87 protein-coding genes, 5 tRNA genes and 3 pseudogenes (2 of these 95 only partly in view) are annotated in these 115343 nt (G+C 68.2%); 26 read left to right on the top strand and 69 right to left on the bottom strand.

The window, feature by feature from the left end:
- The 5 genes in view from flgH to flgL are tightly spaced (at most 14 nt apart) and all read left to right on the top strand, a layout consistent with a single transcriptional unit that may run on beyond the window.
- Positions 1–436, top strand: the 3' portion of a protein-coding gene (flgH, locus tag MUU77_RS08130; protein WP_245093637.1) for a flagellar basal body L-ring protein FlgH. The gene continues 251 nt to the left of window position 1, outside the view; 436 of the gene's 687 nt are visible here — the last part of the coding sequence; its start codon lies beyond the left edge, outside the window; the stop codon is at positions 434–436.
- 10 nt (positions 437–446) lie between these two features.
- Entirely contained in the window at positions 447–1628 is a 1182-nt protein-coding gene (locus tag MUU77_RS08125; RefSeq protein WP_280640364.1) for a flagellar basal body P-ring protein FlgI, read from the top strand.
- A gap of 1 nt (position 1629) precedes the next feature.
- Complete coding sequence (flgJ, locus tag MUU77_RS08120) at positions 1630–2691, top strand: flagellar assembly peptidoglycan hydrolase FlgJ (RefSeq protein WP_245093635.1); 1062 nt, start codon at positions 1630–1632, stop codon at positions 2689–2691.
- 14 nt (positions 2692–2705) lie between these two features.
- Positions 2706–4586 (top strand): flagellar hook-associated protein FlgK, encoded by a 1881-nt coding sequence (gene flgK, locus MUU77_RS08115; RefSeq protein WP_245093633.1) that lies wholly within the window; start codon positions 2706–2708, stop codon positions 4584–4586.
- Positions 4583–5785: a flagellar hook-associated protein FlgL gene (flgL, locus tag MUU77_RS08110; RefSeq protein ID WP_245093631.1), complete on the top strand. Its 1203-nt coding sequence runs from the start codon at positions 4583–4585 to the stop codon at positions 5783–5785. Before flgK ends, flgL begins: the two co-directional genes overlap by 4 nt.
- Positions 5786–5990: 205 nt before the next feature.
- Here the strand turns inward: flgL and MUU77_RS08105 are convergent, their stop codons facing one another.
- Genes MUU77_RS08105 through lexA form a run of 5 tightly spaced genes read right to left on the bottom strand, consistent with a single transcriptional unit; the run spans position 5991 to position 12541 of the window.
- On the bottom strand, positions 5991–6629 hold the full coding sequence (locus tag MUU77_RS08105; protein WP_245093629.1) for an alpha-ketoglutarate-dependent dioxygenase AlkB: 639 nt from the start codon (positions 6627–6629) through the stop codon (positions 5991–5993).
- An 8-nt stretch (positions 6630–6637) separates the two neighbouring features.
- On the bottom strand, positions 6638–9883 hold the full coding sequence (locus MUU77_RS08100; RefSeq protein WP_245093627.1) for an error-prone DNA polymerase: 3246 nt from the start codon (positions 9881–9883) through the stop codon (positions 6638–6640).
- A complete protein-coding gene (locus MUU77_RS08095; protein WP_245093625.1) occupies positions 9880–11298 on the bottom strand; it encodes a DNA polymerase Y family protein in 1419 nt (472 codons plus the stop codon). Before MUU77_RS08095 ends, MUU77_RS08100 begins: the two co-directional genes overlap by 4 nt.
- A 9-nt stretch (positions 11299–11307) precedes the next feature.
- The gene (imuA, locus tag MUU77_RS08090; RefSeq protein WP_245093623.1) at positions 11308–11934 is read right to left on the bottom strand and encodes a translesion DNA synthesis-associated protein ImuA; all 627 of its coding nucleotides are present in this window, start codon (positions 11932–11934) and stop codon (positions 11308–11310) included.
- A gap of 1 nt (position 11935) precedes the next feature.
- Positions 11936–12541 carry a transcriptional repressor LexA gene (gene lexA, locus MUU77_RS08085; RefSeq protein ID WP_245093621.1) on the bottom strand — a complete coding sequence of 202 codons (606 nt, stop codon included), beginning with the start codon at positions 12539–12541 and terminating at the stop codon, positions 11936–11938.
- Between the two features lie 112 nt (positions 12542–12653).
- On the opposite strand from lexA, the gene MUU77_RS08080 reads away from it, so the two are divergent.
- Both MUU77_RS08080 and MUU77_RS08075 read left to right on the top strand, forming a co-directional pair.
- Entirely contained in the window at positions 12654–12875 is a 222-nt protein-coding gene (locus MUU77_RS08080; RefSeq protein WP_245093619.1) for an AbrB/MazE/SpoVT family DNA-binding domain-containing protein, read from the top strand.
- Between the two features lie 10 nt (positions 12876–12885).
- Positions 12886–13314, top strand: coding sequence for a type II toxin-antitoxin system death-on-curing family toxin (locus MUU77_RS08075; RefSeq protein WP_245093617.1), 429 nt, complete (start codon positions 12886–12888; stop codon positions 13312–13314).
- On the opposite strand, the gene MUU77_RS08070 is transcribed toward MUU77_RS08075, so the two are convergent.
- From MUU77_RS08070 to MUU77_RS08055, 4 genes and pseudogenes are all read right to left on the bottom strand, one after another.
- A complete protein-coding gene (locus MUU77_RS08070; RefSeq protein ID WP_245093615.1) occupies positions 13259–13990 on the bottom strand; it encodes a hypothetical protein in 732 nt (243 codons plus the stop codon). The two genes, MUU77_RS08075 and MUU77_RS08070, sit on opposite strands and share 56 nt — an antisense overlap.
- A gap of 208 nt (positions 13991–14198) precedes the next feature.
- Positions 14199–15320, bottom strand: a complete 1122-nt coding sequence (locus MUU77_RS08065; protein WP_245093613.1) for an HDOD domain-containing protein — start codon at positions 15318–15320, stop codon at positions 14199–14201.
- Positions 15321–15532: 212 nt separating this feature from the next.
- Positions 15533–16291: pseudogene (locus MUU77_RS08060) on the bottom strand (ribonuclease H-like domain-containing protein); the annotation flags it as partial.
- A 104-nt stretch (positions 16292–16395) separates the two neighbouring features.
- Positions 16396–18816 (bottom strand): DEAD/DEAH box helicase, encoded by a 2421-nt coding sequence (locus MUU77_RS08055; protein ID WP_245093611.1) that lies wholly within the window; start codon positions 18814–18816, stop codon positions 16396–16398.
- 174 nt (positions 18817–18990) lie between these two features.
- Here MUU77_RS08055 and MUU77_RS08050 point away from each other — a divergent pair, with 174 nt between their 5' ends.
- From MUU77_RS08050 to MUU77_RS08040, 3 genes are all read left to right on the top strand, one after another.
- A complete protein-coding gene (locus MUU77_RS08050) occupies positions 18991–19341 on the top strand; it encodes a hypothetical protein (RefSeq protein WP_245093609.1) in 351 nt (116 codons plus the stop codon).
- Between the two features lie 275 nt (positions 19342–19616).
- On the top strand, positions 19617–20090 hold the full coding sequence (locus tag MUU77_RS08045; RefSeq protein WP_245093607.1) for a hypothetical protein: 474 nt from the start codon (positions 19617–19619) through the stop codon (positions 20088–20090).
- 81 nt (positions 20091–20171) lie between these two features.
- Positions 20172–20489: a hypothetical protein gene (locus tag MUU77_RS08040; protein WP_245093605.1), complete on the top strand. Its 318-nt coding sequence runs from the start codon at positions 20172–20174 to the stop codon at positions 20487–20489.
- 33 nt (positions 20490–20522) lie between these two features.
- Here the strand turns inward: MUU77_RS08040 and MUU77_RS08035 are convergent, their stop codons facing one another.
- From MUU77_RS08035 to smc, 13 genes and pseudogenes are all read right to left on the bottom strand, one after another.
- Positions 20523–22031: an ATP-binding protein gene (locus MUU77_RS08035; protein WP_245093603.1), complete on the bottom strand. Its 1509-nt coding sequence runs from the start codon at positions 22029–22031 to the stop codon at positions 20523–20525.
- Positions 22032–22034: 3 nt separating this feature from the next.
- On the bottom strand, positions 22035–22475 hold the full coding sequence (locus MUU77_RS08030; protein WP_187572820.1) for a response regulator: 441 nt from the start codon (positions 22473–22475) through the stop codon (positions 22035–22037).
- Positions 22476–22494: 19 nt separating this feature from the next.
- Positions 22495–24252: pseudogene (locus MUU77_RS08025) on the bottom strand (ATP-binding protein); the annotation flags it as partial.
- A gap of 129 nt (positions 24253–24381) precedes the next feature.
- The gene (locus MUU77_RS08020; RefSeq protein ID WP_245093601.1) at positions 24382–25536 is read right to left on the bottom strand and encodes a GGDEF domain-containing protein; all 1155 of its coding nucleotides are present in this window, start codon (positions 25534–25536) and stop codon (positions 24382–24384) included.
- Between the two features lie 31 nt (positions 25537–25567).
- The gene (gene mtnA, locus MUU77_RS08015) at positions 25568–26626 is read right to left on the bottom strand and encodes an S-methyl-5-thioribose-1-phosphate isomerase (RefSeq protein WP_245093599.1); all 1059 of its coding nucleotides are present in this window, start codon (positions 26624–26626) and stop codon (positions 25568–25570) included.
- 49 nt (positions 26627–26675) lie between these two features.
- Positions 26676–27416, bottom strand: coding sequence for a DUF3011 domain-containing protein (locus MUU77_RS08010; RefSeq protein WP_245093597.1), 741 nt, complete (start codon positions 27414–27416; stop codon positions 26676–26678).
- Positions 27417–27525: 109 nt separating this feature from the next.
- Positions 27526–28464, bottom strand: coding sequence for an EF-P lysine aminoacylase EpmA (gene epmA, locus MUU77_RS08005; RefSeq protein WP_245094310.1), 939 nt, complete (start codon positions 28462–28464; stop codon positions 27526–27528).
- A 77-nt stretch (positions 28465–28541) separates the two neighbouring features.
- Positions 28542–30893 carry an NAD-dependent DNA ligase LigA gene (gene ligA, locus MUU77_RS08000; protein WP_245093595.1) on the bottom strand — a complete coding sequence of 784 codons (2352 nt, stop codon included), beginning with the start codon at positions 30891–30893 and terminating at the stop codon, positions 28542–28544.
- A 100-nt stretch (positions 30894–30993) separates the two neighbouring features.
- Positions 30994–31353 (bottom strand): GFA family protein, encoded by a 360-nt coding sequence (locus MUU77_RS07995; RefSeq protein ID WP_245093593.1) that lies wholly within the window; start codon positions 31351–31353, stop codon positions 30994–30996.
- On the bottom strand, positions 31350–31694 hold the full coding sequence (locus MUU77_RS07990; protein ID WP_245093591.1) for a low molecular weight protein tyrosine phosphatase family protein: 345 nt from the start codon (positions 31692–31694) through the stop codon (positions 31350–31352). The genes MUU77_RS07995 and MUU77_RS07990 overlap by 4 nt, the downstream gene beginning before the upstream one ends.
- 150 nt (positions 31695–31844) lie before the next feature.
- Positions 31845–32201: a DUF2200 domain-containing protein gene (locus tag MUU77_RS07985; protein WP_245093589.1), complete on the bottom strand. Its 357-nt coding sequence runs from the start codon at positions 32199–32201 to the stop codon at positions 31845–31847.
- 162 nt (positions 32202–32363) lie between these two features.
- Complete coding sequence (gene zipA, locus MUU77_RS07980; RefSeq protein ID WP_245093587.1) at positions 32364–33098, bottom strand: cell division protein ZipA; 735 nt, start codon at positions 33096–33098, stop codon at positions 32364–32366.
- Positions 33099–33132: 34 nt separating this feature from the next.
- The gene (gene smc, locus MUU77_RS07975; RefSeq protein WP_245093585.1) at positions 33133–36636 is read right to left on the bottom strand and encodes a chromosome segregation protein SMC; all 3504 of its coding nucleotides are present in this window, start codon (positions 36634–36636) and stop codon (positions 33133–33135) included.
- A 276-nt stretch (positions 36637–36912) separates the two neighbouring features.
- Between smc and MUU77_RS07970 the strand changes: the two genes are divergently transcribed.
- Complete coding sequence (locus tag MUU77_RS07970) at positions 36913–38115, top strand: amino acid aminotransferase (protein WP_245093583.1); 1203 nt, start codon at positions 36913–36915, stop codon at positions 38113–38115.
- 677 nt (positions 38116–38792) lie between these two features.
- Here the strand turns inward: MUU77_RS07970 and ugpC are convergent.
- Entirely contained in the window at positions 38793–39875 is a 1083-nt protein-coding gene (gene ugpC / locus MUU77_RS07965) for a sn-glycerol-3-phosphate ABC transporter ATP-binding protein UgpC (protein WP_245093581.1), read from the bottom strand.
- 385 nt (positions 39876–40260) lie between these two features.
- Between ugpC and glk the strand changes: the two genes are divergently transcribed.
- The 3 genes from glk to MUU77_RS07950 all read left to right on the top strand — a co-directional run bounded on the left by glk (position 40261) and on the right by MUU77_RS07950 (position 44185).
- The gene (glk, locus tag MUU77_RS07960; RefSeq protein ID WP_245093579.1) at positions 40261–41268 is read left to right on the top strand and encodes a glucokinase; all 1008 of its coding nucleotides are present in this window, start codon (positions 40261–40263) and stop codon (positions 41266–41268) included.
- Between the two features lie 232 nt (positions 41269–41500).
- Positions 41501–43411, top strand: a complete 1911-nt coding sequence (gene edd, locus MUU77_RS07955) for a phosphogluconate dehydratase (protein WP_245093577.1) — start codon at positions 41501–41503, stop codon at positions 43409–43411.
- Between the two features lie 117 nt (positions 43412–43528).
- On the top strand, positions 43529–44185 hold the full coding sequence (locus MUU77_RS07950; RefSeq protein ID WP_245093575.1) for a bifunctional 4-hydroxy-2-oxoglutarate aldolase/2-dehydro-3-deoxy-phosphogluconate aldolase: 657 nt from the start codon (positions 43529–43531) through the stop codon (positions 44183–44185).
- 148 nt (positions 44186–44333) lie between these two features.
- On the opposite strand, the gene MUU77_RS07945 is transcribed toward MUU77_RS07950, so the two are convergent.
- From MUU77_RS07945 to MUU77_RS07890, 12 genes are all read right to left on the bottom strand, one after another.
- Positions 44334–45011, bottom strand: a complete 678-nt coding sequence (locus tag MUU77_RS07945) for a hypothetical protein (protein WP_245093573.1) — start codon at positions 45009–45011, stop codon at positions 44334–44336.
- 52 nt (positions 45012–45063) lie between these two features.
- A complete protein-coding gene (locus MUU77_RS07940) occupies positions 45064–48258 on the bottom strand; it encodes a discoidin domain-containing protein (protein ID WP_245093571.1) in 3195 nt (1064 codons plus the stop codon).
- Positions 48259–48291: 33 nt separating this feature from the next.
- Positions 48292–49113: a carbohydrate ABC transporter permease gene (locus MUU77_RS07935; RefSeq protein WP_245093569.1), complete on the bottom strand. Its 822-nt coding sequence runs from the start codon at positions 49111–49113 to the stop codon at positions 48292–48294.
- Complete coding sequence (locus MUU77_RS07930) at positions 49110–49994, bottom strand: sugar ABC transporter permease (protein ID WP_245093567.1); 885 nt, start codon at positions 49992–49994, stop codon at positions 49110–49112. Before MUU77_RS07930 ends, MUU77_RS07935 begins: the two co-directional genes overlap by 4 nt.
- Positions 49991–51274, bottom strand: coding sequence for a sugar ABC transporter substrate-binding protein (locus MUU77_RS07925; RefSeq protein WP_245093565.1), 1284 nt, complete (start codon positions 51272–51274; stop codon positions 49991–49993). Before MUU77_RS07925 ends, MUU77_RS07930 begins: the two co-directional genes overlap by 4 nt.
- 81 nt (positions 51275–51355) lie before the next feature.
- Entirely contained in the window at positions 51356–52993 is a 1638-nt protein-coding gene (locus MUU77_RS07920; RefSeq protein ID WP_245093563.1) for a glucoamylase family protein, read from the bottom strand.
- Positions 52994–53375: 382 nt separating this feature from the next.
- The gene (locus tag MUU77_RS07915; protein ID WP_245093561.1) at positions 53376–54896 is read right to left on the bottom strand and encodes a tryptophan halogenase family protein; all 1521 of its coding nucleotides are present in this window, start codon (positions 54894–54896) and stop codon (positions 53376–53378) included.
- Positions 54897–54963: 67 nt separating this feature from the next.
- A complete protein-coding gene (locus MUU77_RS07910) occupies positions 54964–58011 on the bottom strand; it encodes a TonB-dependent receptor (RefSeq protein ID WP_245093559.1) in 3048 nt (1015 codons plus the stop codon).
- A gap of 101 nt (positions 58012–58112) precedes the next feature.
- A complete protein-coding gene (locus MUU77_RS07905; protein WP_245093557.1) occupies positions 58113–59141 on the bottom strand; it encodes a LacI family DNA-binding transcriptional regulator in 1029 nt (342 codons plus the stop codon).
- 185 nt (positions 59142–59326) lie between these two features.
- Positions 59327–61456: a glycoside hydrolase family 3 N-terminal domain-containing protein gene (locus tag MUU77_RS07900; RefSeq protein WP_245094307.1), complete on the bottom strand. Its 2130-nt coding sequence runs from the start codon at positions 61454–61456 to the stop codon at positions 59327–59329.
- 222 nt (positions 61457–61678) lie between these two features.
- Complete coding sequence (locus MUU77_RS07895) at positions 61679–61945, bottom strand: BolA family protein (protein ID WP_245093555.1); 267 nt, start codon at positions 61943–61945, stop codon at positions 61679–61681.
- Entirely contained in the window at positions 61942–62241 is a 300-nt protein-coding gene (locus MUU77_RS07890) for a YciI family protein (RefSeq protein ID WP_245093546.1), read from the bottom strand. Before MUU77_RS07890 ends, MUU77_RS07895 begins: the two co-directional genes overlap by 4 nt.
- Before the next feature lie 375 nt (positions 62242–62616).
- Between MUU77_RS07890 and MUU77_RS07885 the strand changes: the two genes are divergently transcribed.
- The 7 genes and pseudogenes from MUU77_RS07885 to MUU77_RS07855 all read left to right on the top strand — a co-directional run bounded on the left by MUU77_RS07885 (position 62617) and on the right by MUU77_RS07855 (position 69539).
- Positions 62617–63522 (top strand): ScpA family protein, encoded by a 906-nt coding sequence (locus MUU77_RS07885; protein WP_245093544.1) that lies wholly within the window; start codon positions 62617–62619, stop codon positions 63520–63522.
- 46 nt (positions 63523–63568) lie between these two features.
- Positions 63569–64123 (top strand): annotated as a pseudogene (gene scpB / locus MUU77_RS07880) (SMC-Scp complex subunit ScpB); the annotation flags it as partial.
- Positions 64124–64392: 269 nt separating this feature from the next.
- Positions 64393–66039 carry a pseudouridine synthase gene (locus MUU77_RS07875; protein ID WP_245093542.1) on the top strand — a complete coding sequence of 549 codons (1647 nt, stop codon included), beginning with the start codon at positions 64393–64395 and terminating at the stop codon, positions 66037–66039.
- Between the two features lie 138 nt (positions 66040–66177).
- Positions 66178–67290, top strand: coding sequence for an NAD(P)/FAD-dependent oxidoreductase (locus tag MUU77_RS07870; protein ID WP_245093540.1), 1113 nt, complete (start codon positions 66178–66180; stop codon positions 67288–67290).
- 69 nt (positions 67291–67359) lie between these two features.
- Positions 67360–68139 (top strand): ferredoxin--NADP reductase, encoded by a 780-nt coding sequence (locus tag MUU77_RS07865; RefSeq protein ID WP_245093538.1) that lies wholly within the window; start codon positions 67360–67362, stop codon positions 68137–68139.
- Positions 68140–68223: 84 nt separating this feature from the next.
- On the top strand, positions 68224–68760 hold the full coding sequence (locus MUU77_RS07860) for a TlpA disulfide reductase family protein (RefSeq protein WP_245093536.1): 537 nt from the start codon (positions 68224–68226) through the stop codon (positions 68758–68760).
- Positions 68757–69539, top strand: a complete 783-nt coding sequence (locus tag MUU77_RS07855; RefSeq protein WP_245093534.1) for a lysophospholipase — start codon at positions 68757–68759, stop codon at positions 69537–69539. The genes MUU77_RS07860 and MUU77_RS07855 overlap by 4 nt, the downstream gene beginning before the upstream one ends.
- On the opposite strand, the gene MUU77_RS07850 is transcribed toward MUU77_RS07855, so the two are convergent.
- From MUU77_RS07850 to MUU77_RS07840, 3 genes are all read right to left on the bottom strand, one after another.
- Entirely contained in the window at positions 69524–69931 is a 408-nt protein-coding gene (locus MUU77_RS07850) for a hypothetical protein (RefSeq protein WP_245093532.1), read from the bottom strand. The two genes, MUU77_RS07855 and MUU77_RS07850, sit on opposite strands and share 16 nt — an antisense overlap.
- A complete protein-coding gene (locus MUU77_RS07845; protein ID WP_245093525.1) occupies positions 69928–70410 on the bottom strand; it encodes a glutathione peroxidase in 483 nt (160 codons plus the stop codon). Before MUU77_RS07845 ends, MUU77_RS07850 begins: the two co-directional genes overlap by 4 nt.
- A gap of 99 nt (positions 70411–70509) precedes the next feature.
- Complete coding sequence (locus MUU77_RS07840; RefSeq protein WP_245093523.1) at positions 70510–72543, bottom strand: amidohydrolase family protein; 2034 nt, start codon at positions 72541–72543, stop codon at positions 70510–70512.
- Between the two features lie 141 nt (positions 72544–72684).
- On the opposite strand from MUU77_RS07840, the gene MUU77_RS07835 reads away from it, so the two are divergent.
- Positions 72685–74871 (top strand): M3 family metallopeptidase, encoded by a 2187-nt coding sequence (locus MUU77_RS07835; protein ID WP_245093521.1) that lies wholly within the window; start codon positions 72685–72687, stop codon positions 74869–74871.
- A 303-nt stretch (positions 74872–75174) separates the two neighbouring features.
- Here the strand turns inward: MUU77_RS07835 and MUU77_RS07830 are convergent, their stop codons facing one another.
- Both MUU77_RS07830 and MUU77_RS07825 read right to left on the bottom strand, forming a co-directional pair.
- Positions 75175–76062: a DnaJ C-terminal domain-containing protein gene (locus tag MUU77_RS07830; RefSeq protein WP_245093520.1), complete on the bottom strand. Its 888-nt coding sequence runs from the start codon at positions 76060–76062 to the stop codon at positions 75175–75177.
- Between the two features lie 133 nt (positions 76063–76195).
- Positions 76196–76639 carry an Hsp20/alpha crystallin family protein gene (locus tag MUU77_RS07825; RefSeq protein ID WP_185896423.1) on the bottom strand — a complete coding sequence of 148 codons (444 nt, stop codon included), beginning with the start codon at positions 76637–76639 and terminating at the stop codon, positions 76196–76198.
- Between the two features lie 148 nt (positions 76640–76787).
- Between MUU77_RS07825 and MUU77_RS07820 the strand changes: the two genes are divergently transcribed.
- Complete coding sequence (locus MUU77_RS07820; protein ID WP_245093512.1) at positions 76788–77267, top strand: peroxiredoxin; 480 nt, start codon at positions 76788–76790, stop codon at positions 77265–77267.
- 406 nt (positions 77268–77673) lie between these two features.
- Here MUU77_RS07820 and pbpC read toward each other — a convergent pair whose 3' ends face one another.
- The 5 genes from pbpC to MUU77_RS07795 form a co-directional block, all read right to left on the bottom strand.
- Positions 77674–80046 carry a penicillin-binding protein 1C gene (pbpC, locus tag MUU77_RS07815; protein WP_245093504.1) on the bottom strand — a complete coding sequence of 791 codons (2373 nt, stop codon included), beginning with the start codon at positions 80044–80046 and terminating at the stop codon, positions 77674–77676.
- 231 nt (positions 80047–80277) lie between these two features.
- Complete coding sequence (locus tag MUU77_RS07810) at positions 80278–85176, bottom strand: alpha-2-macroglobulin (RefSeq protein ID WP_245094304.1); 4899 nt, start codon at positions 85174–85176, stop codon at positions 80278–80280.
- 137 nt (positions 85177–85313) lie between these two features.
- Positions 85314–88004 carry a DNA gyrase subunit A gene (gene gyrA, locus MUU77_RS07805; protein ID WP_245093502.1) on the bottom strand — a complete coding sequence of 897 codons (2691 nt, stop codon included), beginning with the start codon at positions 88002–88004 and terminating at the stop codon, positions 85314–85316.
- A 290-nt stretch (positions 88005–88294) separates the two neighbouring features.
- Positions 88295–88369: transfer RNA gene (locus tag MUU77_RS07800), tRNA-Val, on the bottom strand.
- A gap of 61 nt (positions 88370–88430) precedes the next feature.
- The gene (locus MUU77_RS07795; RefSeq protein WP_245093500.1) at positions 88431–90053 is read right to left on the bottom strand and encodes an FMN-binding glutamate synthase family protein; all 1623 of its coding nucleotides are present in this window, start codon (positions 90051–90053) and stop codon (positions 88431–88433) included.
- Between the two features lie 155 nt (positions 90054–90208).
- Here MUU77_RS07795 and MUU77_RS07790 point away from each other — a divergent pair, with 155 nt between their 5' ends.
- Entirely contained in the window at positions 90209–90355 is a 147-nt protein-coding gene (locus MUU77_RS07790) for a hypothetical protein (RefSeq protein WP_162109167.1), read from the top strand.
- An 831-nt stretch (positions 90356–91186) separates the two neighbouring features.
- Here MUU77_RS07790 and MUU77_RS07785 read toward each other — a convergent pair.
- The 8 genes from MUU77_RS07785 to MUU77_RS07750 form a co-directional block, all read right to left on the bottom strand.
- Positions 91187–91558 carry a hypothetical protein gene (locus tag MUU77_RS07785; protein WP_245093498.1) on the bottom strand — a complete coding sequence of 124 codons (372 nt, stop codon included), beginning with the start codon at positions 91556–91558 and terminating at the stop codon, positions 91187–91189.
- Between the two features lie 146 nt (positions 91559–91704).
- Positions 91705–94572 carry an RHS repeat-associated core domain-containing protein gene (locus MUU77_RS07780; protein ID WP_245093496.1) on the bottom strand — a complete coding sequence of 956 codons (2868 nt, stop codon included), beginning with the start codon at positions 94570–94572 and terminating at the stop codon, positions 91705–91707.
- 1537 nt (positions 94573–96109) lie between these two features.
- The gene (locus MUU77_RS07775) at positions 96110–96379 is read right to left on the bottom strand and encodes a hypothetical protein (protein ID WP_245093494.1); all 270 of its coding nucleotides are present in this window, start codon (positions 96377–96379) and stop codon (positions 96110–96112) included.
- A 67-nt stretch (positions 96380–96446) separates the two neighbouring features.
- Positions 96447–97292 carry an endonuclease gene (locus tag MUU77_RS07770; protein WP_245093492.1) on the bottom strand — a complete coding sequence of 282 codons (846 nt, stop codon included), beginning with the start codon at positions 97290–97292 and terminating at the stop codon, positions 96447–96449.
- A gap of 312 nt (positions 97293–97604) precedes the next feature.
- Positions 97605–97691: transfer RNA gene (locus MUU77_RS07765), tRNA-Leu, on the bottom strand.
- 113 nt (positions 97692–97804) lie between these two features.
- Positions 97805–97880, bottom strand: a tRNA-Gly gene (locus tag MUU77_RS07760).
- Between the two features lie 30 nt (positions 97881–97910).
- Positions 97911–97984: transfer RNA gene (locus MUU77_RS07755), tRNA-Cys, on the bottom strand.
- Between the two features lie 105 nt (positions 97985–98089).
- A tRNA-Gly gene (locus MUU77_RS07750) sits at positions 98090–98165 on the bottom strand.
- Positions 98166–98260: 95 nt separating this feature from the next.
- Here MUU77_RS07750 and MUU77_RS07745 point away from each other — a divergent pair.
- On the top strand, positions 98261–98638 hold the full coding sequence (locus MUU77_RS07745) for a hypothetical protein (protein ID WP_245093490.1): 378 nt from the start codon (positions 98261–98263) through the stop codon (positions 98636–98638).
- A 171-nt stretch (positions 98639–98809) separates the two neighbouring features.
- Here MUU77_RS07745 and uvrC read toward each other — a convergent pair whose 3' ends face one another.
- The 10 genes from uvrC to MUU77_RS07695 are packed head-to-tail and all read right to left on the bottom strand — an operon-like array spanning position 98810 to position 110560.
- Positions 98810–100657, bottom strand: a complete 1848-nt coding sequence (gene uvrC, locus MUU77_RS07740; RefSeq protein WP_245093488.1) for an excinuclease ABC subunit UvrC — start codon at positions 100655–100657, stop codon at positions 98810–98812.
- Positions 100654–102069, bottom strand: a complete 1416-nt coding sequence (locus tag MUU77_RS07735) for a hypothetical protein (protein ID WP_245093480.1) — start codon at positions 102067–102069, stop codon at positions 100654–100656. The genes uvrC and MUU77_RS07735 overlap by 4 nt, the downstream gene beginning before the upstream one ends.
- 31 nt (positions 102070–102100) lie before the next feature.
- Positions 102101–102565: a low molecular weight protein-tyrosine-phosphatase gene (locus MUU77_RS07730; RefSeq protein WP_245093478.1), complete on the bottom strand. Its 465-nt coding sequence runs from the start codon at positions 102563–102565 to the stop codon at positions 102101–102103.
- Complete coding sequence (kdsB, locus tag MUU77_RS07725) at positions 102562–103323, bottom strand: 3-deoxy-manno-octulosonate cytidylyltransferase (RefSeq protein WP_245093470.1); 762 nt, start codon at positions 103321–103323, stop codon at positions 102562–102564. The genes MUU77_RS07730 and kdsB overlap by 4 nt, the downstream gene beginning before the upstream one ends.
- Before the next feature lie 27 nt (positions 103324–103350).
- A complete protein-coding gene (gene lpxK, locus MUU77_RS07720) occupies positions 103351–104373 on the bottom strand; it encodes a tetraacyldisaccharide 4'-kinase (protein WP_245093468.1) in 1023 nt (340 codons plus the stop codon).
- On the bottom strand, positions 104370–106124 hold the full coding sequence (gene msbA, locus MUU77_RS07715; protein ID WP_245093463.1) for a lipid A export permease/ATP-binding protein MsbA: 1755 nt from the start codon (positions 106122–106124) through the stop codon (positions 104370–104372). The genes lpxK and msbA overlap by 4 nt, the downstream gene beginning before the upstream one ends.
- Entirely contained in the window at positions 106121–106543 is a 423-nt protein-coding gene (locus tag MUU77_RS07710; RefSeq protein ID WP_187572897.1) for a biopolymer transporter ExbD, read from the bottom strand. The genes msbA and MUU77_RS07710 overlap by 4 nt, the downstream gene beginning before the upstream one ends.
- Positions 106544–106552: 9 nt before the next feature.
- A complete protein-coding gene (locus MUU77_RS07705; RefSeq protein WP_245093461.1) occupies positions 106553–107218 on the bottom strand; it encodes a MotA/TolQ/ExbB proton channel family protein in 666 nt (221 codons plus the stop codon).
- A gap of 2 nt (positions 107219–107220) precedes the next feature.
- Positions 107221–109614: a DNA internalization-related competence protein ComEC/Rec2 gene (locus MUU77_RS07700; protein ID WP_245093459.1), complete on the bottom strand. Its 2394-nt coding sequence runs from the start codon at positions 109612–109614 to the stop codon at positions 107221–107223.
- 1 nt (position 109615) lies between these two features.
- Positions 109616–110560, bottom strand: a complete 945-nt coding sequence (locus MUU77_RS07695; protein WP_245093457.1) for an integron integrase — start codon at positions 110558–110560, stop codon at positions 109616–109618.
- Between the two features lie 198 nt (positions 110561–110758).
- On the opposite strand from MUU77_RS07695, the gene MUU77_RS07690 reads away from it, so the two are divergent.
- The gene (locus MUU77_RS07690) at positions 110759–111130 is read left to right on the top strand and encodes an antibiotic biosynthesis monooxygenase family protein (RefSeq protein WP_245093455.1); all 372 of its coding nucleotides are present in this window, start codon (positions 110759–110761) and stop codon (positions 111128–111130) included.
- Between the two features lie 484 nt (positions 111131–111614).
- On the opposite strand, the gene lolD is transcribed toward MUU77_RS07690, so the two are convergent.
- The 6 genes in view from lolD to MUU77_RS07660 are tightly spaced (at most 4 nt apart) and all read right to left on the bottom strand, a layout consistent with a single transcriptional unit that may run on beyond the window.
- The gene (gene lolD, locus MUU77_RS07685) at positions 111615–112322 is read right to left on the bottom strand and encodes a lipoprotein-releasing ABC transporter ATP-binding protein LolD (RefSeq protein WP_245093453.1); all 708 of its coding nucleotides are present in this window, start codon (positions 112320–112322) and stop codon (positions 111615–111617) included.
- On the bottom strand, positions 112315–113562 hold the full coding sequence (locus MUU77_RS07680; protein ID WP_245093451.1) for a lipoprotein-releasing ABC transporter permease subunit: 1248 nt from the start codon (positions 113560–113562) through the stop codon (positions 112315–112317). Before MUU77_RS07680 ends, lolD begins: the two co-directional genes overlap by 8 nt.
- A 4-nt stretch (positions 113563–113566) precedes the next feature.
- Positions 113567–114022 carry a hypothetical protein gene (locus tag MUU77_RS07675; RefSeq protein WP_245093449.1) on the bottom strand — a complete coding sequence of 152 codons (456 nt, stop codon included), beginning with the start codon at positions 114020–114022 and terminating at the stop codon, positions 113567–113569.
- The gene (locus MUU77_RS07670; RefSeq protein WP_245093447.1) at positions 113973–114221 is read right to left on the bottom strand and encodes a succinate dehydrogenase assembly factor 2; all 249 of its coding nucleotides are present in this window, start codon (positions 114219–114221) and stop codon (positions 113973–113975) included. Before MUU77_RS07670 ends, MUU77_RS07675 begins: the two co-directional genes overlap by 50 nt.
- On the bottom strand, positions 114218–114649 hold the full coding sequence (locus MUU77_RS07665; RefSeq protein WP_245093445.1) for an MAPEG family protein: 432 nt from the start codon (positions 114647–114649) through the stop codon (positions 114218–114220). The genes MUU77_RS07670 and MUU77_RS07665 overlap by 4 nt, the downstream gene beginning before the upstream one ends.
- Before the next feature lie 4 nt (positions 114650–114653).
- Positions 114654–115343, bottom strand: partial view of a succinate dehydrogenase iron-sulfur subunit gene (locus MUU77_RS07660; protein ID WP_245093443.1) — the 3' portion only. Its footprint extends 93 nt past the window's final position; the window shows 690 of its 783 coding nt (coding positions 94–783); its start codon lies beyond the right edge, outside the window — the gene reads right to left on this strand; it ends in the stop codon at positions 114654–114656.

Raw genomic sequence — 115343 nt, 5'->3', positions numbered from 1 at the left:
GACCTCGGCCACCACCTCGGTGGACAAGCAGAGCGAAGTCAGCCTGGCCGCGCCGAACATCGCCGGTGCGCCGGTCACGCTCAACGGCCGCGACATCCTCAGCGCGTCCATCAACGGCGACCGCGGCTTCAGCGGCGCGGGCAACAGCGCGCAGAGCAACCGGCTGCAGGGCAGCGTGACAGTCACCGTGATCCAGCGCCTGCCCAACGGCAACCTGGTGGTGCAGGGGCAGAAGAACATGCGCCTGAACCAGGGCGACGAGCTGGTGCAGATCCAGGGCATCGTGCGTCCGGCCGACATCAGCCCGGACAACACCATCTCCTCCGGCAAGGTCGCCGACGCGCGCATCGCCTACGGCGGCCGCGGCGCGATCGCACAGTCCAACTCGATGGGCTGGCTGGGCCGGTTCTTCAACTCCCCCATCTTCCCGAACTGAGCGACGCGCCATGGACACGCCCAGCGCCGACCGCGCCAATACGACGCCTGCCAGGAAGCCGCGCCGCATCGACACCTATACGCTGCTGGGCCTGCTGGCCTGGATCGGCCTGGTACTGGTCTGCCTGGCGCCGGCCGCACGCGCCGAGCGCATCAAGGACCTGGCCCAGGTCGGCGGCGTGCGCAGCAATCCGCTGGTCGGCTACGGCCTGGTCGTGGGCCTGGACGGCACCGGCGACCGCACCAGCCAGGCGCCCTTCACCGTGCAGAGCCTGAAGAACATGCTGGGCGAGCTGGGCGTCAACGTCCCGGCCAACGTCAATCCGCAGCTGAAGAACGTCGCCGCCGTGGCCATCCACGCCGACCTGCCGGCCTTCGCCAAGCCCGGCCAGCCGATCGACATCACCGTGTCCTCCATCGGCAACGCCACCTCGCTGCGCGGCGGCAGCCTGCTGATGGCGCCTCTGCGCGGTGCCGATGGCGAGGTCTATGCCATCGCCCAGGGCAACCTGGTGGTCGGCGGCTTCGGTGCGCAGGGTCGCGACGGCTCGCGCGTCTCGGTCAACGTGCCCAGCGTGGGCCGCATTCCCAATGGCGCCACCGTCGAGCGCGCGATCCCCAATGCGCTGGACAGCGGCGAAGGCACCATCACGCTGAACCTGCATCGCGCCGACTTCACCACCGTCTCCCGCATGGTCGCGGCGCTCGAGCAGAACTTCGGCGCCGGCAACGCCTACGCCCTGGATGCCGTCACCGTCGCCGTGCGCGCACCGGCCGACATCTCGCGCCGGGTGAACTTCCTGGCCCAGGTGGAGAACCTGGAGCTGACGCCCGGCAGCGCGCCGGCCAAGGTCATCGTCAACGCGCGCACCGGCACCGTCGTGATCGGCGCGCAGGTGCAGGTGATGCCGGCGGCGGTCACCCACGGCTCCCTGACGGTGACGATCACCGAATCGGCGAACGTCAGCCAGCCCAACGAGTTCTCGCGTGGCGGCCAGACAGTGGTGACGCCGCAGTCCAGCGTCTCGGTCAGCCAGGAAGGCAACCGCATGTTCAAGTTCGAGGGCGGCACCTCGCTGGACGAGATCGTCCGCGCGGTGAACGAAGTCGGCGCCGCGCCCGGCGACCTGATCGCGATCCTGGAAGCCCTGAAGCAGGCCGGCGCCTTGCGCGCGGAGCTCGAGGTGATCTGACATGGCGAGTGTTCCCATCGGCGCCCTGAATCCCTCCCTGCCGCTGGCCGACGCCGGCGGCAAGCCGGACAACGCGCGCATCCACGACGTCGCGCGCAAGCTCGAGGGCCAGTTCGCGCAGATGATGATCAAGTGCATGCGCGAAGCGGGCTTCGGCGACTCGCTGTTCCCGGGCGAGAACCAGGTCTTCCGCGACATGTACGACCAGCAGATCGCCACGGCGATGTCGCAGGGCCGTGGCCTTGGCCTGGCGCCGATGATCGCGCGCCAGCTGGGCGCGACCGATGCGGCCACGCCCGCGGTGCCCGCCACCACCGCGCTGTCGGCGTACAAGCGCCTTCTGCCCGGCACCGACACCGGCGCGATGCTCGATGCCATCGCCGGGCGCGGCATCGGCAGCGATGCCCATGCAGCCTCCGGGATGCCGGACACGATCACCCTGGACACCATGACCGTGCGCCCCGACGCGGCGTGCGAGGAAGTCGAACAGGTGGCCTCGGCTGACCCATCCAAATATGCCCGCAACACGCCCGAGCGCTTCGTCGCCGAGATCTGGGGCCACGCGCAGAAGGCCGCCAAGGAACTGGGCGTGGACCCGCGCGCGCTGGTCGCGCAGGCCGCGCTGGAGACCGGCTGGGGCAAGCGCCAGATCAAGACCGGCGAAGGCGGCAGCGCGCACAACCTGTTCGGCATCAAGGCCACCGGCTGGAAGGGCGAGCGCGCCCGCACAGCCACGCACGAATACGTCGACGGGGTGAAGCGCACCGAGACCGCGGACTTCCGCGCCTACGCATCGCCGGCCGAGAGTTTCGCCGACTACGTGCGGCTGCTGAAGAACAACCCGCGCTACCAGCAGGCGCTGTCGGCCGGCAAGGACATCGCCGGCTTCGCGCGCGGGCTGCAGCGTGCTGGCTACGCGACCGACCCGACCTATGCCAGCAAGATCGCCTCCATCGCCAACGGCCCCACCCTGGGCAAGGTGCTGTCGGCCATCGGCACGACGGTGGGCGGCCCGATCGGCAACGCCGTGGGCAACGCCATCGGCAACGCGCTGCGGCGCTGACCAGGGGATAACGCATGTCCAACCTTCTCGCCACCGGCAGCAGCGCCCTGATCGCCTTCCAGCGCGCGCTTTCCACCGTCGGCCACAACGTGGCCAACATCAACACGCCGGGCTATTCGCGCCAGCGCGTGGAATTCGAAGCCCGCGATGCCACCTACTTCGGCTATGGCTACCAGGGCAACGGCGTGCAGATCGTCGATGTCCGCCGCATGGCGGACTCGCTGGCCACCTCGCGCCTGCTCGACAGCGGCGGCGAACTGGCGCGGCTGCAGCAGCTGTCCACGCTGTCCTCGCGCCTGGACCAGCTGTTCTCCGAGAAGGCCACCGGCATCAGCGCGCCCTGGTCCAGCTTCTTCGACTCGGTCAACGCGCTGTCGTCCAACGCGGCGGGCTCGGCCGACCGCGAAAGCGTGCTCGCACAGGCCAACGCCCTGGTCACGCGCTTGGGCCAGATCGATCAGCACCTGGACAGCCTGGATACCGAGGTGAACGCCGGCCTGACGGCGGCGACCGGCGAGGTGAACCGGCTGGCCAAGGAGATCGCCCAGCTCAACGGACAGATCGGCGGCAGCACCAGCCCGTCGGGCGACCTGCTGGACCGGCGCGACCAGCTGATCAGCGAGCTGGTCGCCTTCACCGGCGGCAATGCGGTCACGCAGGACGGCGGCCTGGTCAACGTGTTCAGCGCCGGCGGCCAGCCGCTGGTGGTCGGCGCCACCGCCAGCACGCTGGTGACCGTGCCCGACCCCTACCGCCCGGAGCGGCTGCAGGTGGCGCTGGAAACCAATGGCCAGCGCGTGACGCTGGACAGGCGCGCACTGGGCGGCCAGATCGGCGGGCTGGTCGAGTTCCGCACCACCGTGCTGGATCCGGCCGTGGCCGAACTGGGACGCATCGCCACCTCGCTGGCGCAGACCTTCAACGAGGGCCACCGCGCGGGCATGGACCAGTACGGGCAGATGGGCACGGATTTCTTCAGCCTGCCCGCCCCCCGCATCTCCTCCAATGCCGGCAATACCGGCACCGCGAACCTGACCACATCGGTCGGCAGCGTGGCGGGCCTGAACGCGCAGAACGTGTTGTTGCGCTTCGATGGTGCCGCCTGGGTGGCCACCCACCCGGACACCGGCGCCAGCATCCCCATGACGGGTACGGGCACCGCCGCCGACCCGCTGGTGGTGAACGGCATCGAGGTGGTGCTGGCTTCCGGCACGCCCGCGGCCAACGACCGCTTCCTGCTGCAGCCCACCGCGGGCGCGGCCGGCAACCTGGCCGTGGCGATCACCGATCCCGGCCGCATCGCCGCGGCCACGCCGGTGAAGGCCACCACCGACCTGGCCAACACCGGCAGCGGCACGCTCAGCGGCCTGCGGGTGACCGATGCCGCCAACGCCGGCCTGCTGGCGCCGGCCGACATCGAGTTCATCGACGCCACCCAGTACACGATCAACGGCACCGGTCCGTTCGCCTACACGCCGGGCCAGACCATCGCCTACAACGGCTGGAGCGTGGTGCTGGACGGCGCGCCCGCCGCCGGCGACACCTTCAGCGTGGGTCCGACAGGCGCCAATTCCAGCGACAACGGCAACGCCAAGCTCCTGTCCAACCTGGACGACGCGCGCGTGCTCAATGGCGGCACCCTGACGCTCAACGGCGCCATCGGCGGCCTGACCACCCAGGTCGGCTCGGCGGCGCGCCAGGCCGACTACTCCGCGCAGGCCCAGCAGGTCATCCACGACCAGGCGCAGGCCGCGCGCGATGCGGTGTCCGGCGTCAACCTGGACGAGGAAGCCGCCGACCTGATGCGCCTGCAGCAGGCCTACCAGGCGGCGTCGCAGATCATCGCCACCGCCGACACCCTCTTCCAATCCCTCCTGGCCGCGACCCGCCGATGAACTACCGCATCTCCACCGGCATGATGTACCAGCAGTCGATCAGCACGATGCTGACCAAGCAGGCGAAGCTGGCGCACACCCAGCAGCAGCTCGCCAGCGGCCAGCGCCTGGTCACCGCCAAGGACGACCCGGTCGCCGCCGGCACGGCCGTCGGCCTGGACCGTGCCGTGGCCGAGCTCGAGCGCTTCGGCATGAACGCCAGCGCTGTGCAGAACCGGCTGGGCCTGCAGGAGAACGCGCTGACCCAGGTGGGCGATGCGATGGCGCGCGTCAACGAACTGGTCATCCAGGCCAACAACGCCGCCATGGGCGAAGACAGCCGGAAAGCGATCAGCACCGAACTGAAGGCGATCTACGCCGGCCTGCTGGACCTGGCCAACAGCACCGACGGCGCGGGACGCTACCTGTTCGGCGGCACCAGCGACGGCAGCGCGCCGTTCGCGATCGCCGGTGGCAACGTGATCTACAGCGGCGACCAGACCCAGCGGCAGGTGGAAGTGGCGCCGGACATGTTCGTCGCCGACACCCTGCCGGGCAGCGAGGTGTTCCTGCGCCTGCGCACCGGCGATGGCCGCATCGACGGCCAGCCGGCCGCGGGCAACACCGGCACCGGCCTGCTGATGGGCTTCGGCGTGACCGATTCCACAGCCTGGGACGCAGGCACCTATACGCTCAGCTTCGGCGCGGGCGACACCTACCAGGTGACCGATGCCGGAGGTGCCGTCGTCACCACCGGCACCTACGCCAAGGGCGAGAGCATCGCCTTCGCCGGCGTGCAGATGAGGATCGACGGCCAGCCGGCCAACGGCGACAGCTTCACGCTGGGCCCGGCCGGCTCGCGCGACATCTTCGCCACGGTGCAGGGGCTGATCACGACGCTGGACACCAACCCCACCACCGACGCGCAACGCGCGGCCATGCAGAACGAGCTGCAGGCCGCCATGCGCGACATCGCCACCGCGCAGAGCAAGATGATCGACGCGCGCGCCAGCGGCGGCGCGCAACTGTCCGCCATCGATGACGCGGCGGCGCTGCGCGAGGCCAACAACATCACCCTGCAGGGCACGCTGTCCACCCTGCGCGACCTGGACTGGGCCGAGGCCATCGGCCGCTACCAGATGGAGAACACCGCCCTGCAGGCCGCGCAGACGGTCTTCATGCAGATGCAGTCGCTGTCGCTGTTCAAGCTGATGGGCTGACGGCGGGCCACGCCCTTTCAAGCAGTCCTTGCCTTCACGCCGCGATACGTCGCGGCGATTTTTTGTATGTGCCCTTCTCCCCGCCTGCGGGGAGAAGGTGCCGCAGGCGGATGAGGGGCGCTCTTCGCGCAGAAAGTCCGCACTCTGATGACAGACGAACGCTGACCTTCGATCTCGGCAGAAGCATCCCTTCCCCGCTCGCCCCTCACCCGCCTGCGGCACCCTCTCCCCGCTGCGCAGGGAGAGGGGAACTCGGCGGCCTCACCCGGAACACCACGCTGATCCGCGACCCCTGCGCACGACGGGTCTTCGGAATGCCGTGTTCATGCGTGCTCTGCGAGGCGTGGCTCATCGAAAGCACGCTGCCCGGCTGCAGATCCACCGCCAGCGTCTCGCGCCGGCCCGTGCGCGCACGGATCAGCATGCGCCGCGGCGCGCCCAGCGACACCAGCGTGATCGGATGGCCGGACGCCACGGTGTGCAGCTTGTCGCCATGCATGGCGACGCTGTCGTTGCCGTCGCGGTAGAGGTTCATGCCGATGCGCGAGTAGGGCGCGGGCGCCCTCGCCTGCACGCAGGCCAGCAACTGCGCCAGCGGAAGGTCGTCCGGCAATGCGTCCACGGCGTAGTTCGCCAGCAGCCGAGGCACGTCGACGATGCGGTCGTACATCGGACGCTGCAGATGCGTCCAGGCGGCGCCCGCGCGCAGCAGCTCGAACCAGCGCCGTGCGGTCGCAGGATCGATGGCATCCGGCCAGTAGCGGATGCCGCCTTCGGCATCGTCCACCAGTTGCACCATCGCAGGCGCAAACAGGTCCTCGGCCAGCATGGAGAGCGCGTGCATCGTCGTCCTCAGTGGAAATCGCGCGAACGGGTGTCCAGCTCGCCCAGCAGATGGCTGAAATCATGCAGGTCGTGGGCGATCAGGTGGCGCACGCCGTCGACGTGCTCCCAGCGTCCGCGCACGCCCAACAGGCGTGCGCCCAGCAGCGCCTTGCGCCGGCGTTCGGCGATGCGCGCCCAGACCACCACGTTGACCACGCCATGCTCGTCTTCCAGGGTGACGAAGATGACGCCGCTGGCCGTCCCCGGCCGCTGGCGCTGGGTGACAATGCCGGCCACATGCACGCCACGCCCGTGCGGCAGGTCCTGCAGTTGGCGCGAATCGACCACCCGCTGCCGGCGCAGGCGCTCCCGCAGCAACGCCAGTGGATGCACGCCCAGCGTCAATCCGGTGACGCGGTAATCCGACAGCACGTCTTCGACCCGGCTCGGTGCGGGAAGCACGATATCGTCCTCGTCGGGACTTCCAGGCAACAACGGACGCTGGCGCTCGACGCCGGCCACCGCCCAACGCGCCGCGTGGCGATGGCCGGCAAGCGACTGCAGTGCGCCTGCTTCGGCCAGCGCACTGCGTGCCTTCTCGTCGAGGTCGGCGCGCAGGCACAGGTCGCGCACGTCGGCGAAAGGGCGCTGTGCGCGTGCGGACATGATCGCCCTCGCCGTCGCCTCGGACAGGCCATTGACCTGGCGCATGCCCAGCCGCAGCGCGGCCTGCCCGCCATCGTCCGCCCCCACACGCGCATGCCCGCCTTCCAGGGTGTTGTCCCAGTCGCTGCACGTCACATCGACCGGCCGTACCTCGATGCCGCGCCGCCCGCCATGCCCGCGGCGTGCGTCCTGCACGATCTGGCTGGCCGAATAGAACCCCATCGGCTGCGCATTGAGCAGCGCGCACACGAACGCCGCCGGCTCGTGCCGCTTCAACCAGCAGCTGATGTAGACCAGCTTGGCGAAGGACGCCGCATGGCTCTGCGGAAAGCCGTAGGAGCCGAAACCCTTGATCTGTTCGAAGATCTGGTCGATGAACTCCGGGGAATAATTCTTCTTCTCCATCAGCCGACGGATCTTGTCGCGATGCGGCGCCATGTCCCCGCCCCTGCCCCACGCCGCCATCGAACGGCGCAGGCCATCGGCCTCCGACGGTGTGTAGCCGGCATGGATCACCAGTTCCATCACCTGCTCCTGGAACAGCGGGATGCCCAGCGTATTGCCGAGGATGGCTTCGATACCCCTGGAGGGATACGTCACCGCTTCCTTGCCCTGCCGGCGCCGCAGGTACGGATGCACCATGCCGCCCTGGATGGGGCCGGGGCGCACGATGGCCACTTCGATCACCAGGTCGTAGAAATTGCGGGGTTTCAACCGCGGCAGCATGCTCATCTGCGCGCGCGACTCGATCTGGAACACGCCCACGGTGTCGGCGGCCTGGATCATGGCGTAGGTGGGTCCGTCCCCTGCGGGCGGCTCGTGCGCCAGGTCGATCCTGTAACCGCGATGCTTCGCCACCAGCTCCACGGCCTTCTGGATGCAGGTCAGCATGCCGAGGGCCAGGCAATCGACCTTCAGCAACTTCATCGTCTCCAGGTCGTCCTTGTCCCATTGGATGATGGTGCGGTCGGCCATCGCCGCGTTCTCCACCGGCACGACCTCGGACAGCGGCCCGTCGTTGATGACGAAGCCGCCGACATGCTGGGAGAGATGGCGCGGATGGCCGCGCAGCTGCGCCGTCACCGCCAGTACGCGTCGGATCAGCGGATTGTCAGGGTCGAAGCCGGCTTCCCGCAGGCGCTGTTCCATCGGCGTCTCGCCATTGCCCCAGCCGAAGCATTCGGCCAGCAGCGCGATCTGGTCCGGCGGCAGGCCGAAGGCCTTGGCCACGTCGCGCACCGCGCTCTTGCCGCGATAGCGGATGACGGTGGCGGCCAGCGCCGCACGACGGCGGCCATACTTGCCATAGACGTACTGCAGCACCTCCTCGCGCCGTGCGTGCTCGAAGTCGACATCGATGTCCGGTGGTTCGCCACGCTCCTCGGACAGGAAGCGCGCCATCAGCAGCCGGCTCTCCCCGGGGTTCACCACGGTAATGCCCAGGGCGTAGCACACGGCGGAATTGGCCGAAGAACCACGCCCCTGGCAGAGGATGCCCTGCGATTTCGCGAAACGGACGATGTCCTCCACGGTGAGGAAGAACGCTTCGTATTCCAGTCTGGCGATGAGGGCCAGTTCGTCGTCGATCTGGGCGACGATGGCCGGCGGCACATCGCCCTTCCAGCGTTCGCGCATGCCCCGCTCGGTCAGCTCGCGCAGCCAGCTGGCCGGCGTGTGGCCGTGGGGCACCAGTTCGGCCGGATAGCGGTACTTCACCTCTTCCATCGAGAAGGTGCAGCGCCGCGCCAACGCGGCCGCCCCTTCGAGCAATGCATGCGGGTGGATGTTGCCCAACGCCCGGCGTGTGCGCAGATGGCGTTCGCCGTTGCGGAACAGGTGCCCCCCGCACTCGGCCAGCGGCAACGCATGGCGGATCGCCGTCATCGTGTCCTGCAGCATCCGTTGCCGGCGCACGTCCATGTGCACGTCGCCGGCCGCCACGGCCGGCATCGCCAGCCGCGCGGACAGATCGAGCAGCTGCTGCAGGCGTGCGGCATCGTCATGCTCGCGATGCAGTTCCACCGCCAGGTGCGCACGCGCGCCGAACACCTGTTGCAGCCAAAGCCCCTGCGCTTCATCCGGCATGCGCGCCGGCAGCCACAGCGCGAACAGCCCGCCGGTTTCCGGATCGCCATCGCCCAGCACCCGCTCCACGTCCTGCCGCGTCAACGCATAGGTGCCCTTGGGGCTCGCGCGGCGCGCGGTGGTGATCACTTCGCACAGGCGCACGTATCCTGCGAGGGTTTCCACCAGCAGCACGCACTTCAACCCGCACTTCAAGGTGAACTCGCTGCCGACGATCAGCCTCAGCCCGGTGGCCCGCGAGGCTTCCAGCCCGCGCACGATGCCGGCCAGCGAGCATTCGTCGGTGATCGCCAGCGCCTGGTAGCCACAATGCTTGGCGCGGACGAACAGGTCCTCCGCACTGGAGGCGCCACGCAGGAAAGAGAAATCCGACAGGCAGTGCAGTTCGGCATAGGCCGGCAAGCCATCGTCGGCGGGCGCATCGTCATTGGCCGCCGCATGCGCCCGCAGCCGGTGCGCGGTCTCCCAGGCGCGCGGCACGTGCGCGCCCGGGTAGTCGCCGCGCTCCTCGTCGCGGCTCATGCGAACCACCCGTGCAGCATCCAGCCGCCCTGCTCGCCCGGCGGCGCGAAGGCCCAGGCGCGCTGGCCCTGCGAGGTCTCCAGCACGTAGTAGTCGCGGCGCGCGTCCTGACCGTCCCACCAGCCGCTTTCCAGCCGTTCGGGGCCGGAGACGATACGCGGGTGCGGATCGCGCAGCGGCACCGGCTGCGACAACAACCAGGTGGGACGCGGCGGGCGCAGGGGTGCCTGTTCGATGCGCCCGCCATCGCCCTGTACGCATCGCCATGCGCGCTCCGGACGCGGATCACCGGCCGGCGCCACGCGATGCACGGCCTCGTCGCCCAGGCGCGCGCGCAGGCGTTCGCGCAGCTGCGGCCACGGCAGCTGCTGCTGCGGGCGGGTGTCGAACAGGTCGCGCGCAGCGGGTACGAACGGCGGCAGTTCGCGCGCCAGCAGGCGCACACCCACCACCGGCTGCGCGATCTGCACACGCTCCAGGCGGTTGCGGGTCAGTTCGAACAGCATGGCCGGCTCGCGCTCGGCGGCCAGCAGGCCCACCTCGACATCGGTATGGCCTTGCTCGTGTTCCAGGCGCAGCACGAAGCGCTGCACGCCACCGTCGCGGATGGACAGGTAGGTGCACAGGTCACCGATCAGCCGGCGCAGCGGGAACAGCAGCGCCATGTGGCTCTCGACTTCGTAGCCGAGTTCGATGCGTGCATCGAAGTGGTCCGGCGGCGCGTAGTACGCCAGCGGATCGTCGGCCTGTCCGTACAGGCGGTCCAGGTGTTCCAGCACCGGCAGGCCGAAGCGGCGGCGCAGGCTGTCGCGGGGCAAGCCGCGCAGCGTGCGCAGGTCGCGGATACCCATGCGGTGCAGGCGTTCGCCGGCATCGTCCGGCAGGCGGGCGCGGCGCACCGGCACGCGGTCCAGCATCTCCGCCATCGCCGCCGGCTGCATCACCGCCAGGCCGTCGCGCAGGCCTGCGAACACATGCGCCGCGCGCGGCGTGGGCGCCAGCGCAAGCCGATGCTGGAACCCCAGCATGCCCAGTTCCTCGCGCAGGCGCGCCTCGATGCGCGGCCACGGTCCCAGCAGGCGGAAGCTGGCGCGCACCTCCAGCACCAGGCATCCCGGCCACTGCGCGCTGACCAGCGAGCTGTGGCGGTAGGCCCAGGCGGCGAGGAAGCGCTGCCAGCGCGCTTCGGCCGAGGGGTCGTGTTCCACCAGGGCGAACTCCGGCAGCAGCGCGTGCGCGGCGGTCAGGCGCATGCCGGCCCGCAGGCCCGCCTGCGCGGCGGCGGCATTCACCGCATGCAGGGTGCGCAGCTGCACGGCGCCGCCGACCAGCGCCAGCGGCGCGTCAGGATCAGGCAAGCGCCGGAGGACGGCGTCCAGCGCCAGCTGCGGCAGCAGTACACAGGCCCAGAGCATGTGCGGACCTCAATGCGCGACCAGCGCGAAGGGCTGCGCCGGCGCCGGGCCGCCGCGGCACTTCCGCACCTGCCAGGCCGTGGCACCCTGGGGATCGCGCACCGCTTCCAGCCGCAATGCGGCCGCCGAGGGATTGGCCGCATGGCGGCGCTCGCGCAGCGCGAAGCCGAGGCATTCGCCACTGTCGGCAGCGACCTGCAGGCGACGCAGCGCAGGTCCATCCGCCTGCACCGGCCAGCCCAGCACGGCAGCACAGGCGCCGCTGCGCAGGCACTGCTCGAACGCCCACAGCGCGTCGCGCGGCGCGGCTTCCACGATTTCCAGCAGCGCCAGATCCACGCCGGCGGCCTGCCACGCGGGCGCATAGGGAATGTACGGCGGCGCGATCACCGCCACGGTGCTGCCGGCCTGGGTCATGCGCGCCAGCGTCGGCAGCAGCAGCGCCAGTTCGCCCACGCCGTCGGCAGGCAGCAGCAATTCGGTCAACGCGCGCCGGGGCCAGCCGCCCTGCGGCAGCAGCGCATCGAGGGCGGCGTGGCCGGTAGGCTCGCCATCGGCGGCGATGGCCGTGCTGCGTCCGGCATGCCACAGCGTGCGCGCGGCCAGCAGCGTATCGAGGGCGACGACAGCGCCCATGTCAGCCGCGGCGCACCAGGCCGCAGTACACGCCTTCGATGGCGAAGTCCTGCCCCGGCTGCACGTCGATGGGCGCATGGGCGGGGTTGCGCGGCAGCAGGCGGATGCGACGGCGTTCGCGCTGCAGCCGCTTGATGGTCAGTTCGCCATCGATGCGGGCCACCACGGTCTGGCCGTTGCGTGCCTCGGGCGTGCGATGCACGCCGACCAGGTCGCCGTCGACGATGCCGTCGTCGATCATCGAATCGCCCTGCACCTTCAGCAGGTAATCGGGTTGCGGCGAGAACAGCCGGCGGTCCAGCCACAACTGCTCATCCAGACCGATGTCGGCCCCGATCGGCTGGCCGGCCGCCACCCGCCCCAGCACCGGCAACGGCAGCAGGTCGGCTGTGCCGCCGGGCAGGCGCAGGCCGCGCTTCTGGCCTGGGGCCTGCTCCAGCAGCCCATCGGCCACCAGGGCCTGCACATGCTTCTGCGCGGCATTGCGGGACGCGAAACCGAAGGCCACGGCGATGTCCGCCAGGCTGGGCGCGCGCCCGGCCGCCAGTTCCCGGCGCAGGAAGGCCAGGACGGCGGCACGTTGGGGAGGCAGGTCGAGGGAGTTCATAGGTGTACATTTGTACACCTTGAGATCTCACATGGCGAGAAAGACGTGCAGCTTGCTTCCAGGCCCCACACGCCTCAATATAACCTACGTTATAACACCCAAGGAGGCGGCCATGAAGCTCAAGATCACCACGGTCGGCAACTCCGCCGGCGTCATCCTGCCCAAGGAGCTGCTGTCCCGTCTGCGCCTGGAGAAGGGCGACGAGCTGCACGCGCTGGAGACGCCCGACGGCATCCGCCTGACGGTGTACGACCCCACCCTGGCCGAGCAGATGGACGTGGCCGAGCAGGTCATGCGCCGTCGCCGTACCCTGCTCAACAAGCTGGCGCAGTGATGCGGCGCCCATGATCGTCTGGATCAGCCGGGCCCTGGCCCTGGCCATCCATGACCGCCAGTTGGCCGAGCACGGCGGCGCCACCGGCATTCGCGACGAGGGATTGCTGGAATCGGCGCTCGCGCGCCCCAGGCAGCTGCACGCCTATGGGCAACCCGTACCGGACCTGGCCGATCTGGCGGCCGCCACGGCCTTCGGCCTGGCGCGCAACCATCCCTTCGTGGACGGCAACAAGCGCATGGCGGCCGTGGCCTGCGAAGTCTTCATCGTGCTCAACGGCGCCACGCTGTCGGCCGAGGACCACGAACTCTATCCGCAGTATCTCGGCCTGTCGGAAGGCAGCCTCGGCGAAGCGGATTTCGCCGCGTGGCTACGCCCACGGATCATCGCAAAGGCTCCCGGCAAGGTGCAGGAGTCCTCTCCCGCCTACCGTCCCTGACGGCGACGCGCCCACCGTCGTCCCGGCGAAAGCCGGGACCCACCTTGCCGTTGCCTTCCTGGCGTACGGAAGGATGGACGTCACTCATGGACAATGGATTCCAGCTTTCGCTGGAATGACGGCAGAACAGTGGCCGCACGGATTTCGGATACGCCTCAATACCGTCGTCCCAGCGAAAGCTGGGACCCACCTTGCCGTTGCTTCCCTGACGTACGGAAGGATATGCATCACTGACGGGTGATGGATTCCAGCTTGCGCTGGAATGACGGCAGAACAGTGGCCGCACGGATTTCGGACACGCCTCAATACCGTCGTCCCAGCGAAAGCTGGGACCCACCTTGCCGTTGCCTTCCTGACGTACGGAAAGATGCGCATCACTCACGGGCAATGGATTCCAGCTTGCGCTGGAATGACGGCAGAACAGTGGCAGCACGGGTTTCGGACACGCCTCAATACCGTCGTCCCAGCGAAAGCTGGGACCCACCTTGCCGTTGCCTTCCTGGCGTACGGAAGGATAGACATCACTCACGGGCAATGGATTCCAGCTTTCGCTGGAATGACGGCAGAACAGTGGCAGCACGGGTTTCGGACACGCCTCAATACCGTCGTCCCAGCGAAAGCTGGGACCCACCTTGCCGTTGCCTTCCTGGCGTACGGAAGGATAGACATCACTCACGGGCAATGGATTCCAGCTTTCGCTGGAATGACGGCAAGGCGGTGATGGCACAGGTTCGGACACGTCCGTCCGTCGTCCCGGCGAAAGCTGGGACCCACCTTGCCGTTGCCTTCCTGACGTACGGAAGGATGGACATCACTGACGGGCAATGGATTCCAGCTTGCGCTGGAATGACGGCAAGGTTGCTTTTCCTGCCGCGGACGAAGCCTCAGGCGGCCTGTTCCTCGGCGCGCTCGACCATGGTCTCGGCCATCTGGCGCCAGCTGGGCAGCTGGTCCAGCACGCCCAGGGATTTCAGGTAGCCCTCGTCCACCGGTTCGTTGCTGGCCAGCGCACCGGCCACATGCACGGCGCCGGGCACCCAGAAACTGCGCAGGCTGGAACGCTGCGGCTGGCGGTGGAACGCCACCGCCTCGACGATGGGCATCGGCAGGCCCCACAGGCCCAGCAGGTAGGCGCCGGCCTCGGTATGGCCGGGGCGGTCGTCGTCTTCGGCCACCGGCGTGTCGCGCTCGTCGCGCACGCCCGGCAGCAGCAGGCCGATGTCGGCCAGCAGCGCCGCCGTGGCACCGAGTTCGGAACTGGTGCGCGGCAGGATCTTCGCGGCCAGGCGCGAGGCCAGCAGCGCACGGTGCTGCAGGGCGGTGCGGTCCACGCTGGAGGCGGTCTTCATCGAGAAGACTTCGCTGGCCAGCACCAGGTCGCGCAGCGTGCCCAGGCCCAGCCGCGTGACGGCCGCGCGCAGGTCGGTGATCGCGCGCCCGTTGGAGAAGTAGGCCGAGTTGCACAGCTGCAGCACCTTGGCGGCGATGGCGGGATCGCCCGCCACCAACTTGGCGATGTCGTTGGCGGTGCCCTCGTCCTCCTCCAGCGCGCGGGTCAGCGCGAAGTACAGGTGCGGGGGCGATGGCAGGTGCTCCACGCGGCCGATGGCCCGGCGCAGGCGCGGACTGTCCAGCAGGTCGCGCAGCTCCTCCAGGCTGTGGATCGCCTCCAACACGGTTTCCGACGACAGCGGCAGCGGCAGGAAGCGGTGCGCCACGCCGATCAGCTTGATCGGCGCCGCCAGGCTGTCGGTACTGCCTTCCAGCAGCGCGATGCGGATGGTCTCGGGACGCAGCGTGCGGATCTGCCCCAGCAGCGTGGCCGGCGGCAGGTCGGCCAGCGTGGGCCCCACCATCACCACATCGACCGGGCCGTTGGCCACCGCGAACATCGCCGACTTGCCGTCGGCCACCGTTTCCACGGTCCACTCGTCTCCCATGTCGCCGATGTAATCGGACAGATCGTCAGGCAGGCAGGCGGTATCGCCAACGTACAGAATGCGCAAAGCACTTCCCCTTGTTTCGTGCAACCTTCAACGCGCGCCCTGCTGGCAGGGACACGGACCGGATGAAATCTAGCAAGGGTGTCGGCCGCAACGGGGCATTCTTGAGCCGCGATGCGGGGAATGCGCAGTCCTTCACATTCCGCTGTCGGTGGATTCCCGACACGCAGCGCCGGCTGCCCGCCCGGCCAGCACCCACCTGGGACGAACGACGGTCAAGGCGGAACGCGGGCGGACGGCGGCGTATCCGCTTCCCCATTCTCCGGCTGCGCGAGATGCAGCAGCAGATGCGCCAGCGTCACCACGTCCTGGAAGTTGTGCTGCAGCACCCGTCGCAGCAGGCCGGCATCGCCGCCACGCAGGTATTGCAGCCAGGCGCCGGGCGCCTCCGAGCCCGGCAGGTCGTCCTCGCGCACGATGCCCAGCGCATGGCGCTCGATGGTGGCCAACCGGCAGTTCTCCCACACGCCGCGATAACGCCGTCGCGTGGGGAACAGCAGGTCCAGGTGCTCGATGCCGGCCAGCGGCGTCCCCTGGCGCGCCAGCCGGTAGCGGGTGGCCAGCAGCGGCGCGTCGTAGCAGCGCCCGTTGTAGCTGACCAGCCGGGTGTCCTCCGCCAGCCAGCCGGCGAACGTGCGCAGCATCGCCGGCTCCGCCGCCAGGTGCGTGATCAGCAACTGGCGCACGCGCAGGCCGCCGGGCACGAAATCCGACGCCCCCACCATGAAGGCGCGCGTGCCGGTGCCGCCGGACAGCCCGGTGGTCTCGGTATCGAAGAACAGCATGCCCTGGGTCGGCAACGCGCCGGTCCGCGCGAACGCGCCATCGACATGCGGCGAGACCCCACTGAAGGGCAGGACCTGTTCCAGCTGCAGCAACCCCGGGGCGATCTGGTCGCCCGGCAGCGCGCGATCGCAGGCGCGCGCGGAAACGGAGGGACGCGAGCGCTCGCGGATGCCCAGCATGCGACGCAGTGCGGGCAACGGGTCATGCGCCGGCGGCAACAGCGCGGACGGCGATACGCCGCTGCCATGCCCGGCCTGGCGCCGCAGCCTCTGCAGTTTCTCCAGGCTGACGCTCATGCGGCGTCCAGCAGCTGCAGCACGCGCGCCGCCAGCGTGCGCGGCGTGGTCTCGGCTTCCTCGTCGTTGGCCAGCACCGGACCGACACAGGCCGGGCACCCTGCCCGGCAGTCGCAGGCCGCCACCAGTTGCGCGGCGCGCTGCACCAGTTCGCGCTGCCGTCGCCACAATGGCTCGCTCAGGCCGATGCCGCCCGGGTAGTTGTCGTACAGGTACGCGGTGGGCACGAAACGGTCCCCCGACACCGGCGACAGCACCTGGCTGTCGGTGCCGCGCAGTTGGCCGCGTCCCTGCGCATCCGGCAGGGCGAACCAGGCCCCGTCGCCATCGCCCACCGCCTTCTGCAGGTCGCGTCCTTCGGCCATCACGGCGACGGTGGCGGCGATGTGCAGCGCGTACGCTGCGCCGAGGAACCCGTCCAGCGCGTCCTGCCTCGATTCGAAGGCCGATTCCAGCAGCGCCGGCGGCAGCTGCCACCACACGCTGGTGGTATGCATCTCCTGGTCGGGAAGGTTCACCGGCCCGTAGCCGATGTTCTCGTGGGTGTAGTAGCGGATCTTCTTGTAGCCGGCCACCCGCCGCACCACGTGTACCTCGCCGTGGTGGCAGGTACCCTGCCCGGCAATGCAGCCATCGAAGCGCTCCAGCACTTTGAGCTTGGTGTAGTCGATGGCATCGGTGTAGTAGTCGACGTGGGTGCGGGTGACATAGGCCTTGCGCCCCTCCCAGTCCAGCCGTTCCACCTGGTAGGGCGTGGACTGGATCATGTGGATGGCCCCCTCGTACAGCGTCAACGGCACGCCGCTGTAATCGACCTCGGCGATGATCACCTGGCGGCCATCGGTGCGGTCCACCACGACGAAGTTGCCATCGGCCACCGATCGCAGGCTGACCGCATTGGCCGGATAGCTGTCGGCGATCCACTCGTAACGGTCGCCTTCGCGGTGCACCACGCTGTCCTCGTCCAGCAGTTGCAGGAACGGCGAGGGATCGACCGGGCCGAAGGGTTCGCCGGCGAGGAACGGCAGCTCGAATGCGGCACAGCGGATGTGATCCAGCAGGACCATCGGCTGGTCCGGCGCGATGCGCGCGTGTTCGGGCGGACTGTCGGCGAAGAACTCCGGGTGCCGCACCACGTACTGGTCCAGCGGCTGCGAACTGGCCACCAGGATGCCCAGCGACGCCTGCTGCCGTCGCCCGGCGCGCCCGAAGCGCTGCCATGTCGCCGCGATGGAGCCCGGATAACCGTTCAGCACCACCGCATCCAGGCTGCCGATATCCACGCCCAGTTCCAGCGCCGAGGTGGACACGATGCCGTCCACGCGCCCGTCGCGCATCGCACGCTCGGCCTCGCGCCGCTCGGTGGGCAGGTAACCGCCGCGGTAGGCGCGGATGCGCGCCGGCTTGCGCGGATCGTGGTCGAACACGTCCTTCAGGTACTTGGTCAGCACCTCCACCATCGTGCGCGACTGGGCGAACACCAGCGTCTTCAGCCCGGCCTTGATCGCCAGTCTTGCGATGCGGTTGCTCTGCGAACGGGCCGACGCGCGCAGGCCCAGGTCGGGATTGACCACCGGGGGATTCCACAACAGCACATGCTTCTCGCCCACCGGCGCCCCGGATTCGGTGATCGCATGCACCGGCAGTTCCAGCAGCGCTTCCGCGTGCGCCTGCGGATTGCCGATGGTGGCCGAGCAGACGATGAACTGCGGCGTGGCGCCGTAGAACGCGCATACCCGCTTCAACCGCCGCAGCACGTTGGCCACGTGGCTGCCGAACACGCCGCGATACGTATGCACTTCGTCGATCACCACGTAGCGCAGGTTCTCGAAGAACTGCGCCCACTTGGTGTGGTGCGGCAGGATGGCCTGGTGCAGCATGTCCGGGTTGCTGACCACGATGTCGCCGTGCAGGCGGATGGCCTGGCGGGCATCGCCCGGGGTGTCGCCGTCGAAGGTGAAGGCCTTCAAGCCCAGCCCGCCGGCCTTGCTCAGATCCAGCAGCTCGGCCACCTGGTCCTGCGCCAGCGCCTTGGTGGGGAACAGGTACAGCGCCTTGCCCTTGCGCGACAGCGCCGAGGCGACCACCGGCAACGTGTAGCACAGCGACTTGCCGGAGGCCGTGGGGGTGACCACGGCCAGGTGATCGCCGCCCTGGGCATGCCGCCACGCCTCGGCCTGGTGCGAATACAGCCGTTCGATGCCGCGGCTGCGCAGGGCCGTGGCCAGCGCGTCGGGCAGATCAGCCGGCAGCGCCTCGTAGCGTCCTTCACGCGCGGGCAGGACGAACTGCCCGGTGACGCGGTCGCGGTACTTGCCCGCCAGCCGCTCGGCCAGCGCGCGCCCATCGGCTTGCCTGGCGGGCAGGAGTGCGGCCTCGTCGGCCTGGCGTCGGATAAGCGCGGTCTGTGCGGGCATGTCGGGCTCTCGGGGATGCCGTCCATCTGACGCCTTGCCCGTCTCAGCCGCTGAGACTGACCAGCGGCCGCTCGATACGCGCCGCATCAGCTTTGTGATCGGCCGTTGAAGGCATTTCTCACCTCTGGGTAACAGCTGGCGCGATACCACTGCCGGCATGACCGGAGAACCCGCATGAACCCCCACCTCTACCACGCACATCTGGACACGCTGCGACAGGTGCCCCGCTCCCCCGTTCTGCAGGATGACGAATTCGCCGCATTCACCGCGTACGACTACGGGCGGCGCAGGCGCCTGCATCCGGATGTGGACTGGGAAGATGCCTGCCGCGCGTATGCGTTCGCCGCCGCGGCCCATGCCGAGCATGCCGGCGCGCTCGACCTGGACACCGAACTGCGCCTGGAGGACCAGTGGGACCGCCTGCGCGGCGATGCGGGTCCTGACTGGCCGGTCGCACGCACGCTGTTGCGGGAAGCTTGGCGCTGGCTGGACGAACACGATCCGGTCGCCTCGCGTGCGCATTGAAGAAGGCGGGCCATGACGAGACGACGAACGGTTGGCCGTTCGTCGCATGCAAGGTCGTGTTCCATGGCGCAGGGGCGAAAATAACGACAAGAACCGGCAAGGGCGTTGACCACGCGCCTCCTTGGGGAGGATGGGGTGACGCGTTGCCACAGGGGGCCTTGCGACAGCATCCGCTGCCGCGATGGGCAGGCGCAGGCGGCTGTCATGCAGATGCAAGCCGCGTTTCATCCGACGGGTCCACCCTGGGCGAGTTCTTGCGCCATGGAGGGAAACCCATGCCCCGCCTGCCCGATCCGTTCGCTCACGCCTGGACGGACACCACCGTGCCGTGCTCCGTGATCGACATCCAGTCCGAACTGCGCTTCTGGGAGGACACCTTCGCGTGCCAGCCCTTCCACCGGCCCGGCACGCCTTTCCGCTGCTACGTGCCCACGCTCAAGTTCGCATACGACACCTACCTGCTCTCGCGCAGACGCTCGCTGCACGAACTCCTGCCCACGCTGCCCGCGCGTTACGAGGCCGCCATCGTGCGCGGCACCCGCCTGGACTGGCCCTGGGCCATGGCGATCATCGAACGCGTGTGGGCACGGCTCAACGCACCCCTGGAAGAAGACCCGCCCCTGTTCGCGCCGTCCCCGGCGCTGGAAGAGCGCGCACTGCTCGACCACGCCATGCAACGACGGAGCGAGGTTCACGTCGTCATGTCAAAGGTGAACGAAAAAGGGGCTGCGTGGTTAAATCCGCGTTAGATCGCCCTTTATTTCACTTAAGCATCACCGCGCGGAACAAAAACTTTCCCCGTCACCAACACATCGACACGGGGATTCACCATGGCCAGCCAGTACCGCAACAGCCACGCCACTGCGCAGATCGTCGACATCGATGCCGAACTCGCATACTGGAAGACGCGTCTGAATGAAGATACGTTCCAGGTGGTCGGCGCCACGGTCAGCGACCTGGAGAAGTGCCTGAAGATCGGCTACGACGCCTATCTGCTGCACCACCGGCACGACTTCGACGAGATCGCGCCTTCCCTGCGCGACCGGCTGCAGCGCTACTGCCCCGATACGCCGATCGGCTGGTACCGCGCGCAACCCATCATGCGCGCGGTCTGGCAGAGGCTGAAGCCGAGCGTGGGCCACGCCTGAGCGGTCCGGGGCGCGCCTGCCGGCTGCCAGGCCTCAGGCGCGCAATCCCAGGGCGTGCTCGATGGCCCCGAACAGCGCCGGCACCTGCACCGGCTTGGCCACGCTGGCCGCGCAATCGTGACCGTCGGCCTGCCTGCCCGGCTCGCGCAGCCGGACCACGGGGCCTTCGAAGCCCGCTTCCTTCAACACCGCCAGCACGTCCGCCGCCGACAGCAACAGGATGTCGTCGTCGATGATCGACAGCGCCGGCAGGCCGTTGCGCGCGATCTGCTGCAGCGCGTTGGCGCCATCGGGCGCCATCACCGGGTCGTAGCCCTGCGCGGCCAGGGCATTGCCCAGCAACGACAGGCGCGTCGCATCGCCATCGACCAGCAGGATCCGGCGTCCCCCGCCATCGAGGAACGCGGCATCCTCGGCCGCGGCCCATTCGTCGGCCGCCGGGGCCGGCAGATGCAGTTCGAACACGGTGCCGCTGCCCAGCGTGCTGCGCACTTCGATGCGACCGCGCACCGACTCGACGATGCGCTTGCAGGACATCAGGCCCAGCCCGGTCCCGCTGGCCTTGGTGGTGAAGAACGGCGTGAACAACTGCCCGCGCGTGGCCTCGTCCATGCCGGTGCCCTCGTCGGACACGCGCAGCACCACGTATTCCTGGCCGTCGGCGCCCACCGTGAACGTGGCCGACAGCGTCAGCTGCCCGCCGCGCTCGGCCATGGCCTGGATGCCGTTGAGGCACAGGTTGATCAGGCACTGCTGGAACTCGGTGTAGTTGCCCTCGATCAACAGGTCCTCCGGCGGCGGCTCCACCACCAGTCGGACCTGCCGCGACAGGCTGCCCTGCAGCAGCAGCTGCACGGCGCTGAACAGCGCGGCCACGCTGATCGTTTCGCTGGCCTTGCGCGAACCGCGCACGAACGACAGCATGGAATCGGCCATTTCGTGGCCGCGCTTGCCGCTTTCCGAGATCACCGCGCCCAGGCGCAGGATCTTGGGATCGTCGCTGTACGTGGACAGCAGGTCCGGCACGATCAACAACGGCTGCAGGATGTTGCGCAGGTCATGGCTCAGGCCGGCGGCCAGCATGGCCAGGCAGTCCAGCCGCTGCGAGCGCATCAGTTCCTTTTCGGCATGTTCGCGCTCGCGCTCGGTACGCGCCTCGCGGATGGCGCGCGCCACCGCCGACGGCAAGCGCGCCGGCGTGTGCTTGAGCACATAGTCGCTGGCGCCCTGCTGCAGCGCCCTGACCGCCGCCTCCTCGCCGATGGTGCCCGAGAAGAACACGAACGGCAGGCGCGGGTCTCGCGCGCGCACGATTTCCAGCGCCTGGTAGCCGGAGAAACCCGGCAGCTCCATGTCCGACAGCACCAGGTCGAACGGATCGCCGGCCAGTGCCGCGCGCATGTCGTCCTCACCGTCCACGCGCAGGAACTCCGCCTCCAGGCCGGCCTCCAGCAGTTGTTCGATCAACAGCTCCGCATCGAGCTCGGAATCTTCCACCAGCAGGATGCGGACGCGGCCCAGCGGGGCACCGGAATGCGGCACGGCTCAGTCCCTGATCGGTGTTTCGTTGATGACGGCCCAGAACGTGCCCAGCGTCTTCACCGCCTGGAAGAACTGGTCGATGTCCACCGGCTTGACCACGTACGCGTTCACGCCCAGGTCCCAGCTGCGCGCCAGGTCGCTCTCCTCGCGTGAGGAGGACAGGATCACCACCGGCAGGTGCTTCAGTTTCTCGTCGCCCCGGATGTGCTTCAGCACCTCAAGCCCGTCCATGCGCGGCATCTTGATGTCCAGCAGCAGCACCGACGGCAGGCCCTCCTCGCGCTGCGCGTGGGCGCCACGGCGCAACAGGTAGTCCAGCGCCTCCACGCCATCCTCCACGTGGACGATGGGATTGGCCAGGTTGGCTTCGCGCAGCGCGTCGATCGCCATTTCGGCGTCGGCCAGGCTGTCTTCGGCCAGCAGGATGGTGCGGATGGCGCTCATGCGTCTCTCTCCGGGAAGGCGGAGCGTCGAGCGCCGCGGGAAGGGTGAAGAAGAAGGTCGCGCCCTGGTCGGGCGCCGATTCGGCCCAGATCCGGCCGCCATGCCGGCCCAGCACGCGGCGCACGCTGGCCAGGCCGATGCCGGTGCCGGGGAAGTCACTGGCCTTGTGCAGGCGCTGGAACACCCCGAACAGCTTGCCGGCGTAAGCCATGTCGAAGCCGGCGCCGTTGTCGCGCACGCTGAACAGATGGCTGCCGTCCTGCTGCCGCCGGTGCTCGACGTCGATGACCGCCCGCTCGCGCTGGCTGCTGTACTTCACGGCATTGCCCAGCAGGTTGCTCCATACCTGGCGCATCATGTTCTCGTCGGCCAGCACGATGGGCAGCGGCGCGATGCGCCACTCCACCCGGTCGGCGCGGCCCTCGCCCTGTTCGCCCGTATCCAGCATGGCGCGCGCCTCGGCCACCAGCGACTGCATGTCCACCGCCTGCATCCGCAGTGCGCCACGGCCCAGCCGCGAGTACACCAGCAGGTCGTCGATCAGCTGCGACATGCGTCGTGCCGAACCGCCGATCACCTCCAGGTAATGGCGGGTCTTCTCGTCCATGCCCTCGCCCAGGTGGCGACCCAGCTTGTCCGAGAAACCGGCCACGTGCCGCAGGGGGGCACGCAGATCGTGCGACACCGAGTAGCTGAACGCCTCCAGTTCGCGGTTCACTTCCGACACCTGTTCCACCTTGCCTTCCAGCTGGCGGTTCAGCGCGGCGATTTCCTGCTGCGCGGTCTTCTGCAATGAAATGTCGCTGACGGTCACCAGCACGGCGTGGTCGTCGCCCTCGGGCAGCGGCATGCGGCGCGCATTCAGCAGCACCGTGCGGCGCAGCCCGTCGGCGGTTTCCTGCTGCAGTTCGTAGTCCCACAGCTCGCGGCCGCGCGCCAGCACGTCGTCCAGGCGCTGGCGCATCACCTTGTCCTGCCAGGCGGTGCCCAGGTCGTCCAGGCTGGAGACCTTGCGCCCTTTCTCGAGGCCGTACAGTTCGGCGAAGGCGCTGTTGTGCATCTGGATGCGCTGTTCGCCGTCCAGCAGCACGATGGGCTCGCGGACCGTATCCAGCACCACCAGGGCGCGCTGGCTGGCCTGCGCGGTCTGCTTCTCGGCATTCAGGCGGCGCGCCACCTGCCTTCCCAGCGACATCAGCACCAGCGACAGCAGCAGCAACTGCGCGCCCAGCGCGATCATCCGCACCCACTCCATGCGGCGGCGCTGCTCGCTGACATCGCCGCTGCGCCGTGCCAGCAGCGCGTGCTCGTCGGCCAGGATCTCGTTCAGCAGGCCGCGGATGGGGAACCGGGTGGCCAGCGGCGCGACCACGCTGCCCCGGTAGGCTTCGGGAGCCTCGAGCAGTTGGTCGACCACGTCGATGCGGGCATCCACCAGTTCGCGCAGGCGCCCCACCCGCACCAGCTGCTCGGGATTGTCCGCGGTCAACCGGGCCAGGGTCTGGAAACGTTCCGGCAGCGAGGCGCGACCCGTGCGCAGCCGTTCGCGCGCTGAGGGATGATCCGCACCGAGTGCGATCAGCATGGCCGAGGACTCCATCTCGCGCACGTCCAGCGCCACTCCCAGTACCGCGGCCTCCACCTCGTGCGTGTGGATGACGACGTCGGTGGCTTCCTGGATGGAGCGCGACAACCACTGCAGCAGGATCACCGGCCCTACCACGATCAACAGGATAGCCAACCCGAGCAACAGCAGGCGTCCTTTTCCCCACGTCATGCGGGTGCTGTCTTCGTTCATGTTCCCCTGGCATCCGATGGACGCGCTGCGACTCCGACAGTCGCCGCGCGCGGAAAGTCCGGGGATGCTATCGCAGGAATGTCACATTGGGAATGAAGACAAATCCGTTCAGGAAACAGGCGCCACGCACACGCGATCCCGCCCCTCGTGCTTGGCTGAATACAACGCCAGATCGGCCCGTCGCATCAGCTCGCGCAGCGTCTCTCCCGGCCGATGCTCGGCGACGCCGGCAGACAGCGTGGTGACCGCGCCCTCATGCTCGCCACCGAACTCGCTGCGCACGCGTTCGGCGAATGTCCGCGCCGAACGCGCGTCGTGCCCTTCCAGCAACACGGCGAATTCCTCGCCACCGATGCGTGCGGCGCACCCGCGGGCTCCCGCGCGCGCCTGCAGGATGGCGCCCAGGCGCTGCAGCACCGCGTCGCCCCCGTCGTGTCCCAGCCGGTCGTTGATGCGCTTGAAGAAATCGATGTCCAGCACCACCAGCGCCAGCGGCACGCCGGCGGCGGCGCGCGCATGCGCGGCTTCGGCACGCTCGCTCCAGCCGTTGCGGTTGAGCAGGCCGGTGACCGGATCGGTGCTGGCCTGCTGGACCAGGCGTCGACGCATGCGCCAGGCCGACGCCGCGAAGTCGCTGCGGTAGCCGGCCAGCACCAGGCCGAAGCCGATGGTGGTCAGCGTGTACAGCCAGTACAGCGCGCTGCCGGTACCCGGCGCCCCGTACAGGACGATGCGTAGCTGGGCCATCGCCACGATCAGCAGCGCGAATGCCAGCAGCGATACCGGGCGCACCATCAGCGCCATCAGCGCCAGCGGCAACAACTGGAACAGGCCGGTGCGCAGCGCCAACTGGCCGGTCGCGCCGGGCAGCGGCATGCTCATGAAGATGCCCAGCAGCAACGTCGCCACCAGCGTCAGGACCAGCCGGTGCTGCCACTGCGGCAGACGCGCCACCGCGGCCGCGCAACCGGCCACCAGGCTGGCCACCAGCATCTGCAGCCAGCCGGGGTAGCCGATCGAGGGCGTGGCGCCGGCCATCTCGAACACCGTGATGATCGCCAGCAACACCGCGCCGCACAGCAGCACGCCACTGACGATCGGCCGGGTGGCGCGCAGCTGCGCCTGGGTCAGGTCCTCCCGCTCGGCGCCATCCAGTCCCTGGATGGACTCGCGCGCGAAGAATCCGCGCAGGCTGTGCAGCACGCCCACCGGCATGGGCGGGACCAGCGGCGGCGCACCGGCACGACGCGGCGCACCGCTCACCGGCTTCCCGCACGGCTCCCCCCGCATGGACCTAGCCGCCGAAGGTGGCGCGCATGCGCGCTTCGTCGGGCTGCTCGATCACGCCCTTCTCGGTGACGATGGCATCGATCAGCGATGCCGGGGTGACGTCGAACACCGGATTCCACGCCGGCACGCCTTCGGCCACCGTGCGGGTGCCGGCGATGCCGAGCAGCTCGCCGGCATCGCGCTCCTCGATGTGGATGGCATCGCCGTTCGGCGTGGCCATGTCCACCGTGGACGAGGGCGCCACCACCATGAACTTCGCTCCGTGGTGGCGCGCGGCGATGGCCAGCTGGTAGGTGCCGATCTTGTTGGCGGTGTCGCCGTTGGCACAGATGCGGTCGGCCCCCACGATCACCCACTGCACGGCGCCGGTCTTCATCAGGTGCGAAGCGGCCGAGTCGGCGATCAGCGTGGCGGGGATCCCGTCCTGCAGCAGTTCCCAGGCGGTCAGGCGCGCCCCCTGCTGCCACGGACGGGTCTCGCCCGCATACACCTTGCCGATGCGGCCCTGCGCCACGCCGGCCCGGATCACGCCCAGCGCGGTGCCGAAGCCGGCCGTGGCCAGCGAACCGGTGTTGCAGTGGGTCAGCACGCCGCTGCCGACCGGAATCAGCGCCGCACCCAGCTCGCCCATGCGGCGGTTGGCGGCCAGGTCTTCCTCGGCGATCGCCAGTGCCTCCAGCTCCAGCACGCCACGCCAGTCGCTGCCCGCAGTCTTCAGGGCCGCACGCATGCGCGCCAACGCCCAGGCCAGGTTCACGGCGGTGGGACGCGCGGCGTTGAGACGCTGCAGGGCGGGTTCAAGCCTGTCCGCCGCCTCGGCCGGCGTGGCGGCCATCACCTCGCGCGAGGCCAGCACCACGCCCCAGGCGGCGGCGATGCCGATGGCCGGCGCGCCGCGCACGGCCAGGTCGTGGATGGCCGCAGCCACCTTGTCGCTGGTGGTGCAGCTGAGGTATTCCACCACGAACGGGAGCTTGCGCTGGTCCAGCAGCTCCAGCGCGTTACCCGTCCAACGGATGGGACGGATGCGGTCGTAGCGGGCGTAGTCGATGGTGTCGTTCATGGGGCCCATTGTACCGGCCCCGTCCCCGCCCCTCCTCACGCCCCGGAGATCACCAACTGCGGAACTCGCCCCGGCAGCCGTCGGTGACCCAGACACCGCGGGCGTCCTGGCCCCAGGTGCGGCCCTCGATGCAGGCGGCGTTGGACAGCTGGCGGACCAGTTGCACGCGGCCACGACCGTCCACGCCGCACGTGCGCGTGCGCCCCTTTTCCGATTCGCAGCGGAAGATCCGGCCGTATAAGCCATTGTCGTAGCCGCCGTCGTACCAACCGCCACCGTTCCCGCCGTGGCCGCGGCCGTACACCTCGAACTCGGCCCGGCAACCGCGCGATACCCAGATCGCGTTGCGATCGCGGCCCCAGCTGTAGCCTTCGCTGCACGGCGCCTTGGAAAACTGGCGGACCAGGCGTGCCTCGCCGCGCCCGTTGACCGGACAGCTGCGCGAACGCCCGTCGATGGATTCGCAGCGGATGCGCTGGGCATGGCCCCAACCGCCACCGCGCCCGCTGGCGAACTCCGCGCGGCAGCCGCGGTCGACCCACACCCCATCCCGCGTGCGGCCCCAGGTGCGGCCTTCCTCGCAGCGCGTCTTGGAGACCTGCCGCACGATCTGCACGCCGCCGCGCGTATCCATGCGGCACTCGCGGTAGCGGTTATCGTTGGAATCGCAGCGCACCACCTGCCCTCCTCCGTAATAGCGATCGTCGTACTGCGGCGCGGCCTTGGCCGCGAGGGTGCCGAACAGCGCGACCGTGCCCAGCACCAGCGTTGCGATCAGGGAGCGTTCCATGGCGTGCGTCCTCGTGGGTGTTGGAACGCAATCTACCCCGCGATGATGAACGCGCGCCCACGTAATCGTTTGCAGCCGAACGCGCACGCACGGCGTGTTTGGCTGGCTTTCAGGCGCGCGCGAAATCGAAGGCCAGCACGTCGGCGATGCGCGGCGTATCGAGCATCGCCATCAGCAGCCGGTCCACGCCCAGCGCCACGCCCGCACAGTCCGGCATGCCGTGCGCCAGCGCGGCGAGCAGGCCTTCGTCGATGGCGGGTGCATCCTCGCCCCGCGCGCTGCGTGTCGCCACGTCGCGTTCGAAGCGCAGGCGCTGCTCCGCCGCATCGGTGAGCTCGTGGTAGCCGTTGGCCAGCTCCAGCGAGCCCAGGTAAAGCTCGAAGCGTTCGGCCACCCGCAAGCCGTCGCGCTCCACCACCTTGGCCAGCGCGCACTGGCTGGCCGGGTAGTCGTGCACCACGCGGATCTCGTCGCGGCCGAACGCAGGCTGCAGCCGGTGCGTCATCAGCAGGTCCAGCCAGTCGTCGCGGGTCAGGCCGTCGCCGTCGATGGCGATGCCGGCCGCGGCGTTGCGCACCATCTCCAGGTCGGCCGTCATCGGATCGACGCCCAGCTGCTGCCGGTACAGATCGCGGAAGCTCACGCGCGACACGGTCGCTTCCCGCCCGATCATCGACAACGCCGCCTGCACCAGCGCCACCGTCTCGTCCATCAGCGGTTCCAGCGTCCAGCCCACGCGGTACCACTCGAGCATGGTGAACTCCGGGTTGTGCCGCCCGCCCGCCTCGCCATCGCGGAATACCCGCCCCAGTTCGAAGCAATCGCCCACGCCGGCGGCGAGCAGGCGCTTCAGCGGAAACTCCGGCGAGGTCCGCAACCAGCGCGTGCGCGACGCGCCGTCGGTACGGCCGGAGAATTCCAGCGCGAACGAGGCGATGTTCGCGTCGGTATTGCCGGCGCGCGACATCATCGGCGTCTCGACTTCCAGTACATCGCGCGCGAAGAAGAACTCGCGCACCAGCCGGTTGACCCAGGCCCGCAGGCGCAATGCGTCGCGCGAGCCGGACGGTGCCCAGTCGAGGCCGGCGACGCCTTCGCTCCAGCCGGGCCCCGGTCGCCAGCGGCTCACGCACCGCTCCCGTGCTGCGCCAGGAACGCCAGCAGCTGCGCCTCGTCCCAGATCTCGATGCCCAGTTCCTGCGCCTTGGCCAGCTTGGAGCCGGCGGCTTCGCCGGCCACCACCAGGTGCGTCTTCTTCGACACGCTGCCGGCGACCTTGGCACCCAGTGCCTCCAGCTTCTCGCCGGCTTCGTCGCGGCTCATGGACGCCAGGCTGCCGGTCAGGACGACGGTCTTGCCGTCCAGCGGTCCGGCGGCGGTGGCGACCTCCTTGGGCGTGACCTGCAAGAGTTCTTCCAGCGCCGCACCGCTGCGGGACAGCAGCTGCGCATTCGCTTCGTCCTCCAGCCAGGTGGCGAAGGCATTGGCCGAATCGCTGGGCAGGCCGGCGGTGACGAAGTTGTGCACCGGCGCGTCCAGCAGCGCCTGCGCCGAGGGGAACGCAGACGCCAGCTGCTCGGCGCGCACGCGGGTGATCTTGGGGATCTCCAGGTCCACCAGCAGCGTCGCCAGGTCCAGCGATGCACGCAATCTGCCCGACGGCGGATGCGTGTCGCCGATGACGACGCCGCGTGCCAGCAGATCGTCGATGGCCTGCTGGTTGCCGGGCTGGTCGAGGAAGTGGCCCAGCGAGCGCGCCACTTCGCCGCCGATGTCCGGCACCTGCTTGAACAGCGGCCACGGCAGGCGGCGGATCACCTGCAGGTCGCCGAACCACTGCGCCAGCGCCTTGGCCGTGCTCTCGCCCACGTGCTGGATGCCCAGTCCGAACAGGAAGCGCTCCAGCGTGGTCCGACGGCTGCGGTCGATGGCCTCGATCAGGTTCTCGGCCCACTTGGTCGCCACCTTGCCGGCCTTGACGGTCTCAGGGGTGGTGCCGTCGCGCTCGTCCACGCGGCGCTTCATCGCCAGCAGGTCGTCCACGGTCAGCTTGTAGAGGTCGGCCACGTTCTGGACGAACTCCAGATCGCTGAGATCCTCGACGAAACGTTCGCCCAGGCCCTCGATGTCCATGGCCCGGCGCGAGGCGAAATGGATGATCGATTCCTTGCGCTGCGCCGGGCAGGTCAGTTCGCCGCTGCAACGCCAGACCGCCTCGCCTTCCTCGCGGACGATCTCCGAGCCGCAGACCGGGCAGGCCGTGGGCATCCGCCACGGCACGGTGCCGTCCGGACGCCGCTCCGGCACCACGCCCACCACTTCCGGGATGACGTCGCCGGCGCGGCGCACGATCACCGTGTCGCCGTTGCGCACGTCCAGGCGCGCCACCTGATCGGCGTTGTGCAGGGTGGCGCGGGTGACGGTCACTCCTCCCACGTGCACCGGCTGCATCAGCGCCCACGGCGTCACCGCGCCGGTACGGCCCACGTTGACCTCGATCGACTCCAGCACGGTCATCTGTTCCTGCGCCGGGAACTTGTGCGCGATGGCCCAGCGCGGCGCGCGCGAGACGAAGCCCATCTCGCGCTGCCCTTCCCCATCGTCCAGCTTGTAGACCACCCCGTCGATGTCGAACGGCAGCCCGTCGCGCGCCTCGCCGATGCGGCGGTAGTACCCGAGCAGGCCGTCCACGCCCTCCACCACCTCGCTGAGGCTGCTGACCGGGAAGCCCCAGCCGCGCAGCTGCTTCAGCGTGGCCGAATGCGAATCCGGCAGTTCGCCGCCCTCGACCAGGCCGGTGCCGTAGGCGAAAAACGCCAGCGGCCGCTGCGCGGTGATGCGCGGGTCAAGCTGGCGCAGCGAACCGGCGGCGCCATTGCGCGGATTGGCCAGCACCTTCCCGCCATGCTTGCGTGCGTGCTCGTTGTACTTCTCGAAATCGGCGCGCGGCATGTACACCTCGCCGCGGACTTCCAGCACGTCCGGCCAGCCGGTGCCGCGCAGGGTCAGCGGGATGGCCTTGATGGTGCGCAGATTGGCGGTGACATCCTCGCCGGTGGCGCCGTCGCCGCGGGTGGCGCCCTGCACGAAGGCGCCGCCTTCGTAGCGCAAGCTGATCGCCAGGCCGTCGAGCTTGGGCTCGGCCGAGAACCGCAGCGACGGACGCTTCAGCCTGTCGGCGATGCGACGGACGAAGTCCTGCACTTCCTCCTCGCTGAACGCGTTGCCCAGCGACAGCATGGGAATGGCGTGGCGCACTTCGGCGAACTTGCCGGCCGGCGCGTTGCCCACCCGCTGGGTGGGCGAATCGGCGGTGACCAGATCCGGATGCGCTGCCTCCAGCGCCTCCAGCTCGCGCAGCAGGCGGTCGTACTCCGCGTCCGGGATGCTGGGCTCGTCCAGGACGTAGTAGCGGTAGTTGGCATCCTCCAACTGGCGGCGGAGGTCGGCGATGCGTGCGGCAGGGGTCGGCGTCATGGGGGAATTCTAAGCCCGCCGGGCGTGACGGAAGGTGCCGGGTGGGCCTGTCGAGGGCCGTCCCTGTCCCCACCGCGTGGCGCCGTTGCCCCGGCGCCGGTCACGGCATGCCCGCGCCCACCGTCAGCCGCACCGGGATGCCGGCCGGATCGAAACCGTCCAGGCAGTAGACATTGATGCCGTAGAAATCGGGCGTGACGCGCTTGCGGTGGAACGGGTAGATGCCGCACACCTTGCAGAAGTGGTGGCGCGCGGTGTGGGTGTGGAACTGATACTCGGCCAGCGCATCCTCGCCCGCCAGCAGGCGGAAGGCGCTCTCGTGCACCTTGACCATCAGCGCGTTCTTCTTGCGGCAGATGGAGCAGTCGCATTGCGTCAGCTCTGGGAAATCCGTATCGATCTCGAAGCGCACCGCGCCGCAGTGGCAGCGGCCGGTCCAGGTTTGCAGGGGACGGGTCATGGGGCCTCCACGTTGGCGGGCAGGAACCGAACGACCTTCTGCTTCAGCAATCGGATGAGCGTGGGATCCATGAACGCGTAGTCGTCGGGGATGTCCAGGCAGATCACCCGCTTGCCGTTGAGGTGACGCCCGAACTTCGCCGACAACCTGTTGCGATGCGCCTTCTCCATCACGAAGATCATGTCCGCCCACGCCAGCAACTCGGGCGAGACCGGTACCTCGGCGTCATTGCCCAGCCCCGCAGACGCCGTTTCCACGCCCGGCCAGTTGGCGAATACCTGCTCCGCCGTCGGACTGCGCAGGCGGTTCTGGGTACAGATGAAGAGGACGTTGCGGGGCATGGACGCAGTGTGCGGGATAGCATGACGGCGGTCCAAGGCCCTCATGGCAGCCGTAGGCTGGGTTGAAGCGCAGCGTAAACCCAGCGATCCACCCGGGATCTCGAGCGCTGGGTTTACGCTGCGCTTCAACCCAGCCTACGTTGCATCCCTCTATTTCGGGGACCGCAGGATCTTGTCCATCGCCTTCCCCTTCGCCAGTTCGTCCACCAGCTTGTCGAGGTAGCGGATCTTCTGCATCAACGGGTCATCCACGTCCTCGACGCGCACGCCGCAGACCACGCCCCTGATCAGCGCTGCGTGCGGATGGAGTTGCGGGGCTTCGGCGAAGAACGTCTCGAAGTCCTCCTTCGCCGCGATCTGCCGTTCGAGCCCGGCCTGGTCGTAACCGGTCAGCCAGCGGATGACCTCGTCCACCTCGGCCTTCGTCCGACCCTTGCGCTCGGCTTTCTGCACGTACAGCGGGTACACGCTGGCGAAGGAGGTGGTGAAGATGCGATGGCCGGACATCACCTCGACTCCCTCAAGAAGAACGGACAGGCTTTTCGTAGGCTGGGTTGGAGCGAAGCGTAAACCCAGCGCCTCGACCCGTGAAGTCCATGAGCGCCGGGTTTGCGCTTCGCTTCAACCCGGCCTACGGCAGCTTGGATTCGCCAGCCTTGGAAATCGACCTCACCACCGCGGCGCCTTCGTCAGCGGCGGCGCTTCGTGCTGGCGGTCGTAGGCGCGCAGCTCTTCGCGGATGTGCTGGATGCGCTGGCGGCCGAGGGTGTTGCGGCTGTCGTCCAGGACCACGCCGCCCAGCAGTTCGGCCATGCGCTCGACGTTGGGCAGCAGCTTCTCCCAGGCTTCCAGCGCGGTCATCGGCGCCGGCAGGGTCAGGAAGAACGCGATGGCCGGGGTTTCCAGGGCGCGGATGTTGGCCATGTCGAAACTGCCGGGCTGCATGATGTTGGCCATGCTGAAAACCGGGCCGCGCTCCGGGTGCCCTTCCACCAGCCGGTGGAACACGTTCATGTGACCGAAGGTCAGGCCGGTCTTCTCGGCGGCGACCACGATGTCCTCGCCGCGCAGCACCTGTCCGGCTTTCGCGGCCACATACAGCGAGACGATCTTGTCGAAATCCTGGCTGGGACGCTTGCCCAGTTCGCTTTCCGCCCCGGCCACCGGGGTGCCCCCGGCCAGGCCCAGTTCGGGCTGGCTGACGCGTTCGCCGCTGTAGTCCTGGACCTGCTCGCTGGTGTCGTCGCCGGCGAGGCTGGGCTCCACGCGCGCCGTGTCGCGCTCGGCGGTTTCGATGCGGCGGCCCTGGCTGGGCTTCTTGGGGCGTCCGAACAGGAAGATCGCCACCAGCAGCAGGGCGCCGGCGACGAGGATTCCGATACGAAGCATGGCCATGTCGGACACAGGGGATTCTCCGGCAGGTTGGGATCGATCAGGGTCAGGCGGCGCCGGCCAGGCGGGCGGCCTCTTCCAGGTCCACCGACACCAGCCGGCTGACGCCGGGCTCGCGCATGGTAACGCCACTGAGCTGGTGTGCGGCTTCCATGGTGGCCTTGTTGTGGGACACGAACAGGAACTGCACCTTCTCGCTCATCTCCTTCACCATGTTGGTGAAGCGGCCGACATTGGCCTCGTCCAGCGGCGCATCCACCTCGTCCAGCAGGCAGAACGGCGCCGGATTGAGCTGGAAGATGGCGAACACCAGCGCCACCGCGGTCATGGCCTTCTCGCCGCCGGACAGCAGCGAGATGTTGGATACGCGCTTGCCGGGCGGGCGGGCCATGATCGCCACGCCGGTGTCCAGCAGGTCCTCGCCGGTGAGTTCCAGATAGGCGTGGCCGCCGCCGAACAGGCGCGGATACAGCTGCTGCACGCCGGCATTGACGCGGTCGAACGTGTCCTTGAAGCGGCCGCGGGTCTCGCGGTCGATCTTGCGGATGGCTTCTTCCAGCGTTTCCAGCGCGGTGGTGAGGTCCACGTGCTGGGCGTCGAGGTACTCCGAACGCTGGCTGGCTTCGCCGTACTCGTGGATGGCGGCCAGGTTGACCGGCTCCAGGCGGCGCATGCGGCCGTCGATCTGGGTGACGGCCTGCTCCCATTCGCGGATGTCGGCGACCTCGGGCAGCGTGTTGATGACGTCCTCCAGCACGAAGCCGCCGGCCACCACCGCTTCAGACAGTTGCTCGGCCTTCAGCGCCAGCGCCTGCTGGTCCAGCCTGCGCTGGGAGATGCGCTCGCGCTGGGCCAGCGCCTGCTCGTCGCGCTGCTGGCGGGTCTGTTCGTACTGGCGCAGTTCGTTGTCGATGCCTTCCAGCAGCGACCGCGCTTCGGCCAGCTGGCGGTCGGCGGTAATGCGGTGGTCCAGCGCCGCCTGGCGTTGCGCCTCCAGTTCCTGCACCGGCGAATCGCCTTCGTTGAGCTGCACGGTGAGCTCTTCCAGGCGCGAGTCCAGCTGGCCGCGCTGGCCACCCATACGGTCCAGGGCCTGGCTCAGCGAGACGATCTGCGCCCGCTGCGACTCCAGGGTCAGGGCCAGTGCGTGCGCGGCATCACGCGATGCGCGGGCGGCTTCGCGTGCCTGGTCGCGCGCCTCGACCCGCTGGCGGCGCTCGTTGTCCAGCGCCTGCCGTGCGGATTCCAGATCGCCCATGCGGGTGACCGCATCCTCCAGCTTGGCGCGGGCTTCACGGGCCTGCTCGCGGCTGGCGTCCAGGGTTTCGACCAGTTGCGCAATCTCGCCGTCGATGCGCTCCAGGCGGGTGCGGGTGGCTTCCAGCTTGCCCTGGTGGCTCTGCAGCTGGCCGGCCAGCTCGGACACGCCACGGTGCGCCATGTACAGCGTGCGCTGGGCCTCTTCGCGCTGCTGTTCCGCGGCAAGCAACTGGTCGCGCAGCTGCGCCAGGCGTTCTTCCAGCCCCGCCTCGCGTGCCTGCAGGGTTTCGATCTCGCCACGCAGCGCCTGGATCTCGCGCTCGCGCAGCAACGCGCCCTGCTTGGCCGCGCCGGAGCGCAGCACGCGCACCCAGCCGGCGCCCAGGCGTTCGCCGTTGCGGGTGATGACGGAATCGCCCTCGCCCAGCTGCGCTTGCAGGCGACGGGCTTCGGACAGGTCTTCGGCCACGTGCAGGCGGGCCAGCAGGCGACGGATCGCCGCCGGGCCCTGCACCTTGGCCGCCAGCGAGGTCGGCGCGAACGCCACGTCGCCACGATCGTCGGAAACCAGCGCGATGCGGCCATCGCCGAGTTCGCCCAGCGCCTCCACCAGCGATTCGGGGGCGTCGACCAGCACGCCTTCGATCAGCTGGCCCAGCGCGCCTTCGACGGCGTTCTCCCAGCCCGGCTCGACGGTCAGCTTCTCGCCCACGCGCGCGGCATTGTCCAGGCCGCGGGCCTTCAGCCAGGTCATGGCGGCACCCTGTTCCTGGCCCAGCGCGGCGTGCTGCAGGGTTTCCAGCGAGGACAACCGGCCGCGCGCTTCCTGCGCGCGCTTGCGGGTGTCGGACAGTTCGGCCTGGGTGGCGCGCTGCTGCTCCTGGGTGTCGGCGGCCGCCTGCTTGCGGGCCTCGACCTGTTCGGTCAGCGTCTCCAGCGATTCCTTCTGGGTGTCGTGCTGGAGCTGCAGCTGTTCGAAGGCGGACGCCAGCGCCTCCAGGTCCAGGCCCGCGCGTTCGGCGGCCAGCGCTTCGCGGCGGCGCTCGGCTTCCAGCGACTGGCGGTCGAGGTAGTCCACGCGGGTGCGCTCGACATCGCCGGCACGGGACGCCTCTGCGGTTTCGCGGCTGTGCGCTTCCCAGCGCTGCTGCCAGTCGGCCAGTGCGGCCTCGGCCTCGCGCAACGCGTCCTGGCGCATCACGTCGTCCTCGCGCAGCTGCTCCAGCTGCGGTTCGGCGTCGGCCACGGACTCGCGCAGCACCGCCAGGCGGGTCTGGTCGCCGCTGATGTGCTGGCCCAGTTCCTGCAGGGCATGGTGGGCCTCGTCGCGCGCCTTCTTCAGGCGCTCGGCCAGCTCGCGCTGGTGCTGGATCTGCTGTTCGATGCGGGCCAGCGTGCTGCCGACCTGGTAGACCTCGCCCTGCGCCTTGTTGAGGGCGTCGGCGGCTTCCTCGCGGCGCACGCGGTCGGTTTCCAGCAGCCGCTCGGCTTCGCGCTGTTCGGCGATCAGCTGCTGCAGCTTCGTTTCTTCCTGGGACAGCGCCTCGCGCAGACCCTGCAGCCGGCCGTCCAGGCCGCGGTATTCCAGCGCCTTCCACTCGGCATCCTTGACGCGGCGCTCTTCCTGCAGGGCCTTGTACTGCTCGGCCTGCTTGGCCTGGCGCTTGAGGTGTTCGAGCTGCTTGCCGATCTCCTCGCGCAGGTCGTTCAGGCGGTCGAGGTTCTCGCGGGTGTGGCGGATGCGGGTCTCGGTCTCCTTGCGGCGCTCCTTGTACTTGGAGATGCCGGCGGCTTCCTCCAGGTAGATGCGCAGGTCTTCCGGGCGGGCCTCGATGATCTGGCTGATCATGCCCTGCTCGATGATGGAGTAGCTGCGCGGGCCCAGGCCGGTGCCGAGGAACAGGTCGGTGATGTCGCGGCGGCGACACTTGGTGCCATTGAGGTAATAGTTGCTCTGGCCGTCGCGGCTGACCAGGCGCTTGACCGAGATTTCGTTGAAGGCCGCGAACTCGCCGCTGATGGTGTGGTCGCTGTTGTCGAAGATCAGTTCCACCGAGGCCTGCGACACCGGCTTGCGCGCCGCCGAGCCGGAAAAGATCACGTCGGTCAGCGAATCGCCGCGCAGCCGGCTGGCCGAGCTTTCGCCCATCACCCAGCGCACCGCGTCGATGATGTTCGACTTGCCGCAGCCGTTCGGACCGACCACGCCGGTCATGTTGGTCGGCAGATGCAGCACGGTGGGATCGACGAACGACTTGAAACCGGACAGCTTGATGGTGGAAAGGCGCATGCGGCGGTGTCTTCCGGGCACCGCGACCGGACCGGGCCGGCGCGCTGCCGCAAGTATGAAATGGGATCAGCTTCGACTGCCAAACCATTGATTTGACTGGCAATCCGGCCTGCCTTCAGGCACGCCAACGGATGAGTATAGCCGCCACGGCCGCCGGATGTCCGGGCCCTCCAGCGACGTACGCCGCACCACCCGCGGCGTACGGAGCGGCCCGCGCCTGTTAGCATCGCAGACCGTTTCACCCCTCCTCCCTCACTCATCAACGGTCCCCACCCCGTGTCTCTTTTTGCATCCGTCGAACTGGTGCCCGGCGACCCCATCCTGGGGCTGACCGAGGCTTACAACGCCGATCCCCGCACCCGGAAGGTCAACCTGGGCGTCGGCATCTACTACGACGAGCAGGGCCGCATTCCCCTGCTCGACTGCGTGCGCCGCGTCGAGGAAGCCCTGGCCGCCGAGGGCAAGCCGCGCGGCTACCTGCCCATCGACGGCCTGGCCGCCTATGACGCCGCCACCCGCGAGCTGGTGTTCGGCGGGGATTCGGAGCTGATCGCCGCCGGCCGTGTCGCCACCACCCAGACCATCGGCGGCAGCGGCGCGCTGCGCGTGGGCGCGGACCTGCTGAAGAAGCTGCTGCCGCACGCCACGGTGGCCATCAGCAACCCCAGTTGGGAGAACCATCGCGCCGTGTTCGCCGCGGCCGGCTTCGAGATCGTCGACTACACCTATTTCGATGCCGCCACCCATGGCCTGGATTTCGCCGGCATGCTGTCCGACCTGGGCCGGTTGCAGCCCGGCACCGTGGTCCTGCTGCATGCGTGCTGCCACAACCCCACCGGCGCCGACCTGACCGTCGAACAGTGGAAGCAGGTCGCGGCGCTGCTGCAGGAGCGCGGGCTGTTCCCCTTCATCGACATGGCCTACCAGGGCTTCGACAAGGGCATCACGGAAGATGGCGCCGCCGTACGCATCGTCGCCGAGGCCGGCATCGACAGCTTCATCGTGGCCAACTCGTATTCCAAGTCGTTCTCGCTGTATGGCGAACGCGTCGGCGCGCTGTCGGTGGTCGCACCGGACGCCCAGGCGACCAAGGCGGTGCAGTCCCAGGTCAAACGCATCATCCGCACCATCTACTCCAGCCCGTCCACGCACGGCGCGGCACTGGTGGCCGGCGTGCTGGCCAGCCGCGAGTTGCGCACGCTGTGGGAAAGCGAACTGGGCGCCATGCGCACACGCATCCACACGCTGCGCGCGGGACTGGTCGAGAAGCTGGCCGCCTCCGGCGCGCCGGAGTTCGCCTTCATCCAGCAGCAGGCCGGCATGTTCTCCTATTCCGGCTTGAGCAAGGCACAGGTGGACCGGCTGCGCGACGAGTTCGGCATCTATGCCGTCGGCACCGGCCGCATCTGCGTGGCGGCGTTGAACCAGCAGAACCTGGACTACGTGGCGGAGGCAGTGCGCACGGTCAGCCGCGGCTGAGCGTCAGCCCCGCCCCGCGATGCTCTTGCGGAACGCCGGAAACGCTTCGCGCCCATGGGACGCTCCTACACCCGACCGCAATCCTGTAGGAGCGGGCCATGCCCGCGATGCTCTATGCGGGAGCCCGGAAACGCATCGCGCCCATCGGGCGCTCCTACACACGACCGCGACCCTGTAGGAGCAGGCCATGCCCGCGATGCTCCTGCGGGAGCCCGGAAACGCATCGCGCCCATGGGGCGCTCCTACACACAACCCTGTAGGAGCGGGCCACGCCCGCGATGCTCTTGCGGAACGCCGGAAACGCATCGCGCCCATGGGGCGCTCCTACACAGCCCGCCACCCTGTAGGAGCGGGCCATGCCCGCGATGCCCTTGCGGGAGCCCGGAAACGCATCGCGCCCATGAGGCGCTCCTACACACGAGCGCGACCCTGTAGGAGCGGGCCATGCCCGCGATGCTCTATGCGGGAGCCCGGAAACGCATCGCGCCCATGGGGCGCTCCTACACCCGACCGCAACCCTGTAGGAGCGGGCCATGCCCGCGATGCTCTATGCGGGAGCCCGGAAACGCATCGCGCCCATGGGGCGCTCCTACACCCGACCGCAACCCTGTAGGAGCGGGCCATGCCCGCGATGCTCTTGCGGGAGCCCGGAAACGCATCGCTCCCATGGGGCGCTGCTACGACAACCGCGCCCCGGTATCGGGATCGAACACATGCAGCACCGCGCCCTCGACGGTGACGCGCAACGCCTGGCCCGGTTCGGGCAGGCGCTGCGGCAGCATGCGGGCGACCAGCGCTAGGCCCGCACAGGTCAGGTTGACGAAGACTTCATTGCCCACCGGCTCGATCAGCTCCACCTGCGCCTCGAACGCCGGCTTGCCGATGCCGGCCGGCAGAAGGTGTTCCGGGCGCACACCCAGCGCCACGCGCCGGTCCAGCCAGGCCGCGGTCACCGATGCCTGGCCCAGCGGCAGCACCTGCCCTCCCTCGAGCACCAGCTGCAGGCCGTCGGCCTCGCGCAGCGTGCCATGCAGCACGTTCATGGCCGGACTGCCCAGGAACCCGGCAACGAACAGGTTGGCCGGCTTCTCGTACAGCGCCATCGGCGTGTCGATCTGCTGGATCTCGCCGTCCTTCAACACCACGATCCGCTGGCCCAGCGTCATGGCCTCCACCTGGTCGTGGGTGACGTAGATCATGGTCGCGCCGAGCTGGCGATGCAGGCGGCCGATCTCGGTGCGCACGGAATGGCGCAGTTTCGCATCCAGGTTGGAGAGCGGTTCGTCGAGCAGGAACACCGACGGCTCGCGTACCAGCGCACGGCCCAGCGCGACGCGCTGGCGCTGTCCACCGGACATCTCCCGTGGCAGCTTCCCCAGCATCCGGGTCATGCCCAAGGTCTCCGCGGCCGCATTCACGCGCCGATCAATCTCGGCGCGCGCCACGCCACGCAGCTTCAGGCCGAAGGCGAGATTCTCCGCCACCGTCATGTGCGGGTACAGCGCATAGCTCTGGAACACCATGGCGATGTCGCGGTCCTTCGGCGCCACCTCGTTGACGCGCCGCCCGCCGATCAGCAGGTTGCCGTCGGTGATGTCCTCGAGCCCGGCGATCATGCGCAACAGCGTGGACTTTCCGCAGCCGGAGGGGCCCACCAGCACCATGAGTTCGCCGTCGGCGATCTCGAAGCTGGCCCCGTGCACGGCCACCTGGCCGTTGTCGTACACCTTGCGCACGCGGTCGAGCTGGACACTGGCCATCATTGCTCCGGTCGGGCGGCGCCCGTGGTTGTTCGCTGCGGTCGGGGTCCCGTTCCGCGGCCGGGGAAGTTGCGCTATTCTGCCATGTAACCGTTTTCACAAGGCAAGCGGCCGCGCGCCGACGACCGCACGTCCACCTCACGTCCAGGCCGCCCATGTCACCTCCGCCGCGCCGCACGCCCGCCGCTCCGATCTCCGTTTCCGCTGTCGCGCATACGTATACACGGCCCGCATGCGCGCGCATGCCTGCCTGGCGTCGGCATGCGCGCGCGCTATCATGCGCGGCCCACGCAACGTGGCTCCACCACCGCACAACAGGATCGACCAGGCGAATGCAGCGGATCCCCTTTGGAAGCCTTCCCGCACCCCACAGGATGTTGGCCGCATGAGCAGCGCCGATCGGGTCCTCCTCGCCGACATCGGCGGCACCAACGCGCGCTTCGCGCTGGCCGATCCCGCTTCCGCCGTGCCGCTGCTCGACGACAGCGTGCGCGAATTCGTGGTGGCCGATTTCCCTTCGCTCGCCGACGCCGCGCAGCACTACCTGGACGAGACCGGCGCCACCGCGCAGAACGGGGTGTTCGCCGTCGCCGGCCGCGTCGATGGCGATGAGGCCCGCATCACCAACCATCCGTGGGTCATCTCGGTGAACCGCACCCGGCAGGCGCTGGGTTTCCAGGGCCTGAAGCTGGTCAACGACTTCGCCGCGCAGGCGATGGCGGTATCGCTGCTGACGCCGCGCGACGTGGTCGCCATCGGCGGCGCGCAGTGGATGCCATCGCCGTTGTCCGTACCCCGCACCTACGCCGTCATCGGCCCCGGCACGGGCCTGGGCGTGGCCGCCCTGGTGATCCGCGACGGACGCGCCTATCCGCTGGAGACCGAAGGCGGCCACGTCAGTTTCCCTCCCGGCACGCCAGAAGAGATCCGCATCCTGGAAATCCTGTCGGCGCAGTTCGGCCGCGTATCGAACGAGCGCCTGATCTGCGGGCCGGGCCTGGTCAATCTGTATCGCGCGCTCAGCGAAATCGCGGGCGAGGATCCGGGGGGCCCCCTGGAGCCGAAGGACGTCACCGCGCGCGCCGCCGCCGGCGATCCGCGCTGCGTGCGCACGCTGGACGTGTTCTGCGCCGTGTTCGGCGCCATCGCGGGCGATCTGGTGCTGACCACCGGCGCGTGGGACGGGGTGTTCCTGACCGGTGGCCTGGTGCCCCGCCTGCTGTCGTCGCTGCAGCATTCCGGCTTCCGCCAGCGCTTCGAACACAAGGGCCGCTTCTCGCCGGCGATGGCGCGCGTGCCGACCCTGGCGAACATGCATCCGCGCCCCGGCCTGCTCGGGGCGGCGGCCTACGCGGTCGAACTGTTCGGGCCGAAGACACCCTCGCACAGCTGAGGTTTTGCGCAGATGCGCGCTGCAACGCAACACGCGCAGCGCTTGCATGCGGGGACTGGTCTGCCTTTGGTCGCTTTCGCGCCTGCGCCAAAGGCGGTAGAAAGCAGCATGCCGTCGCCGTCGTTTCCCGCCCTTCCGCTCCACGCGCTGGAGATGCCGGAAGGTTGCGCCTCACGGCCTCATTTCGCCCCGCCATGCAGAATGTCCGCGTCTGCAGCCTAGCCCTACGCCCATGAGCCTGCACCCCCGCATCCAGGAAGTCACCGAACGCATCCGCCAGCGCAGCGCACTGCTGCGCCGCGCCTACCTCGACGGCATCGATGCCGCCCACCGCGAAGGTCCGCAGCGTGCCCGCCTGAGCTGCGGCAACCTGGCGCATGCCTTCGCCGCCTGCGGTCCCACCGACAAGGGGCGGCTGCGCGCCGACGTCACGCCCAACCTCGGCATCGTCAACGCCTACAACGACATGCTGTCGGCGCACCAGCCGTTCGAGCATTACCCCGGGATCATCCGCACGCTCGCCCGCGAGATGGGCGCCACCGCGCAGGTCGCCGGCGGCGTGCCGGCGATGTGCGACGGCGTCACCCAGGGACGCCCGGGCATGGAGCTGTCGCTGTTCTCACGCGACGTCATCGCGCAGGCCACCGCCATCTCGCTGAGCCACGACATGTTTGACGCCGCGCTGTACCTGGGCGTGTGCGACAAGATCGTCCCCGGCCTGCTGATGGGCGCGCTGGCCTTCGGCCACCTGCCGGCGGTGTTCGTACCGGCCGGCCCGATGACGCCGGGCATCCCCAACAAGGAGAAGGCCGCCGTGCGCGAGCGCTACGCCGCAGGCGAAGCCACGCGCGAAGAGCTGCTGGAGGCCGAAGCCGCGAGTTACCACGCCGCCGGCACCTGCACGTTCTATGGCACCGCCAATTCCAACCAGGTGCTGCTGGAGGCGATGGGCCTGCAGTTGCCTGGTACGTCCTTCGTCAATCCCGACCAGCCATTGCGCGACGTGCTGACCCGCGCCGCTGCCGAACGCGCCCTGCGCATCACCGCCCTGGGCGACGACTACCGGCCGATCGGTCGCCTGATCGACGAGCGCGCCATCGTCAACGCGATGGTGGCGCTGATGGCCACCGGCGGCTCCACCAACCACACCATCCACTGGATCGCCGTGGCGCGCTCGGCCGGCGTGATCCTGACCTGGGACGACATGGACCTGATCGCGCAGACCGTGCCGCTGCTGGCGCGCGTCTATCCGAACGGCGAAGCCGACGTGAACCGCTTCGCCGCGGCCGGCGGCACCCAGTTCGTTTTCCGCGAACTGCTCGACGCCGGCCTGATGCACGACCTGCCCACCATCGTGCCCGGCGGCATGCGCGCGTTCTGCGACGAGCCGCGGCTGCAGGACGGCAAGCTCGGGTATGCGCCGGGCGTCGCCCGGAGCGCCGATGAGGATGTGGTGCGCCCGGTGGCGCGCGCGTTCGAAGCGCAGGGTGGCCTGCGCCTGCTGCGCGGCAACCTGGGCCGCTCCCTGATCAAGACCTCGGCGGTCAAGCCGGAGTACCGCTACATCGAGGCGCCGGCCGTGGTCGTCGACGATCCGCGTGCGCTCAACAAGCTGCATGCCGCGGGCGCGCTGCCGCAGGATTTCGTGGCCGTCGTCCGCTACCAGGGGCCGCGTGCGAACGGCATGCCGGAACTGCATTCGCTGGCGCCGCTGCTGGGCCTGCTGCAGAACCAGGGTCGCCGCGTCGCCCTGGTCACCGACGGCCGCCTGTCCGGCGCGTCGGGGAAGATTCCCGCCGCCATCCACCTGACCCCGGAAGCGGCACGCGGCGGCCCGCTGGCCAGGCTGCGCGAAGGCGACCTCATCCGCCTGGACGCGGAAGCGGGCACGCTGGAAGCCCTGGTGGACGCCGCCGAATGGGCCTCGCGCGACATCGCCCCCAACACCTCGCCGGCCGCGCTGGATCTGGGCCGCAACCTGTTCGCGGTGAGCCGCGACGTGGTGACGCCCGCAGACCGCGGGGCGATGTCGATCTCCTGCGGCCTGCCCCACCACGATGGCACCTGGGAATACGACGCCGAATACGAACTGGGCGACACCGCGCATGCTGCGGAAGCGCCGCACGAAGCCAAGGATGCATAGCCTCCTGTTCCATCCGTAGGAGCGCCCTCGGGCGCGATGCTTTTCGGGAATGGCGAGAAGAAGAGCATCGCGCCCGAGGGCGCTCCTACAGTCCTCCTTCCGGCCGAACATTCCACCATGACCATCCAAGCCCGCCAGCAGAAAGCCGAATCCCTCCTCCGCGCCGCCGGCATCCTGCCGGTCGTCACCGTCCACACGCTGGATGAAGCGCGCAAGGTGTCCGAAGCCCTGCTGGAAGGCGGCCTGCCGGCGATCGAACTGACGCTGCGCACGCCGGTGGCGATGGCCGCGCTGGCCATGCTGAAGAAGGAACTGCCGGATATCGTGATCGGGGCAGGCACCGTGCTGACGACCGAGCAGATCGCGCAGTCCATCGATGCGGGCGCCGATTTCCTGGTGACGCCCGGCACGCCGCCGGAGATGGCCGAAGCGCTGGCTGCCGCCGACATCCCGGTGGTGCCCGGTGCCGCCACGCCGACCGAGCTGCTGTCGCTGATGGCGCGCGGCTTCCGCGTGTGCAAGCTGTTCCCTGCCACCGCTGTCGGCGGGTTGGCGATGCTGAAAGGCCTGGCGGGCCCGCTGTCGGACCTGAAGATCTGCCCCACCGGCGGCATCACCGAGGACACCGCGGCCGACTACCTGTCGCAGCCGAACGTCGTCTGCATCGGAGGTTCGTGGATGGTGCCGAAGGCTTGGCTGGACAACGGCGAGTGGGACAAGGTCACCGCCAGTTCCGCCAAGGCCGCCGCCATCGTCAAGGGCGTGCGCGGCTGACGTTCTCTCTGCAGGAGCGACGTAAGTCGCGACCACAGAAGTGAAGTGTCGTGATGCGTGAGCGCAGTCACGCCGTCACTGCCGGAAACATGGCGCTCGCCCTCATGCTGCTACATGCGATGCCGTGCGGTCGCGACTCACGTCGCTCCTACAGTGGGTCATGACGCTTGAGTTCCATTGCCAGGCCCTGTCGCCGCCACCCCGACGCCAGCGCGGCATACCAGCCGACCATCAGCAGGCCGAGCCACCATTCGAAGACGTTCTCCCAGCGGTCCTTCGCCGCAGGATCCGGCACGGCCAGCCCCGCCACGACATTCGCCAGACCCAGTCCCAGCATGGCCGCGGCGATCCACGCCTGGGTCGCGATGACGCCGGGGGCCAACGCACCCATCCGCGCGGCACGCCGCATCAAGGCGAGCTGCGCGAGATACCCGAAACCGAAATACACCACCACGCCGTAGCGGCGCAGGAAGCGGTAGGCCTCGCCATCGGTGCCGAGGAAGGTCGCGTAGACCGCCAGCGCGATGGCCGAGACCACGCCCAGCACGACCATCCAGCGACCGCCCCGCAACCAGCGGTGCGCCAGCAGCCAGACCAGCGCATGCAGCACCGCGCAGGGAATCACCAGCAACCGGAAGAGATGGTTTCCCAGCCCGTGGCGTGCCGCGCGACTGATCGAGACGCAGCCTTCCAGGTAGGGCACGCAGGCCGGCACGTGGCCCGCCTGGATCGACAGCACGTACGCCGCGTGCGCCGCGACCAGGAACAGCAGCGCGATCAGCAGCGGCAGCGGCCAGAGGGGCAAGCGGGCGTCATCGGCGTTCATGGCAGCAGGCGCGGACAGGAACCGCGCCTACTCTATCCCCGTTCGCCTTCGCTCACAGCGTACGGATGCTGACCTTCGCCGGCAGCGTGGCGATGCGCAGCTCGCCGTCCTTCCACTGCGCCGGCTGGCCGTTGATGCGCGTTTCGCCCGGAGGTTCCTTGTAAGGCCACGGCAGCACCAGTCCACCGGACGGCAGCTCCAATCCGGCCTTCGCCTCCAGCACGACCTCGCCCGCATGCCGGCGCAGCGCATAGCCCAGCACGCCATGGGGCGTGCGCAGCCCGTCGATGGCGATGCCTTCGCCATCCAGCCACGCCGCCGGCACGCCCGCCGCCAGCACCAGGCTGTCGTCGGCCTCGCGGCTGTAGGCGAACATGTCCAGCGCCGAGCGCACGAAGTCGGACGCGACCCAGGCGTGCGGCAGGTCGCCGACGAAGAACGGCTTGCGCGGCGTGCGCGACACCACCTCCGCCCACTGGTTCCACGCCTGCGGCGCACGATCCTTGAAGAAGAAGTCCAGCACCTCCCACGCGCGTTCGCGCCAGCCCAGGCGCACGAACGCGGCGACATTGCGCCATTCGTAGGGCGTGTAATCCTTCCACTCGCGCCGGCCGTCGCGGCGTTGCACGAACTCGGTCCAGTAGCGTTCGAACGTCGCGTGCAACAGGTCCACCGGCAGCGCGCCCTGCTCGCCGCCGGGCGCCAGCGCGATGGTGGTCGAGGTGGGGTCGAAGTCGCCGATCTCGGCCGCGCCAGGCAGGTAACCGATGTCATGCAACTGGGTGGCGGCGCGCAGCGAGGCGTACAGGTCATCGCGGAACTGGTCGCGTGACGCCGCCATACGCTTCGCTTCGGCCGCCTTGCCCAGGGCTTCCGCTACCTCGACGGCGTCCTTGTACCCGCGCAATGCCCAGAAGTTGTCCCAGTACGAATGCATCGGCTTGGCCGAATAGCCTTCGTGGCTGATCGAGGCCGGCATCATGCCGTAGAAGGCGGCGTTGACGGCACGGTTGGCCTCGGTGCGCTCGCTCAGGCGCAGTTCTTCCATGTAGGCGAACGCGCCCTGCACGTGCGGCCACATCCTGCGCAGGAAGGCCTTGTCGCCGGTATAGCGGTAGTACTCGGCGATATTGAAGATCAGCTCGCCGTGGCTGTCGTTCTCGGGCACGGGATCGCTGCCGCGGTCGTCCACGCAGCACGGCACCTTGCCGTTCTCGAACTGGTACGGCGCGTACCACTCGACGTATTCCTTCACCACCTCCGGGCGACCCAGGCGCAGCAGGCCTTCGGAGATCATCGCGCCGTCGCGGATCCAGCTGCGCGAGTACGAGCGCGTGCCCGGCTGCAGGCGCGGCCCGATGCGCGAGATCAGCATGTGCGCCAGCGCGGTACGCAAGGTATCGGCGACCGGCTGGCCTTCAGCCGGGACCTGCAGCCTCATCTCGTCGAGCTTCCTGCGCCAGACGCCCGCCATCGCCTGCTGGTCGCGCGCCGCATCGATGCGCGCCGGCAACGCCCCTTCCAGCGGCGCGACCCAGTCGATGTCCCGACTCTGGCCGGGCGCCAGGGTGAAGCGGTAGAGCATGGCGCCGGAGGCGAGGCCCGTCGCGTCGCCCTCAACCGATGCCGCATCGACGGTCGCGGTGGTGAGGCCCTCGATGCGTTCGCGCACCAGGCCCTCGTCGAACCGCGAGGCGATCACGCCATCCGGCGTGGCGAAGCGCAGGCTGGCGCGCCCGTTCACGGTCGCCACACCGTCGGCCAGCGCGAGCGCGCTGATCGGGCTGAAGCCACCGGTGGTATTGAGGAACTGGCTGGGCGGATTGACCTGCCACGGCTGCACGGCCAGCGCCAGCGTGTACTGGCGCGACGCGGCGCCCGTGTTGGTCAGGCGATAGCGCGCGACCACGCGCGCATCGCCCGGCGTGCCCGCGGCGAAGGCCGTGGTGGTCAGCGAGAACTGCGGGTGCATCCAGGCCACAGCGGGAATCGGCAGATAACCGTCCTGCAGCGATTGCGTGGCCTGCACGTCCGCCCAGCCGAGCCAGCGCCCGTCCACCTGCACGAAGGGCTCGACGCTGACGCCGCCCTTGCCGATCTCGATGGCGCCATCTTCACCGATCAGGCCCTGCTCGCGCCCGCCGTCGAGCCCCACGATCGTCCAGTACGGCTGCTCACCGCTGAATCCGCGCGGGAACCAGCCCTTCTGCGCATCGGCCGCCATCGCCTTGATCAGATCGTTGGGGTGCGCCGCGAACGACAGCGGCTTCACCTCCAGCCCGGCCAGGGCGAACGAGGTGCCCGGGCCATCGCCCACCGTCAGGCGGACGTAGCGCGCTTCCGACTCCGGCAACGCCAGGTAGTCGCGCCCTCCATTGCCGCCCACCACCGTGCGGACGTCGCGCCAGCGCACGCCGTCATCGGACAACTGCACCAGGTAGTCCGACGCGTGCTGGCCCGGCTTCCAGTCGAGCACCAGCCCGCCGAATTCGCGCAGCCTGCCCAGGTCCAGCGTCAGCTGCGGGTCGGCGTCGCCGTGCAGGTCGGCGGACCATGCGGTGTCCGGCTTGCCATCCACGGCCAGCGCCGCGGCGCCGGCCGGAAACGCGAGGTTCGCACTCGCCCTGCCCGTCAGCGGCGCCCCGTCGTCGACCTGCAACGGCTGGAACGTCAGCTGGTCGAAGCAGACCGAGCCCTTGCCGCCGGCGTTGTTGTAGACCGTGTACTCCAGCCTGACGCTCTTGCGCAGCACCCGGTCCGGGTCCGGGCCCCAGGCCTTGTCGATGTGCCGCATCTTGTAGCGCACGGGGGTCCACGCGGCCGGGAAGTCGTACTTCGGCCGATTGACCCACCAGACGTTGTCGCCGCTGGCATCGATGAGCTTGAACTGCAGGTCGTTGCGCGGCGAATCGCCACGGAGCGCGAAATCGAACCGGTAGTTCTGCGGGTATTCGAGTTCCAGATCGCGTTGGATACCGGCATGGCCCGAGACGCCATTGAAGTCGTAGTCCAGGCACATCGCCTTGCCTTCCACGCCATCGACCTGCCGCAGCGCGCCGCTGACCTGATTGGACGTCACCACGCGCCATGCCGACGGGTCGCCGAAGTCGTCGAGGATGCGCACGCCGTCCTGTGCGGCGAAGACGGGGGTGGCGCACGCGAGCAGTACGCTGCAGGCCAGGGCCGCCTTATGGAAGGCGAAGTCGCTGGGTTCCCGCCTGCACAGGAATGACAGTTCGTTGTTCATGGTGATTCAAGCTCCGCGCCGACCCGTTCCGGGTCAGCCTTTGACGCTGCCCAGCAGCAAGCCCTGGATGTAGTAGCGCTGCAGCACGAGGAACAGCAACAGCACCGGCAGGATGGTGACCACCGAACCGGCCATCATCAATTCGTAGTCCATCACGTGTTCGCGCGACAATGCCGCCAGCGCCACGGGAAGGGTCTGCAGCGCGTCGTCGCTCAGCACGATCAACGGCCACATGAAATCGTTCCAGGCGCCGAGGAAGCTGAAGATCGCCAGCGTCACCAGGATGGGCTTCAGGCCCGGCAGCACGATCTGGAAGAAGATGCGCGCCTCGCTGGCGCCGTCGATGCGGGCGGCTTCCAGCAGCTCGTCGGGGATCGAGCGCGCGTACTGGCGCACCAGGAAGATGCCGAAGATCGCCGCCATGCCGGGCACGATGGCGCCGGCATAGGTGTTCACCAGGCCCATCTGCTTGAGCAGCAGGAACAGCGGCATCATCGCCACCTGCGCGGGGATGACGAGCGCGGCGAGCAGCGCCCGGAAGGTGCTGTCGCGGCCCTTGAAGCGCAGCTTGGCGAAGGCGTAGCCGGCCATGGTGTTGAACAGCAGCGAGAGCAGCATCACGCTGGTGGAGACGATGAAGCTGTTGACCAGGTAGCGGCCCATGCCGGCGCGCACGAACAGGTCGCGGTAGTTGTCCAGCGTGGGCGCGGCAGGCAGCAGCGGCGGCGGGAAGTGCCCCGCCTCGCCGGTCTGCATGAAGGACACCGACAGCATCCACAACAGCGGCCCGAGACTGACCGCCGCAAGTGCGACCAGCAGGCCGTTGACGACGATGGCGACGAGACGATTGTTCATTCCACGCCCCGCTTGCGGGCGAACCACAACAGCCCGCTGGTGACGGCCGTCATCAGGATGAAGAGCAGGAACGCCACCGCCGACGCGTTGCCCAGGTTCCACCACTTGAAGCCTTCTTCGTACATCAGGTACAGCACGCTCTTGGTGCTCTCCAGCGGACCGCCCTGGGTCATCACGTAGGGCTCGGCGAACAGCTGGAAATAGCCCGCCATGGTCAGGATGCCGACCAGCAACAGCACCGGGCCGAGCTGCGGCAGCGTGACGTGGCGGAACTGCGCCCAGCGCGAGGCGCCATCGATGCGCGCGGCCTCGTACAGATCTTCCGGGATGCTTTGCAGGCCGGCCAGGAAGATGATCATGTTGTAGCCGAAGTTCTTCCACACCGCGAACAGGATGATGGTCGGCATGGCCCAGGTGGGATCGCCCAGCCAGTCCACGGCGTCGATGCCCACCCACGACAGCCCCCAGTTCACCAGGCCGTACCTGGTGTGGAAGAGATAGCGCCAGATCACTGCGACGGCGACCACCGTGGTGACCACCGGCGCGAAGAACGCGGTACGGAAGAAGCCCTTGAAGCGCCCCAGCTTCGAATGCAGAAGCAGCGCCGCGCCCAGCGACACCGCGACCGACAGCGGAACGCCCACGACGACGAAGTAGACCGTGTTGCCCAGCGACTTCCAGAACAACGGGTTCTGCAGCAGGCCCAGGTAGTTGTCCAGGCCCACGAAGCGCAGGTTGCCGATATCGGCCAGCGCGTAGATGTCGAAATCGGTGAGGCTCAACGCCAACGCAGCCAGCACCGGCAGGCCGAAGAACACCACGATGACCGTCAGCGCCGGTGCGGCGAACAGCCAGCCGGCGAGTGCGTGGGTCGACCTCATGGCGCTGCCCCGGCCTTGCCGGCCTGGTCCAGCATCCAGCGACGCTTCTCCAGGATGCGGTCGGCGCGCCGGTCCAGTTCCTCCACCGCCTGGTCCACCGTCATGCGCCCGTTGGCCACCTGCTCGCCGACCAGACGCATCTCCGTGGCGATGCGCTCCCACTCCGGCACCTTGGGCGTGGAGACCGCGCGTTCGAGTTGCTCGCGGAACGCCTTCGCGTAGGGGTCGTCGGCCAACGCTGGCGTCCGCCATGGGGAGCGGCGCGGCGGCAAGTCACCGGTCAGCGCGTGGAATTCCGCTTGCACCTGCGGCGACGACAGCCAGGCGATCAGCTTCCACGCCGCCGCCTTGTTGGGCGAATCCTTGAACACGACGAAACTGGTGCCGTTGGCGAGCGATGCGCCCGGGCCCGTCGGCCCCGGCAATGGCATCGTCATCCAGTCGTCCTGCTGGGCGGCAGGCAGGCGCTCCTTGAACTTGGCGATGTTCCAGGGCCCGGAGATGTAGAACGAATAGTAGCCCTTGCCGAACTCGTCCCATACGTTGGAGATCTGGTTGTTGGTCACCACCGGCGCCCACCCCTGGTCGAACATCTCCTTGTAGAACCCCAGCGACTGGCGGAAACCTTCGCTGCGGAAATTGCCGTAGCGGCCGCCATCGCGCAGCAAGGGTTCGGGCTGCTGGATGGCCAGGCTCAGCAGCGGCTCGAACTCGTTGAGCGGCAGCAGGATGGAATAGTTGCCATCGCCCGCCACCTGCTTGACCTTGCGCAACGCCACGCGCCATTCGTCCCAACGGGTGGGCAGCGCCTTCACCCCGGCCTTGGCCAGCATGTCGCGGCGATAGAACGGCAGGCGCGTCTCCACATACCACGGCACCGCATACGCATGGCCGTCGATCACGCCGGTATCCCAGACACCCGGGAAGAAATCCGCCTGGTCGAAGCCGGGCGTCGCGGCGATCCGGTCGTCCAGCGGGTCCAGCGCGCCGAGCGCGGCGAATTCCGGTATCCAGGTGTTGCCGATCGGGCATACGTCGGGCAGCGAATCGCCCGCGAAAGCGGTCAGCAGTTTTTCGTGCGCGGACAGCCACGGCACGATCTGCAGGTCGACACGGATGCCGGGGTGCTGGCGCTCGAACTCGGGCAGCAGCTTGGCCACCACTTCGCCTTCGTAACCCATCACCCAGAAACGCACCGTGGTACGCGTGTCTCCGGTGCGCGCGCAGCCCGCCAGCCCTGTGGCCAGGACGCCGACCATCAGCAGGAAACAGCAGCGCACCAGGGCCGACCTTCGAAAGATGGCCGCCCTGATGCGTGCTGGAGAGAACGTCGCTGGCACGCACTCGAACATGCGTGCAGCTTACTCTGGCTGCTGCGGACGCGCCGCCTCGGGTTGCGAGGCCTGGTTGGCGCGCGATTCCGCCGTACCCAGTGCGCGCGCCGCAGCCGCGTCCGGATCCGCCGGTGCCGGAAGCGCCGTCGACGCGGCCGCAGCCGCCTGTTCGGTCTTCGCATCCAGCCAACCGCCCTGGAATCCGGCCTTCTTCAATCCGTCGCGGATGTAGCGGTTCTTCTTCATCACGCTCCAGACGAAATCGTTGCGGTAGTTGGCGATCATCGCCAGGATCGGGCCCTGGTCGATGCCGATGTAGTCGCTGGCCACCCAGCCCTTGCCCGGCACGATGCGGCCGGTCTTCAGCGGAATGTCGTAGTCGAAGCTGGGATTGAACGAATCCAGGAAGCCGTAGCTGGAGTACAGGTAGTCGCCGTAGCGCCGGTGCATTTCCTCCGTCGCCGGGATGACGATCTCCGGCGCGAACGGCAGCGACGCCACCGCCGCCGTCGGCGCGATGGTGCCGTCGTCGAAGTTCTCGCGGAAGCCGGCGCCGCGCGCGGAGTAGTGGCGGAACGGACGTTGCTCGCCGCGATATTCCTGCAGGGTCTGTTGCGGACCGTCCGACGCGGTGAGGCCCCAGACGTTCTCGCCGTAGTCCTTCCACTTCATCGGGTTCTCGATCGCATACGCCCGCTGGGCGTAGGTGGCGCGGCGGCTGTTCTCGAAGTAGTCCATGCCCCGCTCGCGCATGTAGGCGTCCTGGATGCCGCGGAAATCGATCCAGACATGGCTGTACTGGTGGCCGAAGTGCGGGGCGAAGGTCAGGTATTCCTGCCCTTGGAACACGCCCCACAGCTCGCTGTAGCTGCGGGTCCATACTTCCCAGGCTTCCGGGCCCACCGGATGGGTCGGCGAGGCCATCGCCAGTACGTACACCATCATGGCTTCGTTGTAGCCCTTCCAGTCGTGCGGAATGACGCCGCTCTCGGGGAACCAGCCCATCGAGATCAGCGGCTTGTTGTTCTGCAGGAAGGTCCAGTCCACGCGCTTGTAGATCGTGTCGGCGATCCAGCGGATCTCCCGTTCGCGCGGGTCGTCGCGGTCGTAGTACGACTGCGCGAACAGCACGCCCATCAGCAGCAGCGAGGTATCCACGCTGGACAGTTCCACCCAGGTGTTGAAGCGGTGCCCGGTGTTCATGTCCAGGAAGTGGTAGTAGAAGCCCTTGTGGCCGGCCTTGCCCTCTTTCTGCGGGCCCTGCGGCAGGTCGCGCAGGAACTTCAGCGTGGTCAGCGTGCGATCCACGGCCTGCGTACGGCTGACCCAGCCGTTCTCGATACCGATGGGATACGCCGTCAGCGCATAGCCCACCGACGCGATGCTGGCGAACGGCCGCGACGGGTAGCGGTCCGGCGTCATGCCGTTCACTTCGTTGGTGGTGTCCCAGAAGAACTGGAACGTACGGCGCTCGATGTCGCGGAACAGCGGCGGCAGCTCGGGCTTGGCCGACGGCTCGGGCTTGGCGGTCGCGGCAGGCGCGGCGGGTTTGGCCTGCGGCGCGGGCGCGGGCTCCGGCGTTTTCTGGCAGGCGGCGATCGCCAGGGTCAGTAAGAATGCCGCGAGGCTGCGGGCCAATGGAAAGCGGGCTTCGTTCTTGGTCATCATGCTGGGCTGTAAACGTTTACATTCGAGGACGAAACCCTGCGCGCCGGATCGGCAACGGAATTCGCCGGCGATTCAGAAATTTCGGGGGATTCCGCTGCCGGAAAGACAGGAGACGGAGAAGGCACAAGCGCCCGTCGGCGGACGTATCGGTGACGTGCATTCCTGCGCCGTTTCATCGGCGGCAGACGCGTGTCGGATGAACCACTCGTGCGTCACTTCCGCCCTCCACGGATGACCGCTCACCGCCGAAATGTAACCGTTTTCATCGTCCATGGCAAAAACGGCCACATCCGCTCCGCGGGGTGCGCAAACCCTTGTTTCCTTTCGGAAAACCAGAGGCTTCCATGCTGCAGTGCAGCGGCCACGCGTTCACTCGCATTCAACCCACCGCCGGCGCCCGGCAATGGCGTTCGATGAAGGCCTGGTGCCTGGGCATGGCCTGCACGCAGCGGTCGATGGTCTGCCGGACATTCGCCACGAAGGCCTCGACCTCTGCCTCTGACAGGCGATCCACCAGGGGCGAATAGGCCTCCGGCACGATGCGCTGGCCCAGCATCACCTGCACCCAGCTCTGCAGGGCGAAGAACTCCTCGCCGTCCCGATAGAAGCGTCCGCTGTTGCGGAACAGATCGATGTTGGCCTGCAGCGTGTCGGGAATCGCCATGTCCCGGCATTCGCGCCAGAACGGCTCGTCGCGCTCCACGGCCTTGTAGTGCAGGATCAGGAAATCCCGGATATGGTCGTACTCGAAATGCGTGCGCTGGTTGTAGCGCGCGACCAGACCGGGATCGATTCCCCGTCGCGGAAACATGTCCAGCAAGCGCAGGATCGCCGTCTGGATCAGCAGCAGGCTGGTCGACTCCAGCGGCTCCATGAAGCCACTCGCAAGCCCGACCGCCACCACGTTGCGGCTCCAGAACTGCTTGCGCTTGCCGGTCACGAAACGCAGCGGCCGCGGTTCCGCCTGTGCATCGCCGTCCAGATTCGCAAGCAGCGTGCCTGCGGCTTCGTCGTCGCTGAGGAAGCGGCTGCAGTAGACCAGGCCGTTGCCGGTGCGATGCTGCAGCGGAATGCGCCATTGCCAGCCCGCCGTGCGCGCTGTCGAGCGCGTATAGGGCGTGGGGTCGCCGGCGCGCGCGCAGGGCACCGCCACCGCTCGGTCGCACGGCAGCCAGTGACTCCAGTCTTCGTAGCCGGTCTTCAGCGCCTGCTCGATCAGCACGCCACGAAAGCCGGAGCAATCGATGAACAGGTCGCCTTCGACGCGGCGACCGTCGGCCATGACCACCGCCGAGACGAAACCATCCTCCGGACGCAGCTCGACATCCACCACCCTGCCTTCGATCCTTTCGACGCCCTGTCCTTCCGCGAAACCGCGCAGGTAGCGCGCGTAGAGCGTCGCGTCGAAGTGGTAGGCGTAGGCCACCGATGCCAGAGGCGACGTGGGCGGTACGTCCGTCGCCCCGGGAAGGAAGCGGTCCTGGCGCGAGGCCACGGTCTGCAATTGATACGAACCGATGTCGCCGACATCCTTGCCGGCCAGCAGCAGGCGCAGCCAGTAATGGTGGAACGCGGCTGGACCGGGGTCGTGCCCGACCATGCCGAACCCGTGCATGTAACGGTCGCCGATGCGCGCCCAGTCGCGGAACTCGATGCCGAGCTTGAAGGTGCCTTGGGTGGCGCGGACGAACTCCGCCTCGTCCAGCCCCAGCGCTTGCGCATTGAACGTGCGGATGTGCGGCACCGTGGCTTCGCCGACGCCGATGATGCCGATCTCGTCGGACTCCACCAGCCGTACCTTGCAGCTCCGGTCCAGATGCCTGACCAGCGCCGACGCGGCCATCCAGCCGGCCGAGCCGCCGCCCACCACCACCACTTCGCGAATCGGACTGACGTCCATCTCCCCTCCCCCATATGACGGGACCCGCTTGCGCGGGTCCCGAACATGGCCTATGACGTCGTACCTGTTACCAGGTCAGACGCGCACTGACGAACAGCGTGCGCGGCGATGTGTAGCTCCTGACGTCATTGCCCGTGTCGCGGACCCTGACCGACGGATCGTAGACGCCACCGGAGCCCCACATCACGTCATACGAGCTGTAGTTCTCTTCATTGGTGACGTTGATCATGTCGGCACGCACTTCGAACGCCATGTCTTCGGCGATATCAAAGCGCTTGGACAGCGACAGATCCAACTGCTTGGTACCAAACGTTCCTGGCGCGTCTACAGAGACGATCAGCGGGGGAACGGGCTCTGGGGACTGGTACGTCCACCAGCCGGCAACATCGTTGATCGGCGGCGGGGTCGCCAGGGTCACCTTGGCGGAGGCGGTGAAGCCCCACGGCAAGTCATAGATACCCGTCATCACCAGACGGTGCCGCGGCGTGGCTTTCAGGTCGATGAAGGGATACGCCTCGATCGTCGGAGCATCGAAGGAGTAGTGCTCGTCACCGCCGCGGTTGCCCTTGGCACGGGAGAACGTATACGCCGCAGTGAATCCCCAACCGGACTCTTCGGTATAGGGCTTCTCGGCCGACAGCAACAACTGCGTGGTCTTGGTCTCTATGCCGTTATCACCCAGGATCAGGCCGCCGAAGCCTGGCGGATTGTGGTCCCACGGCTGCGCGATGTCATCAGGATTCCACGAGGGCGCATCCCAGAAATTGCCGTTGGGATAGCGGTTGCCCAAGGTGAAGACGAAACCTTCCTTGCTGTGGATGTAGGCCACCGTTGCCGACGTGCTCCACTCGCCGATCGTGCCGCGGATGCCGAGCGAGTACTGGTCAGAATACGGAGTAACGAGATCATTGTTCAGCAGATCGATTTCGCCGTTTCGGCCGCGCTCGTCGACGATTCCACGCAGCGCATCGATTCCGTTCAGATAGCTCGCATCCCAAGGCACGCATGTGCCCGGTGCGGGGGTGCATCCCGATGTCTCGACGAAATTGACTTTGTAAGTAGCAAGCGCTGCTTTGACCTGCTCGAGACCCATGTAGTCGAACAGGTTTCGGTCGTAGCTACGACCTGCGCCACCGAAGACCACCCAACGCTCGTCGCCGGTCAGGTCGTACGAGAAGCCCAGGCGTGGCGCCCAGTTGTTCTTGTCGGCCTTGCGGTTGTTGCCAGTGCTGATGTAGTCCTCGATGTTGACACCGCCGGCGCGCAGCTGGTCGGCGTAGACGCCGCCCGAGTTGCTACCCGTGCCGGGACCGTACAATGCGTCGACCACCTCTTCCGGGGTCTGGTAATCCAGATAGGACGGGATCTCTTCGTAATCCCAACGGAGGCCGAGATTCAGCTGCAGGCGATCAGTGACATCCCAGTCGTCCTGCACGTAGATGCCGTACTGCTTGGCCTTGGTGGTAACGATGGGCGAGGCACCCTCGAAGGGCAGATTGAAGTTGACCTGATAGGGGATCGTGGCCGTGCCGATGGGCGTATACGGCGTCACCGCCAGCGAACCATCATTGACCGCATAACGGAACGTCGGATTGATCGCCGAGTTCTCGCTTTGCGTCAGTTCAACCGATTTGTACTTCACGCCCATCTTGACGACATGGTCGCCCATCCATTCGAACGAGTTGAACGTCAAGTCGTTCTGGAACGCCGGGCCCTTCTGACCCTTGCGCTGGATGGACAATGCGCTGGTGGAATCAGCGAACAGCAGGACATCGTTCTCGACGGGGCCGCGCGTATAGACGGACTGGTTGCCGATGGTGAAAGCCGCCGGGTTGAAGAGCGAGTCCTCGTAGGTAACACGCGCCTCATTGAGGAACGTTTCACCGTAATGCATCCAGCGCAAGTCGTAGCGCTTATCGGTATTGAAGTTAACTTTCGCCGCGGTATCGGTCGTCGTACCGCCATTGCCGCTGACGCCTTCTTCATCGCGGTACTTCGCAGACAATTCCAGCCGGTCATTGTCGCCGATGTCCCAGCTCAACTTGCCGAAGTACAAGTCTTCGTTGAAGGGGGACGTCGTCGGACCCAATTGGTCGCGGATCCGCTCCGGCAGGAAGTCTTCGAAGGAAGCCCACTGATTGGGAACCGCCACGGGATCGACGTTCAGCACGAAATCCTTGGCTTCGTAGCTGAAGAAGAAGTGCATCTTGTCCTGAATGATCGGGCCGCCCAGCGCGAAGCCGTACTCGTTCTGCTTGGTCTTGGCCTTATCCTCGCCTGCACCGACTTCACTTACGGTTGGCTGGCGCATCGAGGTATTTGTGTACCGGGTAAACAGTTCACCCTTGAACTCGTTCGTACCCGACTTGGTCTGGGCGATGATCGCTGCCGAACCTACCTGATCGAACTCGGCCTTGTAGTTCGACGTCACCACCTTGTACTCGCCGATCGCCAGCTGCGGGAACGGATTGCCCGCGCTCTGGTCCTGGCCCGCCACGCCACCGGTCAGAACGTAGTTCTTCTGGCCCACGCCATCGATGTAGACGTTGATGGCACTGGTCTTCTGCGCGCCGCCACGAAGCTTGGACTGGCCGGTCCTCTGGTCGGTCTCGAACTGCATGCCCGGCACGGTGTCGGCGAACTCGAGGAAGTTGCGCGTCAGCTGCGGGATGGTGTTGATCTGCTTCAGTGACACATTGGTGCCGACTTCGGAGGTCTTGACCTCCTGCAGCGGCGGGGCCGACACGCGCACGGTGTCCAGCGTGGTCGCATCGCCGGCCGGAGCGGCAGGCGCGCCGCCTACCAGGTCCAGGCTGACCGACGTAGCGACCTGCAGGGTTACGGTGCGTTCGGTTCCACCCGAGGACACCGTATAGGTGCCCGGCGGCAGGCCGGCCAGCGCATAGCTGCCGTCGGCATTCGCGGTCACCTGCCGCTTGCTGCCCGTGGCGGTGTTGACCGCGGTGACCTGCGCGCCGGCTTCCGCCTTGCCGCGCAGCGTGGCGTTGGACGACTGGGCGATGGCGTGGCCGCTGGCCACGACGAGTACGCTGGCCAAGGCGCAGGTCAGCAGCTTGCGCTTGGGTTGGAACATGGAACGGTTGCGATGTTTCATTGGCTCTCTCCCTCCAAAAAGTCGTTTCATTGCGGGCCGGCTTGATGGCCGCCTGTAATCGGTTACAAGCCCGCCCAAAAAAAAGCGGGTGCCTCTTTCTCTTACTTCTTCGCCCGCGGCACCGCTCCGATGCTCGACTCCCGCACGATCAGTTCGGGAACCAGCGTCGCCGACGGCGCCACGCGCTCGCCGTCGGAGTCGATCGTGTCCAGCAGCCGGCTCATCGCCTGCCCGCCAAGCTCCGCGATACTGACCCGCATCGTGGTCAAGGTCGGGTGAACGAAGCGCGCCAGCGGGATGTCGTCGAAGCCGGCAAGGGCGATGTCCTGCGGGACGCGCACGCCGGCCTCGTTGAAGGCATACAGGCAGCCCAGCGCCATCATGTCGTTGGCGGCGAACACCGCCTGCGGCCGGTCCGCCGCCTGCGCGATGCGCTTTCCGGCTTCGTAGCCGGCCGTCTCGCTGAAGTCCCCGGCGAACTCCTGCGGCATCGCCTCCGGCGCGAAGCGGGCGAGCGCATCGCGGTAGCCGCGCAGGCGCTCGCGTGCGTCGAAATTGCCTTCCGGCCCACCGATGAAGGCGATACGGCGATGGCCCGCCTGCGCCAGGTGCTCGACCATGGCCACGGCGGCGCTGTAGTTGTCGATGGTCAGCGCCGGATAGGCCGCTTCCTGCACGTCGGTATTGATCAGCACGACCGGCAGCGACGATGGCAGGTTGTCCACCAGGAAACCGGGCTGGTCGGTATACGGGGACAGCACCAGCAGGCCATCCACGCGGCCCCGCATGGCGCGCAGGGCTTCACCCTGCTCCTCCGGAAGGCCGTGATAACTGGAGACGAGCAGATGCTGGCGACGCGCGCGGGCCACCTGGTCGATGCCGCGGATCAGTTCGGAGAAGAATTCGCCATACAGGTCGGGCAGCACCACGCCGATGGTCTGGGTGCGCCGGCTGCTCAGGCTGCGGGCCGCGGCATGGGGCTGGTAGCGCAGGCGGTCGGCCGTGGCCAGGACCTGCTGGCGCACGGATTCGGCCACGTTCTCGTGCCCGTTCAAGGCGCGCGACACGGTCGCCACGGAAACCCGTGCCTCACGTGCGACATCCTTGATGGTGACCGAGGTTCGCGCCATTCCCCGCCCCTCCGCGGTGATGACTGCTGCAAGTGGCGCGGACTGTAACCGTTTTCACGGAAACGTGTAAAGCCCGCGTTATTCAATCCCGAAAATGCCTGGAATTCAGGCACTTGTGTGAGCCGACAGGTATCCGTAAGTATTTTGCGTTGCAGCATATTCACCCATGCCGCAACGCCTCAGGTTTACTTGCCGGCGACCTCGAACTTCGCTTCGTGCGTCGTGTCCGAACTGCCGCCGACGAACACGGTGAACGTGCCCGGTTCGACCACGCGCTGCATGCGGTCGTCGAGCATCGCCAGGTCATCGAAACCCAGCGCGAAGGTGACCACCTTCGACTCGCCCGGCTGCAGCGCGACCCGCTGGAATCCGCGCAGCTGCTTCACCGGTCGCGTGATGCTGGCCACATCGTCGCGCACGTACAACTGCACGACTTCCTCGCCCGCCCGCTTGCCGGTGTTGGTGACGCGCACGCTGACCTGCTGCTGCAGCGCAGAAGGCGCCAGCGTCTTCTTCGACAGGACCGGCGTGTCGTAGCGGAACGTCGTGTAGCTCAGACCATGGCCGAAGGCGTACAGCGGCGTCCACGGCACGTCGAGATACTTGCTGGTGTACTTCTCTTCCTCGCTCGGCGGGCGGCCGGTGTTCTTGTGCGCGTAGTAGATGGGCACCTGGCCGACGTTGTGCGGGAAGGTCACCGGCAGCTTCGCCGACGGGTTGACGTCGCCGAACAGCACGTCGGCGATCGCCGGCCCGCCTTCCACGCCGGGGAACCAGGCTTCGAGGATCGCCGGCACCCTGCCCTTCAGGCGACCGATCGACAGCGGGCGACCGTTGAGCAGCACAAGGGCGACCGGTTTGCCGGTTGCGGCGACGGCGAGCGCCAATCGTTCCTGCACGCCCGGCAGATCGAGCGAGGTGCGGTTGTTGGCTTCCGCACTCATGTCCGGGTGCTCGCCGAGGAACATCACCACCGCGTCGGCCTGTTTCGCGGCGGCGACGGCCTCGGCGAAGCCTGTGGTGTCCTGGCTGTCGATGTCGGCGCCCTTGACCACGATCAGCCGGGTCTTGTCGCCCAGCGCCGCCTTCAGGCCCTCCAGCGGCGTGATCGCATCCTCCTCGCGCCCGGCCACCGCCCAGTTGCCGAGCATCGCGCGGCGGTGGTCGGCCAGCGGGCCGATCACCGCCAGCGTGCGCACCGACTTCGACAACGGCAGCACGTCGCCCTGGTTCTCCAGCAGCACCATCGACTTCTGCGCCATGCGGCGCGCAGCGGCGCGGTGCTCGGGCGTCAGCGTCAGCGCGCGCTCGCGTGCGCCATCCGGCGTGCAGGAACGGTACGGGTCGTCGAACAGGCCCAGCCGGTACTTCGCATTGAGCACGCGGCGCACCGACGCATCCACCTCCGCCATCGGCACGCGGCCCGCCCTGACCGCGGCCGGCAGGTCCTTCACGTAGATCTGGCTGACCATGTCGACATCGACGCCGGCACGCAGGCCCAGCGCGCCGGCCTGCTCGCGGTCCGCGGCCACGCCATGCGGCATCAGTTCCATCACGCCGGTGTAGTCGCTGACGAGCAGCCCGTCCCAGCCCCATTGCTTGCGCAGCAGGTCCTGGATCAGCGGCCGGTGCGCATGCATCGGCACACCCGCGATCTCGTTGAACGAGGCCATGATCGACTGCGCGCCGGCATCGATGGCGGCCTTGAACGGCGGCAGATAGACCTCGTGCAGGGTGCGTTCGGAGATGTCGGCCACGTTGTAGTCGCGACCGGCCTCGGCCGCGCCATAGGCGACGAAATGCTTGGCCGTGGCCAGCACCGCATCCGGCTTGCGCAGGTCGTCGCCCTGGAAGCCGCGCACCCGCGCCGCCGCCAGGACGGAGCCGAGGTAAGGATCCTCGCCGGCGCCTTCGACGATGCGGCCCCAGCGCGGATCGCGCGCGATGTCGACCATCGGCGCGTAGGTCCAGTGGATGCCGTGGGCGGCGGCCTCGATCGCGGCGACGCGCGCGGCGTGCTGGACCTCATCCGGATCGAAGCTGGACGATTCGCCCAGCGGCACCGGGAAGACGGTCCGGTGGCCATGGATCACGTCGTAGCCGAACAGCAGCGGGATGCCCAACCGCGATTCTTCCACCGCGATCTTCTGCAGGCGGCAGGTCAGCGCCGCCCCCTGGGTACCGAGGTAGGAACCGATCTCGCCCCGGCGGATCTGGTCCTCGTTGCCCGCCATCGCGGCCGGGCCGGTGTTGTTGCCCACGCCCGGCGGCTGGTTCAGCTGGCCGAGCTTTTCCTCCACCGTCATCCTCGCCATCAGCGCGTCGACGAAGGCCGTCTCGGCCGGGGTGGCGTAGACCGGCGGCTTGGCCGCGGCGGGGGCGGCAAGCAGCACGGCCAGCAGGCCGGCCCGCAGGGGCGTGGCAGAAAAGGGGTGGTGGTTACGGGTCATGGCGCCCTCCCGGCGATGCGAAAGGGGGCGAATGTAAACGTTTTCATCCAGCACTGCATGTCGCAGTGCCGGAAAAGACGATGGGCGTCAGGCCCCCTCGTCCGGCGTCCGCGCCTCGATGGCCAGGGCATGGATGTCGGTCTGCATCATCTCGCCCAGGGCCGCGTAGACGGCCCGGTGGCGGGCCAGCGGGGCCTTGCCGGCAAACACCGGGCTGACGATCCGCACGGTGAAATGCCCCCGCCCGTCGCGGGCACCCTCGTGCCCGGCATGCCGGTGGCTGTCGTCCACCACCTCCAGCGTCACCGGCTGCAGGGCCGCCAGCGCCTCGCGGATGCGCTCGGTCCGGGTCATGGCAGCACCTTGCGGAACGGGCGCACGTCCACGCGCGCGTACACGCCCGCCGCGACGTAGGGATCGGCCTCGGCCCAGGCCCGCGCATCCTCCAGGGAATCGAACTCGGCAATCACGATGCTGCCGCTGAAGCCCGCCGGACCCGGATCCTCGGCATCGATCGCAGGGCACGGCCCCGCCAGCAGCAGGCGCCCCTCGTCGCGCAACGCCATCAGCCGCGCAAGGTGCGCCTGGCGGGCTTCCAGCCGCCTGGGCAGGGCGTCGGCCGCGTCATGGCCCTCGATGGCATACCACATGGTGTTCACTCCCGGTGCGTTGCCTGAATTGTACGTGGGCACCGGTGGCCGGGTGCTGGACACCGCAAGGGCCAGGGCTTACCCTGTCCTTCATTGCACGGCCGGAAGCAGCGGCCCGTCCATGGGAAGAACCGGCGGCGCCGGCCTCCCTGCCCCGTCGAGGGACCACCGGGACGTTCGATTCGCTGCCCCCCACCGCCCGCGCCCGACGACCTCTCGCTGTCCGCCACCGCCTCCGGCGGTGTGCTTTGCTGGTTGCTGTAAGGGAAGCGTTCGCCCTGCGACGCATGATGATGATGGTTGGTGCATTGCCGGTGCCGCGCCGTCCTGCCGTGCGCAGGCCCGCTTGGTGATCCGCACGATGGCTGTTTCTTGATGAGCCCAGAACTCGCGTCCGACGCGAACCCACAACACCCGCCCGCCCATCCGCAGCAGCAGGAAATGCCGCTGGCGGTGGTGCATGGCCAGCCGGTCCTGCAGATACCCCAGGACCTGTACATTCCGCCGGACGCGCTGGAAGTCATCCTGGACGCGTTCGAAGGCCCACTGGACCTGCTGCTGTACCTGATCCGCCGGCAGAACCTGGACATCCTGGACATCCCCGTCGCCGAGATCACCCGGCAGTACGTGGACTACATCAACGTGATGCAGGAGCTGCGGTTCGAACTGGCCGCCGAGTACCTGCTGATGGCGGCCATCCTGGCCGAGATCAAGTCGCGCATGCTGCTGCCGCGGCCGGTCGCCGAGGAGGGCGAGGAAGGCGACCCGCGCGCCGAACTCGTGCGCCGCCTGCAGGAGTACGAGCGCTTCAAGCAGGCGGCCGAAGACCTGGACGCCCTGCCCCGCGTGGACCGCGACACCACCCCCGTGCATGCCGACGTACCGGACCGCGCCGCGGTCAGGCTGCCGCCGCCGGTGGAGCTGAAGGAAATGCTGCTGGCGCTGCACGACGTGCTCAAGCGCGCCGAGCTGTTCAGCGGCCACGCCATCAAGCGCGAGGCGCTCAGCGTGCGCCAGCGCATGGGCGACGTCCTGACGCGGCTGGAGGACGGCAGGTTCCACCGTTTCGAAAGCATGTTCGCCCCCGAGGAAGGCAAGCTGGGCGTGCTGGTGACTTTCCTGGCCATGCTGGAACTGGCCAAGGAGCAGTTGCTGGACATCGTGCAGGAAGCCCCGCTCGCCCCGATCTACATCAAGTCGCTGGCGTTGAACAACACCAACGAACCGCTGCAGTTCTCCAGCGAGTTCGACGACAGCGACGCCGCCAACGACAGCCCGTGACGCGGCCGGGCCGCACGCCCGCCGCACTTCCGAACGACAGGACCGCATGGATCAATCGCTCATCAACCGCATCGTGGAGGCCGCCCTGCTGGCCGCCACCCAGCCGCTGACGCTGGCGCAGCTGCATGGCCTCTTTCCCGAAGAGGAGCCGGCACCCGAGGGCAGCATCGAAACCGCCCTGCAGCAGTTGGCCGAGGCCTGCGCCGACCGTGGCGTGGAACTGGTCGAAGTCGCCTCCGGCTACCGCTACCAGGTCAAGGCCGACGTGCATGCCTGGGTGGCGCGCCTGTGGACCGAGCGCAAGACCAAGTACACCCGCGCCACCCTGGAAACCCTGGCCCTGATCGCCTACCGCCAGCCCATCACCCGTGGCGAGATCGAACAGGTCCGCGGCGTGGCGGTCAGCAGCAACATCATCCAGGCGCTGGAAGAACGCGAGTGGATCCGCGTGGTCGGCCATCGCGACGTGCCCGGCAAGCCGGCGCTGTTCGGCACCACCAAGGCCTTCCTGGACTACTTCGGCCTGAAACGCCTGGACGAACTGCCGCCCCTGTCCGAACTCAAGGACATCGGCGAACTGGAACCCCAGCTTCCGCTGGACGGCGCCCCGCTGCCGGTCAGCATCGCCAGCGGCGATGCCGTCGACGGCGGACAGGACATCGGCACGCCCGTCGCGGACGATGACGGCGACGCCCGGGCCGGCACGGACGGCGGCGAACACCCCGACAGCGCGGCATCGGACGATGCCGGCGAATACGCACCCTCGGATGACGCAGGCGACGACGCCGGCGCCACCGACGAACCTCAACCCCAAGATGACGACGCCGCTGCTTCCGACCAGGAAGACCGGGCACCGTCGGAGCAGAAACAATGAGCAACACCCCCAAGAAGCCCTCGCTGGGCAAGCTGTCCCTGAAGCGCGAAAGCGCCCCGACCGAAGCCCCGCGCCTGGAAGAGCGCCTGCACAAGGTGCTGGCGCAGGCCGGCCTGGGCTCGCGCCGCGCGCTGGAGCAGCGCATCGCCGATGGCCTGGTCAAGGTCAACGGCGAAACCGCGCAGACCGGCATGTCGGTCAAGGCCGGCGACAAGATCGAGCTGGACGGCAAGACCTTCGTGGCCAGCGCACTGACCGAACCCTCGCGCGTGCTGATCTACAACAAGCCCGAAGGCGAAGTCACCACCCGCGAAGACCCCGAAGGCCGGCCGACGATCTTCGAAGCCTTGCCCGCCCTCAAGGGTGCGCGCTGGATCGCGATCGGCCGCCTGGACATCAACACCACCGGCCTGCTGCTGCTGACCACCGACGGCGAACTCGCCAACGCGATGATGCATCCCTCGTACGAGGTCGAGCGCGAGTACGTGGTGCGCGTGCGCGCGCCGGAAGGCCAGGAAAGCGTGCCGGACAACGTGGTCGACCGCCTGCGCCGCGGCGTGGCGCTGGAGGACGGCCCGGCGAAATTCGACGAGATCGAACGCATCGGCGGCACCGACTCGCACGACTGGTTCCGCGTGGTGGTCAAGGAAGGCCGCAACCGCGAAGTGCGCCGGCTGTGGGAATCGCAGGGCTGCCAGGTCAGCCGCCTGAAGCGCGTGCGCTACGGCAAGGTCAGCCTGCCGCAGCCGCTGCTGCGCGGCCAGTCGCAGGAACTGCCCGATGCGCAGGTCGAGGCGCTGCGCAAGGACCTGGGCCTGGAGGACGGCACGCCCGCCGCGCTCACGCTGCAGCCGGTGATCGGCCAGCGCAAGGCCGCCAAGTCCACCGTGCACGTCGGCGGTGGCCGCAGCGGCAGCGCCTACGTCAACGGCCACAACAGCGCCGACGAAGGCCGCGAGCTGCGTCGCTTCGACCATGTGCGCGAAGACCGCGGCCGCGGTGGCCGCGGCAAGAAGCCGCACGGCGGCCTGACCGTCAGCGGCGAGCAGGCGGCCAAGCAGTCGCAGCGTCCGTTCAAGCAGCGCACGCCCAAGGGTCCGAAGCCGTTGCCCGAAGGCAATCCGGCGGCGTTCCGCAGCTGGTATGTGCCCGAGGGCGTGGACACCGGCCCGGCCGGCCACCGCAATGCCGGCCCCGGCGGCCCGAAGAAGCCCTACGGCGGCAAGCCGGGGGGGCGTCCGGGTGCCGGCGGCAAGCCGGGCGGCGGCGCAGGCAAGCGGGGGCCGGGCGGTGGACAGGGCGGCTTCGGCGGCGACCGCTTCGGCAACGACCGCGCGGGCTTCGGCGCCGAACGGGGGCCGCGTGGCGCGCAGGGCGCCGGCGCGGGCAAGCCGCAGCGCGCGGCGCGTCCGTACGGCCATCCCGCCAGCGCCCCCAGCTTCCCGTCCGATCACGCCAACCCCGGCTTCAACCCCTACGGTCAGCAGCCGCGCGGTCCGCGTCCGCAAGGCCGTCCGGGCGGCGGCAATCGCCCGCAACATGCCGGCCCGCGGCCGGGCGGGCGACCTGCCGGAGGACGCGGCCCCGGCGGCCGTCCTGGCGGCGGTGGGCAGCGGGGCCCCCGCAGCGGCGGACACGGCTGAGGCAACATGGAGAAGGCGCCCATCGGCGCCTTCTCCGTTTCCGCGGCTCGGTCGCCGCGACTTCATGGCGACTTCATCGCCGCTCCCCGCACGGCCTGCACCCTGCACCTCCTTCGGCGATGGAGTTGGCAACCGGCCATGCAGGACAACCGCTATGACGTGATCGTCGTGGGCGCAGGATTCGCCGGCCTGGCCTGCGCCTGCGAACTGGCCCGGCACGGCCTGGCCGTCTGCGTGATCGACCGCAAGCAGGATCTGGGCGAACGCGTGCACACCACCGGCATCCTGGTGCAGGAGGCCTGCGATGCGCCGCTGCTGGCCGGCATGCCGCCTGCGCTGCTGCGTGCCGTGCCGCAAGTCCGCCTGTATTCGCCGAACCTGCGCAGCGTGCGGCTGGGCGCCGACGGATACCGCTTCCACACCACCGACACGCCGGCCCTGATGCGCTGGCTCGGCCAGCGCGCCGAGGCCTGCGGCGTGGAACTACGCCGGGGATGCGCATTCCGCGATGCCGTGCGCACACCCACCGGATGGCAGGTGCAGGGCGTGGGTCGCGCACGCGTGCTGGTGGGCGCGGATGGCGCGCGGTCGCGGGTCGCCCAGCGGCTTGGCCTGGGGCGGGTGAAGCAGTTCCTCCACGGCGTCGAATACGAGTTCGATGGCGCGGCCCTGCGCGAACCGGATGCGTTGCACTGCTTCATCAGCAAGCGCTTCGCCCCGGGCTATCTGGGCTGGATGGCACAGACACCGACGGGCGTGCAGGCCGGTCTGGCGCGGCGGTACCGGCCGGGCGATACGCAGGCGCCGGACATGGCAGGCTTCCTGCGCCACATCGCACCGATGACGGGGCTGCAGGTCGCGCGGCCACCGGACAGCGTCCGCGCCGGCCTGATTCCCTGTGGGGGTCCGGTCCGGCCGATGCGCGGGGACGAGGTGGTGCTGGTCGGCGATGCGGCCGGCATGGTGTCGCCGCTGACCGCGGGCGGCATCCATTCGGGCCTGCGCCACGGCGCGACCATCGGGCGCATGCTGGCCGGCCGCCTGTCCGGTACAGCGTCGTCGGGCGCTCCCGTTGCGCCGCCTGTTCCCGGCTTCGCTTTCAAGCGCTTGTTGCGATGGGCGTTCGACCACGGGCAGTTCGACGCCCCGATGGACCTGCTGCTGACCGCGCGCCCACTGCGTCGTGCCGTCGAGCAGCTCTGCTTCCATCGACGCGGCGGATTGCCGCCCCATGGGGAGGACGCGGATTGAGTACGATCAAGGCCGCGCCGGAGCGGTCGGCTACAATATCGCGTTGAACCGACAGCCCAGACTTCCCCCATGTCCTCTGCGTTCGGCACCGAGACGGTGCTCGACGTCCGTCACTGGACGGACGCCTACTTCAGCTTCACCACCACCCGCGACGACGGTTTCCGCTTCGAGAACGGCCAGTTCGTGATGATCGGCCTGGAGGTCGATGGCAAGCCGCTGATGCGCGCGTACTCGATCGCCAGCGCCAACTGGGAAGAACAGCTCGAGTTCTTCAGCATCAAGGTGGCCCACGGCCCGCTGACCTCGCGCCTGCAGCACATCCGGCCCGGCGACACCCTCCTGATCGGACGCAAGCCCACCGGCACGCTGTTGATCAGCGACCTGCACCCCGGCCGCAACCTGTACCTGCTGGGTACCGGGACAGGGCTGGCGCCGTGGTTGTCGGTGATCAAGGACCCGGAAACCTACGAACGCTTCGACAAGGTCATCCTGACCCACGGCGTGCGCCACGCCGAGGACCTGGCCTATCGCGACTACTTCGAGAAGGAACTGCCGCAGCACGAGTTCCTCGGCCAGACCATCCGCGAGAAGCTGCTGTACTACCCGGCGGTGAGCCGCGAGGAGTTCCCCAACCACGGTCGCCTCACCGATCTCATGGCCAGCGGCGCCATGATGGAGACGCTGGGCATCGAGCCGCTGGACGCCGAACGCGACCGGGCCATGATCTGCGGCAGCCCGCAGATGCTGGCCGACTTCCGCGCGCTGCTGGACAGCCGCGGGTTTGCCGCCGCGCCGCGGATCGGCACGCCGGGCCAGTACGTGTTCGAACGCGCCTTCGTCGAGAAGTAGCCCGCGGCGCCACGCCGGCTACCCGCCGCCGGAACCCGGCGCACAGATGCTACGCTCGCCCCACGTCCTGGGGAGGATCTGCACATGATGCGTTGCCTTTGGCTGGCGGCCCTGCTGGCCGTGAGTACCTGTGTCCGCGCCGCCGAGCCGCCGGAGCAGCCCGGGATCGGGGAAGCGCCGCCGCCCATCGGCCTGAAGGACCGCGGGGGCAACGTCATCGACCTGGCCGCCCTGCAGGGCAAGGTGGTCGTGGTGACGTTCTGGGCTTCGTGGTGCGGCCCCTGCCGGCGCGAACTGCCGATGCTGGGCAAGGTCCAGGAGGTCGTGGGACGCGAGCACCTGGAAGTCATCGCGGTCAACTTCAAGGAACCGCGCCGTGACTTCAATGCCGTGATCCGCGCCAACAAGAATCTGGACCTGACCTACGTGCACGACGAGCGCGGCGCCGTCAGCGATCGCTACGGCGTCACCGCGCTGCCCAACATGTTCATCATCGGCCAGGATGGCCTGATCGCGCAGACGCACCGCGGATACTCGGAAAACGTCCTGCAGTCCTTCATGCAGGAACTGCTGGAACTGCTGCCGGAAGAGGCACTCCAGCGGAAGGTCGGCGCCCCGTGAACGTCAAGCGCCGGATCCTGCTGTCCCTGGTCGCATTCGCCGCAACGGCGCTGCTGGGCGGATGTCTGCCGGGAGGCGGGAACGCGCGCGCGCCGATACCGCAGGCGCTCGTGCCCGCCGCCGGACCGGCCACCCGGCTGGTCGTGGTGCTGCCCGGACGCGGCGACGACATCGCGGCCCTGCGCGCCAGCGGCATCGTCCCGGCGGTGCAGGCCGCGTGGCCGGACGCCGACGTGCTGCTGACCGGTTTGGGCTTCGCCTATTACATGGAGGGACGCGCTCCGCAGCGCCTGCATGCCGAAGTGGTGTCGCCCGCCCGCCAGCGCGGTTATCGCCAGGTGTGGCTGCTGGGGGCCTCGATGGGCGGCATGGGCAGTCTGATGTACGACCGCGCCTACCCCGGCCAAGCCGATGGCCTGGTCCTGCTGGCGCCCTACCTGGGCAAACGCCCGCTCATCGACGAAATCCGCCGCAGCGGACTGGGTGCCTGGGAGGCGGGACCCGTTCCCGCCGAGGTGGATGCCGGCAACTACCAGCGCGAACTCTGGCGCCATCTGCAGAGCTGGCAGCGCGAGCCCGGCCGTACCCGCACGGTATGGCTGGGCTATGGCGCGCAGGACCGCCTGGCCGGCGCCATGCCGCCGCTGGCCGGGCTGCTGCCGGCCGACCACGTGACGGTGGTCGACGGCGGCCATGCCTGGAAGGTGTGGTCGCCCCTGGCGCAACGCATGCTGTCGGCGGCGGGGCCGGCGCGCCTGGAGGTTCAGCGCTCCCCGTAGCGCAGCCACAAGATGGCGGCACCTTCGTCGGCGAAGACGCGGGCATCGAAACCATGCTCGTTGGCCAGCAGCCCGGCGTACTCGACCTGGGCGAGCTGGTCGGTATGCCGCTCGACGTACGCGATGCGCACCGCCTCCATGCCCTGCCCCTGCATGGCCTGCACAAATTCCAGCAGCTGCCCCGGCGGTGGCGGCTCGCCCTCCATGTCGTCCACCACCAGCAATCCTTCCGGCCGCACCCTGCGCACTTCTTCGGCGATCGTGCGCCAGTACGCCAGCGTGGTCTCCAACGTTCCGTTGGTGCCCGTCACCCAGGCGTGCAGCCCGTAGTCCGTGGCCGCGAACTCGATATGGAACACCCGGCCATCGGCCGCGCCTGCCATGTCGCTCACGCCAGCGCAGCGCGGATGTCGCCCGCGATGGAATCCGGCGTATCGGTGGGGGCGTACCGTTTGATCACCTTGCCATCGCGCCCCACCAGGAACTTGCTGAAGTTCCATTTGATGGCACCGATGCCGAGCAGTCCACTCTTCTCCTGCTTCAGCCATTTCCACAACGGATGCGCCCGATCGCCATTGACCTCGATCTTGGCGAACAGCGGGAACGTCACGTCGTAGTTGAGCGAGCAGAAGTTGCGGATCTCCGCTTCGTCGCCCGGCTCCTGGTGGCCGAACTGGTCGCAGGGGAAGCCCAGCACCACCAGGCCCTGCGGCCCGAATTCGCGCCACAGCGCCTCCAGGCCGGTGTACTGGGGCGTGAAACCGCACCTGGACGCCACATTGACGATCAGCAGTGCCTTGCCCTGGTATTCCGAAAGCGAGCGCTCGCGGCCATCGATGTCCTGGGCGGAAAAGTCGTAGGCAGTGGCCATGCGCGCGCTCCTGGAAAGGCGCTATCAGACACCTGTCGCGCGAGGCGGGCAAGTGGCCGCATTCACGGCGCTCGGCACGGCGCTTGCCCCCCATCAAGGTCAGCGTGCCGGCTGCACCCTCAAGGCGGGCGCGAACGGCCTGATCCCCAGCGCTTCGTGGATCTCGGCCGGGTAGTAGGCCTGGCCGCCCTTGATCACCAGGGCCAGCTTGCGCACGTCGGCGATGTCGACGGTGGGGTCGCCATCCACCAACACCAGGTCCGCGCGCTTGCCGGGGCTGATGGAACCGGCCTCGTCCAGCGTCCGGCTGTACTTGGCGCCGTTCCAGGTGGCCACCTGCAGCACCTGCGCCGGCGTCAGGCCAGCCTGCACGTACAGTTCCAGTTCCCGCTGCAGGGTGAAACCCGGCAATTCGTCGGTGCCGGCGACCAGCGGCACGCCGGCCCGGTACATGCGGCCGGTGAAATCGACCAGCTTGTCGAAGCTGCGCTTGTAGCGCGCGCCGGTCTGGTCGTCCTTGATGTCCATCTCGGCCGCACGCCGGCTGCGCTGCACGTCGGGCGGCAGGTGGTCGGCCACGTCGGCGACGATGGGCGACAGCTGCCCTTCGCGCTGGTGCAGGAACTCGAACGTCGCCAGGGTAGGATCGATGACGACCTGCTTCCGGGCCAGCTCGGCGATGAAGTCCTGCACCGGCCGGCTGTCGAAATCCAGGCCATCGGTCTTGTCGGCGACCAGGTAGAAGCGTGCCAGCGTGCGTGTGTCGGTCTCCGGGGTGACGAAGAAGTTCAGCATCACCTGGTTGATGTGCTGGATCTCGTCGTAGCCCTGCTCGACGACGTCCTGCGCGCGCAGGAAGGCCGGCACGTGCCCGCTGACCCGCAGGCCGCGCTGGTGCGCATAGGCCGTGGTGTCGCGCAGGATGTCCTTCGGAAAGGAGTTGTAGATCTTGATCTGCGGATAGCCGTGGTCGGCGTACCAGTCGATGGCCCGCTTCGCCCCGTCCAGGTCACTCACCACGAAGCCGCCCTGCGAGGAATGCGGGCTCTGGCCTTCGATGTAGCCGGCCGGGATCACCCGCGGGTGCATCAGCGTGCCGGCCTTTTCTTCCGCCATCAGCTGCTGCAGCGTCGCGTTGTCGTTGCCCATGTCGCGCGCACTGGTGACGCCTGCCGCCAGGTGCAGGCCGCCTTCCCAGCTGCCCGCATGCACGTGCATGTCGTACAGGCCCGGCAGCAGCACGCGGTCGCCGGCGTCCACCACCTGCTGCGCGTCGACCTTCGCCTGTCCCGCCGGCGACACCGACACGATCCTGCCATCGCGCACCACCACGTCGGAGGACGCGCCCAGCACGGCCTTCTCGCTGTCGAACACCCGCGCATTGCGGATCAGCGTGGTGCCGGGCAAGGGATGCGCCAGGCGTTGCTGCAGCGCCACCAGCGCCTCGCGCTCGGCGACCTTCTGGCGCGCTTCCAGCGTGTTGGCCGTGCCCTGCCAGCCGTCCTCGATCAGTTGCAGGAAGCCCGGATAGATGTACGCGAACATGCGTGGCTGCGCTTCGCGCGTCACCCACACGAACGATGGCGTGAAGCCGATACCGGTCAGCGCCAGCAGGTCGACGGTGTGCGATTGCGAACCACTGCTGATGTCCATCGAGGCCAGCCGGCGCTGGGTCAGCGTGCCGCTCGGCACCAGCGGCAGCTTGCCGTCGGGACGCCTGGCCAGGGCCGCCAGGGCCACCGAGGTGGTCGCCGGCGTGCCGCCCAGCGGCGTGTACAAGGCGGTGTCCGTGAACGTGTGGGTACCGGCGTCCGATGTGCTCTTCCAGCGTCCGGTGTCGCCCTCGCGGGTGAAGGTCTCGTCCACCGGCGCGCCGAAGGTGGAAACCCCCTTCACCTGGTAACGCTGGAAAGTCCCGTCCGCGGCAAGCTGGTACTCCTCCTTCAACTCCGGACCGCGTCCGTTGTCCTTGAAGATGAAGTCCACCCGGGTGACGCCGTCGTCCCCGGTGGTCACCGTCTGTTCGCCGGCCTTCTTGCCGCCGTCCACCAGGGCCACGTACTTCAGGGTTTCGGCAGCCAATGCCGAAGGCACCAGCAACAACGCGCAGCACAGGGCAAGGACGGGCTTCACAGGATTCTCCGCAAGGGGCGCTTGGCGCATTCTGCCGCAGATTGAGGCCCTGCCCTCCCCGCCGCCCATGCCTTTCGTCATGGGTCCGGCCCTCCCCCCTGGGTTACCCTTGGGAATCTACCCGTCAGGATGTCGTGCTTCATGACCACCCGTCTCGCCATCGCGCTCGCCGCGACCCTCGGACTTGCCATGCCCGCCTACAGCCAGGCCGCCACGCCGGCCACCCAGGCCACCCAGGCCGCCAATCCCTTCTTCGCCGAAAGCCCGCTGCCGCTGCATTACCCGCAGTTCGACAGGATCAAGGACAGCGACTTCGCTCCCGCCTTCGACGCCGGCATGGCCGAGCAGCTGAAGGAGATGGACGCCATCGCCAACAACCCGGCCGCGCCCACCTTCGAGAACACCATCGTCGCGATGGAGAAGTCCGGCCAGGTGCTGGACCGCGCCACCACCGTGTTCTTCAACCTGGTCGGCACCGACACCAACGATGCGCGCAACAAGCTGCGCGCGGACTACTCGGCGAAGTTCGCCGCGCATGGCGATGCCATCAGCCTGAACCCCAAGCTGTTCGCCCGCATCAAGGCGCTGTACGACCAGCGCAACGACCTGGGCCTGGATGCGGAAGGCGTGCGCCTGATCGAGCGCTACCACACCAGCTTCGTCCGCTCCGGTGCCAACCTCAACGACGCCGACAAGGCGACGCTGAAGAAGATGAACGCCGAACTGGCCTCGCTGGCCACCACCTTCAGCGACAACGTGCTGAAGGAAGTGAACGCCTCGGCGGTGGTCGTCGACGACGTGAAGCAGCTCGACGGCCTGACCGAAGCGCAGATCGCCACCGCCGCCGAAGTCGCGAAGAAGCGCGGCCTGGAAGGCAAGTACGTGCTGACCCTGCTCAACACCACCGGCCAGCCGCCGGAGTCGCAGCTGACCGATCGCGCCCTGCGCCAGCGCCTGCACGAGGCCTCGGTGGCGCGCGGCAGCCGCGGCGGCGAGTTCGACACCACCGCGCTGGTCTCGCGCATCATGAAGCTGCGTGCCGATCGCGCGAAGCTGCTGGGCTACCCCAACCACGCCGCCTACGGCCTGGAAGACCAGACCGCGCGCACGCCGGAAGCCGTCAACGCGATGCTGGGCAAGCTGGCACCGGCCGCCGTCGCCAACGCCAGGCGCGAGGCCGCCGACCTGCAGGCGATGATCGACCAGGAACAGAAGGCCAAGGGCCAGCCGACCTTCGCGCTGGAACCGTGGGACTGGGCGTTCTACTCCGAAAAGGTCCGCGCCGCGAAGTACGACTTCGACGAATCGCAGCTCAAGCCGTACTTCGAGATGAAGAACGTGCTGGAGAACGGCGTGTTCTTCGCCGCCAACCAGCTGTACGGCCTGACGTTCAAGGAACGCACCGACCTGCCCAAGTACCACCCCGACACCTGGACCTACGACGTGTTCAACGCCGACGGTTCGCAGCTGGCGATCTTCATCTTCGACCCGTACGCACGCGACTCCAAGCGGGGCGGCGCGTGGATGAACTCGTACGTGTCGCAGTCGGGCCTGACCGGCGACAAGCCGGTGGTCGCCAACCACCTGAACGTGCCCAAGCCGCCGGCCGGCGAGCCCACGCTGATGACCTGGGACGAAGTGACCACCACGTTCCACGAGTTCGGCCATGCGCTGCACGGCATGTTCTCCGACGTGAAGTACCCCTACTTCAGCGGCACCAGCGTGCCGCGCGACTTCGTGGAATACCCGTCGCAGGTCAACGAGATGTGGGCGGACTGGCCGTCGATCCTGGCCAACTACGCCAAGCACCACAAGACCGGCGAGCCGATGCCGCAGGCGCTGCTGGACAAGGTGATCGCCGCGTCCAAGTTCAACCAGGGCTTCGCCACCACCGAGTACCTGGGCGCCGCCATGCTGGACCAGCGCTGGCACCAGATCACCGCCGACCAAGTGCCCGACGCCACGGGCGTGATGAAGTTCGAGGCCGGCGCGCTGACCGCCGACGGCATCAACTACACGCCGGTGCCGCCGCGCTACAAGACCCCGTACTTCAGCCACATCATGGGCGGCTACTCGGCCGGCTACTACGCCTACATCTGGTCGGAAGTGCTGGATGCCAACAGCGTGGAGTGGTTCAAGAACAATGGCGGCCTGAAGCGCGAGAACGGCGACCACTTCCGCAAGACCCTGCTGTCGCAGGGCGGCAGCCAGGACGCGATGAAGCTGTTCCGCGACTTCGCCGGTCACGATCCGAAGATCGAACCGCTGCTGGAGAAGCGTGGCCTGACCGCGCCCGAGAATGCAGCGGCGCCCCGACAGGCACGCTGAGGTCCACGACGGCGCCATTGCCGGTTGTCCACCACGCCACCTCCGGGTGGCGTGGTGCTTTCAGGGCTGGGATGGCACCGTCGGCAACAGCGGGTTTTCCACAGCGGATGTGGATGACGCGTGCACGAATCTGTGGATAACCGCGTGCCCGCCTTGCACGGCGGGCCTGTCAAGATCCATGGCGAAATTTTCGCCAGCCTCCAGAACCCTGTAGGAGCGGGCCATGCCCGCGATGCTCTTGAAACGGGATGTTGGAAAAGCATCGCGGGCATGGCCCGCTCCTACATCGGGACTAGTGTCGCCTCACGCGTGTCCGAAGGCCTGGGCCAGCTTGGTATAGGCCTTGCGCTGCTCCTCGGTTTCCGCCCGCGGCGCGGTGACTTCCAGCTCGACGATCTGGTCGCCGGGCGGCGTGCCGGGCAGGCCGCGGCCGCGCAGGCGGAGCTTGCGGCCGGTATCCGAGTCCGGCGGGATCTTCAGGTCCACCGCACCGCCCAGCGTGGGCACGCTGAGCGTGGCACCCAGGGCCGCCTGCCAGGGCGTCAGTGACAGCACGTGGATGATGTTGCGGCCATCCACTTCGAACTGCGGATGCGGTGCGTACTCCACCTCCAGCAGCAGATTGCCCCCCTGGCTGCCCTGCCCGGCCAGGCGGATCACCTGCCCGGGCTTGACGCCGGTGGGCACCCGCACGTCCAGCTGGCGCCCGTTGACGTTGACCCGCACGCTGCCGCCGTCGTGCACCGCCTGCAGCGGTACCGCCAGCTTGGCGCGCGAGTCGCGGGGCCCCTGCGGTCCCCGTTGCGAAGGCGCCTCCGCCCTGCCACGCCGGCCGAACAGGCCCTCGAAGAAGTCGCTGAATCCGCCGCTGCCGCCCCCGGCGCCGCCGAAGATCTCCTCGAAGTCGAACTCCTGCGCACCGGGACCGCCGCGCCCGAAATCGGGCGGCGGGCGGAACTCCTCACCCGGCCGGTAGCCGCGTGCCCGCAGCTGGTCGTAGGCGGCGCGCTTCTGCGGGTCGCGCAGGGCCTCGTAGGCCTCGTTGACGGCCTTGAACTGTTCTTCGGCGCCGGGCTCCTTGCTGACATCCGGGTGGTACTTGCGGGCCAGGCGCCGGTAGGCCGTCTTGATCTCGGCATCGCCCGCGGAAGGCTCCACGCCCAGCACCGCGTAATAGTCTTTGAATTGCATGGGATCTCCGCACGATCACGCGGACGCCCTGCAGGCAGGGCGTCCGCAAAGAAAAGGCCCGCGACGCGGGCGCCACGGGCCGATTCTATCGCTCCGCCCGCCAGCCCGCCGTGTCGGCGACGGGCCGCGGTACTCACTGCACCTGGATGCGGCGCGGCGTGGTCTCGGGCTTCTTGGGGATGTCGATCTGCAGCACGCCGTGCCTGCCGGTGGCGGTGATGCCGTCGGGATTGGCGCTGTCGGGCAGCGAGAAGCGGCGGTAGAAGGTGCCGTAGACGCGCTCGACGCGGGAGAAACGGGTGCCCTCGTCCTTTTTCTCCGCCGCACGCTCGCCACGCAGGGTTAGGATGCCCTTGTCCATGTGGATCTCGATGTCCTTCGGATCCACGCCCGGAATGTCGGCCAGGATCACGAAACGGTCGTTGTCCTCGCGGATGTCCACGCGCGGCGCCCATTGGCTGGTCACCACGTTGGACTGGTCCGCGTCGGCCTCGCCCAGGAAGCGGTCGAAGACCTGCTTGATCTCGTCCTGCAGGCCACGGGCGTTGCCCCACGGGTTGTACTGCACGATGCTCATGTCGGTGTCTCCTCTTGGAAATGGCGCCGGGCGTGCCGCCGCCGATGAGCCGAACATAGGCGCGCCCCGGCACGTTTCAAGATCGTCACGGGCCGGCCACGGGGACGCGCTACACTGCATTCAGTTTCCGTCCACACAAGGCACCCCCATGAGCATCCAGGTTGGCCAACGCATTCCCGAGGTGACCCTCAAGCGCATCCGCGAGGGGGTGGAGACGGTGGACACCACCACCCTGTTCGATGGCCGCAAGGCGGTGCTGTTCGCCGTACCCGGTGCGTTCACCCCCACCTGCTCGGAGAAGCACCTGCCCAGCTACGTGCAGCATTTCGACGCATTCCGCAGCCGCGGCATCGAGGTGTTCTGCGTCTCGGTCAACGACCCGTTCGTCATGCAGGCCTGGGGCAAGACCCAGCATGTGCCTGACGGCCTGCAGATGCTGGCCGACGGCAACGCCGACCTGGCCAAGGCCCTGGGCCTGGAAATGGACGCCAGTGCCTACGGCATGGGCATCCGCGCCAAGCGCTTCGCGCTGTACGTGGAGGATGGCGTGGTGAAGAACGTGTTCGTTGAGGCGCCGGGCGAGTACAAGGTCTCCGGCGCGGAGCATGTGCTGGAACAGATCGGCTGAGTCCAGGCGCATCGCTGCATGGCAGGAGCGCCCTTCATGCCCAACGGGGTACAAGGGCGGGATGCCTTTCCCGCCTTTCCGCGCAAAAGCATCGCGGGCATGGCCCGCTCCTACAGAGCTTCCGGCCTCCCGCTTCTTTGTAGGAGCGCCCCTCGGGCGCGATGCCTTTCCGCCATCCACGCAAAAGCATCGCGGGCATGGCCCGCTCCTACAGAGCTTGCGGCTTCCTGGTTCTTTGTACGAGCGCCCCTCGGGCGCGATGCCTTTCCGCCATCCACGCAAAAGCATCGCGGGCATGGCCCTTCTTTGTAGGAGCGCCTCTTGGGCGCGATGCCTTTCCGCCATTCCACGCAAAAGCATCGCGGGCATGGCCCGCTCCTACGAGCGGTGCGCGCGTTCCGTCGTTCTACTGCAACACGTTGAACCGCACCCTCGCCCATGCACCGCTGTCGGCCAGCGCGGTGAGCTGGTGCGTTCCCGTCTCGGCGAAATCCTGCTGGAACGCCTGCGCCCCCTGTGTCTCCGCGATCCAGCGGCCATCCAGCAACCATTGCACGCGCGTGTCGGTGCCCAGCGCACGCAACTGCAGCCGGACGCCATGCCCGCTGCCGGGCGCGCGCGCCAGCGTGGCAAGATCGTTGAGCCCCTCGATGCGCAGTTCCTCGGCCGCATCGCGCCCGTCGGGCTGGCAGTCCGGCGACAAGGGCGGCAGACGCGACGCCGCCCGCTCGCGCGCAGGCAGCCACGGCGACGCCAAGGCCGGCCAGCGCGCGATCTCCGTGCTGCGCGCGTCATGCGGGCGCGCGCACTCGCCGGAAAGACGTTGGCCGGTCCGCGCATCCACTTCGAACCGCTCGCGGCCGGCGCTCCACAGGCGCGCGTCACGCTCTGCGAACGTGGGCGGCACATTGCCGGCCAGCGTCCACGCATCGCGCCTGCGCTGGCAGAGTTGCGGCGATTCCGCGTCCGCCAGCGTTCCCAAGGGCCAGCAGATCGCCTGTTCCACCACGTCGGGCGGTGGCGGCATCGGCCCGGCATCGCCCTGCGCGCGCGGCAGGCTGTCGATCACCTCGAACATCAGCGGCAGTGCCGTGACCGCGCCGTACTGCCCCGGCAGCGGTGTGCCATCGGGCCGGCCCACCCACACGCCGACCGTGTAACGACGCGTGCCGCCGAGCGCCCAGGCGTCGCGGAAGCCATAGCTGGTGCCGGTCTTCCAGGCCACGCGCGGCCGGTTGCCGGTGTCCAGCATGCCGCTACCGTAGCCGGGGCGCGGGTGCGCTTCCAGCATCTCGCGGATGATCCAGGCAGCGCCGGGCGAGAGCAGGCGCCGATCGGACGAAGCGTCGTGCGCCGTGTAGCGGACGCGGCCCGACAGTCCGCCGCGATTGAGCCCTGCGTACGCGCCCACCAGGTCCTCCAGCCGCGCACCGGTACCGCCGAGTATCAACGACAGGTTGGGCTGCGCGCCGCGCGGATAGCGCAGCACCAGGCCATTGTTCGCCAGTCGCGCGGAGAACCGCGCCGGCCCCACGCGATCCAGCAGGTCCACCGCGGGCACGTTGAGCGAGAGTCGTAGGGCATCGGCCGCACCGACCGGACCATTGAACGCGGCGTCGAAATTGCCCGGCCGGTAGCCGCCGAACGACTGCGGCGCATCCACCAGCAGGCTTTCGGAATGGATAAGCCCGTCATCCAGCGCCAGCCCGTACAGGAACGGCTTCAGCGTCGAGCCGGGCGAGCGCCACGCCTGCACCATGTCCACATGTCCCAGGCGCTCGCGATCGCCGAAGGCCACCGAGCCCACATAGGCACGCGCTTCCATCGTGGCGTTGTCGACCACCAGCAGCGCCGCGGAAGTGCGTGGGGGCAAGGCGGAGAAATAGCCCTGCACGCGTTCCTCCAGGGTGCGCTGCAGGCCCGCGTCGAGGGTGGAGGTGATGCGCGAGGCGCGCGGCTGCTGGCGGCGCAGGCGTTCGGCCAGCAGCGCGGCACTCAGCGGCGCCTGCAGGCGGCGGGCGACGACGGGTTCGATGCGTGCGTCGTCGACCTGGGCCTTCGACCAGACGCCAAGGTCGGCCATGCGCCGCAGCACCTTGTCGCGCGCGATACGCGCCGCCTCCGGATGGCGATCAGGGCGCAGCCGGCTGGGCGACTGCGGCAGCACCGCCAGCAGCGCGGCTTCGGCATGCGACAGACGCGATGCGGGTTTGCCCAGATAGGCCCAGCTGGCCGCGTCCACGCCCTCGATGGTGCCGCCGAACGGTGCGCGCTCCAGGTACAGCGTGAGGATCTCGCGCTTGGACAGATGCGCTTCCAGCTGCAGCGCGCGCAGCATCTGCTTGGCCTTGCCCCAGGGCGTGCGCGAGTGGCGGTCCAGCATGCGCGCCACCTGCATGGTCAGCGTGGAGCCGCCGGAGACCACCCGCCCGTGCCTGAGGAACTGACCCGCAGCGCGCACCAGGGCCCAGGGATTGATGCCTGGGTGCTGCCAGAACCAGCGGTCCTCGTAGTTCAGCAGCGCCTGCAGGTAGAGCGGCGATACCGTGTCCGGCGACGCGGGATAGCGCCAGACGCCGTCGCGGTCGGCGAAGGCGCGCAGCGGTGTGCCGTCGCGTGCGACGACCAGCGTGCTGGTGTCGCGGGTCTTGGGGAGTGGTGGCGGGAATGCAAGGTCGAGCGTCAGCAGGCTGACAAGTAGGGCCACCATCGACCATCGCAGCCAGGAAGGCCAACGTCGCGGCTGCGGCCCGTCATTCCAGCGCACGCTGGAATCCATCTTGCCTTTTCTCCGATGCACCATCACGGCCCAAATCATCGAGGATCAACATGGATCCCGGCTTTCGCCGGGATGACGATGGTGGCCGAAAAGCCTTTCGCCCTTCCGCACCCGTCATTCCGGCGCACGCTTGAATCCGGTTCGATCCTGCTCCACACCTTCATGGCAGACGGTACAGAAGATCAAGATGGATCCCGGCGTTCGCCGGGATGACGATAAGGAATACGGGCGTTATGGCTGCACCACCGTGATCGTCGCCGGCGAGGCCTTGCCGACGCCGCGGATGTCCGGGCGGTACATGTCCTCCACCAGCGACGGCGGCACGGTGTAGGTACCGGGCGTCACCGCGCGCACCAGGTAGAACACCTTGGCGGTGCTGCCACGTTCCAGCTTCAGCGCCGCCACGTAGCGGTCGTCGCGGAATTCCTCGTGCTTGACGTCCGCCGCGCTGCCGCGGTCGCTTATGGCGATGCCATCCACCACCACCTCGGCCCACTGCCTGGCGTCGCCCAGGTTGAAGTTCTCGATCTCCAGCCCCGCCGGCAACAGGTCGGTGAACAGCGCATCCGGCATGGCGACGTGGGGGGTGATGCCGACGCGCACGATCAGCGCCTCGCCTTCCTTCAGCGTGCCGCCCTTCCACTCGTTGCCGTCGGTGGTGTAGTAGCGGCGCTCGATGCCGACCTGGCGGTTGTCCGGCGCCGGTGCGCTGCGCGGGATGCCGGCCGCATCCAGCGAGGCGTACAGCGGCGGCGAACCTTCCGGGGTGAAGCGCAGGCCGCGGGCGAGCGCGGCGTGATCGACGCTGCGGCCGAACAGGCGCACGGGGGCGACCGCCTGCGACTCGCCGCCGATGCTCCACTGCCCCGACACCAGCTTCTTCTGGTCCACCATCAGCGCCTTGCCCAGGCGGGCCAGCGCCACCTGTTCCTGCGTGCTCAACCACAGCCAACCGCTGTTGCGACGCGCATCCAGCTCGCGCCCCAGCGAAATCGCCCGTCGGTCGTACTCGGGCCTGGCCAGCTTGCGCTCGTGCACCAGCGCGATCATCAGCGCATCGTCGCGCAGCCTGGTGCCGTAGTCGCCCAGGTACTCCGGCCGGTCGCCTGTCCTGGCGAAGCCTTCGGCGATCGCCTTCGCGCCGCGCGCCTTGTCGCCCTGCAGCGTCAGCGCGATGCCCAGGTGCACCAGCGGCAGGCCGGTCAGGCTCTTGCCGCGCTCGTTGTCGTACAGCGCGCGCAGCGTGCCCAGCGGCGCCCGGTTGACGCGTGCCAACACGTAGCCGGCGTAGGCCTGGTTGGCGAACTTGAGGTGGTCGCGCCGGTCGTAACCGTAGAACTGGGCGCCGCCGGCCAGCAAGTCCTCGTTGAGCCGCGTCAGCGCCTTCTGCAGCACCGTCTCCGGTACGGCGAACCCACCCTCGCGCGCGTCCAGCAGGAATTCGGCGATGTACGGCGTCAAGCCCGGATTGACGTAGTCGTCGTTGCCCCACATCGAGAAATGGCCGTTGGCCACCTGCATCGACGCCAGCCGCCCGAACGCGCCCTCCATGCGCTCGCGACGCTTCCTGGCGTCCAGACCGTCGATGCCCAGCATCTTCGCCGTGGCATCGTCCAGTTCCAGCGCAGCGTACCCCTTGCTGGTGGTCTGCTCCGCGCAGCCGTAGGGATACTCCAGCGCGCCCTTCAGCGCGCTGGCGAACGGGATGGGCGGCAGCGCGCTGACCGTCATGCGCGCGGTCACCGAGCCCGGCATCAGCCCGTCGGCGAAGCCCGCGCCCATCTCCACGGGTGCCAGGCTGTCGAGCACCTGCGTGCGCGAGCGCAGCACCGCCGGCCAGCCCGCGCGCACCGGCACGTCGTAGCGACGGTCGACCTTGAAGCCGTTGCCCTCCACGCGCACGCGCACCTGTGCCGTGGTGTAGCCCTCGCCCGCCACGATCGGGAACGTCAGCGTGCGCTTGGCATCGGCCGGCAGATCGGCCGTGCGGCCGCCCTCGCCGATGTCGAGCGGCCCTTCGCCGTTCACCAGCACCTTGAACGCGCCGGCCTTGCCGGTGAAGTTCTGCACATCCAGGGTCACCGTGCTCCTGTCGCCCGGCGCCAGCACGCGCGGCAGGCTGGCCTCGGCCACGATGGGCGCGCGCACCACGGTCTCGCGATCGCGGTTGCCGTAGTGCGTGTCCGAATACACCAGCGCCGACACGCGCAGCGTGCCGTTGAAGTCGGGCACCCTCAGCGCGACGCGGGCATTGCCCTTGCCGTCCAGCTTCACCGGCCCGGAGAACAGATCCACCGTCTGCACCCGCGAAGTGGGCCGCTTCGCCTGCGGCAACGCGGCCAGCGCCATGTCGCCGCCGAAGCGGATCTTGGCGCTGCCGCCTTCGAAACTCTCGATCACGCGGCCGTAGATGTCGTAGGCGTCCACGCCCAGCCGGCGCTGGGCGAAGAACTGCGCGTTGGCATCGGGCACGGGGAAGCGGGTGATGTTGAGGATGCCCACGTCCACCGCGGACACGGTGACGTGCGCCAGCTTGCCGGCAAGCTCGGGCACGCTGACGGTCACCGGCAGGTTCTGCTCCGGACGCATCTGCCTGGGCACCGACAGCCCGACGGCGACGCGGCGGTCGCGGCGGTCCATGGGCACATGCGCCACGCCGACCGCGCGCGCGGGCGTGATCCTGCTGGGCGCCGAGCCGCCGCGGAACACCAGCGCGGTGACATAGATGTCGTGCCGTTCCCAGTCCTTGGTCACCGGGATGGAGAACGTGCTGCCCGGCTTGGCGTCGATGGCCTGCACGTACAGCATGCGATCGCTCTCGACCATCAGCAGGCCCTTGCCCGCATGCGGCGGGGTGACGGTCACCTTCAGCGTGTCGCCGGCCTTGTAGCCGGTCTTGTCCAGCGCCAGCTTCACCTTGTCGGGGCGCGCATCCAGGCCGCGGTTCTGGTCGTCCCAGCTCCAGCCGGCGCGGAACGGGTAGCGCGTGGTCAGGCCGGTGGCAGGATCGAACACGTCCAAGCGGTATTCGCCCCATTCCACCGGGAAATCGATCTTCGACGCACCCGTGCCCAGCTCCAGCGTGCGCGTGTCCTTGTTCTCGAAACGGCGGGTGAAGTCGTAATCCCAGCCGCCGTCCTCGTCGTAGTTCCAGTGATAGTCACGCAGTTCGCGCACCAGCGTGGCCTTCAGGCCCTTGCCGGGCCGCGGTTTGCCGGCGGCATCCACGCGCACCAGTTCGAAGCCCGCGTTGGCGTTCGCATCCGCGCCGTCCTTGTCGTCGAACAGCGGGCGGATGCCGACCAGCGCATCGGCCGGCCACAGCACGCGCTTGAGCGTGCGGTTCACCGTGCGGCCTCCGGTCTCGTAGACGCTGCCGGACACGAGGGCGGCGATGGTGCTGCGCGGCTTGGCCTCGGCGGGCAGCGCGATGTCTTCCTGCAGCACGCCGTTCTCGGGCAGCGTGGTATCGATGATGTCCTTGGCGTCCTTCGGCAGCTCCATCGTCGGGTCGCCGAAGAAGTAACCCGGCAGTTGCTCCAGCGGATGCTGCTCCACCGCGACGGCGAGTTTGGCGGTGAAGCGGTTGCCGCTGGCGGGCGCCCCGTACAGGTAGGCCGCGGTGGCCTTGAGCTTCAGCGCCTGGCCCGGTTTCAGCACGGGTTGCGCCGCGTCCAGGTCCAGCTTCATGCGCTCGGGCAGGAACTCCTCGATGCGCAGCGTCATGCCCTGCACCGCTTCCTTGCTGGCCGGGTCGGTGCGGAACTCCACCTGCCAGCGACCGGTCGGCGCTTCCGTCGGGATGGCCTGCTCGAAACTGAGATACCCCTGCGCGCCCGGCTGCAGGCGCGTCTCGCGGAACACCTTGCCGTCGGGTTGTTTCAGGCGCAGGAACACCGGCTGGCCGCCGCCCTGCTTGGGCGCCGGTACCGGCCTGCCGTCGTTGTCGCGCAGCAGCGCGGAGATGCGTACGGTCTCGCCGGGGCGGTACAGATCGCGCCCGGACCAAGCGAACACGTCGAACCAGGCCTGCTCACGGCCCGCGACGGCGAATTCGGACAGGTCGAGCGCCGGCTGGTTGAACGGCAGCATGGACACGTCCTTGCCGCGCGTGGCGACCAGCACATGGCCGGCGTCCAGCGTGTAGTTCAGCAGCGCATTGCCGTTGCCGTCGGTCTTGCCGGCCAGGATGGCCTCGCCACGTGCGTCCAGCACCTTCAGTTCCACGCTGCCGGTGGCCGAGCCGTCCTGCAGCGACGCGGTGTGGACGAACAGCTTGTCCTTGTAGGCGCGCGTGTGCAGGCCGATGTCGCTGACGGTGAAGAAGGCCGTCTCGAACTCGCCGGCGAACTTGCCGGTGCGCTTCATCACCGCGAAGTAGAGGCCCGGATCCTGCAGTTCGCGGATGTCCTGGATCGGCAGGTAGGTCAGCACGCGCTCGTTGGGCTTGCCGCCCAGCACGAAGCGGTTGAGGTATACCGGCTCGGCCAGCTTGCCCAGCGGCGTGCTGTCGCCGTACTCGCTGTCCAGGTCCCAGCTGCCACGGCGGCCGCCGCGCTGGTATTCGGCGAAGAACTTCGGCAGTTGCTTTTCGGTGACGCGCAGGAACTCCACGTCCACTTCCGGCACGTTGATCGACACCACAGGCAGGCCCCGGCTCTCGCGCGCCGGCAGCACGCTGCCCTGCGAGGCGAAACCCACGGCAGGGTCGAGTTCGCCGGTGTGCACCTTGCGGGTGTCGTCCTTGCCCAGACGCGTGCCGTCGGCGGCGGACAGACCGGCTTTCAGGGTGACCTCGTAGTCCTTCGCCGCCTCCACCGACGGGAAGCGCAGCACCCGGCCCTTGTCGTCCAGTACCCAGCTGCCCTTCACCGCGGCGCCGTTGGCGTCCTTCACCACCAGCAGCGCGTCGAAGTCCTGCGAACCGACCAGGGGCCGGCTGAACTCCAGCGCGATGGCCAGGTCGCCGTCATGCTGGTCGGGATAGGCGCCGACCAGGGCGAAACCTTCCACCCTGGCAGCCTGCGCCTTGATCGGCTGGCCGCTGGCTTCGGGCAATTGCCCCGACTCGTTGCGCTTGCAGCCGGCCAGTGCCGACGCTGCCATCAGGCCAATGAAAAACGCGCGCATCCAGCGGGTGCGCGCGTTCGGGGTGTTGCCAGTTGCCGATCCCATGTGCCATTCCCTGCCGTGGTCGTACCGGCAGTATAGAACGCGCAAATGGAAGTGGCGGGGTCAACGCCCCGCACTTCCCTGTCGGCGGACGGTCAGGCCTCGGGCGGCGTGTCGGTGGTTTCCGGCGCAACCGCGGCCGTCCCCACCACGCCCTCGCCCGCCTCGTCCTCGTCCAGCGAGGCGTCCAGGCGTTCGACGGCCTGCAGCGTTTCGCCATCCGACAGGCGGATCAGGGTGACGCCCTGGGTGTTGCGACCGACCTGCGAGATTTCCGCCGCGCGGGTGCGCACCAGCGTGCCGCCGTCGGAGATCAGCAGCACCTCGTGATGGTCGGACAACTGGATGGCACCGACCAGGCGACCGTTGCGTTCGGTGGTCTTCAGCGCGATCACGCCACGCGTGCCACGCCCCTTGCGCGGATAGTCCGCCACCGGGGTGCGCTTGCCGTAGCCGCGCTCGCTGGCGGTCAGGATGTCGCCATCGCCGTCGACGACGACCAGGCTGACGACCTCGGAGCCGGCTTCGGGAAGCGAGGGCGCGCCGTCGGTCTCGCCGGCCTCGCCGTCGTCATGGTCTCCCTCGACCTCCGCATCCGCGCCGGCCACCAGGCGCATGCCGCGCACGCCGGTGGCGGTGCGGCCCATCGCGCGGACCAGCGACTCGGAGAAGCGCACCGCACGGCCGTTGGAGGCGAACAGCATGACGTCGCGCTCGCCATCGGTCAGCGCCACGCCGACCAGGGCATCGCCTTCGTCCAGGTTGATCGCGATCTTGCCGCGCGCCAGCTTGAAGGCGAACTCGGTGAGCGGGGTCTTCTTGACCGTACCGTGCTTCGTGGCGAAGAAGACGAACTTGCCTTCCTCGTAGTCGCGCACCGGCACCACGGCCTGGACCTTCTCGCCGGGCTCCAGCGGGATCCAGTTGATGATCGGACGGCCACGCGCATTGGAACCGGCTTCCGGCAACTGGTACACCGGCAGCCAGAACACCTTGCCGCTGCTGGTGAAGGTGAGCAGCGTGTCGTGGGTGTTGACCAGCCACAGCTGGTCGATGAAATCCTCTTCCTTGGTGGCCGCCGCACTGCGGCCGCGGCCACCGCGCTTCTGCGCGCGGTAGGCGCTGGCCGGCTGCCGCTTCGCGTAGCCCGCATGCGACAGCGTGACCACCATGTCTTCCGGCGCGATCAGGTCCAGGATGTCCAGGTCTTCTTCGCTGTGGCGGATCTCGCTGCGGCGCTCGTCGCCGAACTCGGCCTTGACGTTCAGCAGCTCGTCGCGGATCACCTGCAGCAGCACGTCCGGATTCTCCAGGATGCGGATCAGGCCGGCGATGGTCTCCAGCAGCTGGCGGTATTCTTCGGTGAGCTTTTCCTGCTCCAGGCCGGTCAGGCGGTGCAGGCGCATTTCCAGGATCTGGGTGGCCTGCGCTTCGCTGAGCTGGTAGCGGCCGTCGACGAAACCGATGGCGGCCGGCAGGTCCTCCGGACGCGAGGCCTCGGCGCCGGCGGCCGCCAGCAGCGCGCCCACCAGGCCCGGCTCCCAGGTCTTGGCCAGCATGCGCTCGCGCGCTTCCTGCGGGTTGGCCGAGGTCTTGATCAGCTCGATCATCTCGTCGATGTTGGCGAGCGCGACGGTCAGGCCTTCCAGGATGTGCGCGCGGTTGCGCGCCTTGCGCAGTTCGAAGATGGTCCGGCGGGTGACCACTTCGCGACGGTGGCGCACGAAGGCTTCCAGCATCTGCTTGAGGTTGAGCAGCTGCGGGCGACCGTCGACCAGGGCGACCATGTTGATGCCGAACACCGATTCCATCGGCGTCTGCAGGTACAGGTTGTTGAGGACGACCTCGGCCGATTCGCCGCGCTTGACCTCGATGTAGATGCGCATGCCGTCCTTGTCGGACTCGTCGCGCAGCTCGCTGATGCCTTCGAGCTTCTTCTCCTTCACCAGCTCGGCGATCTTCTCGATCAGCCGCGCCTTGTTCACCTGGTACGGGATCTCGGTGACGATGATCGACTCGCGGCCGTTGTCGTCGTTGACCTCGATGTCGGCCTTGGCGCGCATGCGCACGCGGCCCCGGCCGGTGCGGTAGCCGGCCACGATGCCGGCGGTGCCGTTGATGATGCCGCCGGTGGGGAAATCCGGGCCCGGGATGTACTGCATCAGCCCGTCGACATCCAGCTCCGGGTTGTCGATCAGCGCTATCAGGCCATTGACCACTTCCGACAGGTTGTGCGGCGGAATGTTGGTGGCCATGCCCACCGCGATGCCGGCCGAGCCGTTGACCAGCAGGTTCGGGAAGCGGGTCGGCAGGACCGTCGGCTCCTGTTCCTTCTCGTCGTAGTTGGGCTGGAAATCGACGGTTTCCTTGTCGATGTCGGCGAGCAGTTCGTGGGTGAGGCGCGCCATGCGCGCTTCGGTGTAACGCATGGCCGCCGCGGCGTCGCCGTCGACCGAGCCGAAGTTGCCCTGGCCGTCGACCAGCATGTAGCGCAGCGAGAAGGGCTGGGCCATGCGCACCAAGGTGTCGTAGACCGACTGGTCGCCGTGCGGGTGGTACTTGCCGATCACGTCGCCGACGATGCGGGCCGACTTCACGTGCGGCTTGTTGGCGTGGTTGCCCAGTTCGTTCATCGCGAACAGGACGCGCCGGTGGACGGGCTTCAGGCCATCGCGGACATCCGGGAGCGCGCGCCCCACGATCACGCTCATGGCGTAATCCAGGTAGCTGCGGCGCATCTCGTCTTCGAGATTGACGGGGATGATTTCCTTGGCGGTATCGGCCATTCGGGTTCCGTGTTTCTTGGGTTGTCTCGGGCCTGGATCCGGGCCCAAACGGGCCTAGCCGGCGGGGGCCGGCGAGGCAGCGACAGGCGGGGATTCCGGCGGGTTCTGCAACCTGCGGAGTGTATCACACCGGACCTGCCCGACCGGCCTTTTCAGTCGCTGAAACAAGCACTTATGGCGCCGCGGAACGCGCGCTGGCGCAGGATGCCGCCGGTCGGGCCGCTGGCGGGCCCCGATGGCGGACCCCAGGCACGCAAAAGCCCGGCCGGGGCCGGGCTTTTGCGTAGTACTGGTGGGCGGTACAAGTTTCGAACTTGTGACCCCTGCCGTGTGAAAGCAGTGCTCTACCGCTGAGCTAACCGCCCGAATTCGTCGGGGCGCGCATGATAAACGGGGAGCGGGGATGCGGTCAACGCACCCCGGGGCTCAGCGGTCCTTGGTATCGCACAGGGCGCTGACCCGCCGCGGTGGCGCGAACGCGTCGCTGCGGGCCTCGGCCCAGAAGTCGCGGAACACGGCATGCGAGGGCACCCGGTCCAGCAACTCGCCCGGCTCGAGGAACCGGTAGAGGGACGCCAGCGAACGCACCTCGATGGGCGACACGCGGCGCAGGATGTGTTCCGGTCCCAGTTGCTGCGGGTGTTCCAGTCCCGCCGCGCACAGCATGTCGCGCAGCGCCTTCAGGGTGTTGTCGTGGAACTGCTGCACGCGCACCGACTTGTCGGCCACGTCCAGATGCTTCCAGCGCGCCGGGTCCTGGGTGGCCACCCCGGTGGGGCAGCGATCGTTGTGGCAGCTCTGCGACTGGATGCACCCCAACGCGAACATGAAGCCGCGCCCGGCATTGCACCAGTCCGCGCCCATCGCCATGGTGCGGGCGATGTCGAAGGCGCTGATGATCTTGCCGGCCGCACCCACCCGCACGCGGTCGCGCAGGTTCAGCCCGACCAGGGTGTTGTGGACCAGCAGCAGCGCTTCGTGCATCGGCACGCCCACATGGTCGATGAACTCGGCCGGCGCCGCGCCGGTGCCGCCTTCCGCACCATCGACCACGATGAAATCCGGCAGCAGGCCGGTTTCGTGCATGGCCTTGGCGATGCCGAACCACTCCCACGGGTGGCCGATGGCCAGCTTGAAGCCGGTCGGCTTGCCCCCGGAGAGTTCGCGCAGGCGTGCGATGAACTGCAGCAACCCCACCGGTGTGGAGAACGCCGAATGCGACGCCGGCGACACGCAGTCGTGCCCCATGGGTACGCCGCGGGTGGCCGCGATTTCGGCGCTGACCTTCGCCGCCGGCAGCACCCCGCCGTGGCCGGGCTTGGCGCCCTGGGACAGCTTCAGCTCGATCATCTTCACCTGCGGCGCGCGCGCGTTCTCGACAAAGCGCTCCTCGCTGAAGCGGCCCCGGTCGTCGCGACAGCCGAAATAGCCGGACCCGATCTCCCAGACCAGGTCGCCGCCCTTTTCGCGGTGATAGGGCGAAATCGAACCTTCGCCGGTGTCGTGGTAGAAGCCGCCGCGCCGCGCGCCCTCGTTCAGCGCGCGCACCGCGTTCGCCGACAGCGCGCCGAAGCTCATCGCCGAGATGTTGAACACGCTGGCCGAATACGGCTGCGCCGAGGCCGCGCCGATGACCACGCGGAAATCGTGCGAATCCACGTGCGTGGGCGCCATCGAATGGTTGATCCATTCGTAGTCCACGCCGTACACGTCCTGCTGGCTGCCGAACGGCACCACGTCCATCACGCCCTTGGCGCGCTGGTAGACCAGAGAACGCTGCTGGCGCGAGAACGGCACCTCGGCGGTATCGCCCTCGATGAAGTACTGGCGGATCTCCGGGCCGACCGATTCCAACCCGTATCGGAAGTGCGCCAGCACCGGGTAGTTGCGTCGCAGCGTGCTGCGGGTCTGCAGCAGGTCCCAGGTGCCCAGCAGCGCCAGGGCGCCGAAGACCGCCACGCCCCACCAGGCGACCGGCCAGAACACCGCCAGTACCAGCATCGCCACCGCGAGCAACAGCGTGGCGGCATAGGCGAGGTATCGCTGCATCGTGCGTCTCCCGTGGGCCAGCCCCGATTCTATGCGATGCCCTGCGACCGCACGCCGCAGGCGCGGTTTGCCGGATGCGCGGGTTTGATCCTGATCAATGCCCGCCCGCGCCCGGGGTGCGAGGTTGGCGCCACCACAACCGGGGAGATACCGACATGCATCCTGTCCTGCGCGAAATCCTGATGGAACCGGTGGGCTGGCTGGCCATCGGCGGCAGCATCGTCATGGTGGGCATCGCCTTCGCGGTGGCGATGTTCGTACGCAAGAAAGTGCGCGAGGAAGAGAAGCGGCCGCCGCGCTGAGCGCATCGGCGGGCTGGTGCCGGAGCTTAAACCGAAAGAATGCCGCAGCCCATTGATTCAATGGGTATGTAACTGATCTTGAATGGGTTTTGACTCACGATCTGACTCACTTTCGGTGAGCCGCCACCGCGACTCACCTTACTAATGGAATGGGTTCTGGGAGCCTGCGCGCTTGACTCCTCCCAGGGCGGCGGGGCGACCCTGCTCCGGTCATCGGGGCCGGTCCACTGCTGGCGAGGGTTGCCACCGCCGCCTACTACCTAAGTCATAGGCACCCGCGCGCTCGCGCGTACTGCTCCGAGAACCTGGCCCCACTGTTACGCCTTGTTCTCAACAGGGCTTAGCTACCTGTTTCGCCCTGCTATCAGGACGAAGGAGGAATTTCCTTTCCCCATTTTATCCGGCCGCGCCTCTACCTGGCTCTAAAGTGGAAGCCCGCACGTTGCCGTCCTGCCATATACCATCCCCACCTCTCGTCGCTCCTGCGGTCGCCCCGCCCAGCACTTGACTGACGCTTGGCGAAGTTGAAAAACAGGCAGCCGGGACCAGCGGCTCCGCCCAGTGCAAGATGCTAGCCCACATGGGGATCCCGTTCCGCCCCAATGCAGTAGGCAAACCGCTGGTCGAGCGAGCTCCCGTCCTCCAGTGGCCGCAGGGAAGGATGAATCAGAGAGGGGTTTACCCCCAAACCTATGACCCTCAATCACGCTCCGGGAGGCCACTCGCTGGCTGCGTCCAGACAGGATCAGCATGGCTCCCAGACTTGAACCAATCGATGCCGCGCGCGGCTTCCCGAGATGGCCAGAAGTGGCGCAACTTAAGAAATCACCGTCAAGCATCTTCGACATAGTCCGGATCATTGAAGGCCAAAAAATCACCAGACTCTAAATCTTCGTAGGTGCAGAGGGTGCCATCGTAGCAATAGTTGCCATCGGCAAATCTCCTATGAACTTTGACGCTCGAGCCCAAAGGGGGTTGAGAGATAGGGGGCCTCTGAAAGGAGAGCACCACGATCTCGCGAGCTTCATTCCTGAGAATATCTACCGGAATGTTCCCTGCATGTAGCTCAGCAATCGCAATCAGCTTCAGTTGGGACGAAAGTTCGGACCACATAGCGTCGGCAGCCACGTCGCCAAATCCCTCGCCGTTCCATACGAGTTCATCAATGCTCGTTGTATCCCTACCAAGCCGATGTGTTGCCATGACTCCTGACTCCTCTCTTTGTCGACTCGAAGCACCCTACTCAGGCGTACAGCTACCCCCAAATGAAACTGGTACATGTACTTCATAGAACTATGTAGCAATCCTTAGCTTCTTAGTACCCCAGCGTCTTCATTTTACTTTTGGCTTTAGATAATCTGGGATGGGCGTATCTTCCGGAAAATGAATGATCTCAGGCGGCTTTGCGCCATTCGCCGGTATATCAATTCTGGGGCCACTACGGCCACCCGTGCGCACTGAGACCTTATTAGGCGCCACGCTTCTTCCTTTTTCATCTGGCTCTCCCAGAGTACCACCTGTGAGCCCCTCAACGGTTTCCTCAAACTTCCCCCCGGCAACGATGTTCCGATTGCGGTACCACCATTCTTGCCGGTGGCTCTAGGAGAATCACCAATGATCTCGGTAGGCAATTCCGGCGCAGCTTCAGACGTACCTTCACTCAACTGAGATAGAGTATTCGCCACTTTCAGGACAGCATTCAGCTGCTGCAGCACATACATCGTGGCTTCGGTGCGAAGTACGATTCCAGCATAAGTTGGCATATCGGCGAACACAAACTCGCCCACTGTTCGACTGTTTATCTGACAAGTGCGACCATCGCAGTCTACGCGTCGTCCATCAGGGTCAGTAAACCTATAGGGATTGTTGTTTGCATACCGGTAACGATTGAACTGCCCCACTGGTTCACTAAATGCCGTCACGGGGTCCGCACTGAGAAACGACCCCACCTGCGGATCGTAGTACCGCTGCTGCATGTACGTCAGCCCGGTGGCCGCATCCTGCACATGCCCCGTGAACCCCGGTCCGTCCTTCAGTGCGCTGTTCACCAGCTGACCGTAAGGCTCGTACTCGAAGGTCTCCACGATGGCCTTGGCCGCATCCGTCACCGCGATCGGCGTGCCCAGTGCATCGGTGTGCTGGTACTTGACCGTGACCGTCGTGCCACCGGACATGGGCTGCTCGCGCAGGGCCACCAGGCTGCCCCCGAGGTAGATGTAGTTCGTCTTCCGGTTGTTGCGCGCATCGTGCGAGTACATCACCTGCCCGGACTGGCTGTACTGCCATACCGAGTAGTTGGTGGTCCGGCTCTCCACCCGCCGACCGTGCCCGTCGTACAGGTACGTCTCCTTGCCCGGCGCCGCCCGCAGCCGGTTGCCGTAGGTGAACGAATACGTCTGCCCGTTCTTGTTGGCCAGGTTGCCCTGTAGGTCGTACCCCAGCCCCACCACGGTGGCGCCGCCGACGGTGTTCTTGATGTTGACCAGCCGGTTGCTCGCGTCGTAGACGTACGTATGGTCGCGCGCCAGGCTGCCGCCGCTCACCTTCACCGAGGTCAGGTTGTCCAGCACGTTGTACCCGTAGCTGGCCGTGCCGAACATGCTGGAGGTGGTCTGGACCAGGCGATCCAGCCCGTCGTAACCCATGCCCCGCGTCTGCCGCGCGCCGGCCAGGTAATCGGTGATGCTGCCGACATTGCCATTGGCGTCGTACGCATAGCCCAGGTCCAGCGGCTTGCTGCTGCCGATCGCGTCGGTGCTGCGTGCCGGCAATTGCCGGGCGTTCTGGGTCATCGTGTGAACGATGCCGTTGCCGTAGGTGAACTGCCTGATCGCCCCGTTGGGGTAGTAGCTGACCCCGGTGGCATAGGTCCCGGCCTGGGTCGGCTGGCCCAGCGCATTGGGCGCATAGGACACGCTCTGCCCGTCCGGATACGACTGGGCGCTCAGGTGTCCATGGGCGTTGTACGTATACCCCAGGCCCCACGTGTACCACCCCGTCTGGCCCGAGGTTTCGAAGGTGAGCAGGCGCCGCCTGTTGTAGCTGTAGGCGTTCACCACCGGGTAGGCATTGCCCGTCTCGTTGTAGGTGGTGATGCCGGCGGGCAGACCATCGGGCGTGTAGGTCCAGCTCTGGTTGCCCCGCCCATCCGGGAAGGTCAGCGTCTTGAGGCGATTGCGGGCATCGTAGGTGCGGTCAGTGCGTCGCGCGGCGACGGGGGCGCTGGTACCTGCGGCTTCGCAGGCCTGACCGGCCGGCAGTCCGGCCGCGCTCCACAGGACGTTGCCAGCCCCGTCGTAGCCCATCAGGGTGGCGCCTGTCTCCGGCTCCACCGAGCGGCACAGCTCCTGGTAGGCGTTGTAGGTATAGCTGCGCGTCAAGGAGACGGTATTGGCGCTGTTCCGCTTCCTGATGGACAGCGGCTTGCCGAACACATCGCGGGTGATGTCCACCGCCGCCCGCTCGGACCTGTTCTGCGCCATGTCCACCAGCACCGGGAAGTCATAGGTCGGCTGATCGAACATCTGGTAGCGGGTGACCGTCTGGGTTCCCCGGGGGTCCGTCACGCGGGTGTAGGGGCCCGCGCTGTCGCCCGCATAGGTGGTCAGCGTCGTCAATGTGCCCAGCTCGCTGTCCTGCGTGACCGAGGTGGTGCGGCCCAACGCGTCGTATTCCGTCCAGGTGCCGACTGTTGCGGGGACCCTGACAGAGGAAGGATAAGACTGGAAGACCACACGACCCATCGCGTCGTAGGTAGTGCTGGTCGCCCTGAGGGTACCCTCGACATCGGCCGCATCGAACTCATGCACCAGTACGGGCCGCCACAGTGCGTCATAGAACGTGTTCGTTTTGCTGTTGCCGGTGATCTGACGGCGCAACCAGTGGCCCGGCGGCAAGCCGTGTTCGGCGACGTTTCGGTACTCAAGGGTGAAAGTGGTGGTACTCCACGCCGTCGTGTCCCCCGTGGGGTAGACAATGCTCGCCAACCGCCCCATGGCGTCATAGCCATAGCCCGTGACGTAGCCGTTCTCGTCCGTGACCGACGTGATCCAGCCACTGTCATTGACCACCGCAGACTGCGTCGCCCCGCTTGGCGATTCGGCGGTGGCTGGGTACCGGATGCTTTGCGGGATACCCCGCTTCCAGTTGCTCAGGGTGGTGACGTTGTTGTTGCCATCCTTCACCGTGGCGACGGTGCCGTCGGTGTTGTAGGTCAAGGTCTGAACTGTTCGGCCGTAGGCTCTTGATATTGTCGGCCGCGCCAGCGTGTCGTATATGGTCTCGGACATGACGATGCCGGTCGGCGCCGAGGCCGGTGTGCACGCAGCTGGTGCCACACAAATGATTTTCGACGATTGACCTAGAACCCATGTGTTGACGTCATCGTAGTACTGAATCGTCTCTGTCCGGCTGTACGCTTGCGCGTTTGCCCCGCCCGCCAGAATCCAGAACGTCAGAGCGGCGCCATAGCCGAAGATGCCCCTTCGAACAGTTCCCATATACGCCCCCAAGTCGCTCATCGATCCAAAACTCGCGCCTATCCAAGCGCGACCGCAATCCGCTACACACACTGATTTCTGCGTTTGCGCCTTTATGGCACTGCCGGGACGCTCGACTTACGAACCCTGGTCGATCGCCCCAAAGAGTCAAACTGCTCCACTTCGTTCACGAGCTCAGCTCCGTCCTGAACTATTCGTTTGACCTTCTGGGGACGAAGAACTGTTGAGTTCAACCCGTCGCCCTTGTACTGGCGGCTGATGCCGAGCTTCGCAGGATATGGTTGGCCAATAGAGGACAACTGGTAGTTGTAAAATTCAGTTCTGAGAATGCGGCTTGCCGACGAACCCAGCTCCACTCTTAGCACCAGACCTTCATCGTAGCGATAAGAGTTTCCGAATGTGTAACGACTCCAAGTCCCGCCAGGACCGGCAACCTCTGTTGAGGTTCTTCCCGCACATCCATCTGAAGTGCACACAGGTTCAATGATTCGGTAAGTGGCGAGGTCCGTAATCGGCTTCCCCTCTTCCGGAATACTCGTGAACACATATGGGGGTGATGCCCACGATCCGGGTGCGGAATAGTTCTGTGTGAAGCCACTTCTTGCTTGCGCCGGGGTTTGTGCAGAGTTGTAGCTATAGTTCCAGGCAGATTCCGGAATGCCCTGGCCGAAGACCCTCTTCTTCACCAGACTCCTCGTCCAGTACATCCGCACGTAGTCAGAGTAGGCCCCGTTCTCCGGACCATTTCCGTCTGGCACCGCGACGCACTGCCGCGGAACATTGCTTCTCCCATGAAGCCTCAAACGGAACGTGAATTCGCCTTGCGCCCCCGATGGGTGTGTCATGCGTAACGTTGAGTCGTCGAAATCAACACTACCAAGCTCTCCTGGATAGCTGCAGCTCCCAGGACCCTGCTCAAGAGTGTTGTACTCATAGGGGATAGTTCCGAAATTAAAGGCCCATTTACTACCATCTGGCCTGAGAACGCCTGTCAGACGCGCAGGATTTCCGCTATAGGTGTATTGCCAAGTTCGCCCATGAGCTGAGGCGGAGGCGAGGCGTCCTGATGCATCATAAGTGAATGCAATCAGCCTCCCGTCATTGCTTTCAATTTTTCCAATGCGGGGGGGCTCATTGGATGCGTTTGTGTAGGTGTAGCTGACCCAATTGCCGAACCTATCCCACTCTGGCCTTTGGCACTCGGCTCTCGACCTGGCTGCGCCGCTTGAACTCTGCGCCCGTCCCCCCACCCTGCTCAACGAGGCGCATGACGCGAGTGCGCGACCGTACCGGTCCCGCGCTGGGCAGTGGAAGCATGCGGCGCTTTGGCTGTCACGTTCAAACCAGAGGACTTCGCAAAGCACTGCAGGGATTGCCCTACATCGGCAATCGACTCGAAGTCGTCGGGCATAGTGTCGATCTTGATCACGCAGGTGCTGAGCGCCGAGGCTTTGGGCTGCAAGAGCTTGTTGTAGTCGAGCGCACTATCCTGCCGCCTGGCGAGCGGCTGCGGAGCAGAGGCCATGGCGTAGCGCCTGCGCCACTGCACGCGCGTGGCCTCCCAGAAACTGAGACGGCTCGACCCGATCGATCTAGAGCTCCCGCACCCTCAGCTCGCCCGATAGCATGGGCCGCGCCATAATGTAGTAGTCGTCCCTGTCGAATTGGCCCGAGTCGCCCTTGATCCGCCTGGCCTCGCGCAAGGATCCGGCGCTCCCTAGATAGTTCCAATGGTCAATGACGTGGAGCTGCCGCAGCTTCCCGTCGCGCTCCTCGATGGCCACCCTGCCCTTATAGGGCCACTTGGCGACTTCGATCCCCCTGAGGGCCGTTAACAGGCGTTCGTCGTGGTCGCGTCCGGCCTCCTTCCCGGCACAGACTCCGCGGCAGCGGCCAATGGAATGGCGGAAGCAGGGGCGGCCGCCCGGCGTTCTTTCCAGGCCGATGCGCGCATAGCAGAGCTCGTGTTCTTCAGCCAAAGCTCTAAGCCGCTCCATGGCGGCCATCTTGCTGCCGAACAGGCCATAGAGGTTGGTCCGAATGCGAAAGTTGGGCTCGTTGGAGAACGCGTAGCGCACGCCCCCAAGATCCAGCGCAATCGAGCAGATCCGGTGGGTGCGCCTCAGCTTCTTGTTGTAGAGCGGCTGCAGGGTCTTGATCTGGTGGGCTTCCAGGAGCTGGGCGCCCAGGTCACCGGCCGTTCGCACATGAGTGATTCGGCGCGTCTGGGACAGCATGCGGGCCTCGCCAGGCTCTCGCAGGTGGCTCAGCACCCGTGTGCGGAGATCGACGCTCTTGCCGATGTACAGGGGGACGGACTGCTCCTCGCCGTGGAACTGGTACACGCCAGGCGCCCTGGGCAGCTCGGCCGCCAGGTCACGCAGATGGCTGGGGTACTGGTAGGGGAACTCCTCGCGTTCTTGGCGACGGAACAACATGACGTGCGTAGCGTGTCGGGCATTGGGCAGCCGGGATGGTCTGACGAGGACGTCGCAGCCATCGCGACGGGAGCGCAGCCTGGCCACCCAGCGCGTCCCTCGCCATGAGTATTTCGCTGAACGGCGGACGATTGATCGCGCGGCCTTGAGATCCCTCGACGGCCGCCGAGAAGCGTGTAGCCATCCTCGACGACGGATGGTGACCATGGCCGCCACCAATGACCTCCCCCCTGCATACACCCGGCTTGCCGATGAGGACGGCCGGCACACGCGCCTACTCTGGAGTCTTACGGTCTTCCGTGGAGTGCATTGTGGTGCCCGGAGCCGGAATCGAACCGGCATGGCCTTGCGGCCGGCGGATTTTAAGTCCGATGCGTCTACCAGTTTCGCCATCCGGGCACGGGGATAGCCTGCCTCACTCGCACCGCATTGGAAAGCGGCGCCCTTCCGCACGCCGGAAACAGCGAAGCCCCGCATGCGGGGCTTCGACGTGCTTCCCGGGGAAGCGGACATGGAGCGGGAAACGAGACTCGAACTCGCGACCCCGACCTTGGCAAGGTCGTGCTCTACCAACTGAGCTATTCCCGCATGGAGGACGCAATGCGTCTTCCTGGTACTTGGAGGCCTGGGTCGGAATTGAACCGGCGTACGCGGATTTGCAGTCCGCTGCATAACCACTCTGCCACCAGGCCGATGGCGACCGCGCCAGACTGGCGCAATCCAGGCGCCATTTCAAGGCGCCTGCAAAACAAAACCCCGCATGCGGGGTTGTGTCGTTGCTTCTTGCGAAGCGAATCTGGAGCGGGAAACGAGACTCGAACTCGCGACCCCGACCTTGGCAAGGTCGTGCTCTACCAACTGAGCTATTCCCGCGTCGAGAGAGACGAAATTGTAGCGTGTTGTTCGGACCTGTCAACCGTCTTTTTTCCCCTTCGCGCAGGATCGGCCAGGCCGCGAGCAGGTACTGGATGCCGGACCACAAGGTCAGCAGGGCGGCGATCGCCAGCAACCAGTCCCCGAGCAGGAAGACCCAGCGGCCCATCCAGATGTCTTCCAGCGCCTGCCGGCCGGGGGTGGAGGCATACAGCAGGCAGGACAGCGCCACCATCTGCACGATGGTCTTGATCTTGCCCAGCGCCGCCACCTTCACCGTGGCGCGCTGGCCCAGTTCCGCCATCCATTCGCGCAACGCGGACACGGCGATTTCGCGCCCCACGATGACCGCGGCCCAGATGGCCATCCACATGGTCGGGGTGTCCTGCACGATCAGGAACAGCGAGACGGCCACCATCAGCTTGTCCGCGACCGGGTCGAGGAAGGCGCCGAACGCCGAATACAGGTGGTAGCGGCGCGCGATCCAGCCATCCAGCCAGTCGGTGACCGCGGCCAGCACGAAAATGAAGGCCGCCGCGAAGTTGGTCCACGAATAGGGCAGGTAGAACACCAGCACCAGGACCGGGATCAGCACGATCCTCAGCAAGGTGAGCCAGGTGGGAACGGTCAACTTCATCGCGGGCTTACTCGGCTCCTGCCTCGGGGGACGGCAGTCCGTGCAGGTTAGCGTAGATTCGCTCGGCCAGCGCGGCGTTCACGCCCTCCACCCGCGCGATCTCGTCGGCACCGGCGGCCTTCAGGCCCGCCAGGCCGCCGAAATGCTTGAGCAGGCTCGCGCGCCGGCGCGGGCCGATGCCGGGGATGTCCTCCAGCCTGCTGGTCATGCGGGCCTTCTGCCGCTTGCCGCGATGGCCCGTGATGGCGAACCGGTGCGCCTCGTCGCGGACCTGCTGGATCAGCTGCAAGGCCGGCGAGGCCGCCCCCGGCCGCAGTTCGCGCCCGTCGGGCAGCACCAGCGTCTCATGGCCGGCACGCCGCTCCACGCCCTTGGCTACGCCGACCAGGGTCACACCGGCCACGCCGAGGTCGGCCAGCGCGGCCTGCGCCTGCGCCAGCTGGCCCGCGCCGCCGTCGATCAGCAGGACGTCGGGCAGTACGCCCCCCTCCTCCACCGCGCGCCGGAACCGCCGCTCGATGGCCTGGTGCATGGCGGCGAAGTCGTCGCCCGGCGTGATGCCGGTGATGTTGTAGCGACGGTACTGGGAGCGCACGGCCCCGTTGGCATCGAACACCACGCATGAAGCGACCGTCGCCTCGCCCATCGTGTGGCTGATGTCGAAGCACTCGATGCGCTTGGCCACCTCGGACAGGCCCAACAGGTCCTTCAGCGCTTCGCTGCGCGCGGTCTGCGCGTTGCGGCTGGTCAGTTCGGTCGCCAGGGCGATCTCGGCGTTGCGCCTGGCCAGGTCGAGGTAGCCGGCGCGTTCGCTGCGCACGCTCCACTTGAGCTGGACCTTGCGGCCGGCCGAGGCGGCCAGGGCGTGTTCGATCAGCTCCGCGTCCGGAATCTCCCGGTCCAGCACGATTTCCTGCGGCGCCGGCTGCTCGGCGTAGTACTGCGACACGAAGGCGCCCAGCACCTCCGCGGCCGAGTCCTCGCCATTGGTCTTCGGGAAGAAGGTGCGCGTGCCCAGGTTGCGGCCGTCGCGGAAGGCCAGCAGCAACACGCAGGCCTGGCTGCCCTGCATGGCGCAGGCCAGCACGTCGAGGTCGGCCGCGTGGCCATCCACGTACTGGCGCGCCTGCAGCGTGCGGATCGACGCCACCAGGTCGCGCAGGCGCGCGGCCTGCTCGAATTCCAGCCTGGCGCTGGCCTGCTCCATGGCGGCCCCGAGTTCGCGGGTCAGTTCGTCGCTGCGGCCGTCGAGGAACAGGGTGGCCTGGCGGACCGATTCGGCGTAGTCGGCCGGGGCCACCAGGCCCACGCAAGGCCCGCTGCAGCGCCCGATCTGGTACTGCAGGCAGGGCCGCGAGCGGTTGCGGAACACGCTGTCCTCGCAGTTGCGGATGCGGAACAGCTTCTGCATCAGGTTCAGCGTCTCGCGCACCGCGGTGACGCTGGGGTACGGGCCGAAGTAGCGCCCCGGCACGGCGCGCGCGCCGCGGTGGAACCCGATGCGCGGCCATTCCTCGCGGGTGAGCAGCACGTAGGGATAGCTCTTGTCGTCGCGCAGCAGCACGTTGTAGCGCGGCGTCAGCGACTTGATCAGCTGGTTTTCCAGCAGCAGCGCTTCGGCCTCGGTGCGGGTGACCGTCACGTCCATGCGCGCCACCTGGGACAGCATCGACTGGATGCGCGGCGACTTGGGCGAGTTGTTGAAGTAGCTGGTGACGCGCTTGCGCAGCGCGCCGGCCTTGCCCACGTACAGCAGCGCGTCGTCCGCCGCATACATGCGGTACACGCCAGGTGCCGTGCTCAGCGCGGCCGCGAAGGCCTTGCCGTCGAATTCCGCCTGGGGACTGCCGCTCATTCGTCGATGGGCACGTGGCTCAGTTCGCCGGTGGCGATATCGTAACGCAGCACCGCATGGGCGTCGGTTTCAGCGATCCACACCGCGCCCGCGGCCACCGACAGGCCCGCGGGCCCGTGCAGCGCGCGCGGCAGCGCGACCGTGGCCAGTTCGCCGCCGCCCAGCCGCAGCGTGCGCAGGCTGCCGTTGCCGCTGTCGGCGATCCACATGACCGGCGTATCGGGCCCCAGCGCGATGGCCTGCGGATGCTGCAGGCGCGCGCGGTCGCGCGGGCCGTCGTCGGCGCCGAAGCTCCATGCACCCTGCCCGATCAGCGTCTGCACGACGTCCCCGCGCAACTGCACCGAACGGATCGCCGAGCCCACCGCGTCGCACACGTACAGCGTCTGCAGCACCGCGGCCAGGCTGGCGGGCTGCGCGAATGCGGCCATCGGTCCACTGCCGTCGCGCACCTCCAACTGCCCCGAGCCGGCCCGGGAGCGGATCTCGCGCGTGCCCAGGTCGTAACTCCAGATGCGGTTGTCGCCGGCCATTGCCAGGAAAACCTGGTTGTTGTTGACCACCAGTGCCTGTGGCTGGTTCAGCGCGACATCGCGCGGCGCCACCACCACGCCTTCGGTGGGCTCGCCCGCGCGTCCGTTGCCGCACAGCGTGTCCACCGTGCTGGTCGGCAGGTTGATGCGACGCAGGGCGTGGTTGCCGGTGTCGGCGACGTACAGCGACTCGCGCACCAGCGCCAGCCCCTGGGGCCGGCGGAATGCGGCATGGTTGAGGTCGCCGTCGGCCAGGTCGGGCGTGCCCATGCCGAACTGGCGGATCACCCGGCCCTGATGGTTGCATTCGAGCACGCGGTGATGGCCGGTGTCGGCCACGAACAGGCGGTCCGCCGTGGCGACCAGGCCGGCGGGAAAGCTCAACGGCATCCGCGGCTCGGGATGGGCCTCGCGGAAGGCGCGCAGATCGTCGTCCGGCGGCGCATGCAGGCCATCGCACAGGCGGGCGATCTGCCGCTCCAGGTCGGCCAGGCCTTCCGCCCCCATCGCACGATGACGCACCTGGCCTTCGCCATCGATCAGCAACACGGTGGGCCAGGCGTCCACGCCGAAGCGCTGCCAGGCGACCCAGTCGGCGTCGTGCGCCAGCGGCAGCACGTTGCCGTGCCGCCGGAGCCGCTTCAGCGCGGCCTGCGGCTCGCGCTCGCTGTCGAAGCGCGGCACGTGGATGGCCAGCGCGTGCAGGCGACCCAGGTAACGGGCCTGCAGCATGGCCAGGTCGTTGAGCCGTTGCGCACACCAGGCCGAGGCGCCATTGACGAAAGCCAGGGCGACGATGCGCCCGCGCTGCTCGTGCAGCGTGGTCGCGGGCGCGTTCAGCCATTGCAGGCTGCGCGGCAGTTCAGGAGCCAGGGTCATGTCCGTCATCTTCCGTGATTATGCCCAAGTCTCAACCGGCAGCGAGCCGGGCCACGACCGCCTGTGCGGCCGAATCGACCAGTCGCCAGACCCGCTGGAAGTCCTCCGGCCCGCCCGTGTACGGGTCCGGCACTTCGCCACCGGCCCGGAGGCCGGCCCATTCCAGCAGCAGCGCGACGCGCGGGTGGCGTGCCGCGGGCGCCAGGCGCAGGACATCGCGGAGATTGGCGCGGTCGGCGCACAGGATCCAGTCGAAGGTCTCGAAGTCGGCGGCATGCAGCTGCCGCGCCCGTTGCCCCGCGATGTCCACGCCATGGCCGCGGGCGCAGGCGATGGCGCGCCGGTCCGGCGGTTCGCCGGCATGCCAGCCCCCGGTGCCGGCCGACTCCACGTGTACCCGGCCGGCCAGCGGCGACGCCGCCAGGCGGGCCTGCAACGCCCCCTCGGCCATCGGCGAGCGGCAGATGTTGCCCAGGCAGACGACCAGCAGCTTCATGCCTGCGCCTTCAGGATCTTTTCCGCCCGCGCCAGGTCCTCCGGCGTGTCCACGCCGGGCGGAAACGGTGCCGGGGTCAGCGACACCGCGATGCGATGCCCCGCCTCCAGCGCCCGCAGCTGTTCCAGCGATTCCACCTGCTCCAGCCTGCCCGGCGGCATGGCCGCGAACCGGCGCAGGAAACCGGCACGGTAGGCATAGATGCCGATGTGGCGCAGCCACTGTCCGTCCGGCAACGCATCGCGGGTCTGGGCGAAGGCATCGCGATGCCAGGGAATGGGCGCGCGGCTGAAGTACAGCGCGTCGCCATTGGCGGCACGCACCAGCTTCACCGCATTCGGATCGAACAGCGTGGCCGCGTCCTCGACGGGCACGGCCAGCGTGGCCATGTCGGCGCCACTGGACGCCAGCGTGTCGGCCACGGCGCGGATCCCCGCCGGCGGCGCGAAGGGCTCATCGCCCTGCAGGTTCACCACCAGGGCGTCGTCTGCCCAGCCGGCGATATCGGCGCATTCGGCCAGCCGGTCGCTGCCGGACGCGTGCCGTTCGGACGTCATCGCCACGCGCACCCCGGTGTCCCGCAGGGCGTCGCGGATGCGCGTGTCGTCGGTGGCCACCCAGACTTCGCGCGCGCCGGCCGCCAGCGCGCGCCGGGCCACGTGCACGACCAGCGGAGTGCCGCCGAGCAGGCGCAGCGGCTTGCCCGGCAGGCGCGAGGCGGCATGCCGGGCGGGAATGGCAACGATGAAATCGGTCATCGGGAGGCACTCAAGGAAAGAAGAGATTCAGGCCTTGCCGGCGCGGGCGGCCGTCGCCTCCGCCAGCCGTTCCAGCAACGCGATCCAGAAGGCTTCGGGCAGCTTCGCCACCACCGGCACGCTGTAGAACCAGCCGTTGGCGAACCTCGCGCATTTCACCGCATCCTTCTCGGTCATCAGCACGGGCAGCTCGCTGCCGAACGCGAAATCCTCGGCGCGATAGGCGTGATGGTCCGCGAAGGCGTGCGGCACCACCCCCAAGCCGTGGCGGCGCAGCATGGCGAAGAAGCGCGCCGGATGGCCGATGCCGGCGACCGCATGCACGCGCTGGCCGGCGAATGCGGACAACGGCCTGGGCCGGCCGCCGCGCAACGGCAGCGCATCGTCGGCCTGCAGGTGCAGCGGCCATTCGCCGAATCCCGCGGCGCCCTCGGCGTCGGGCAGGTTGACCACGCGGAAGTCGCACTCCGCCGCGCGCGCGGCCGGCTCGCGCAGGGGGCCGGCCGGCATCAGGCGACCGTTGCCGTAGCGGCGCGCGCCATCGATCACCTCGATCTCGATGTCGCGCCGCAGGCGGTAGTGCTGCAATCCGTCATCGCAGATGACCACATCGCACCCCGCCGCGACCAGCGCCTTCGCCGCCGCCACGCGATCGCGGTCCACGCGCACCCGGGTACCGGTGTGGCGTGCGATCAGCACGGGCTCGTCGCCGCCTTCGCTGGCCGGCGTCCCCGCGTCCACCCAGCGCGCCTGCGCTTCGTCGCCGCGCCCGTAGCCGCGGCTGGCCACGCCGGGGCGGAAACCCGCGGCCCGCAGCCGCTCCACCAGCGCGATCGTCAGTGGCGTCTTGCCGGTACCGCCCGCGATGATGTTGCCCACCACGATGACCGGCACGCCGATGCGGTGGCGGCGCAGCGCGCCCATCCGGTACAGCCGGCGCCGCAGGGCGATGACGGCGCCGTACACGCCCGCCAGCGCGCGTGCCCAGGCCGGCACAGGTGCGTCGCCGAACCAGTAGTCCGGAGCTTGCGGCATGGTGCGCCGGCTCACCCCGCCTCGCCCTCGCGGAACTGCATCTGGTACAGGTGCGCGTAGAGGCCTCCGTGCGCAAGCAGGGCGGCATGGGTGCCCTGCTCGACCAGGCGGCCCTGGTCCAGCACCAGCACCTGGTCGGCATGCTCGATGGTGGACAGGCGATGGGCGATGACCAGGGTGGTGCGGTCGGGCATCAGTTTCTGCAGCGCGTTCTGCACCAGCCGCTCGGATTCGTTGTCGAGCGCCGCGGTGGCTTCGTCCAGGATCAGGATGGGCGCGTCCTTCAGCATCGCGCGTGCGATCGCCAGGCGTTGCCGCTGGCCGCCGGACAGGCGCCCACCCTTGTTGCCGATCGGCGCATGCAGCCCTTCCGGCAGCTCGCTGACGAACTCCATCGCGTTGGCGCCGCGCACGGCCTCTTCCATGGCGCCGGCCTGCGCGCCCTGCAATTCGCCGTACGCCACATTGGCGGCGACGGTGCCGTCGAACAGCATCACCTGCTGCCCCACCAGTGCGATCTGCCGGCGCAGGTCGGCCAGGGGGTAGTCCTGCAGCGGATGGCCATCGAGCAGGATCCGGCCCGATTCGGCCTCGTAGAAACGCGGGATGAGCTTGATCAGCGTCGATTTGCCGCTGCCGGAACGGCCGACGATGGCGGTGACGGTCCCCGGCCGCGCGGTGAAGCTGATGCCCTCCAGCGCGGGACGGCTCTGGCCCGGGTAGCGCGCGGTGATGTCGCGGAACTCGATCACGCCTTTCGCGCGCTCCAGCGGGCGGGTGCCGTGATCCTGCTCATCGTCCGCGTCCAGCACCGTGAACAGGCGCTGCGCCGATGCCACGCCCCGTTGCAGCATGTTCTGCACGTTGGTCAGCTGTTTCAGCGCGGGAATGATGGCCATCATCGACACCATCAGCGATACGAAGCCCCCCGCCGTCAGGCGCCCGGCCATCGCCTCGCGGCCGGCGAAGAACAGCAGCAGCGCCAGGCCCACCGCGCCCATCAGCTGCACCATCGCCGAGGAGATGCTGCGCGTGGCCTCGACCTTCATCGCCAGCCTCAGGTTGGTGTCCGCCAGGCCGGCGTAGCGTTTCAGTTCGGTCCGCTGGGCGCCGTAGATCTTCACTTCCTGCTGGTTGGACAGGGTCTGGTCGGCGGCCTGCATCATCTCCGCCCCGCTCTCCTGGATGCGGTGGCTGATGCGGCGGTACCGCTTGGCCACCTTGTCCATCATCCATGCCAGCGGCGGCGCCATCAGCAGGATGGCGATGGTCACCTGCCAGCTGGTGTAGAGCATCACGGCCAGCATCGCGACGACCTGCAGCGACTGCTGGATCATCACCTTCATCGCATCCACGGCCGCCTGCGCCACCTGGTCGCTGTCCGAACCCAGGCGCACGAGCATGGACGGGACGGGTTCGGTGTCGAAGCGCAGGCCGGGCAGCCGCAGGTACTTGCCCAGCACCTGGACACGGAAATCGCGCGCGATGCTGCGCGCCGCCTTGCCCATGCCCATGTCGGTGATGTAACCGGCCACGCCACGGATCACGAACAGGCCCACGATGTAGGCGGGCAGCAGCAGGCTCTTGGCTTCGTCGCGCTTGATGAAGGTCTCGTCGACCACGCTTTCCATCAGCTTGGCGAACGCACCGCCGGCGCCCGCCTCCAGCAGCATGCCCACCCCCGCCAGCAGCAGCAGGCCCCGGTAGGGTCTGGCGAACCCCAGCAGCCGGGTATACACCTTCCACGGCGAGTCGCTTCCGCTCACTTCTGCGCCTCCGGCGCGGTGGCGATGTTGACCTTGCGGAAGCCCAGCTGGCCCAGCGCGTCCAGCGCGGTCACCACGGCCTGGTGCGGCGTGCGCGCATCGGCGCGCAGCAGCACGGGCCGGCTGCGGTCGCTGCCGGCGACCTGCTGCAAGGTCTGCTTGAGGGCATCGATGTCGGGCCGCAGCACCTCGTGTTCGTCGACGAAGTAGCGCCCGTCGGCATTGACCAGCACGCTGAGCGCCTTCACCTGCGCGGCCACCGGCTCGCCGGCGGCGCTGGGCAACTGCAGCTGCAGCATCGAACGGGCGTCGAAGGTGGTGGTGATGACGAAGAAGATGATCAGCACCAGGATCACGTCGATCAACGGCACCAGGTTGATCTCGGGTTCTTCCTGCGCGCGGTCGTCGCGGATGCGCATGCGGCGGCCTCAGGCGCTGGTCGGCGCCGGCGCCGGTGCGGCCACGCCGGACGGGCGCACCACCGGGCGCGGATGGCGGGCCTCCAGCGCGTCCACCAGCGCCGTGGCCTCCTTCTCCATTTCCATCACGTAGCCGGTGACCCGGCCACGGAAGTAGCGGTGGAACAGCAGCGCGGGGATGGCCACGATCATGCCGGCCGCCGCGCACACCAGCGCCTTGCCGATGCCGCCCGCCAGGGCATTGACGTCGCCCACGCCGCTGTCCTGGATGCCCAGGAACATCTGGATCATGCCGACCACCGTGCCCAGCAGGCCCAGCAGCGGCCCCGCCGAGGCGATGCTGCCCAGGGCGTTGAGGAACTTCTCCATGCGGTGGACCACGTGGCGGCCGGTGTCCTCGATGCGCTCGCGGATCTGGTCGCGTGGCCTGTTGCGCACGTCCAGCGCCGCCGCCAGCAGCTCACCCAGCGGCGAGTTGCGGCGCAGCGATTCGATATGGGCCGGTTCCAGCTGGCCGCGGGCGGCCCAGGCGCGGACCTCTTCGCCCAGCCCCGGCGGCAGGATCTCCTTGCGGCGCAGCGACCAGAAGCGTTCCACCACGATGGCCAGGGCCAGCACGCCGAGCAGCAGCAGCGGGATCATCGGCCAACCGCCGGCCTTCACCAGTTCCAGCACGTTCAGTCCTCCGGCGCATCGGGCCGTTCCTCTTCAGGCTGATAGGATAGCCCACCGGCCCGCTGGCGCCGCACCGCGTCCCACCAGCGCGGCCGGTCGTGACGCCGTTCACGCACCTGCAGCCCGTCCGCGCCCACCCACACCCGCAACGCACCGCTGGATTGCGTGTCCAGCAGTTCGCCGCCGCGTGCGCGCCAACGTGCGACCACCGGCGCCCGCGGATGACCGAAGCGGTTGCCGGCGCCGCTGGAATTGAGCACCAGACGGGCAGACGTGGCGGCGACGAAGGCCGGATCGGACGAGCCGGCGCTGCCGTGATGCGGCAGCACCACCACGTCCGCTCGCAGCGATGCCGCGTCGCGATGCACCAGCCCGCGTTCGACGATGGCGCCGATATCGCCTGGCAACAGGAGGCTACCGTGCGCCGTTTCCACCTTCAGCACGCAGCTGGCCTCGTTGCCCAGATAGGGAAAGTGATGCCCCGGGTGCAGGAACCGGAAACGCACCCCGTCCCACGTCCACGCCGCGCCGGCCACGCAGGCTGCCTTCGAAGGCACCCCGCTGCCCGCCGGCGACAGCACGGCCCGTACCGGCAGGCTGTCGCGCACCGCGTCCACGCCCCCCGCGTGGTCGTTGTCGCCATGGCTGACCACCAGTGCGTGCAGGCGCGTCACACCCAGCGCTCTCAAGGCCGGGACCACGGCACGTTCGCCCGCGTCGAATCCGTCCTCGACCGCCGGCCCGGCATCGAACAGCAAGGCATGGCGCGACGTGCGCACCAGCGCCGCCAACCCCTGCCCCACGTCGATCACCACCAGCTCTACCTCGCCCGCGCCCGGCCGCTCGCGATCGGGCCACAACAGCGGCAACCACAGCAGCAGCGCCAAGGCCTTGCCCGGCACGCCACGCGGCATCAGCAACCAGAACCCGCCGGCCAGCGCCAGCCACAGCGTCCAGACCGGGCTTTCGGGCAACCAGTGCAGGGCATATGGCTGGGTGGCCACGGCCTGGAAGAGGCGCCAGCTGGGCCCGAAACACTCAGCCGCGGCCCGCCAGGCCCACACGCCCGTGCCCGCATGAACAGTCTCCAGTGCCGTTCCCACCAGTGCCAACGGAACAACCACCAGGCTCCACCACGGGATGGCCACCAGGTTCGCCAGCGGCCCCGCCAGCGAGGCCTGCCCGAACAGCACCGCCGTGAACGGCAGCAGGCCTACCGTGGCCACCGCCTGCGCCGGCAGGAACGCCTTCGCCCAGTGCAGCGACGCCGGCAGGCACCACGCCAGCCACGCCACGCCGCCAAAGCTGAGCCAGAACCCGGCCGCCAGCAGCGACAACGGGTCGAACACCAGTACGGCCAGCATCGCCAGCGCCAGCACGTCCACCAGGCGCACGTGGCGGCGCGCCAGACGGGCGAGCACCACCACGGCGATCATCAGCACCGTGCGCACCGTCGGCAGTGCGAACCCGGCGGCGGCGGCATAGGCCACCGCGCCCGCCAGCGCCATCGCGCCGGCCACCTGCGGACGCGGCACCCATCGGGCCAGCGCAGGAAACAGCCACCACAGCCCCGCCCCGATCAGGGCGCAGCCGCCCGCCACCAGCCCCACATGGAATCCGGAGATCGCGATGAGATGGGTCAGGCCCGTGGCGCGCAGGACCTGCCAGTCCGCATCGTCCAGCGCACGCGTGTCGCCCAGCGCCAGGGCGCGCACGAAGCGGGCCGCATCGCTGCGCACTTCCCGCGCGATGCGCAGCGACATGGCATCGCGCCAGGCGTCGATCCCGCGTGCCGGCGCCAGTTCCCTCGCCAGGGCGGCACTGCGGATGTAGCCGGTCGCCGCGATACGCTGCGCCACCGCATGGCGTTCGACGTCCATCCCGCCCGGATTGGCCAGTCCCCGCGGCGCACGCACACGTACCTGCAACCGCCAGCGTTCGCCTGCACCCAGCCGCATGCGGGGACCGGCCACCCTGGCCCCGAAGTCGTCGTACCACGCCAGCCGGACCCGCCTGCCGCGCAGCGGCGGCGGCTGTGTACCGGCGTCGTCCACGCGCAGCAGGAACCGCGTGCGCCGGGCCTGCGGTTCCGGCAGCGCCACCACGCGCCCGCTGAGCATGACGTCGCGCCCCTCCCATGCCGGCGGCAGCTGTGCACCCAGGCTCCAGGTGGCGTGCAAGCCGGCCCAGGCCGCGCCCGCCAGCATCGCCCCCGCCCACCGCCACCGCGTACGCGCGCACCACCCGCCCATCCCTGCGGCCAGGCCGACCCACAGAAGGGCAGCCTGAGGCAGCACGGGACACCACAGCAGGGCCACCATGCCCAGCAAGACCGCCGCGCTGCACCCCAGGCCGAAAGGCGGCAGCGGATATCGTGCCGCGAGGGCGGCGGCCATGTCATCGGTCCAGCGGGCTGAGCACCGCGCCCGCGCCGCGGTTCAGGACGTGGGTGTAGACCTGGGTGGTGGCGACGTCCGTGTGCCCCAGCCGTTCCTGCACGGTGCGGATGTCATAGCCCGCTTCGCTGAGATGGGTGGCGAAGGAATGGCGCAGCGCATGCGCCGTCACCGGCTTGTGGATGCCTGCCGAACGCTGCGCGCGCTTCAGCGCCCGCGACAGCGTCGCCTCGTCCAGGTGGTGCCACCGCCCGTGGCCATCGCGCGGGTCCAGACTCAGGTTCCGCGCGGGGAACAGGTATTGCCATCCCAATTCTCTCGCCGCTCCGGGATACTTGCGCGACAGCGCATGCGGCAGCCACACCTCGCCCGCTCCCCGCCCGAGGTCGCACTGATGCAGGACGTGTACGCGTTCCACCTCCGCCTGCAGCGCCGGCGCCCGCGACGCCGGCAGCACGGTCCGGCGGTCCTTGCCGCCCTTGCCCTCCCGCACCGTGATCTCGTTGCGGGCGAAGTCCACGTCCTTCACCCGCAGGCGGACGCCCTCCATCAGCCGAATGCCGGTGTCATACAGCAGCCGCGCCAGCACCGCCATGCGCCCCTCCATGTTGGCCAGCAACGTCCGCACTTCGGCCTGCGACAGGACCGTGGGAATGCGCCGGGGCCGCTTGGCGCGCACCACGTCGTCCATCCAGGCCAGCTTCATGCCCAGCACGTCTCGATAGAGGAACAGGATGGCCGACAGCGCCTGGTTCTGCGTGCTGGCCGCAACGTGCCCCTCCACCGCCAGGCGGGTCAGGAATGCCTCGACGTGTGTCGCGCCCAACTCGCGGGGATGACGTTTCCCATTGGCCAGGATGAAGCTTCGTATCCACCCCGGATACGCCCGCTCGGTGCGCAAGCTGTAGTGACCGACCCGCAACCGCTTGACAACCCGCTCCAGCAAGCGCCCACGCACCCCGCCCCCCCGACGAGCCGCATCGCGCCCCTCATGTCAAACCGTGCGTAACGGTAGTCTCTGGATACGGGCCGCACGTCAGGGAGTTCGGCTAGTGCTGTCTGACAACCCATCCACGCCGGACCGGCTTCGCCGGTCGGCTCAACCCAGGCCCTGGGCACCAGGCGCTCGTCAAGGAGCTCAAGGATGATTGAAGGACTGGGCTTCTGCGTAATCTACCGTGCACGGATTCGTCCCGGCATGGAGGCGCAGTACATCGCGGCCTGGTCGACATTGACCAGCCTGATACGCGCGGAGCGCGGCGGCCTGGGCTCCCGGCTGCACAAGGGCACGGATGGGATCTGGTACGCGTATGCCCAATGGCCCAGTGCCCAGGCGCGCTCTGACGCATTCGCACTGCCGAGCGCACATCCGGCAGCGCAGGCAGACATGGCGGACTGTGTGCTGGAGTTTCTTCCGGAGATACCACTTGATCCGATCGTGGACCTGCTTGTGCCGGTATCCGGGTGGCCGCCTGACAGTTCACCCACGTCGAACCCGCTTCGCGGGCCGGCATAATCCTGGCATTGGGCGCTCATGAAGCATCTTCCTGCTGTTGTCTTGTTGCTTGCCGTCGCCGCATGCAGCTCGCAACCGACTCGACCCTCGGCAGCAGCAGCGAGCCGCTCGAAGGCGGTATGCGATGCCATGCTCGGCACTGACTGGAGGCAAGCAGACCCTCCCGACATCAGCCGCGAACTTCTTGCCATGGCAAGCTTTCCTCAAGCGCCTGAAAGCGTCCTGTGGTACTCCGGCCAGCCAGGCTCGTACATCGCGTGTGCTCGCTTCAGATCAATCGACACGTGCAGATATGCGGCACATGCATTCAACCAGCTGCCGGAGCATGGCGGGAAAAACTGGTCCTACCTGAGCGGCCCGGTCAAGCAACAGGAGTGCGTGCCGCCATCGACAGGCGGCACCTGAACATCCGTGCATGGACGCTGCCATCTGGCGCCCGCTGCCGGAGCCCTCTCACGAAGATGACCGAGGCTCCTGCCCGGGCTCACACCGCGTCGGGCGCCAGCTCGCGCAACTTGCCCTCGTGCAGCTCCAGCACGCGGTCCAGCCGGCGCGCCAGGCGGCGGTCGTGGGTCACCAGCACCAGGCTGGTCTTCTGCGCGCGGTTGAGCTGCAGCATCAGGTCGAACACCGTCGCCGCCGTCTTCTCGTCCAGATTGCCGGTCGGTTCGTCGCCGAGCACGCAGGCCGGCTGGTTGACCAGGGCGCGGGCGACCGCGGCGCGCTGACGTTCGCCGCCGGACAGCTCGCCGGGCTTGTGCTCGAGGCGATGCCCCAGGCCCACCGATTCCAGCAATGCCTTCGCGCGCGCGGCGGCGTCGGCCGTCGCGGCACCGCCCAGCATCACCGGCATCATCACGTTCTCCAGCGCGGTGAACTCGGGCAGCAGGTGGTGGAACTGGTAGACGAAGCCCAGCGACGTGTTGCGCAGCTGGCCGCGCGCCGCGTCCGACAGCGACGACATCTTCTTGCCGGCCACGTAGACCTCGCCGGACGTGGGCGTATCCAGGCCGCCCAGCAGGTGCAGCAGCGTGCTCTTGCCGGCGCCCGAGGCACCGACGATGGCCACGGTCTCGCCGGGCTGCACGTTGAGCTCCAGGCCGTCGAACACGGGCGTGCGCAGCTTGCCCTCGGCGTAGGTCTTGCCCAGCGCTTCGGCGTGGATGACGGCGGTGCGGATGGACTCATTCATAACGCAGCGCCTCCGCGGGCTGGGTGCGGGCGGCGCGCCACGCCGGGTACAGCGTGGCCAGGAAGCTCATCGTCAGCGCGACCGCCGCGATCAGCACCACCTCGCCCGCATCCAGTTCGTAAGGCAGACCCGTGATGTAGTAGACGTCCGACGGCAGCAGGGTGACGTTGAACACCGCTTCGATGGCCGCCAGGATGTGTTCCAGGTTGATGGTCAGCAGGATGCCGCCAATCACGCCCAGCACCGTGCCCATCACGCCGATCAGCACGCCCTGCACCATGAAGACCTGCATCACCCCGCGCGGCGTCAGGCCCAGCGTGCGCAGGATGGCGATGTCGGCCTGCTTGTCGGTGACCAGCATCACCTGCGAGTTCACCAGCGAGAAGGCGCCCATCAGGATGATGAAGGACAACAGGATGCCCATCACCGTCTTCTCCATCTTCAGCGAGTGGTAGAGGTTGGCGTTCTCGCTGGTCCAGTCGCTGATCCGGTACGGCCCCTGCAGACGCAATGCGAGGTCGCGCGCCACGTCCCACGCCTGGTACATGTCGTGCAGCTTCAGGCGCACGCCGGTGACGCCCTCGCCCATCCGCAGCACGCGCTGCAGGTCGCCCATGTGCACGAGCGCCAGGTTGCGGTCCACGTCGTTGTGGCCCACCGCGAAGATGCCGGTGACGGTGAAGCGCTTGATCTTGGGCATCGCCCCCATGGGCGTGCCCTGGAAATCGCCGGCGGTGACCACCACGCTGTCGCCCACACCGACACGCAGCCAGGCCGCCAGTTCCTGTCCCAGCAGGATGTGGAACTCGCCCGGCTTCAGCGAATCCAGCGTGCCGGCCTTCATCTTGCTGCCGATCACCGAGACCTTGGGCTCCTCGCCCGGCAGGATGCCGGTGACCAGCGCGCCCTGCGGGTCGGCCTTGCCGGTCAGCATGGCCTGCACGTGGATGAAGGGGGCCGCACCCACCACGCGCGGATCATCCATCGCGATCTTGGTGGCATGGGGCCAGTCCTGCATGGCCTCGCCCGCCCCCATCACGGTGGCGTGCGCGGTGGCCTGCAGCAGGCGGTCGCGGATCTCGCGCTGGAAGCCGCTCATCACCGACAGCGTGGTGATCAGGATCATCACGCCCAGGGCGATGCCGACGACCGAGGCCAGCGAGATGAAGGAGATGAAACCGTTGCGGCGCTTGGCGCGGAGATAGCGCAGGCCGATGGCGACGGGGATGGGTTTGAACATGCGCCTATGGTGCCCGATCCCCCCGGTGCCGCCCAGCGCCCGGGCCGCCCGCAGCCAGCCGGAGTTCACGCCGCCGCGCGGCCGGCAGCGTGTCCGGCCACCAGGTTGCGTGCCGCCAGCGACCGCCGGCCCGTTCGCGCCAGTGCAGGAACGCCAGCGGGCCGCGCCAATCGAGGCGGACGTCGAGCATGGGCTTGCCGTCGACCGCCGGCGGACGGCCGCTGCCGGGGAACCAGAACGCCTGGCGGGCGCTGCGTCCCTCCCTGCGCGCCTGCCATGCGCCACGCCCCAGGGCCGCGACGGCGACGGGCCAGGCGAACGCACGCGGCATTTCGCTGGCCAGCACCGATGCGGCCGCCAGCATCCCCAGCAGGATCAGCAGCCCCTGCAGCAGGCGCGAGGGACGCCACTCAAGCCGGCAGTTGACGGATCCGTTCGACCAGCGCGGCGAGTTCCGCATCGGGACACTGCTCGTAGCCCATGAACCAGCGCCAGAGCTTATCGTCCTCGCAATCGAGCAGGCGTAGGAAAACCACCCGCTGCGGCTCGGATTCGGTCGCCCAGCAGCGCGCCAGGTAGCGGTCGAACAGCTGGTCCAGTTCGCGCATGCCGCGCCGGCAGCGCCAGCGGATGCGCTTGAGCTCGGGATCGTCGCTCATGCGGCGGCCAGGGCCAGGGCGATCCGCACCCACAACGCCAACAGCGCCAGGGTCGCCAGCGCATAGGCCGCGAAGCGGGTCATGACGTGGTTGGACGTGCACTGCACCAGGCTGTGCGCGGCACGCAGGCCGACGAACGCCCAGGCCAACGCCAGCGAGGCCGCGTCCGCCACGCCCAGCTGCGCGGCCAGCAGCACGCCCGCGTAGAACAGCACGGGAACCTCGAACAGGTTGCGGAAGTTGTCCGACGCGCGGGTATCGGACAGCAGCCGCGCCGCATCGGCGGCGCTGGCCAGCGATTGCGCATGGATGCGCTTGCGCGCCATTTCGCCCAGGCGCACCTGGTACAGCCTGACCCACACCAGGAAGGTCAGGCCCGCCATCGCCACCGCGGGCCAGAGGATCGCCGTGGCGGATGCGGCGCCCATGCGGTCAGGCGCGACGCGCCATCATCAGCTTCTTGATCTCGGCGATCGCCAGCGCCGGATTCAGGCCCTTCGGGCAGGTGCGCGCGCAGTTCATGATGGTGTGGCAGCGGTACAGCTTGAACGGGTCTTCCAGATCGTCCAGGCGGGCACCGGTGTCCTCATCGCGCGAGTCGGCGATCCAGCGGTAGGCTTGCAGCAGGATGGCCGGGCCCAGGTAGCGCTCGCCGTTCCACCAGTAGCTGGGGCAGCTGGTCGAGCAGCAGGCGCACAGGATGCACTCGTACAGGCCGTCCAGCTTCTTGCGGTCTTCCGGCGACTGCAGGCGCTCGCGATCCGGCGGCGGCGGGGTCTGCGTGCGGATCCAGGGCTTGATGGAGGCGTACTGCGCGTAGAAGTGGGTCAGGTCCGGCACCAGGTCCTTCACCACGTCCATGTGCGGCAGCGGATAGATGGGCACTTCCGCCTTGCCGCAATCGCCGATGGCCTTGGTGCAGGCCAGCGTGTTGGTGCCGTCGATGTTCATGGCGCACGAACCGCAGATGCCTTCGCGGCACGAGCGGCGGAACGTCAGCGTGGGGTCGATCTCGTTCTTGATCTTGATCAGCGCGTCCAGGACCATCGGCCCGCACTTGTCGAGGTCGATCTCGTAGGTGTCGGTGCGCGGGTTGGCGCCGTCGTCCGGGTTCCAGCGGTA

The sequence above is a fragment of the Pseudoxanthomonas sp. F37 genome, from assembly GCF_022965755.1.
In the GTDB taxonomy this organism is placed as follows: Bacteria; Pseudomonadota; Gammaproteobacteria; order Xanthomonadales; family Xanthomonadaceae; genus Pseudoxanthomonas_A.
Note: the sequence above shows the minus strand (reverse complement) of the source record. Positions and strands in the feature narration are given on the sequence as shown.

Bases quoted from the DNA above. Each gene is read 5' to 3' on its own strand.
- MUU77_RS08125 (WP_280640364.1), top strand. From the start codon at position 447: ATGGACACGCCCAGCGCCGACCGCGCCAATACGACGCCTGCCAGGAAG.
- flgJ (WP_245093635.1), top strand. From the start codon at position 1,630: ATGGCGAGTGTTCCCATCGGCGCCCTGAATCCCTCCCTGCCGCTGGCC.
- flgK (WP_245093633.1), top strand. From the start codon at position 2,706: ATGTCCAACCTTCTCGCCACCGGCAGCAGCGCCCTGATCGCCTTCCAG.
- flgL (WP_245093631.1), top strand. From the start codon at position 4,583: ATGAACTACCGCATCTCCACCGGCATGATGTACCAGCAGTCGATCAGC.
- MUU77_RS08105 (WP_245093629.1), bottom strand. From the start codon at position 6,629: ATGCACGCGCTCTCCATGCTGGCCGAGGACCTGTTTGCGCCTGCGATG.
- MUU77_RS08100 (WP_245093627.1), bottom strand. From the start codon at position 9,883: ATGAGCCGCGACGAGGAGCGCGGCGACTACCCGGGCGCGCACGTGCCG.
- MUU77_RS08095 (WP_245093625.1), bottom strand. From the start codon at position 11,298: ATGCTCTGGGCCTGTGTACTGCTGCCGCAGCTGGCGCTGGACGCCGTC.
- imuA (WP_245093623.1), bottom strand. From the start codon at position 11,934: ATGGGCGCTGTCGTCGCCCTCGATACGCTGCTGGCCGCGCGCACGCTG.
- lexA (WP_245093621.1), bottom strand. From the start codon at position 12,541: ATGAACTCCCTCGACCTGCCTCCCCAACGTGCCGCCGTCCTGGCCTTC.
- MUU77_RS08080 (WP_245093619.1), top strand. From the start codon at position 12,654: ATGAAGCTCAAGATCACCACGGTCGGCAACTCCGCCGGCGTCATCCTG.
- MUU77_RS08075 (WP_245093617.1), top strand. From the start codon at position 12,886: ATGATCGTCTGGATCAGCCGGGCCCTGGCCCTGGCCATCCATGACCGC.
- MUU77_RS08055 (WP_245093611.1), bottom strand. From the start codon at position 18,816: ATGCCCGCACAGACCGCGCTTATCCGACGCCAGGCCGACGAGGCCGCA.
- MUU77_RS08050 (WP_245093609.1), top strand. From the start codon at position 18,991: ATGAACCCCCACCTCTACCACGCACATCTGGACACGCTGCGACAGGTG.
- MUU77_RS08045 (WP_245093607.1), top strand. From the start codon at position 19,617: ATGCCCCGCCTGCCCGATCCGTTCGCTCACGCCTGGACGGACACCACC.
- MUU77_RS08040 (WP_245093605.1), top strand. From the start codon at position 20,172: ATGGCCAGCCAGTACCGCAACAGCCACGCCACTGCGCAGATCGTCGAC.
- MUU77_RS08030 (WP_187572820.1), bottom strand. From the start codon at position 22,475: ATGAGCGCCATCCGCACCATCCTGCTGGCCGAAGACAGCCTGGCCGAC.
- mtnA (WP_245093599.1), bottom strand. From the start codon at position 26,626: ATGAACGACACCATCGACTACGCCCGCTACGACCGCATCCGTCCCATC.
- MUU77_RS08010 (WP_245093597.1), bottom strand. From the start codon at position 27,416: ATGGAACGCTCCCTGATCGCAACGCTGGTGCTGGGCACGGTCGCGCTG.
- ligA (WP_245093595.1), bottom strand. From the start codon at position 30,893: ATGACGCCGACCCCTGCCGCACGCATCGCCGACCTCCGCCGCCAGTTG.
- MUU77_RS07995 (WP_245093593.1), bottom strand. From the start codon at position 31,353: ATGACCCGTCCCCTGCAAACCTGGACCGGCCGCTGCCACTGCGGCGCG.
- MUU77_RS07990 (WP_245093591.1), bottom strand. From the start codon at position 31,694: ATGCCCCGCAACGTCCTCTTCATCTGTACCCAGAACCGCCTGCGCAGT.
- MUU77_RS07985 (WP_245093589.1), bottom strand. From the start codon at position 32,201: ATGTCCGGCCATCGCATCTTCACCACCTCCTTCGCCAGCGTGTACCCG.
- smc (WP_245093585.1), bottom strand. From the start codon at position 36,636: ATGCGCCTTTCCACCATCAAGCTGTCCGGTTTCAAGTCGTTCGTCGAT.
- ugpC (WP_245093581.1), bottom strand. From the start codon at position 39,875: ATGGCCAGTGTCCAGCTCGACCGCGTGCGCAAGGTGTACGACAACGGC.
- glk (WP_245093579.1), top strand. From the start codon at position 40,261: ATGAGCAGCGCCGATCGGGTCCTCCTCGCCGACATCGGCGGCACCAAC.
- edd (WP_245093577.1), top strand. From the start codon at position 41,501: ATGAGCCTGCACCCCCGCATCCAGGAAGTCACCGAACGCATCCGCCAG.
- MUU77_RS07950 (WP_245093575.1), top strand. From the start codon at position 43,529: ATGACCATCCAAGCCCGCCAGCAGAAAGCCGAATCCCTCCTCCGCGCC.
- MUU77_RS07945 (WP_245093573.1), bottom strand. From the start codon at position 45,011: ATGAACGCCGATGACGCCCGCTTGCCCCTCTGGCCGCTGCCGCTGCTG.
- MUU77_RS07940 (WP_245093571.1), bottom strand. From the start codon at position 48,258: ATGAACAACGAACTGTCATTCCTGTGCAGGCGGGAACCCAGCGACTTC.
- MUU77_RS07935 (WP_245093569.1), bottom strand. From the start codon at position 49,113: ATGAACAATCGTCTCGTCGCCATCGTCGTCAACGGCCTGCTGGTCGCA.
- MUU77_RS07930 (WP_245093567.1), bottom strand. From the start codon at position 49,994: ATGAGGTCGACCCACGCACTCGCCGGCTGGCTGTTCGCCGCACCGGCG.
- MUU77_RS07920 (WP_245093563.1), bottom strand. From the start codon at position 52,993: ATGACCAAGAACGAAGCCCGCTTTCCATTGGCCCGCAGCCTCGCGGCA.
- MUU77_RS07915 (WP_245093561.1), bottom strand. From the start codon at position 54,896: ATGGACGTCAGTCCGATTCGCGAAGTGGTGGTGGTGGGCGGCGGCTCG.
- MUU77_RS07910 (WP_245093559.1), bottom strand. From the start codon at position 58,011: ATGAAACATCGCAACCGTTCCATGTTCCAACCCAAGCGCAAGCTGCTG.
- MUU77_RS07905 (WP_245093557.1), bottom strand. From the start codon at position 59,141: ATGGCGCGAACCTCGGTCACCATCAAGGATGTCGCACGTGAGGCACGG.
- MUU77_RS07900 (WP_245094307.1), bottom strand. From the start codon at position 61,456: ATGGCGAGGATGACGGTGGAGGAAAAGCTCGGCCAGCTGAACCAGCCG.
- MUU77_RS07895 (WP_245093555.1), bottom strand. From the start codon at position 61,945: ATGACCCGGACCGAGCGCATCCGCGAGGCGCTGGCGGCCCTGCAGCCG.
- MUU77_RS07890 (WP_245093546.1), bottom strand. From the start codon at position 62,241: ATGTGGTATGCCATCGAGGGCCATGACGCGGCCGACGCCCTGCCCAGG.
- MUU77_RS07885 (WP_245093544.1), top strand. From the start codon at position 62,617: ATGAGCCCAGAACTCGCGTCCGACGCGAACCCACAACACCCGCCCGCC.
- MUU77_RS07875 (WP_245093542.1), top strand. From the start codon at position 64,393: ATGAGCAACACCCCCAAGAAGCCCTCGCTGGGCAAGCTGTCCCTGAAG.
- MUU77_RS07870 (WP_245093540.1), top strand. From the start codon at position 66,178: ATGCAGGACAACCGCTATGACGTGATCGTCGTGGGCGCAGGATTCGCC.
- MUU77_RS07865 (WP_245093538.1), top strand. From the start codon at position 67,360: ATGTCCTCTGCGTTCGGCACCGAGACGGTGCTCGACGTCCGTCACTGG.
- MUU77_RS07860 (WP_245093536.1), top strand. From the start codon at position 68,224: ATGATGCGTTGCCTTTGGCTGGCGGCCCTGCTGGCCGTGAGTACCTGT.
- MUU77_RS07845 (WP_245093525.1), bottom strand. From the start codon at position 70,410: ATGGCCACTGCCTACGACTTTTCCGCCCAGGACATCGATGGCCGCGAG.
- MUU77_RS07835 (WP_245093521.1), top strand. From the start codon at position 72,685: ATGACCACCCGTCTCGCCATCGCGCTCGCCGCGACCCTCGGACTTGCC.
- MUU77_RS07830 (WP_245093520.1), bottom strand. From the start codon at position 76,062: ATGCAATTCAAAGACTATTACGCGGTGCTGGGCGTGGAGCCTTCCGCG.
- MUU77_RS07825 (WP_185896423.1), bottom strand. From the start codon at position 76,639: ATGAGCATCGTGCAGTACAACCCGTGGGGCAACGCCCGTGGCCTGCAG.
- MUU77_RS07820 (WP_245093512.1), top strand. From the start codon at position 76,788: ATGAGCATCCAGGTTGGCCAACGCATTCCCGAGGTGACCCTCAAGCGC.
- pbpC (WP_245093504.1), bottom strand. From the start codon at position 80,046: ATGGATTCCAGCGTGCGCTGGAATGACGGGCCGCAGCCGCGACGTTGG.
- MUU77_RS07810 (WP_245094304.1), bottom strand. From the start codon at position 85,176: ATGCGCGCGTTTTTCATTGGCCTGATGGCAGCGTCGGCACTGGCCGGC.
- gyrA (WP_245093502.1), bottom strand. From the start codon at position 88,004: ATGGCCGATACCGCCAAGGAAATCATCCCCGTCAATCTCGAAGACGAG.
- MUU77_RS07795 (WP_245093500.1), bottom strand. From the start codon at position 90,053: ATGCAGCGATACCTCGCCTATGCCGCCACGCTGTTGCTCGCGGTGGCG.
- MUU77_RS07790 (WP_162109167.1), top strand. From the start codon at position 90,209: ATGCATCCTGTCCTGCGCGAAATCCTGATGGAACCGGTGGGCTGGCTG.
- MUU77_RS07785 (WP_245093498.1), bottom strand. From the start codon at position 91,558: ATGGCAACACATCGGCTTGGTAGGGATACAACGAGCATTGATGAACTC.
- MUU77_RS07775 (WP_245093494.1), bottom strand. From the start codon at position 96,379: ATGGCCTCTGCTCCGCAGCCGCTCGCCAGGCGGCAGGATAGTGCGCTC.
- MUU77_RS07770 (WP_245093492.1), bottom strand. From the start codon at position 97,292: ATGTTGTTCCGTCGCCAAGAACGCGAGGAGTTCCCCTACCAGTACCCC.
- MUU77_RS07745 (WP_245093490.1), top strand. From the start codon at position 98,261: ATGCCGGACCACAAGGTCAGCAGGGCGGCGATCGCCAGCAACCAGTCC.
- uvrC (WP_245093488.1), bottom strand. From the start codon at position 100,657: ATGAGCGGCAGTCCCCAGGCGGAATTCGACGGCAAGGCCTTCGCGGCC.
- MUU77_RS07735 (WP_245093480.1), bottom strand. From the start codon at position 102,069: ATGACCCTGGCTCCTGAACTGCCGCGCAGCCTGCAATGGCTGAACGCG.
- MUU77_RS07730 (WP_245093478.1), bottom strand. From the start codon at position 102,565: ATGAAGCTGCTGGTCGTCTGCCTGGGCAACATCTGCCGCTCGCCGATG.
- kdsB (WP_245093470.1), bottom strand. From the start codon at position 103,323: ATGACCGATTTCATCGTTGCCATTCCCGCCCGGCATGCCGCCTCGCGC.
- MUU77_RS07710 (WP_187572897.1), bottom strand. From the start codon at position 106,543: ATGCGCATCCGCGACGACCGCGCGCAGGAAGAACCCGAGATCAACCTG.
- MUU77_RS07700 (WP_245093459.1), bottom strand. From the start codon at position 109,614: ATGGCCGCCGCCCTCGCGGCACGATATCCGCTGCCGCCTTTCGGCCTG.
- MUU77_RS07690 (WP_245093455.1), top strand. From the start codon at position 110,759: ATGATTGAAGGACTGGGCTTCTGCGTAATCTACCGTGCACGGATTCGT.
- lolD (WP_245093453.1), bottom strand. From the start codon at position 112,322: ATGAATGAGTCCATCCGCACCGCCGTCATCCACGCCGAAGCGCTGGGC.
- MUU77_RS07680 (WP_245093451.1), bottom strand. From the start codon at position 113,562: ATGTTCAAACCCATCCCCGTCGCCATCGGCCTGCGCTATCTCCGCGCC.
- MUU77_RS07675 (WP_245093449.1), bottom strand. From the start codon at position 114,022: ATGCGGAACTCGCCGCGCTGGTCGAACGGATCCGTCAACTGCCGGCTT.
- MUU77_RS07670 (WP_245093447.1), bottom strand. From the start codon at position 114,221: ATGAGCGACGATCCCGAGCTCAAGCGCATCCGCTGGCGCTGCCGGCGC.
- MUU77_RS07665 (WP_245093445.1), bottom strand. From the start codon at position 114,649: ATGGGCGCCGCATCCGCCACGGCGATCCTCTGGCCCGCGGTGGCGATG.